Genomic DNA, 111,202 nt, shown 5'->3' with positions numbered 1-111,202 from the left:
CGGCCGGCATGCGCTGGCCGTCGACCAGCATCTCGCCTTCGCCCATCAGGGCCAGGGTCATGTGCGACAGCGGCGCCAGATCGCCGGAGGCGCCGACCGAGCCCTGGGCCGGCACATAGGGCACCAGGCCGGCGTTGAAGGCGTCGAGGATGGCTTGCACGACCTCTTCGCGCACGCCGGAGAAGCCGCGCGCCAGCGAGGCCGCCTTGGTCGCCAGCATCATGCGCACGACACCGGGCTGCAGCGGCGCGCCGACGCCGACGCAGTGCGAGCGGATCAGATTGCGCTGCAGTGTCGCCAGGTCTTCCTTGCTGATGCGCGTGCTGGCCAGCTTGCCGAAGCCGGTGTTGACGCCATAGACCGGCGCATCGCCGGCGGCGGCGGCCTGCACGACGGCGGCACTGCGGCGGATCGTCTCGGTGGCGTCGGCATGCAGGCTCAGTTTGACGCCGCCATTGCGGATCTGGCGCAGCTGTTCCAGCGTCAGCTGGCCGGGGGTGATTTCAATCTTCATCGTCATTTCAGTTTTCCATGATGCTGCGCGTCACCCGCGACGCATGAAACGGTCGGTATTCGGGCTGAGCGCCGGGCCGCTCCTAAGCCGGCCCGCCCTGGCGATGTGCTTGCCGGTCGATCCGGCAAGCATCGCCGTCCCCGCGGGGGGGCCGGCCAAGGTACTCCTTGGACGAGGGGCAGTTTCATCTCAGCGGGTGATCATCGGCAGGTTCAGGCCTTGCTTTTGGGCGCAGTCCACGGCAATTTCATAGCCGGCATCGGCATGGCGCATCACGCCGGTGCCGGGGTCGTTCCAGAGCACGCGGGCTATGCGCTTTGCCGCGGCGTCCGTGCCGTCGCAGACGATGACGACGCCGCTGTGCTGCGAATAGCCCATGCCGACGCCGCCGCCATGGTGCAGCGAGACCCAGGTCGCGCCGCCGGCGGTGTTCAGCAAGGCATTCAGCAGCGGCCAGTCGGACACGGCGTCCGAGCCGTCCTTCATGCTTTCGGTCTCGCGATTCGGGCTGGCGACCGAGCCGCTGTCCAGATGGTCGCGGCCGATGACGATCGGTGCCTTCAGCTCGCCGGTGCGGACCATCTCGTTGAAGGCCAGGCCGGCCAGATGGCGCTGGCCCAGCCCCAGCCAGCAGATGCGCGCCGGCAGGCCCTGGAAGGCGATGCGTTCGCGCGCCATGTCCAGCCAGCGGTGCACGCGCGCCTCCTCGGGGAACAGCTGCTTGATCTTGGCGTCGGTCTTGTAGATGTCCTCCGGGTCGCCCGAGAGGGCTACCCAGCGGAAGGGGCCGCGGCCCTCGCAGAACTGCGGTCGCACATAGGCCGGCACGAAGCCGGGGAAGTCGAAGGCGTTCTTCACGCCCTGGTCCAAGGCGACCTGGCGGATGTTGTTGCCATAGTCGACGACCGGGATGCCCATCTTCTGGAAGTCCAGCATCGCCTGCACATGGACCGCGCAGCCGCGCGCGGCGGCCGCCTTCAGCTCGGCATGCTGGCTCGAATCGGCCGCGGCGGCCTTCCACTGCTCGACCGTCCAGCCGGCCGGCAGATAGCCGTTGATCAGGTCATGGGCCGAGGTCTGGTCGGTGACCAGATCGGGCTTCACACCGCGCCGCACCAGCTCCGGCAGGATATCGGCCGCATTGCCGAGCAGGGCGATCGAGATAGCCTTCTTCTCGGCCGTGTACTTCGCGATGCGGGCCAGCGCGTCGTCGAGATCGGCGGCCTGTTCGTCGACATAGCGGGTTTTCAGGCGGAAGTCGATGCGCGACTGCTGGCACTCGATGTTCAGCGAGACGGCGCCGGCAAAGCTCGCGGCCAGCGGCTGCGCGCCACCCATGCCGCCGAGGCCGGCGGTCAGGATCCAGCGCCCGGCCAAGCTGCCGCCGTAGTGCTGGCGTCCCGCCTCGGCAAAGGTCTCGTAAGTGCCCTGGACGATGCCCTGCGTGCCGATATAGATCCACGAGCCGGCCGTCATCTGGCCGTACATCATCAGGCCCTTGCGGTCGAGCTCGTTGAAGTGTTCCCAGTTGCCCCAGGCCGGCACCAGGTTCGAGTTGGCCAAGAGCACGCGCGGCGCATCGGTATGGGTGCGGAACACGCCGACCGGCTTGCCCGACTGGATCAACAGCGTCTCGTCCTCGTTCAAGTCCTTTAGCGAGGCAAGGATCTGCTCGAAGCAGTCCCAGTTGCGCGCGGCCTTGCCGATGCCGCCGTAGACGACCAGCTGGTCCGGGTTCTCGGCCACGACCGGGTCCAGATTGTTCTGGATCATCCGGTAGGCGGCCTCGGTCAGCCAGCTCTTGCAGTGCAGCTGTGTGCCGGTCGGGGCGCGCACGACGCGCGGCTGGGCGGAAATCGGGGTGGACATATCGGGCATCGCGAACTCCTGCGGGATGGGCGTGGAATGCTGCGGACTGTAGTTGTCTATACAAGTACAGTCAAGTACGATGCGCGGCATGACGAGAACAGCAGCCCTGGCGGCGCCGGCGCCGCAATACCTGAAGGTCAAGAACCATCTGCGCGAGGGCATCGCGGCCGGCCGCTGGGTGGCCGGCGATCTGCTGCCTTCGGAGGCCGAATTGGTCGCGCAGTTCGAGGTCAGCCGGATGACGGTCAACCGCGCGCTGCGCGAGCTGAGCCAGGAGGGCCTGGTCGAGCGCCTGCAGGGTGTTGGCAGCTTCGTCGCGCAATTGCACCGGATCTCGTCGACCCTGACCGTGCGCGATCTGCACGAGGAGATCGCCGCGCGGGGCCACCGGCACGAGGCCAGGCTGCAGTTGCTGGAAACGGTCAAGGCCACGCCCGAGCAGGCGGCGGACTTCCAGCTGAAGCCGGGCGCGCCGCTGTTCCACAGCGTGATCGTCCATCTGGAGAACGGCAAGGCGATCCAGTGCGAGGACCGGCTGGTCAACCCGGCCTGCGCGCCCGACTACCTGGGCCTGGACTTCACGCAGACGACGCCGACGCATTACCTCTTGGAGGTTGCGCCCTTGTCCGAGGCGCGCTACACCATCGAATCGCTGCTGCCCTCGGAGCAGGAGGCGAAATTGCTCGGCATTTCCAAACGCGAACCCTGCCTGGTCGTCAAGCGCCGCACCTTCAGCCGCGGCCGGACGGTGACGACGGTGCGGCTGACGCATCCCGGTTCGCTCTATCTGCTGGAAGGGAGTTTTCAAGCATGAGCTGGAGCATCATTTGCGCCGCCCAGGTGGCGCCGCAGCGCTGGAAGAACGATGGCGGCTGGACGCGCGAGCTCTTGGCCTGGCCGCATCCGGCCGACTGGATCCTGCGCGTCAGCGTCGCCGACATCGAGGCCGACGGCCCGTTCTCGTCCTTCCCGGGCGTGCAGCGCTGGTTTGCCGTGCTGTCGGGTCGCGGCGTGAGGCTCTATGACTTCGAGCTGCATCCGGAAAGTGAGCTGATCAGCTTCGACGGCGCCCTGGGGCCCGATTGTGAGCTGGTCGACGGGCCGACGCGCGACTTCAATCTGATGCACCAGCGCGCCAAGGGCCGCATGCAGGTGCAGGCCGTCGAGCAGGGGCCGCCGCCAACGGGCCGGCTGGTGGCCCTGTTCACGGCCGAGGGTGGGGTGCTGAGTCACGGCGGCCGCGCGATGAAGCTGGCGCCGCAAAGCCTGGCCTGGTGCGAGGATCCGGTGGCCCAGCCGCTGGCCTTCACGGGCGCCGGCGCCGCCTGGTGGATGGTCTGGAGCGAAGCGTGATGGCGGCGGGCAAGGTCTTGTGGCGCAACGCGCGGCTGGCGACGCTGGACGGCACCGAGCCCTGGGGCTGGGTGGAACGCGGCGCCCTGGTCAGCGAGGACGAGCGGTTGTTGTGGGTCGGCGACGAGGCCGATCTGCCGGCCATGGAGTTTGCGGCCGAGCACGACCTGGCCGGCGCTGTCGTCACGCCGGGCCTGATCGACTGCCACACCCATCTGGTCTATGGCGGCCAGCGCGCGCGCGAGTTCGAGCTGCGCCTGGCCGGCGCCAGCTACGAGGAGATCGCCCGCGCCGGCGGCGGCATCCGCTCGACGGTGGCCGCCACCCGCGCGGCCGGCGAGGACGAGCTGCTGGCGCTGGCTCAAGCGCGGCTCGACGACCTGCTGGCCGAGGGCGTGACGACCATCGAGGTGAAGTCCGGCTACGGGCTCAGCTTCGAGGCCGAGGCGAAGAGCTTGCGGGTGGCGCGGCGGCTGCAGGGCGCCGAGCTGCGCACCAGCTATCTGGGCGCGCATGCGCTGCCGCCGGAGTTCCAGGGCCGGCAGGACGCGTACGTGGATGCCGTCTGCGAGTGGATGGCCAGCCTGCATGAGCAGGGCCTGGTCGACGCGGTCGATGCCTTCTGCGAGGGCATCGGCTTCACGCCGGCGCAGACGCGGCGCGTGTTCGAGGCGGCGCGGCGCCTGGGCCTGCCGGTCAAGCTGCATGCCGAGCAATTGAGCGATCAGGCCGGCACCAAGCTGGCCTGCGAGTTCGGCGCGCTGTCCTGCGACCATCTGGAATGGCTGAGCCCGTCGGGCATCGCCGCGATGCAGCGCAGCGGCACGGTGGCCGTGCTGCTGCCGGGTGCCTACTACTTCCTGCGCGAAACGAAACTGCCGCCCATCCAGCAGCTGCGCGAGGCCGGCGTGCCGATGGCGATTGCCACCGACCACAACCCCGGCACCTCGCCGACCCTGTCCCTGCTGCTGATGCTGAACATGGCCTGCACCTTGTTCCGGCTGACGCCCGAAGAAGCGCTGCGCGGCGTCACCGTCCATGCGGCGCGGGCGCTGGGGCTCCAGGCAGACCGCGGCCGGCTGGCGGCCGGGCTGCGCGCCGATTTCTGCGTCTGGGATGTCGCCCATCCCAATGAACTGGCCTATTTCTTCGGCCGCAACCCGCTGGTGAGCCGGGTGCGCGGCGGAAAGCTGTCCTGACCCTCATGAACAACGATCACGTCTACAAGCTGAAGCAGGGCCGTGTGCCGCTCCTGATCAGCATGCCGCATGTCGGCACCGCGATTCCCGAGGACCAGCGTGCCCGCTATGAGCCGCGCGCGCTGCAGACCGAGGACACCGACTGGCATCTGGAACGGCTCTACGGCGGCCTGGCCGAGCAGCTGGGCGCCAGCATGTTGGTGCCGCACTGGTCGCGCTTCCTGATCGACCTGAACCGGCCGCCCGAGGACACGCCCATGTACCCCGGCGCCTCCAACACCGAGCTCTGCCCGACCCGCTTCTTCACCGGCGAGCCGCTGTACCTGCCCGGCCGGGAGCCCGACGCGGCCGAGAAGCTGCGCCGCCGCGAGACCTACTGGCGGCCCTATCACGAGGCGCTGCAGGCCGAGCTCGATCGGCTCAAGCGCGAGCATGGCTATGTGCTGCTGTTCGATGCACACAGCATCAAGTCCGAGCTGCCCTGGCTGTTCGAGGGCCGGCTGCCAGCGCTGAACCTGGGCACGGTCGACGGCCGCTCCTGCGACCCGGCGATCACCGCCGTGCTGGGCGCGCTGCTGGCCGCGCAGGATCGCTACAGCCATGTGGTCAACGGCCGCTTCAAGGGCGGCTACATCACCCGCCACTACGGCCGGCCCGATCTGCAGCAGCACGCGGTGCAGCTGGAGATGTGCTGGCGCTGCTATATGGGCGAAGCCGCGCCCTACGACTACGACGAGGCACTGGCGGTCGGCGTGCAACCGCTGCTGGCGCGGATGTTCGAGACCCTGCTGGCCTGGAGGCCCGCCTGATGACGGCACGCTACTGGACCGAGCAGGCCTGGGTCGAGGGCCGCTGGCAGCGCGAGGTGCGGCTGAGCGTCGGCAGCGACGGCTGCTGGTCCAGCATCGAGGTCGGTGCACCGCGCGAGGGCGCGCAGCTTCTCGCCGGCCCGGTGATCCCCAGCCTGGTCGACGCGCACAGCCATGCCTTCCAGCGTGCCTTCGCCGGCCTGGCCGAGCGGCGCGATGGCGATGACGATTTCTGGTCCTGGCGCGACCGCATGTACGGCCTGGCGCTGCGCCTCGACCCGCGCCAGCTGCGCGCGATCGCCGCCCAGCTCTATGTGGAGCTGCTGAAGGGCGGCTACACCCAGGTCTGCGAGTTCCACTATCTGCAGCACGCGCGCGACGGTACCCGCTACGAGGACGAGCTGGCCATGAGCTGGGCCCTGGCCGAGGCGGCCGAGATGGCCGGTCTGGGCCTGACGATGCTGCCGGTGCTCTATGCGCGCAGCGGCTTCGGCCAGCCGGGTCTGCGCGAGGATCAGCGCCGCTTCGCCACCGACGCGGCCTGGGTCTGGCGGGCCAGCCGGCGACTCAATGCCGTCGGCCGGCCGCTGTTGAACGCCGGTGTGGCGCTGCATTCGCTGCGCGCGGCGAATGCCGAGGACATCGACGCGCTGCGGGCGCTGATCGGCGACGAGGATCTGCCGATTCACATCCACATCGCCGAGCAGCAGCAGGAGGTGCGCGACTGCCTGGCCGCGACCGGCCAGCGGCCGATGCAATGGCTCTGCCAGCGCTTCGCGCCCGATGCGCGCTGGCAGCTGGTCCATGCGACGCACAGCACGCGCGAGGAGATTGCAGCGGTCGCGGCCAGCGGCGCCGGCGTCGTCATCTGTCCCGGCACCGAGGGTAATCTGGGCGACGGCCTGATCGATCTGCCCGGCTGGCTGACCGCGGGCGTGCCGATCAGCATCGGCTCGGACAGCCATGTGACCCGCGCCTGGGGCGAGGAACTGCGCTGGCTGGAATACGGCCAGCGGCTCGCGCTGCAGCGGCGCAATGTGGCGGCCGACCCGGCGCGCGATCAGCCGTCGACGGCGGCGCGCCTGTTCGAGGCCGCCCGCGCCGGCAGCGCCGCGCCGGCCGGCTTCTCGCAATGGGGACTGCAGGTCGGCGCGCGCGCCGACTTCCTGGTACTGGAGCTGCAGGCCAGCGGCCTCTTGGGGCTGCCTGCCGGGCAGCTGCTCGACGGCCTGGTGTTCGCGGCCCAGGGCCAGGCCTTGCGCGAGGTCTTCGTTGCCGGCCGGCAGGTGCTGAGCCAAGGGCAGCACCCGCGACAGGAAGAAATCGCCGCCGAGTTCGCGGCGGTGATGGGCGAGGTCTGGCACGGCGCTTGAGCCCCCAAAGAGCTGGGGATGGCGCGCGTCGGCAGCGCTGCCACCATGGGCGGCCGCCACTGTCGGAGCCAAGATGATGATGCCGCTGAACAAACCGCTGCTCGCGTCCTTGTCGGCCCTGCTTCTGCTGGCGGGCCTGCCCGCCGCGACGCGAGCGGCCGACTGCCCCGCCCGCAGCCAGCAGGGCGAGATGACGCTGGTCAGCTTTGCCGACCGGAGCATCGCCGTGCGCGGACATCTGCATGTCAATCCGGACGGCATGCCGGCCTCCTACCTGCCCGGCGATCATGGCTTCACCTACATCGTCAATGGCGTCGACCTCTGGGTCGGCGGCCAGCGTCGTTCCTGCCAGACGAACCGGGATGAATGCAAAGCCAAGTTCCGCGAGGCAGAAGCCGGCGGCTTTGGGCCCGGCACAGCGGAGTTCTGCGCCTTCGCGCTCGAGGTCGACCCACCGCAGGCCGGCGGCACGACCCAGGCCTGCACCCGCGGCCGGGTGATCGGCAATGGCCGGGGCCGGCCGCGCATCGGCGGCCAGCTGCCGACGGCCGCCGGCGGCCAGACCGATTTCTATGCCTCGATGACGGCGCTGACCCAGCTGGTCGAGGGCAAGCCGCGGCCGCTGGACGCCGGCCTGCTGCCCTCGGTGGTCGTGCCGGTGTCGCAGCCGGGCACGCTGGGCCGGGTCGTCTGGGTCCGCCATGGCGAGCGTTCGACCTTTGCCGTGGTCGGTGATACCGGGCCGGCCTATGGAGAGGGCTCGGTGGCCCTGCATGAGCTGCTGCGCCATGGCGCCTTGTCCGGCCAGAAGCCCGGTCCGATCCCGCTCGCGCAACGCTGCACGGCGATCGAGACCGGCCTGCGCGCGCCCTTTATCTCGCGGCCCGATCTGGCCGGCGACCGCTGCAGCGACGCCGGCGCGCGGCGCGGTCCGGCCGATATCCGGGCCTATCAGGGCATAGCCGCCGGGGTGACCCAGCTGATTCTGGGCCGTGCCCGTGTCGAGATGAAGGGCTCGGTGGCGCAGCAGCCGCTCAGCGTCGAGCAACTGCGGGTGGTGGCCGAAGCGGCCGGCTACGACGCCACGAAGCTGAGCGAGATGGCCCGCTGCGTCGAGTAGCCGATGGGACTTCAGCGCGACGCGCTCAGGGCCGCGCGCAGCTCGGCGCTGGCGCGCACGCCGCCGACCTCGATGCCGTTCCAGTTCTTCATCAGCAGATCGCTGTAGCCGGCCAGCAGCCGGGCCTGCGCCTCGTCCAGTTGCAACAGCGCCTCGGCGGCGGCGGCCATGGCCGCCTCGGCCGCGCGCACGCCGCCATCGTCGATCTTCAGCGCCAGGCCCAGGCCCAGCTCGGGCAGGGCGGCGCAGTAGACGCCCTCGGCGCCGATCTTGCAGAACAGGCGCTCACCCAGGGCCTGCATCACCAGCGTGTCGAAGCGCTGGCTGCCGGCCACCATGAACGGTTGTTCGGCGGCGGCCTGCCGCAGCCGCCGCGCCGCGGCGGCGCGCACCGGGGCCAGGCCTTGCCCGCTGCCCAGCCGCGCGAAGCCCAGCGCTAGGCCGCGCAAGGGGATGCCATAGGTCGGGATCGAGCAGCCGTCGGTCGCGCGCGGCGCCTGCTCCAGATCGACGCCGGTCATGCCGGACATCGCCGCCGTCACCTCGCGCATCACCGGATGATCGGCGCCGATATAGCCGCGGGCGAATTCGGCCGGCTCGCGGCCACTGGCCAAGGCCATCTGGCAGGCGACGCAGACGAAGCCGCTGTGCTTGCCCGAGCAGTTGTTGTGCAGCGGCGTGGCCTGCTCGCCGCGCGCAATCATGCCGCGCAAGACCGGCTCGCGCGTCGGCCAATGCGTGCCGCATTCCAGCGCATTCACATCGAGGCCCAAGCGGCTCAGCACGCCCGCCGCGGTCGCCACATGTTCGGGCTCGCCGCTGTGCGAGGCGCAGGCCAGGGCCAGCTCGGCATCGCTCAAGCGCCAGCGTTCGGCCGCGCCGCTCTCGACCAGGGGCAAGGCCTGCAGCGCCTTGACGGCCGAGCGCGGAAAGATCGGCCGCGCGATATCGCCCAGCGCGCAGACCAGGCCGCCATCGGCATCGACGATGGCCAGCGCGCCGCTATGGCGCGATTCCACATGGCCGCCGCGCAGCACCTCGACCAGAACGGGATTCGTCATCATCGTCTCTATCCAATTTCGGCGGACGCTACATTGGCCGCCATGCCTCACTCTACCCCGAGCCCGACGACGCCTCTGCTGGGCGTGGACTTCACCAGCGCGCCGACGCGACGCAAGCCGATCACCGTCGCGCGCGGCCAGCGCCGGGGCCAGGTACTGCTGCTCGAGGACTTGCTGGCCTTCGACACGCTGGCCGGCTTCGGCGACTTCCTGGCCCGGCCGGGGCGCTGGATCGGTGGCTTCGACTTTCCCTTCGGCCTGCCGCGCGAGCTGGTGCTGGCGCTGGGCTGGCCGCAGGACTGGCCGGCGCTGATCGCGCATTACACCAGCCTCGATCGCGCAACCATACGCGCGACCTTTGCCGCCTTCTGCGCGGCGCGGCCGGCCGGCGCCAAGTTCGCCCACCGCGCCTGCGACGCGCCGGCCGGCTCCTCGCCGAGCATGAAGTGGGTCAACCCGCCGGTCGCCTTCATGCTGCATGCCGGCGTGCCGCTGCTGCTGGCGGCCGGCGCCGATCTGCCGGGCCACAACTGGCGCCCCCGGGCCGACGAAATACGTCGTCCGCCCCCCGAGGGGAGCAAGTCAGCTCGGGGCGGCCCTGCGCCGACTTGTGCCGGCGATCCGGGCCGCGTCGCGCTGGAGGCCTATCCGGGCCTGCTGGCGCGCGAGCTGATCGGCCGACGCAGCTACAAGAGCGACGACAAGGCCAAGCAGAGCGACGAGCGCCTGATCGCCCGCAAGGATCTGATCGAGGCGCTGGAGCAGGGCCGCAGCCGCCGCCTGGGCCTGCGGCTGAAGCTCAGCCATGCGCAGCGCGACGGCCTGGCCGCCGATGCCAGCGGCGACCGGCTCGATGCCGTGCTGTGCCTGATGCAGGCGGCCTGGGCCGAGCAGCAGCCGGCCCATGGCCTGCCGCCGCACGCCGACCCGCTGGAGGGCTGGATCGTCAGCGCTGAACACCTGGCCCCGCCTCCCTAGTTTGGCCGGCAGCGCCCCTCGTGCGATCCAGGGGCGCGGCGTATGCTGGCCCGACGACGCCCGGGAGGTCGGATGTCCTCGGTCCCTTGCCCTCGTTGCATGCTCCTGCTTCCGCTCGCGCTGGCCGCCGGCTGCGGCGATGGCGGCGAGGACGAGCGTGCCGCGGCCGAGCGGGCCGCCGCCCGGCCGGTCGAAGCCGCGCAACTGCCGCAGCTGCACCGCTGCCTCGGCGAGCTGAGCCGGCAACTGCGCGAGGCCGACGACGACGAAGCTCCTAGCCTGGTCTGCCTGGTCGGCAGCTACCGCGGCAAGAGCGGGCAGGGCGAGCCCTGCGATCTGCAGATCAATGCGCCGCAGCGCCTGTTCACGCTGCAGCTCGGCGCACGCAGGATCGCGCTCGAATGGGCGCCCATCGCCGTCGACGCGCTGGGCCGACCGGTCCATAACCTCGAGGCGGCCGATCTGGACGAGCGCCGGCCCGGCGTGCAGCTGCGCCGCTTCAGCGCCGTGCCCGAGCCGATCACCGAGACGCTGGCGCTGCAGGCCGGCCTGCCGCAGGCCGGGCCGCTGGGACTGCCGCAGATCCGCTACATCAGGGTCCAGGCCGGACGGGCCGAGACCTGGTCGTGCAATTTCGGCGCCTGACGCCGCTGAGCAAGGAGAGGGCGATGAGGACGATGGACCACAAGCTAGTGCGCCGCACGGGCATCGCGGCGCTGAGCGCGCTGGCGCTGGCGGGCGGCCCGGCCGGCGCCGCCGTGAGCAGCTACCAGCAGCAGGCCGACTTCGATGCCGCCGTTGCCGCGCTGGGCGATACGCATCTGAGCGACTTCGAGAGCATCGCGGTCGCCACCAGCTATGCCGCCGGCAGCGGCCCGGCCGGCGCGCATTTCGTGCTCGGTTCGAGCACCTATGCGCCGGGCGACCGGCCGACCGTGCAGACCGGCCTGTGGACCAGCTCGGGAGAGCGCTTCCTGGGCCTGAACAATGGCGACCAGCAATTCAGCAATGGCGACACACTGAGCTTCACGCTCAGCGGCCCGGTGCGCGCCTTCGGCCTCTATGTGATCGTCGGCGCCGATGTGCTGGCGGGCGATCTGCGCCTGAACACGGCGGGCGGCAGCGTCAGCAATGCCGGCAGCACGACGGTCGGCGACGGGGCCGGCAGCTTCGCCTACTTCCTGGGCCTGGTCTCCAGCAGCAATATTGCCAGCGTGACGCTGGAGTTCGGCACGCCCGGCGACCCCAGCTTTCTGTTCAATGCCGCGGTCGATGATGTGCGGCTGATCGACGCGGCTGCGGTGCCGGAGCCCTCGCGCCTGGCGCTGACGGGGCTGGGTGGCCTGGCCCTGTTGCTGGCCGCCAGGCGCCGTGCGGCGAAGGAGGTCCGATCATGAGCTCGAAGCACAAGAAGTGCGTGCTGGCGCTGGCGGGCCTGACGGCGCTGCCGGCCGCTGCCGGCGATATGGACTATCTGGGCGAATTCGTCTGCGGCGCCTGGAACTTCGCGCCCAGGGGCACGGCGCAGGCGGCCGGCCAGATCATGGCGATCAGCCAGAACACGGCCTTGTTCAGCCTGCTCGGCACCACCTATGGCGGCGATGGCCGCACGACGTTTGCGCTGCCCGATCTGCGCGGCCGTGCGATGCTGCAGGCGGGCCAGGGGCCGGGCCTGTCCGACTATGCGCTGGGCCAGCTCGGCGGCAGCGAGACGCACACGCTGAGCGTCGCCGAGATGCCGGCGCACACGCATCTGATCACGCGCCTGGGCAGCCCGGCCGACGCGACGCAGATCTCGCCGGCCGGCAACGTGCCCGCAGCGAAGGCGCGCACCAGCTACTTTGCGCCGGCGAGCGCCGGCGCGAACATGGCCAGCACGCCGAGCGCGAGCACCGGCCAGGGCCAGCCCTTCGGCACGCGGCAGCCCTATCTGGCGATCACCTGCACGATCGCGGTCCAGGGCGTCTTCCCGGCGCGCAACTGAGGAGAGCGGCATGAGCAAGAAAATTGTCTGGCGGCTGTGCCTGGCGCTGCCGCTGGCGCTGCCCGCGTTGGAGGCGCGCGCCGGCGCCGAGCCCTTCATCGGCCAGGTGATGTGCGGCGGCTGGAACTTCGCGCCGCGCGGCACCTTGGAGCTGGCCGGCCAACTGCTGCCAATCTCGCAGTACGAGACCCTGTTCAATCTGATCGGCACGAACTGGGGCGGCGACGGGCAGACGACCTTCGCGCTGCCCGATCTGCGCGGCCGCGTCGTCGTCGGCACCGGCACCGGGCCCGGCGGCGTCACGCGTCAGCTCGGCGAGAGCGGCGGCAGCGAGACGGTCACCCTCGGCAGCAGCCAGCTGCCGGCGCACACGCACGGCTTCGCGCCGCCGGCCAGCCCCGGCGATGCGAGCAGCCTGTCGCCGGCCGGCAAGGTTGCGGCCAGCAAGGCGCGCACCAATCTGTATGCGCCGGGCCCGGGCAGCCTGCCGATGCAGAGTGTGCAGAGCGCCAGCAGCGGCGGCAACCAGCCGACGAGCACGCTGCAGCCCTATCTGGCCGTCAAGTGCGTGGTGGCGGTCGAGGGCATCTATCCCTCGCAGAACTGAGCGGTCGCCGCCGATGGAGTCATCCTCATGAGCATTTCCTCATCGCTGTCCCGGCGCGCCGGCCTGCTGCTCGCCGCCACTCTGCTCTGCGCCGGCGCGGCGCGGGCCGACACGCCCTATCTGGGCGAGATCCGCTGCGGCCTCTGGAACTTCGCGCCCAGGGGCTGGGCGCTGACCAATGGGCAGATCCTGCCCATCAACCAGAACCAGGCGCTGTTCAGCCTTCTGGGCACCAATTACGGTGGCGACGGGCGGGTCAATTTCGCCCTGCCCAATCTCCGCGGCCGCGTAGCGATCGGCGCCGGCCAGGGGCCGGGTCTGAGCCTTTACACGGTCGGTCAGGCCGGTGGCAGCGAGACGATGACGCTCGGCCCCGATCAGCTGCCGGCGCACAGCCATGCGGTCGCGCTGCCGGGCAGCGCCGGCGAGGGCAATGCGCAGAGCCCGGCGAGCCTGGCGCCGGCGGCCCAGGCGCGCACGACCCTGTATGCGGCGCCCGGCAACCCGGCGCTGGCCATGGCCCCGGCCGCGGTCTCCTCGACCGGCGGCGGCCAGCCCTTCAACCGGATGCAGCCCTTCCTGCCGCTGACCTGCGTGATCGCGCTGCAGGGCATCTTCCCCACGCGCGATTAGCGCTTGCGGCGCGGCGCCCTCGCTATTTGCGCATCAGGGTGTTCTTGCCGTCTGCCGCAGGCAGGGCAAGCTATTTCCTCATCAAGGTGCTCTTGCCCTCGCCGCAGGCGGGCAAGCTCACTTCCTCATCAACGTTGACTTGCCAAACAGAGACTCGATCAGATCCACCGCCAGCAGCGCCGTCTGATTGCGCACATCCAGCGCCGGGTTCAGTTCCATCACGTCCAGCGAGGCCAGGCGGCCGGTGTCGGCGATCATCTCCATGCACAGCTGCGCCTCGCGGTAGGTCGGGCCGCCGGGGATGGTCGTGCCCACGCCGGGCGCGATCGCCGGGTCGAGGAAGTCGACGTCGAAGCTGACATGCAGATGCGTGTTCGCGTCCAGCGTGGCCAGCGCCAACTCCATCGTGTGGCGCATGCCCATCTCGTCGATATAGCGCATGTCGAAGACCTCGAGCTCCTGCTCGTGCACGAAGCGCTTCTCGCCGGGGTCGACGCTGCGGATGCCGATCTGGCGTATCCACTTGGGGTTGATGGCCGGCACCTTGCCGCCGATCTCGATCAACTCCTTGGGGCCGAAGCCGCACAGGCAGGCGACCGGCATGCCGTGGATATTGCCGCTGGGCGTCAGCTCGCTGGTGTTGAAGTCGGCATGGGCGTCGAGCCAGAGCACGCGCAGCTTCTTGCCGGCCTCGCGGCAGTGGCGCGCGACGGCCGAGATCGAGCCCAGGCCCAGGCAATGGTCACCGCCCAGCAGGATGGGCATGCGGCCACCCTGCAGCTCGGCATAGACGGCCTCGTGCACGACCTGGTTCCAGGCGACGACCTCGTCCAGGTGGCGGTAGCCCTCTAGCGGCGGCAGCCAGGGATTGGCCGGGCCGGCGAGGTTGCCGCGGTCGATCACGTCGACGCCATGGCTTTGCAGGGTCGGGCCGATATTGGCGACGCGCAGCGCCTCCGGGCCCATGCTGGCCCCGCGCGCGCCGGCGCCGATATCGGTCGGCGCGCCGATCAGGGAAACGGAACGTTGGGTGCTCATGATTGTTTCGCTCGCTCTGGTTCAGCTTGGTTCAGATCTCGTAGGTCGTTTCCAGCAAGCCCCAGGCCTCCTCGGCGCTCTCGACGAAATGAAACAGTTTCTCGTCGCCGGGGCTGATCATGCCGGTCTCGATCAGCAGATCGAAATTGATCAGCCGGGTCCAGAAGTCGCGGCCGAACAGCAGGATGGGCCGGCGGCGCGACTTGCCGGTCTGGATCAGCGTCATTGTCTCGAACAATTCGTCCAGGGTGCCGAAGCCGCCCGGGAAGCAGACCAGCGCGATCGAGCGCATCAGGAAGTGCATCTTGCGCAGCGCGAAGTAGTGGAAGCGGAAGCACAGCTCCGGCGTGATGTAGGGGTTCGGGTTCTGCTCGTGCGGCAGCACGATGTTCAGGCCCACGCTCTTGCCGCCGGCCTCGTAGGCGCCGCGGTTGCCGGCCTCCATGATGCCGGGGCCGCCGCCGGTGACGACGTAGATCGGCTTGCCGCGCTCGCTCGAGACCGTGGTAACGATGCCGGCGAAGCGCCGCGCCTCCTCGTAGTAATGGCTCATCCTCAGCTGCATCTCGGCGCGCCGGATCGCCTCCGGCTCGCCGCCGAGGCGGGCGCCGTCGAGCAGGTTCTGCGCGCCCTCGCGCGAAGGGATGCGGGCGCTGCCGAACATCACGATGGTCGACTTGATGCCCTGCTCCTGCTGGATCATCTCCGGCTTCAGCAGTTCCAGCTGCATGCGCACCGGCCGCAGCTCCTGGCGCAGCAGGAACTCGCTGTCGTCGAAGGCGAGGCGGTAGGCGCTGCCGGGCGCGTCGTAGTTCGGATGCGGCTGCAGCGTGCGCGCCTCCTGCTCGGCCGTGGGGAAATTGCGCGCGCCCAGCGCGGGCTTTTGGGAACTGTCCATGGTGCGTCCGTCTGCCGCGGGGCGGCTCGATTGAAAAGGGTGATTGGGAAGAGCGGCTCTCTTGTTCTTCAGCTGCCCGCTCGGCGTTCGGCGCAGACGCTGCATTGCATGTCGCGCTGCACGGCGATCTCGGTCCATTCCATCCGCCGCGCATCGAGCATCAGCAAACGGCCTGCCAGGCTCTCGCCGCTGACGTCGCTGATGCCGGCCAGCAGCTTCAGCGCCTCGGCCGCCTGCAGGCTGCCGATGATGCCGACCAGGGGCGCGAACACGCCCATGGTCGCGCAGCGCGCCTCCTCGTAGCGCGCCTCGGGCGGGAACAGGCAGGCGTAGCAGGGCGCCTCGGCACGGCGGCTGTCGTAGACGCTGATCTGCCCGTCGAAGCCGATCGCCGCGCCCGAGATCAGCGGCTTGGCGTGATGGACGCAGGCACGGTTGACCGCCTGGCGGGTGGTGAAGTTGTCGCTGCAGTCGAGCACGACATCGGCGCCCGCGATCAGCTCGTCGAGCAGGGCAGCGTCGGCGCGCCGGCGCAGCGCCGTCACCGTCAGCTGCGGATTCAGCGCGGCGATCGCCGCCGCGGCCGACTCGACCTTGGGCAGGCCGATGCGCGCCTGCGCATGGGCGATCTGGCGCTGCAGATTGGTCAGGTCGACCGCGTCGTCGTCGACCAGGGTCAGCCGGCCGACGCCGGCCGTGCCCAGGTACAGTGCCACCGGCGAGCCGAGCCCGCCGGCGCCGATCACCAGGGCGCTGCCGTCGAGCAGGCGCTGCTGGCCCTCGACGCCGATCTCGTCCAGCAGGATATGGCGCGAATAGCGCAGCAATTGCTCGTCATCCATTCGGCCAAGCATAGCGCCGAGCGGACGTAAAAACGGCCCGCCAGGGCGAGCCGTTTTGAGCAGGCAACAGCCTCCCCGATCACTCGCTGGGCTTGGCCTCGGCCTTGCGCTCGGTGGCGGTCTTGGACACCGCGACCGGCTTGCCCTTCAGCTGGTTCATCGCCTGCAGCAGCGGGAAGTCCTCGCCGCTGCCGAACTCGGGCAGGGGCTTGGGCGGCTCGTTCTTCTTCGCGAACTCGGCTTCCAGCTTGGCGCGCGCTTCCTCGCGGGCCTTCTCGCGCGCCTCGTCCTTCTCTTCCGGGCCATTGCCCAGGTGCTTTTCCAGATCGGCCTCGCGCATGCGCAGGGCGGCGAAGACATTGCCCTCGGCCGTTTCATCCAGCGCGATGTCCGGCACGATGCCCTTGGCCTGGATCGAGCGGCCGCTGGGCGTGTAGTAGCGCGCGGTGGTGATCTTCAGCGCCGTCTCCGGGCTCAGCTGGCGCACCGTCTGCACCGAGCCCTTGCCGAAGGTCTGCGCGCCCATCACGACGGCGCGGTGGTGGTCCTGCAGCGCGCCGGCGACGATCTCGCTGGCCGAGGCCGAGCCCTCGTTGACCAGCACCACCAGCGGCACCGTCTTCAGCGCGGCAGGCAGGCGGCGCAGCGGGTCGTTGCCGCCGCGGCGCAGGTAGTAGTCGGGGTTGGCCTTGAAGCTGGCCTTGGAATCGGCGATCTGGCCGTTGGTCGACACCACCTCGACGTCGCGCGGCAGGAAGGCGCTCGAGATCGCGACGGCGCCCTCGAGCAGGCCGCCCGGGTCATTGCGCAGATCGAGCACCAGGCCCTTGATGTTCGGGTCCTGCTTGTAGAGCTCCTCGAGCTTCTTGGCGAAGTCGTCGACGGTGCGGTCCTGGAACTGGCTGACGCGGATCCAGGCATAGCCGGGCTCGACCATCTTGGCCCGCACGCTCTGCACCTTGATCTCCTCGCGCACGATGGTCACGGGGAAGCTGCGGCTCTCGCTCTTGCGGAAGATGGTCAGCGAGACCTTGGTATTGGGCTCGCCGCGCATGCGCTTGACGGCCTGGTCCAGGCTGAGGCCCTTGACGAAGGTATCGTCGATCTTGGAGATCAGGTCGCCGCTCTTCAGGCCGGCGCGGAAGGCGGGCGAACCCTCGATCGGCGAGACGATCTTGACCAGGCCGTCTTCCATGCCGATCTCGATGCCGACGCCGACGAACTTGCCGGTCGTGCCTTCGCGGAATTCCTTGAAGCTCTTCTTGTCGAAGAACTGTGAATGCGGGTCGAGCCCCGCCACCATGCCGGAGATCGCGTCGTTGATCAGCTTCTTCTCGTCCACCGGCTCGACATAGTCCGACTTGACCATGCCGAAGACGGCGGCGAGCTGCTGCAGTTCCTCCAGCGGCAGCGGCGAGAGACTGCTGCGCGCATTGGCCTGCAACTGCATCGTGGTCAGCGCGCCGGCCATGGCGCCCAGGGCGACCCAGCCTGCAACTTTCAGTTTGGCACCCATGATGCGAGTGTTTCCTATCGGTGAGAACGACTGCAAAAAGCGTCTGACGTCAGCCTAGCAAAGGCGCGGCGCAGCGGGCTTCAGTATATGCCCGGCCCCGTTCCGGCGCCCAGCCATACGGGCCCAAATGGCCTGTCAAATCGAGGGTTTCAAGTGAACAATGAGACGGAATCGGCGGCTTTACCCAAGCTTTACCGAAGCGGCCGGGATGCCGGAAGTCATGCTCGATGGCGAGACGGGCTGCGCGGGCCGCTGGTCCCTCCGACAGGAATCGAACCTGTATCTGCCGCTTAGGAGGCGGCCGTTCTATCCATTGAACTACGGAGAGCCAGGCTGCGGCGAGGAGCCGGAGCGGCGCGCATTGTCGCATGGGCGGCGGAGCGGTCGCGGTGGGCCTTCGGCGGGGGGCGGACAAGCCGCACCGCTTGTGCTGGGTCCTGCCTCAGCCCGGTCGCTTGCAAGCGCCCGGGCCTTCGGCAGGCGTCGGACAAGCCGCAGGGCTTGTCCTCGGTCCTGCCTCAGTCCCATTTCCATTGCCAGATAAGGTCGATGCCGTTTTCCTCGCCCGACTGGGCGCGCACGGTGAAGCGCTGGGCGATGCGGTAGATCAGCTGCCAGCTGCCGGTGGTCGCATTCAGCCCGCGCTCGTAGCCCACATACCAGCGCCGCGAGAGCTGCTTGCCGAGGCGCACGACGGTGCCGCGGGTGTCGTCGTCGCCGCCGGGCGAGACGGAGAGTTCGTCCAGGCCCAGGCCCTTGATCACCTTGTCGGTCGCGCCCTCGCCCTCGCCGCTGAGCAGGGCCAGCGCGGCCGTCTGCAAGAGGGCCGTGTCCTGGCCGTCCAGGCCCTCGGAGCCGCGGCCCAGCACCAGCCAGGACAGCTTGTCGGTATCGTTCATCTCCGGCTCGGAGAAGAGCTTGACGCGCGGGTTCTCGGCCGTGCCGGTGACCTTGACGCCGACGCGCACATCGGCGTTCGGCCGCACCGCCTCGACGTCCAGCCGCGGGTTGTCATAGGCGCCGGTGAAGGTCAGCTCGCCGCGCTCGATGTCCAGCTTCTGGCCGTAGGCGTTGTAGCTGCCGCCGACGGTGCGCACCGTGCCGGTCAGCCGCGGCGGGCCGTCCAGCTGGCTCAGCTTCAGCTCGCCGCGCAGGCGGCTGTCCAGGCCGCGGCCGCGCAGCTTCAGCTCGCGCCCCAGATCGAGCTCCAGATTGACCCGCGTCTTGCGCTCGCGCTGGCCGGCCGCCGGCTTGGCCAGCTCGGCCGGCAGCTGCTGCTCGGGCCGCATCACATAGACGTCATCGCCCAGGCTGGGCGCATTGCTGCGCGAGAAGTCGAACAGGCCCTCGTCGATCAGGAAGCGCCCGTCCAGCTTCAGCTCCTGCGCGCCCAGCTGCAGCTGCGCCTGGCCGCTGGCCAAGAGGCGCCGGTCGACCCGGTTCAGCAGCGCGAAGTGATCGGCCTTCAACTCCAGCCGCGCGCTCGGCTGCGCGCCCAGCCGTGCCTCGCCGGAGGCATTGATCGTGCCGGCGCCGGCGCGCGCGCTCAGCGAGGCCAGGGTGGCGGTCGGGCCGTCGAAGCTCAGCGCAAAGGCGCCGTCGCTGACGTCGACGCCCAGGAGCGGATTGCGCAAGGCGATGCCGCGGCCGCTCGCCTCGCCGACGACCTGCGGCGCGCCGAAGCTGCCCGCCAGGCGCACGCCGGCCGACAGCGCGCCGCCCAGCCGCCAGCCCGGCGGCACCCAGCCGCCCCAGGTGCCCAGATTCGCCACATTGGCCTGCAGTACGCCCTCCAGCCGCGCGTTCGGCGCCGGCCACAGCGCGCGCCGCTCGGCATGCACGGTCACTGCGCCGCCCAGCGAGCCCATATGGCTGCCGGCCAGCGCCTGGGTGAACTGCCACTGGCCGTCGATCACCGTCAGGCCGATGCGCAGATCGCTCAGGCCCAGCGCCTGTACGCCACGCTCGTCGGTGACGCTGAGATCGCCGCCGGCGCGCTCCAGCACCGCATTGAGCTGCAGCTGCGGCAGCGAGCGCAGGCTGGCGCGGCCGCCGATGACCAGCTCGCCGCCCCAGCCGAAATCGGGCTGCCAGCGCGCCAGCAGCGGCGCCAGTGCCAGCGGCTGCAGCTCGATCTCGGCGCGCACATCGGCCGGCTCGCCGCGTGCTCGCGGGGCCTGCCAGCGCAGCTCGCTCCAGCGCAGCCGGGCGCCGGCCAGCTCCAGCCCGCCCGGCGCCAGCGCGGCGCTGGCCGGCGCCAGGCCGGCATCGGTCTGCAGCTGCAGCTCCAGTCCGGCGGCCTTCAGCCAGTCCGGCCGCGCGGCCTCGCTGGGGCGCAGCAGCAGCTGGGCGATCTGCGCCTTCCAGCTCAGCGGGTTGCCGTCCTGCCAGGCCTGCAGCGGCGCACCGGACAGGGCGCCGCTCAGAGTCAGCCGGCCCTCGCCGGACACGCTGGGCGCCGCGGCGCCGCTGCGCTGGCCAGCCGTGGGCGGGTTCATCAGGCCCTGCAGGCTCAGGGCGAGCCGGTGTTCGGCCCAGCTGCCCTGCAGATCGAGGCTCAGCTTGTTGATCAGCTGGCCAGCCAAGGTCGCGCGGTCCAGCTCGGCGTTCAGCAGCAGCGGGCTATCCAGCCGGCCGCCGGCCGCCCAGCGCAAACGGCCCTGGGCGATGCCGGCGCGCAAGGGGCCGTCGATGCGCAGATTGCTCAGGCTCAGCTGGCCGTCGCCGCTGAGCTGCCAGGGCGCCGGGCCCTGGCGGCGCTGTGCCTCGGCGCGTCGCAGCAGCAGGCCCAGCTTGCCCTCGGCGGCGCCGCTGAGCTGGGCATTCGGCTGCAGCAGCGCCAGCAGCGGCGTCAGGCCGGCCAGCTTGGGCGCGGCCAGCTCGATCTGCGTGTCCAGCGTCGGCGCGGCGAGCGTGCCGGGCAGGCGGCTCAGCAGCAGCAGCCGGTTCTCGGCCAGCTCCAGCTGCGCCTGCAGCAGCGCGTCGCGGCCGCCGTCGTGGGCGTAGTCGAGCTTGCCGCCGAGCGCCACCCCGGCCAGCTTGCTGGGTGCGAGCCGCAGCTGCACCTGGCCCAGCGGCCAGCCCTGCGCGCGCGCGTCCTGCTGCAGCTTCAGCAGGCCCTCGGCATTCAGGCCGCTGGCGCTGCGCTGCCAGGCCGAGCCCGGTGCACCGGCCCAGAGCAGGCGCGGGTCGAAATCCTGCAGCGCTAGCCTGGCCTCGGCGCGCCAGCCGCCGCCCTCGGGCTGGCTAGCCGTGCCGGCCAGCTGCAGCCGCGAGCGGCCCGATTCCAGCCGCGCCTGGCGGATCTCCAGCGCTCGGCCCTGCAGGCTGGCCTGCAGCGCGATCTGCACCGGGCCGGTCGTGCCGCCGGGCCAGTCGCCGGCCAGATCGGCGGCGATCTGCAGCGGCGCGCTGCCCACATCGGCGGCACCGGACAGCTGCAGCCGGCCATCCAGGCGCAGCGGCGCCAGCCGCGCGTCCAGCGCGGCCGGGCGCAGGCCGCTGAGCTGGGTCGTCAGGCTCCAGCCGCTGTCGCTCCCCTTGCCGGCGTCCTTGCCGGCCTGCAAGCGGCCCTGGCCGCCGATGCGCCCGCCCGGCGCGCCGGGCGCGCCCAGCAGCGCCTCCAGCTCGCTCAGGCGCAGGCTCTCGGGCTGGTCGGGCCGGCCCTCGATCTGCAAGCGGATGTGCTGCAGCGGCAGGCGCTGCTGGTCCCAGCGGCCGGCGGCGGCGTTGCTGAACTGCAGGCGCAATCGTGCCGGCTCCGCCCAGCCCTTGGACTCGAGTCGCGCCTCGCCGCTGAGCGCCGTGCGCGGCATGTCGGCCAGCAGCGCCGACAGGTCCAGCTGCTCGGCATGGGCCTGCAGCGCGGCTAGCGGCCAGGCTTCGAAGGGCTGCAGCGTGGCCTCGGCCTGCAGGCGCTGGCCGGCCGCCTGCAGCTCGGCGCGCGCCTGCAGCTTGCGCAGCGGACCGGCCAGGCCGAGGCTGCCGCGCCAGTCGGGCAGTTGTCGGGCCTCGGTCTTCTCTTCGGCCGCCAGCGGCTGCACATTCAGCGTCGCGGCGATTGCCATCGCGCCGCCGGTTTGCGCGCTGGCCGTGCCGGCCAGGCGCAGCCGTTCCCATTGCAGCGCGTCCAGCCGCACGCGGTGCACGCTGCCCTCCTCGGCGCTCAGGTCCAGACTGCCTTTCAGGCCGCGCAGCGGCCGCTCGCCCAGCGCCGCCATGCTGAACTCGCCGACCTCCAGCACCGAGACGCGGATGCCCAGCGGCAGCAGCAGATCGGTGGGCGGCGGGCTCTTTTCTTGCGACGGCGGCAGCAGCAAGTCGACACGATCGGCCTGCAGGCGCGCGATCTGCAGCTGGCCCCAGAGCCGCGGCGAGTTCGACCAGGCGATGCCCAGGCCCTGCCAGCGCAGGCCGCTGATCGTCAGGCGGCCCTCGCCGGGCAGCGCGTAGACCAGGCGGCGCGCCGAGAACTCGCCCAGCAGGCTGCCCTCGGGCGCCTCGATCTGCAGGCCCGGCAGCTGCGTCAGCAGCCAGGCACTGCCAGCGGGGCTCCTGAGCGCCCACAGGCTGCCGAGGACGGCGGCGGCCATCATCAGCGGCACCAGCAGGCCGACCGCCAGCGCCATCATCAGGCGCTTACGTCGGCGCGGCGGGGCCACCGCGGCGGGGCCCGCAGCGGTGTCAGGCGTGGGGGCCGCGTCCGTCATAGCGCGATGCCGACGCTGAAGTGCAGCCGCCACTGCTTGACCGCCTCGCCATAGGCCACGTCGACGCTCAGCGGCCCGACCGGGCTGCGCCAGCGCAGGCCGACGCCGTAGCCGAACACCGGCTTGTAGTCGGCCCAGCGCGGGGCTGCCTGGCCAGCGTCGACGAAGACGGCGCCCCAGTAGTTCGGCAGGCTGGCGGCCAGCGGCCGCGCCAGCTCCAGGGTGCCGCTGGCCATCACCCGGCCGCCGACGTCGCTGCCGTCGCGCGTGGGCCCCAGGCTTTCGTAGGCATAGCCGCGCACCGAACCGTCGCCGCCGGCGCGGAACAGCAGCTTCTCCGGGATGCCGATCGAGTCCCTGGCGAAGACCTGGCCATAGTCCAGCCGCGCATAGGAATACCAGTGATCGCCCAGCGGCTTGTACCAGGCCGCCTTGATCTCGCTGCGGGCGAAGGCGCCGCTGTCGGCCATATTGTTGTCGGCGCGGCCGCCGCCGATCAGCAAGAGGGTCTGGTTGCCGTCGGTGGGCAGCAGCACATTGTCCAGGCGCCGGCGTATCCACTGCGTGTTCAGCGACAGCGCGCGGCTCAGGGTGACCGTGCCGCCGGCCTCCTCGCGCGAGCGCAGCAGCTCGCCGTAGATCAGGCGCTCGTCGCGGCCCTTCTCGCGCAGGCGGCCCAGGCGGGCGCTGATGGTCGTCAGGATGCGGTCGCCCGAGCGGTCTTCCTCCAGCTGCGCCGAGGCCAGATTGCGCTGCATGCTGGCCAGCGGCCGCGAGGTCAGCTCGATCTCGGCGGTGCGCAGATCGCGGCTCAGGTCCAGCTTGGCGCGGCTGCGCAGCGGCAGGTCGAAGGGGGCGCGGTTCAGGTATTCCAGCGTGACCCGCTGGCCGGTGTTGGTGTGATAGCCGATGCCGGTCGTCGCCTGCTGGCGCGAGGCCTCGCGCACGCGCACCAGCACCGTTGCCGCCGCATCGCTGCCGGGCTCGGCCTGCAATTCGACACTAACGCTGTCGAACAGCAGGGTCTTCTGCAGGCGCTCCTGGAATTCGGTCAGCGTGCGCTCGTTGTAGCTCTCGCCGGGCTCGAAGCCGGCCAGGCGCCGCACCGTGTCCTCGGACAGGTATTGCAGGCCCTCGATGCGCAGATCGCCGAGATGGAACAGCGGGCCGCTGTCCATCAGCAGGCTCAGCTGCGCCTCGTTCGCCTCGGCATCGATGCGCGCGACGCTGCTGACCCAGCGCGCCAGCGGATAGCCGCCCAGCCGCGCCTGGCTCAGCGCCGCGCTCTTGGCGGAGGCCCAGTGGTCCTGCGTGAACGGCTCGCCGACCGGCAGCCGCCAGGCCTTGCGCAGCGCCGCCTGCAGCGGTGGCGCCGGCTGGCCCTCGACCGGCTCCAGCGCGCCGCTGAACTGGATCTGCACGCCGCCGACCTTGGCGCGCGGGCCGGGCTCGACCTTGATGATGACCTTCTCGGGCTCGCCGCGCTCGCGTTCGAGCAGGACCTCGGCATTGAAATAGCCCTCGGTCTCCAGCAGCGCGCGCGCCTCGGCCGGCGTCGTCACCGCCAGGCGGTCGAGCTCGACGCTGCTCAGGCGCTGCGACTCATCGGTCAGCTGGAAGCGCGCCAGCTCCAGATGCGTGCCCAGCAGCTTGCGCAGCTCGCGCGGCGCCTGCACCTCCAGCTCGTAGGCGACGACCTTGCGCTGCTCGGCCGGCGCCGCGGCCGCTTGTTCGGGTTTTTTCTCCTCGCCGCCCGGCAGCAGGCCCGACAGGCTCGAGCAGCCGGCCAGCAGCAGCACCCCAATCAGCGTTGCAAGGCGCCGTCCAACACTCATTTGCTCAGCAGACGCATCGCACCTTCCAGCCCGGCCAGCGAGAGCGGGAACATGCGCTGGTGCATCAGCTGCTGGATCACCGCGATGCTCTGGCGGTACTGCCACACGCCCTGCGGCTCGGGATTGATCCAGGCGTATTTCGGGAAGGCGCGGGTCAGCCGCTGCAGCCATTCGGCGCCGGGCTCCTCGTTGTTGTACTCGACGCTGCCGCCGGCCTGCAGGATCTCGTAGGGGCTCATCGTCGCGTCGCCGACGAAGATCAGCTTGTAGTCCTTGTTGTACTTGCGGATCAGGTCCCAGGTCGGGAACTTCTCGGCGAAGCGGCGGCGGTTGTTCTTCCAGACGAAGTCGTAGACGCAGTTGTGGAAGTAGTAGAACTCCAGATGCTTGAACTCGCTCTTGGCGGCCGAGAACAGCTCCTCGACGCGGTGGATGTGCTCGTCCATGGTGCCGCCGACGTCCATCAGCAGCAGCACCTTCACCTTGTTGTGCCGCTCCGGGATCATGCGGATGTCCAGCATGCCGGCATTGGCCGCGGTCTTGTGGATGGTGTCGTCGAGGTCCAGTTCCAGGTCCGAGCCCTCGCGCGCGAAGCGGCGCAGCCGGCGCAGCGCGACCTTGATATTCCGCGTTCCCAGTTCGAGCTGGTCGTCGTAGTCGCGGTAGGCGCGCTGCTCCCAGACCTTGACGGCCGATTTCTGGCCGCCCTTGCCGCCGATGCGTATGCCCTGCGGGTTGTAGCCGCTATTGCCGAAGGGGCTGGTGCCGCCGGTGCCTATCCACTTGTTGCCGCCCTCGTGGCGCTCCTTCTGCTCCTCAAAGCGCTTCTTGAGCGTCTCCATCAGCTCGGCCCAGCCCATCTTCTCGATGGCGGCCTTCTGCTCCGGCGTCAGCTCCAGCTCCAGGTGCTTGCGCAGCCAGTCCAGCGGCACCTCCTTCGTGAAGTCGGTCAAGAGCTCGACGCCCTTGAAATAGGCCGAGAAGGCGCGGTCGAACTTGTCGTAGTTGGCCTCGTCCTTGACCAGGCTGGTGCGGGCCAGGAAATAGAAGTCGTCGATCGTCGGCACCGAGTCGCCGCCGATCACGCCGGCCTGCAGCCCTTCGAGCAGGGTCAGGTACTCCTTCACCGAAACCGGCAGCTTGGCCGCGCGCAGCGTGTAGAAGAACTTGATCAGCATGGCGGAGGAGGCCGGGCGGCGAAGGGCGGGGTGGTGCTCCGATTATCCACACCGCCCGCCCTGGGGGCGGCCCGGTGCAGATGCAACAAATCGCGGGCTGCGGCAAGGTGGCAAGCGGCATGCCCCGGGCTTGCCCTGCTTGGCTGACGCGCGCGCGAGGCCTAGCATCGACCCCAATGGAGAATCAAGCAGGCAGCATGGACAAGGAAGAAGCGGCGTGGCAGCGGCTGCTCGATGCGCTGACGCAGGAGCAGGGCGGCTGGAGCGCCCGGCATGGCGAGCTGACGCTGAGCAGCCATTTCCAGCCGATCTACAGCTTTCCGCATCGGCGGCCGGTCGGCTATGAGGCCTTGCTGCGCGTGCGCGACGCGGCCGGCGCCGAGATCGCACCGCTGGCCTTTTTCGAGCGGCTGGGCGATTTCGAGCAGCAGATCGAGGCCGACCGGCTGTGCCGGCTGCTGCATATGCACAACTATGTGCGCCAGGGGCCGACCGAGGGCTGGCTGTTCCTGAACATCCATCCGGGCGTTTTCGTCCACGGCACCCTGCAGCCGGCCGCGATGGGCCAGGCGCTGGCGGTGATCCAGCGCCTGGGCCTCCCGGCGCATCGCATCGTGCTGGAGGTCACCGAGGCCGAACTGGCGCGCGACGACGAGTTCGAGGCGGCGGTCGCGCACTCGCGCGAGAACGGCAGCCTGATCGCGCTGGACGACTTCGGCGCCGGCCACTCGAACTTCGACCGCGTCTGGCGCGTGCGGCCCGAGATCGTCAAGCTCGACCGCAGCCTGCTGCGCCGCGCGATGGGCTCGGCGCAGATCGCCCGCGTGATGACGCAGATGGTCTCGCTGCTGCATGAATGCGGCGCGCTGGTGCTGCTGGAGGGGGTCGAGACGCAGGACGAGGCGCTGCTGGCGCTGGATGCCGACATCGACCTGGTGCAGGGCTTTGCCTTCGGCCGGCCGCAGCCGGAACTGCTGCAGCAGCACGGCCATTCCGACGAGATCGAGCGCGCCTGGAGCCTGCTGGACCAACGCCATGCCGAGGGCCGCAATCAGCAGGCGCGCCGGCTGGCGCCCTACCAGACCGCGCTGAAGAAGGCCTTGCCGGGCCTGCGCCAGGGTCAGGGCTTGCGCGCGGCCTGCGCGGCGCTGCTGGCGCTGCCCGAGGTGCAGCTGTGCTATCTGCTCGACGAGCAGGGCCGGGCGCTGGGACCGGCGGTGATGCCGGCGCAGCAGCGCCTGGACATGCAGGATCGGCGCTTCGCGCCGATCGACCAGGCCGGCGACGCGCGCTGGTCGCGCCGCGCCTATTTCCGCCGCGCCGTGGCCGAGCTGGGCCAGGTGCAGATGACGCGGCCCTATCTGAGCCTGCACGGCGCGCGCATGTGCGTGACCGTCTCGCTGGCCTTCTGGTGCCAGGCCAAGATGCAGGTGCTGTGCGTGGACATCGACGCGACCGGCGCCGAGGACCTGGGCTGATCGACCGGCCCGGGCCGGGCCGGCGGCGGATTCAGCGCATGCCGCGCGCCGAGGTGTCGCTGGAACGACGGATGGGCGTCGGCGGCGGCTGGTAGGACGGGGCGCCGTAGCCGGAGCCGCCATAGCCGCGCGATGCGCTTTCCGCTTCGGCGTCGCGTTCCGCGACATAGCGGTTGTGCTCGTCGAAGCGCGCCGACAGACGCTGCTTGTAGTAGCCCATCTCGGCTTCCACCTCCTCGCGCTCGCGGCGGAAGCTGTCGCTCTTGTGCGTGGCCGCCAGCACGAAGTCGTAGTTGGCGGCCGTGGTGAGGTTGCCGATCGGGCGGTAGCTGGCATCGGGCACGCATCGGGCCCCCTGCCAGCGCGAGCAGGTATAGCGCTCGATGCCGCGCGTGTTGCGGCTTACCGAGAGCAAGTAGTCCATCTCGGAGAAGCCTTCGGAGCTAATCGTGCGGTTCTTGTTGAAGCAGCTCACATAGGCGTTGTAGCGGGCCTTTACGTCCTCGAGGCCGTCGCGGTCGCCGACCGGAGGCAGCGGCAGATTGAAGGGGCCGCAAATCTGCCTGAAGGTCCTGACATTGCGCGCGGCCGGCACGCCGGCTGCCAGCCGGCCCAGGTCCACCGCGTTCAGCTGCGGCAGGTAAAAGCGCGCGGGGTCTGCCTCGATCGCCGCGCGCGATTTCTGCAGCGCGGCCAGCACCTCCGCATCCGCCCGCGCCTGGCGCCTGGCGGCGTCGGCCTGGACCGGCTGGCTCAGCGCGTACCTGGCCTTCAGCCGTTCCAGGCAGCGGACGGAGGATTCGGCGCTCTCCGCCGCGCTGCGCCGGACCCAGCTTTCCACATCGCCGCTGTGCTCGGCCAGGCGCCGGGCGACCATCTCGGTGGCATCGGCTTCCAGGTACATGGAGTCGCAGCGGCTTACCTCCTCGGCATAACGCACGGGGAAGCCCTTGGCGTCGACGGGACCGAAGCCGAAGGCGTAGCCGGCCTTGCGCCAGCCCTCGTTGCCCTCGCGCAGCCAGAAGATGTTCTGGTAGCCGGCTGCCACCGCATGCCGGGCGGCATGCGCCGAGTAGCCGCAAGACGCGCTGTGGCAGTAGACCAGCAGCGGGCGCTGCCGGTCGCCGCCGGTCAGCAGTGCGTATTGCGCGGCGACGAGCTTCTGGCGCTCCGTGTCATAGGACATGCGGGCCGCGTCGGGCACGAGCTGGGCATTGGGCAGCTGCTGCTGTTCGTCGCTCACGGCCTGGATCACCACCAGCTGGCTGCCCAGCTTGTCCAGCAGGCACTTGGCCTCGCGCGGCGAAACGGTGGTCACCCCGTCGATCTGAGCGACGGTCGATCCCGGGACCGCCGGATCGGCGCCGGCATTGCAGGCCTTGGCGGCTGCGGGCACGGACTGGGCGGACGCTGCGCTGGCGGCGGCGAGCAAGATGCCGGCGGCGAGCAGGGGGGCGAAAACGGTTCTGACGGTGCGCATGCGCTGGAGGGGCTGGCCGAAAAAGCCGGCACTGTAAGCGGATATGGCCGCGCGCCGGCCCCGCCGGGGCGCTGCCGGCGGCCGTCTGCGTGCTTACTTGGCGGACGACCGGGCGGACTCGGTCGCCGGCCGCGCCGCGGAGATCAGCCGGCAGTCCTGCCGCGGCATTCGAGCGGCTGCTGCCGGCGCGTGGCATCCATGGACGGGACCGTGCTCAGCGCTTGCCGCCCTTGTCGTGCTTCTTCAGCCAGTCGAAGAACTCGCCATACCAGAGCTTGCTGTTGCGCGGCTTGAGGATCCAGTGGTTCTCGTCCGGGAACCACAGCAGCCGCGCATCGACGCCACGCGCCTTCAAGGTGTTGTAGTAGGCCAGGCCCTGGGCATCGGGCACGCGGTAGTCCATCGCGCCATGGATCACCAGGGTCGGCGTCTGCATATTCTGCGCGAAGGCATGCGGGCTCTGCGCGGCCACCTTGGCCGGATCGTCCCAGTACCAGGCGCCGAGTTCCTTGACATGCCAGCCATAGGCATCGTCGGCAAACATGGCCTGCCAGTCGTAGCAGCCGGCGTGGCAGACATAGGCCTGATAGCGGCCCGGCGCGAGATGGCCGTTCATCCAGGCGACCATATAGCCGCCATAGCTGCCGCCGGTGGCAAAGACGCGGTTCTTGTCGGCCCAGGGCTTCTTCAGGATCCAGTCGGTGCCGGCCTCGATGTCCTGCAGCTCCAGCTGGCCCCAGCGGTGGGTGATCGAGTCCAGGAAGGCGTGGCCGAAGCTGGAGCTGCCGTGGTAGTTGACGCAGGCCAGCACATAGCCCTGGGCGGCGAAGACCTGGTGGTTCCAGCGCCAGTGCCAGCTGTCGCCGAAGGCGGTGTGCGGGCCGCCGTGGATCAGGTGCATGACCGGGTACTTCTTCTTCGGATTGAAGTCCGGCGGATAGATCAGCCACATCTGCACCGCATCGCCCTGGGCGCCCTCGATGAAGACCTCCTCATGGCGCGAGAAGCGGTGTGCGGCCAGCAGCGCGTCGTTGAACTGCTCGATGCGCTCGGGGCCGTCCTCGCCGAGGCGCGACAGCCGCGGCGGATGCTGGACGCTGTCGTGCGTGACGACGGTGACGCCGGCGGCGCTGGCGAAGCTGGTCGCGTTGCCGCCCTCGAAGAGGATCTCGGCACGGCGCTCGGCCAGCTCGAAACGCCACAGGTGGCGACGGCCTCGCTCCTCGGCGGTGAACAGCATCGCGCTGTCATCCTCGGCCCAGGCCAGCGGCGCGGCGACCTCGTAATCCCAGTCGGCCGACATCACCGCCCATTGGCCGCGCTGATCCAGCACCGCCAGCTGCGCCGGCATCGTGTGCTTGAGGCCTTGATGGCTGGCCAGGAAGGCCAGGTGCCGGCCGCCATGGCTGTAGCGCGGTGCCTGGAAGTCCCAGTCCTTGTCCTGCAGCAGGATGCGGGTCTCGCCGCTCTTGATCTCGATCTCCGCCAGCGTGTAGCGGTTGTCCAGCTTCTTCTCGGCGGCCGGGTCGAACGCAAAGACGATGCGCTTGCCGTCCGGCGAGATGTCGAAGCAGTTCGCGTCGGGCTCGGAACGGCTCAGCTCGTAGATCGAGTCCTCGAACAGATCGCGGGTCTTGCCGCTGGCCAGGTCGACCAGCAGCAGATGCGGCACGCGGCCCATCGGGATGTGATGGTCCCAGAAGCGGTACAGCGACTCCTCCGTCACATAGGCCGTTTCCTTGCGCGCCTTGAACTCCTTCAACGCCTTGGCCTGGGCGGCCAGCCTCAGCTTGGGCCAGACCCAGGAGACGCAGACGATGCGCTTGCCGTCGGGCAGCCACTTGAAGGCCTCGACGCCGGTGGCGATATGGGCGACGCGGCGTGCCTCGCCGCCGTCCGGCGCGATCACATAGAGCTGCGCCTCCTCGTCCTTCTCGCCCTCCTGCTCGCGCCGGGCGATGAAGGCGATCCGGTCGCCCTCGGGACTCCATTGCGGCTGGCCGTCCTTGTCACCGGCGCTGGTCAGCCGGCGCGGCGCGCCGCCCAGCGTCGACAGCAGATAGAGGCTGGACGCGCTCTTGTTCTTGTCCATCGAATAGGCGGCCACGCTGGCCACCGCCTGCGCGCCGTCCGGCGAGAGGCTGGGCGCGCCGATGCGCTCCAGCTGCCACAGGGCGTCGACATCGAAGTTCTTTTTCTTCTCGCTCATGTTCGTGGTTTGTCCAGAAGCCATTGCAGATGGGTCTTGATGGTCGGCCATTCATCGGCCGTGATGCTGTAGACGGCGGTGTCGCGCAGCGAGCCGTCGGCGCTGCGCTGGTGATTGCGCAGGATGCCGTCGAGCTGGGCGCCCAGCCGCTCGATCGCGCGCCGGCTCGCCTGGTTGAGCCGGTGCGTGCGGAACTCGACCGCGATGCAGCCCAGCGTCTCGAAGGCGTGGGTGAGCAGCATGCGCTTGCACTCGGTGTTCAGCGGGCCGCGTTGGGCCGAGGCCGCATACCAGGTCGAGCCGATCTCGACGCGGCGGTGTACGCGGTCGATGTTCATGAAGGTGCTCATGCCCACGATGCGGCCGGTGGCATCGAAGACGGTGAAAGGCAGCATGGTTCCGGCTCCATGCAGGCTCAGCCGGCGCTCGATCTCGGCCGCCATGCCGTCGGGCGAGGGCACGGCCGTGTACCAGAGCCGCCACAGCTCGCCGTCACGGGTGGCGGCCCGCAGGCCCTCGGCATGGGCCGCCGACAGCGGCTCGAGCCGCGCATGCCGGCCCGCCAGGGTGAGCGGCTTCAGGATGTCTTCGCTCATGGGCCCACTCATGTCATACGCTCCAGCAAGCGGCGGAACAGCCAGCGGCCGAGGCCGCAGCCGAGCACGATCAGGCCCAGGCCGATAATCTGCGGCGGCTGCCAGCCGCTGCCGGCGAAGAAGTCGAAGCCCAGCGACTGGCCCAGCGCGCGGCCGGCCAGCGCGCCCAGCACGAAGCCCAAGGCATCGGCCAGGCCCTCGCGCAGGGCCTTCTTGAAGGCGGCGTCCATCGGCCGGCGTCTCAGCGGTTGTGCCGCTGCATGAACACCAGCTTCTCGAACAGGGTCAGGTCCTGCTCGTTCTTCAAGAGCGCGCCGACCAGCGGCGGCACGCTAACCTTGCCATCGCCCTCGCCCTGCAGCGCGTCGGTCGGGATGTCCTCGGCGACCAGGAGGCGCAGCCAGTCCAGCAGCTCCGAGGTCGAGGGCTTCTTCTTCAGGCCCGGCAGATTGCGCACCTCGAAGAAGGTCTTCATCGCGGCGGCCAGGAGCTCGCTCTTGATGTCGGGAAAATGCACGTCGACGATCTTCTGCATCGTCGCCGCCTCGGGGAACTTGATGTAGTGGAAGAAGCAGCGGCGCAGGAAGGCGTCGGGCAGCTCCTTCTCGTTGTTCGAGGTGATGAAGACCAGCGGGCGGTGCCGGGCCTTGATCAGCTGGCGCGTCTCGTAGACATAGAACTCCATGCGGTCGATCTCGCGCAGCAGATCGTTGGGGAACTCGATGTCGGCCTTGTCGATCTCGTCGATCAGCAGCACCACCGGCACCTCGGACTCGAAGGCCTGCCACAGGGTGCCCTTGACGATGTAGTTCTCGATATGGCGCACCTTCTCGGCGCCTTCGATGCCCGACAGCTGGCTGTCGCGCAGGCGGCTGACCGCGTCGTATTCGTACAGGCCCTGCTGCGCCTTGGTGGTCGACTTGATATGCCACTGCAGGAGCGGCATGCCCAAGGCGCGCGCCACCTCCTCGGCCAGCATCGTCTTGCCGGTACCCGGCTCGCCCTTGACCAGCAGCGGCCGCTGCAGGGTGGCGGCCGCATTGACGGCCAGCATCAGGTCCGGCGTGGCGACGTATTGGTCCGAGCCTACAAACTTCATGGTGTTGTGCGATCCGAGCTGCGACGAATCAGTATAAGTGGCGGTCTTACTTATAATGCCCGACGCTTTAAGTACCAGACCCCCCGGGACCATGAAAAAACTGCTGCAGATCTCGCTCGCCTTGGCCGCCCTGTTCGGCGCCGCCGCCGCCCAGGCGCAAAGTGTCGAAGCCGGCCAAAAGAAGGCTGCCATGTGCATTGGCTGCCATGGCATCCCGGGCTACCAGGCCAGCTTCCCTGAAGTGCACAAGGTGCCGATGATCTCCGGCCAGAACGCCAAGTACATCGCCTCGGCGCTGGGCGCCTACGCCAAGGGCGAGCGCAAGCACCCGACGATGGGCGGCATCGCCAAGTCGCTGAGCGATCAGGACATCGCCGATCTGGCCGCCTTCTACGAGGCCCAGGGCAAGAGCGTTGCCGGCCCGGCGGTGCCCGATGCCGCCGCCGAACCCTCGGCCCAGGTCAAGGAACTGCTGAACAAGGGCGCTTGCGCGTCCTGCCACGGCGCCAACTTCAGCAAGCCGATCGACGGCAGCTATCCGAAGCTGGCCGGCCAGCATGCCGACTACCTGAACGTCGCGCTGAAGTCCTACCAGACCAGCGGCAATGCCGTCGTCGGCCGCGGCAACGCGATCATGGCCGGCCAGGTCAAGCAGTTCAGCCACGACGAGCTGAAGGCGATCGCCAAGTACCTGGCCTCGCTGCCGGGCGAGCTGCACACGGTGCCGCAAAGCCGCTTCCGCTGAAGCGCTGCCCGCTTCCGAAAAGGCCGCCCGCGAGGCGGCTTTTTCATGCCCGCGCGGCGGCGAGCCTCACCGGATAAACACTAGCGCCGCGCCCGGAGCGCATCCCTAAACTGGCCGCATCGAGCTCGTGAGGGAGTCCGCCGATGAAACGCACGCTGCTGCTGGGTGGGCTGTTGCTCGCCCTGGTCGCGGCCCAGGCCCAGACCTTGCGCTGGGCCAGCCAGGGCGATCCGCAGACCATGGATCCGCATTCGCAGAACGAGAGCATGACCAATATGGTCAACGGCCAGGTCTACGAGCGGCTGACCCGGCGCGACCGGCAGCTGAACATCGTGCCGGCGCTGGCCAGCGAATGGACCCAGGTCTCGCCGCTGCTGTGGCGCTTCAAGCTGAGGCCCGGCGTCAGGTTCCACGATGGCGCGCCGCTGACCGCCGACGACGTCGTGTTCTCGATCAACCGCGCCAAGGAGCCGACCTCGCAGTTCTCGGTCTATGCGAACGCGGTCGGCGTGCCGCGCAAGGTCGACGAGCTGACGGTCGAGTTCCAGCTGGCGACATTCAATCCGATCTTTCTGCAGCATCTGGACACGCTGGTGATCATGAGCCGCAGCTGGTGCGAGGCGCACCGGGTCACGCGGCCGCTGGACTTCAAGAACAAGGAGGAGAGCTTCACCAGCATGAATGCCAACGGCACCGGGCCCTATATGCTGGCGGTTCGGCAGCCGGGCATCAAGACCGTCTACAAGCGCAATCCCAACTGGTGGGGCAAGTTCGAGGGCAATGTGCAGGAGGCGGTGTTCACGCCGATCGCCAATGACGCGACGCGGCTGGCCGCCCTGGTCTCCGGCGAGATCGACTTCGTGCTCGACCCGGCGCCGCGCGACGTGCCCCGCCTGCGCAATACCGACAACGTCAAGGTCATCGACGGTCCCGAGAACCGCATCATCTTCATCGCGATGGATCAGGGGCGCGACAAGCTGCTCTATGCCAATGTGCCGGGCGACAGGAATCCCTTCAAGGACATCCGCGTGCGCCGCGCGCTCTACCAGGCGATCGACGTCGAGACGCTGCGCAGCAAGCTGATGAACGGCCTGTCCATGCCCACCGGCGGGTTGACGCCCTCATCGGCCGCCGCCTATGACGACGCCAGGCTGGAGGCGCGCCTGCTGCCCTACGACGTTGCAGCGGCGCGCAAGCTGATGGCCGAGGCGGGCTATGCCGAGGGCTTCGAGGTGACGCTGGACTGCCCGAACAACCGCTACATCAACGACGAGGAGATCTGCCAGGCGCTGGCGGCGATGTGGGCGCAACTGAAGATCAAGGTGCGGGTGTCGGCGCTGCCGCGGGTGAGCTTCTTTCCCAAGATCGAGAAGTTGGACACCAGCCTCTATCTGTATGGCTGGGGCGGCGCGATCACCGATGCCGAGACGCTCCTGACCCCGGTGTTCCGCAACCGCGGCGAACGCGGCGTCGGCGCCTACAACTACGGCAATGTGCGCAACGACAAGTTCGACCAGCTGGCCGCCCAGTCCAGCACCGAGGCCGACCCGGCCCGGCGCGAGCAGCTGATCAAGGCGGCGCTGACCGAGTACAAGGAACAGGTCCATGTGATCCCGCTGCACCGCCAGATGATTCCCTGGGCCGCGCGGCGCAATGTCTCGGTCGTGCACCTGGCCAACAACTGGCTGGAGCTGGCCTGGGTGAACGTCGGCAAGTGAAGCGCAGCGCCGCTCGCGGCGGCCCGGTTCAGAACAGATTGGCCTTCAGGTCCAGGCGATGCTCGGGCGGGCCGCGCAGAAAGCGGTCGGCCGGCGGTGGATCGCCGCTAGCGACGTTGTAGATGGTCTCGCGGTAATGCTGGCCGCGCGTCGAGGTGTGGCGCGCATTGAGGCTCAGGCAGGCGAACTCGCCCGGCAGCAGTTCGAAGGCCTCGGGCACCGGATGGCGCAGCGGTCGGCCCGACTTCGGCGTGCCGAGCAGGCCCAGGCCATAGACACCGCCCTTCAGCGCCGTGATGCGCAGCGCCTCGACGCTGCCCGGCGGCGCGGCCAGCTGCTCGCGTTGGTGCAGCACGGGCCGGAAGCCCTCCCATTCGACGATGCGGTGCTGCTGGATCAGGCAGCGGGCGTCGTCATCATCGAGCGCCGCCAGATCGATCGGGAAGGCGCGCGGCAGATGGCTGCGCAGATTCGACAGCGGCGCGCCGCGGCTGGCCTTGGTCCAGAGGATCTCGATGACCTGGATGACGAGCATCGATGAAGCGGTAATGGCGGAAGCGGTGAGATTCGAACTCACGGAGACCTCGCGGCCTCGGCGGTTTTCAAGACCGCTGGATTAAACCACTCTCCCACGCTTCCGAAGGATGGCGATTCTAGCCGCCCGGCCGCTGCGCCTGCTCGCAGTCGACCTGGATCAGCTCGCGGCGTTCGCCATCGATGCGCATCGCGCTCAAGCGGCCGCCCCAGACGCAGCCGGTGTCCAGGCCGAGCAACTTCTCGCGCTCGAACAGGCCCAGCGTCGACCAATGGCCGAAGGCGATGCGCTGGCCGGCGGTGCGGCGGCCGGGCACTTCGAACCAGGGCATGAAGCCGGCCGGCGCATGGGCGGCGCCGTCCTTGGTCTTGAAGTCCATGCGGCCCTGGGCATCGCAAAAGCGCAGCCGGGTCAGCACATTGACGACGAAGCGCAGGCGCTCGATGCCGTCCAGATCGTCCCGCCATTGGGCCGGCTCGTTGCCGTACATCTGCTCCAGGAAGTCACGCAGGGCAGGGCCGCGCAGCACCGCCTCGACCTCGCCGGCCAGGGCCAGGGTCTGGGCCAGATCCCACTGCGGCACGACGCCGGCATGCACCATCAACCAGCCCTGCTCATGCACGGCCATGCGCTGCCGGCGCAGCCAGGCCAGCAGCGCCTCGCGGTCGGGCGCGGCGAGGATATCGGCCACCGTGTCGCTGGGATGGGTGGCGCGCAGCTCGTGCGCGGCGGCCAGCAGATGCAGATCGTGGTTGCCCAGCAGGCAGGTGGCGGCCTCGCCCAGGCTGCTGAGCAGGCGCAAGGTCGCCAGCGAGGCCGGTCCGCGGTTGACCAGATCGCCCAGCAGATAGAGGCGGTCGCGTGAGGGCGAGAAGTCGATTTTTTCCAGCAGGCGCTGCAATGCGTCACAGCAGCCCTGGACGTCGCCGATCAGGTAATTCATACCGGGATTGTGCTGTCTGAAGGGCGCGGACCTTCTGCTACGCTAGCGCCCTCTTGCTTTTCTGCCTGCGCCGACCCGGGTAAACCCTGGCGTGGCGCACTCAATGGATACCGCCCTCGTTCTCCTGCTCATTCTGCTCAACGGCTTGTTTGCCATGTCGGAAATGGCCTTGACGGCCAGCCGCAAGGCGCGACTGCAGGTGATGGTGGAAGGCGACGAGTCCGGCGCCCAGGCCGCGCTGGACCTGCACGAGAACCCGACCAAATTCCTCTCGACGGTGCAGATCGGCATCACCTCGATCGGCGTGCTGAACGGCATCGTCGGCGATGCCGCCTTCTCGGGTCCGCTCTCGCACTGGCTGATCGCGACATTCGGCCTCGGCAGCAAGATGGCCGAGTATGTGGCGACCGGCCTGGTGGTCTTCATCGTCACCGTGCTGACCATCGTGTTCGGCGAGCTGGTGCCCAAGCGCGTCGGCCAGATCTTTCCGGAGACGGTGGCGCGCCTGGTGGCGCCGCCGATGGAATTCCTGTCCCTGGTCGCGCGGCCGCTGGTCAAGTCGCTCAGCTTCGCGACCGAGACGACCTTGCGCCTCTTGGGCCTGCGCGACCGCGCGCAGCGCGGCGTCACCGAGGAGGAGATCGCCGCCAGCCTGGAGGAGGGCCTGGACGCCGGCGTGATCGAGGAGCATGAGCACCAGATGGTGCGCAATGTGTTCCGCCTCGACGAGCGGCAGATCGGCTCGATGATGATTCCGCGCGCCGAGATCGCCTGGTTCGATGTCGACGACACCGCCGAGCAGGTGCTGGCCGTGCTGCAGGCGCATGGCTACAGCCGCTATCCGGTCTGCCGCGGCGGCCTGGACGATGTGCTGGGCGTAGTCTCGGCGCAAGCGCTGCTGCAGCGCGCGCTGGGCGGCCAGCCGCTGTCGCTGGCCGAGGGCCTGGAGGCGCCGGTGTTCGTGCCCGAGACGCTGTCGGGCATGGAGCTGCTGGAGCATTTCCGCGTCTCCGACGCGCCGCTGGTCTTCGTCGTCGATGAGTACGGCGAGGTGCAGGGTGTGATTTCGGTGCGCGATGTATTGGAAGCGATCGCGGGCGAATTCAATGCGCCCAGCGATGGCGATGCCTGGGCGGTGCAACGCGAGGACGGGAGCTGGCTGCTGGACGGCCTGATCCCGGTGCCCGAGCTGAAGGACCGCCTGGAGCTGAAGGAACTGCCCGAGGAGGATCGTGGGCGCTACAACACCCTGGCCGGCATGATCATGCTGCTGCTGGGGCGCTTGCCGCGCACGGCCGATGTGGTGGAGTGGAATGCTTGGAGGTTCGAGGTCGTCGACCTCGATGGCAAGCGTGTAGACAAGGTGCTGGTCAGCCGACTGGCGATTGATGAGGATGAAGTGAAATGAGCAAGCCCCCGCTGTACGGCAATCTGATCCCGCTGGATCGCGTCGTCCACAAGAATCTGCGACTGAAGACCGATCTGGCCATCGTGCCGCGCGTCGCCGACCAGAACTCCCTGTTCCTGACCGCGGTCGAGTTCGCCGAGGCCTGCAAGGAATACCCGATCGTGTTCGTGCGCGTCGGCGAAGTGCCGACCGACGGCTCCAAGCAGGCGGTCGCGCCGCTGGCGGTGATGGGCCTGAAGGCCGGCTCCAATCTGTTCGTCGAGGGCGACAAGTGGACCGGCAACTATGTGCCGGCCTATGTGCGCCGCTACCCCTTCATGATGGCGCGCCTGGAGCAGGGCGACCAGATCGCCGTCTGCTACGACGAGCAGTGGCCCGGCTTCTCGGAGACCGAGGGCGTCTCGCTGTTTGCCGCCGACGGCCAGCCGACCGAATTCCTGGTCAATGCCAAGACTTTCCTCGAGAACTTCGAGCAGGAGGCCGAGCGCACCCGCCTGATCTGCGCCCAGCTGGTCGAGCTGGAGCTGCTGCAGGACATGCGCTTCGACGCGACCCTGCCGAATGGCGAGAAGCTCGAGGTCGAGGGCTTCATGGCGCTGGACGAGAAGAAGCTGGCCGAGCTGGCCGACGACAAGGTCGTGCAGCTGTTCCGCAATGGCCTGCTGGCGCTGCTGGAGATGCACCGCGTCTCGCTGGGCAATATGAGCCGCCTGGCCTCCAAGCACGGCGCCGCCGCCGGCAACGGCGCGGCCGCCAACGACGCGGCCTGATCGCGTGGTGGCAACCCGGCGCCGTCCTGGCGCCGGGCCGGCCCGCCGTCTGCTCCGCTTAGGATGTCCGCCAGCACCGCACTGGCGGCGCTCAGCAAGGAGCAGCAGCGATGGCCGATCAAGACCATGGTTCACAGCCCGACCGGCGCAGCGACGATTTCGAGCGCGGCCTGGCGAATCGCCGGGCGATGCTCGGCGAGGACTGGGTACGTCGCTCGACCGAGGGCGCCAACGGCTTCAATGCCGATTTCCAGGAACTGATCACCCGCTACGCCTGGCACGAGATCTGGGGCCGGCCGGGCCTGGACAAGGAAACGCGCCGCCTGCTGGTGCTGGGCATGACCATGGGCATGGCGCGCTGGGAGGAGTTCGAGCTGCACTGTCGCGCGGCGCTCCGCGGCGGCGTGCCGCCGGCCAAGATCCAGGAGACCCTGCTGCAGGGTGCGATCTACTGCGGCGTGCCGGCCGCCAATACCGCCTTCAAGATTGCCGGCAAGATCCTGCAGGAGGAGGGCCTCGCCCTGCCGGCCCAGCCGCTGAGCCGCGCCGCGCGGCCGCGCCTTCAATACACCTTCAGCCAGCCGCAGCTGCGCCTGCTGCTACAGGGCGATGGCGGTGAGCGCGCGCCCATGGTGTTCAGCCATGCGCTGGGCCTGGATCTGCATCTGTGGGATGAGATCGCTGCCGAGTTCGCCGCCGCCGGCCACCCGACCCTGCGCTACGACCAGCGCGGCCATGGCGAGTCGGCCCGCCCGCCCGGGCCCTACACGCTGGAGCAACTGGTCGACGATGCGGCCCGGCTGATCCGCGAATGGGGCCGCGGGCCGGTCGTGTTTGTCGGCCTGTCGCTGGGCGGCATGGTCGGGCAGGGGCTGGCGCTCGAGCATCCGCAGCTGCTGCGCGCGCTGGTGCTGGCGCACACGACGGCCGACTACCCGGCGGCCACCCGCCGGGGCTTCGACGAGCGCATCGCCAGGGTGCGGGCCGGCGGCATGGCGGCCGTCGTCGACGGCATCCTTGAGCGCTGGCTGGGCGCCGATTTCCGCGCCGCCGAGCCGGCCGTGGTGGCGGCGCTGCGCCAGCGCCTGCTGGCCCAGGATCCCGCAGCCTATGCGGCCGCTTGCGCGGCAGCGCGCGACGTCGACTACCTGCCGCGGCTGGCCGCGCTGCGCCTGCCGACCCTGGTCGTGTCGGGCGCGCTCGATGCCGGCGCGACGCCGGCGATGGGCCAGGCGATCGCCGACCGGATCGCCGATTCGCGGTTCCAGGTCTTGCCCGACTCGGCCCATCTGAGCGTGTTCGAGCAGCGGGAAACCCTTGTCGCTCTATTGCGGGACTTTGTCGTCGAAGCGACGAAATAGCGACCTGTAAGCTAGGGAATCAGATGTATGGCCATGTATTAACGTGAATTTTTCACGATCGCCCTCATTAGACTGAGCGTCATTCCGAGTCGTCATATGACTTGGTTCATAAATAGGTGGGCGGATATCCATGGTTTTCGACGTCATGCGCGAAGCGCAGCAGCATGCTCATGCCGATCTGGCGATTCGCACCGCCGCAGCCCATCATCTCCCTCATGCTCAACGTCTGGTCGCCCGGCGCTATGCCGGCCGCGGCTATGCGACGACGCAGCTGAGCGCCTATAGCGAGGACGCGCTGACCGTCTGCTCGGCCTTCGAGGGCGAGCGCACGGTCGGCACGATCGCGGTGCGCTTCGCCTCCGAGCGGGGTCTGGCCGCCGATGCGATCTTCAGCGAGGAGCTGAGCCGCTTGCGCGCCAGCGGGCTGACGATCTGCGAGTTCGGCCGCCTGGCCGTTGACGAGGATGCGGCCGACAACAAGCATGTGCTGGCGCGGCTGTTCCATCTGGCCTATCTGCATGCGCACCGGCTGGCCGGCTGCGAGCTGCTGGTGATCGAGGTCAACCCGCGCCATGTGGCCTTCTACCGCCGCATGCTGGGCTTCCAGCTGCTGTCCGAGGCGCGGCTGAATCCGCGCGTCAACGCCCCGGCCGTGCTGCTGAGCCTGGACCTGCACCATGCCCGCGAAGAGATCGCGCGCCTGGGCGGCACGGCCGAACGCGGCGTGCCGACGCGCTCGCTCTACCCGTATTTCTACGGCGCCGAGGAAGAGGCCGCGATGCTGGCCAAGCTGCGCCAGTAAGGCGCAGTCCTAGTCCTGTCGCCAGCCGAGCTGGCGCGACAAGTCCTCTCCGGCACGGCGCAGCGCCGTGGCCATCTGCCCCGTCGGGTCCAGGTCGAAGCTGCCGCTGGGGCCGATCGCGGTCAGGCTCAGCACGATGCGGCCGCGATCGTCGAAGACCGGCGCCGCCCAGGCGCTGACGCCGACCACCGCACCATCGCGCGCGCTGGCGATGCCGGTCCGCCGTACCTCGGCCAGCCAGGCGTCGAGCTCGGCGTCCCGGGGCAGGGCCGCCGGATCCAGCGCCGCCTCGGCGGCAAAGGCCGCAGCCACCACATCGGCCGGCAGATAGGCGGCGAACAGGCGGCCCGAGGCCGTGCCGCGCAGGCTCATCACCGTGCCGTGGCGCATGCTGATGTGGACGGGGCTGGGCGCCTCGGCGACGCGCACGATGGTTGGCCCGCGATTGCCCCAGACGGCGATCGCCATCGTGTGGCCCAGCTCGGCCGCCAGTTCCTCGATGCGCGGCGTCGCCAGCCGCACCGGCTCGTACTGCTGCAGGCTGATCAGGCCCAGCTGCAGCGCCAGCGGCCCGAGGCCGTAGCGGCCGCTCGCCGCTTCCTGCTCGACCAGGCCCAGCTTGATGAAGCTGACCAGATAGGGATGGGCCTTGGCCGGCGGCATCTCGGCGGCGCGGGCCAGGTCCTTCAGCGCCAGCGGCCGGCCCTGGTGGGCCAGGGCCAGCAGCAGCTGACCCCCGACCTCGATGCTCTGGATGCCCCGCGGGCCCCGCTCCTGTTCTTCTTCCATGCCGGAAGTATGGGTCAAAAATTAGATATAGACAAACTGATTCGTTTTAACTAAATTTCAATGCCCTGTCGTTCATCGAGCCCGCCATGAGCCAAGCCCCGACCAAGACCTTTGCCTCGCAAGCCGATCTGGAAGTGAAGAAGGTCAGCTTTGACAAGCTCTCCGAGCATGCCTGGGCCTACACGGCCGAGGGCGACCCGAACACCGGCATCGTCGTCGGCGACGACGCGGTGATGGTGATCGATACGCAGGCGACGCCGGTGATGGCCCAGGACGTGATCCGCCGCATCCGCGAGGTGACCGACAAGCCGATCAAGTACGTGCTGCTGAGCCACTACCATGCGGTGCGCGTGCTGGGCGCCTCGGCCTACAAGCCCGAGCACATCATCGCCAGCCAGGACACCTACGAGCTGATCAAGGAGCGCGGTGAGCAGGACAAGGCCAGCGAGATCGGCCGCTTTCCGCGCCTGTTCCAGAACGTCGAGTCGGTGCCGCCGGGCCTGACCTGGCCGACGCTCACCTTCAGCGGCCGGATGACCCTGTGGCTGGGCAAGCTGGAGGTGCAGATCCTGCAGCTGGGCCGCGGCCACACCAAGGGCGACACCGTGGTCTGGCTGCCGCAGGACCGGGTGCTGTTCAGCGGCGACCTGGTCGAGTTCGACGCGACGCCCTATGCCGGCGACGCCTATTTCCAGGATTGGCCGCAGACCCTGGACAACATCGCCGCGCTGCAGCCGCAGAAGCTGGTGCCGGGCCGCGGGCCGGCGCTGCAGACGCCCGAGCAGGTGGCGGCCGGCCTGGCCGGCACGCGCGCCTTCGTCAGCGAGCTCTACGAGAGCGTGAAGAGCGGCGCCAGCGCCGGCCGCGACCTGAAGACCGTCTACCGCGAGACCTACGAGCGCCTGGCGCCCAAGTACGGCCAATGGGTGATCTTCGCCCACTGCATGCCCTTCGACGTGACCCGCGCCTACGACGAGGCGACGCAGTATCCCGATCCACGCATCTGGACCGCCGAGCGCGACATCGCGATGTGGCAGGCGCTCGAAGGCGCCTGAGTCCGCGAGCCCGCCGTGCTCAAGACCTACACCTTTCCGCAGTACGAGTACCGCCGCTCGGCCGAGCAGCGTGAGGGCGTAGTCAAGCGCCATCCGCTGGTCATCATCGGCGCCGGTCCGGTCGGCCTGACCGCGGCGCTCGATTGCGCGCGCCGCGGCCTGCCGGTCGTCGTGCTCGACGACAACAACAGCGTCAGCATGGGCTCGCGCGCGGTCTGCTATGCGAAGCGTTCGCTGGAGATCCTCGACCGGCTGGGCGTCGGCGAGGCGCTGGCCGGGCAGGGCGTGCGCTGGCAGATCGGCAAGGTCTTCCACGGCGAGGGCCTGGCCTACCAGTTCGATCTGCTGCCGCAAAGCCAACACAAGATGCCGGCGATGATCAATCTGCAGCAGTACCACCTGGAGGAGCGGCTGGTGCAGGCCTGCCAGCGCGAGCCCCTGGTCGATCTGCGCTGGAAGCACAAGCTGGTCGCGATCGAGCCGGGCGCGGACGGCGTCGCGCTGCAGGTCGAGACGCCCGACGGCGTCTTCGCGCTGCAGGCCGACTGGCTGCTGGCCTGCGACGGCGCCGGCAGCGACACCCGCGCGCTGCTGGGCCTGGACTTCGAGGGTCAGGTCTTTCAGGACCGCTTCCTGATCGCCGACGTGGTCATGCAGGCCGAGTTCCCGACCGAGAGATGGTTCTGGTTCGACCCGCCCTTCCACCGCAACCAGTCGGTGCTCTTGCACAAGCAGTGCGACAAGGTCTGGCGCATCGACTTCCAGCTCGGCCGCGATGCCGACCCGGTCGAGGAGAAGAGGCCGGAGCGGGTGATCCCGCGCATCCAGGCGATGCTGGGACCGGACGCGCAGTTCGAGCTCGAATGGGTGTCGGTCTACCAGTTCGCCTGCCGGCGCATGAAGAACTTCCGCCATGGCCGCGTGCTCTTCGTCGGCGATGCGGCGCACCAGGTCTCGCCCTTCGGCGCGCGCGGCGCCAACAGCGGCATGCAGGATGCCGACAACCTCGGCTGGAAGCTGCAGGCGGTGCTGCAGGGCAGGGCACCCGAGTCCTTGCTGGACAGCTACCACGCCGAGCGCGCCGCGGCGGCCGACGACAACATCCTGAACTCGACCCGCTCGACCGATTTCATCAGCCCCAAGAGCCGCGCCTCGCTGCGCCTGCGCAATGCGGTGCTGGAGCTGGCCCGCAGCGAAGCCTTCGCCCGCCCGCTGGTCAACAGCGGACGGCTGTCGATGCCGACGCCCTACCGCGACTCGCCCTTGATCACGCCGGACGAGGATGACTTCGAAGGCGGCGTGGCGCCCGGTTGCCCCTGCGTCGACGCGCCCTTGGCCGACGGGCGCTGGCTGCTCAATGCGCTGGGCCAGGATTTCATGCTGCTGAGCTTCGGCGCCGAGATCGCGGACGGCCCGGTGCCGGTGCTGCAAGTCGACGGCCTGGCCGCCGAGCGCTATGGCGCAAGTCCCGGCACCTGCTACCTGATCCGGCCGGACCAGTTTGTGGCGGCGCGCTGGCGCCGTTTCGATGCGGCCCGGGTCGCCGCCGCGCTGGCGCGCAGCCTGGGAGGAGGCCCCGATGCTCAAGCGTGAACCCAATATCGCCGACCCCGACGGCTTCTACGAGGCGCTGATCGCGGCGCAGCGCGATCTCAGCGACGAGCAGGCCGACATGCTGCTGGCCAAGCTGGTGCTGATCCTGTCCAACCATATCGGCGACCGCGCGGTGCTCGGCGAAGCACTGCGGCTGGCGCGCGACAACACGGTGAACCCATGAGCGACCAACTGTCCTACCAATCCGGCTTCGGCAACGAGCACGCCAGCGAGGCCGTCGCCGGCAGCCTGCCGGTGGGCCGCAACAGCCCGCAGCAGGTCGCGCACGGGCTCTATGCCGAGCTGCTGTCCGGCGCAGCCTTCACCGCGCCGCGGGCCGAGAACCGCCGCAGCTGGCTGTACCGCAAGCAGCCCTCGGTCGTGGTCGGCGGCTATGCGCCGCTGGCCCATGCCTGGCTGAAGAGCGGGGCCGCCGAGGGTCAGGCCATGCCGCCGGACCCCTTGCGCTGGGCGCCCACCGAGATCCCGAGCGAGCCGCTGGACTTCGTCGACGGCCTGCGCACCCTGGTCGTCAACGGCGACCCCGATGCGCAGACCGGCATGGCTGCGCATCTGTACCTGGCCAACCGCAGCATGGGCCGGCGCGCCCTCGTCAATGCCGATGGCGAACTGCTGCTCGTGCCGCAGCAGGGGCGGCTGACGATACGCACCGAGCTGGGCCTGCTGGACGTGAAGCCGGGCGAGATCGCGCTGATCCCGCGCGGCCTGGCCTTCAAGGTCGAGCTCGTCGATGGCCCTTCGCGCGGCTATGTCTGCGAGAACTACGGCGCCGCCTTCCGCCTGCCGGAGCTGGGCCCGATCGGCTCGAACGGTCTCGCAAATCCACGCGACTTTCAGGCCCCGGTGGCCGCCTTCGAGGCCACGAGCGGCGACTACGAGATCGTCAAGAAGTTCGGCGGCCGGCTCTGGCGCGCGACGCAGCGGCACACACCCTTCAACGTCGTCGCCTGGCACGGCAATCTGGCGCCGTACAAGTACGACACCGCGCATTTCATGACCATCGGCTCGATCAGCTTCGACCATCCGGACCCGAGCATCTTCACCGTGCTGACCTCGCCGTCGGACACGGCCGGCTGGGCCAATGTCGACTTCGTGATCTTCCCGCCGCGCTGGATGGTGGCCGAGGACACCTTCCGCCCGCCCTGGTACCACCGCAATGTGATGAGCGAGTTCATGGGCCTGGTGACCGGCCAGTACGACGCCAAGCCCGAGGGCTTCAAGCCCGGCGGCGCCAGCCTGCACAATGCCTTCGTCCCGCATGGCCCGGACACCGAGGCCTTCGACAAGGCCAGCAGCGCCGCGCTGGCGCCGCACAAGCTGGACAACACCCTGGCCTTCATGTTCGAGACGCGCTGGCGCCTGCTGCCGACCGAGTTCGCGCTGAACGGCGGCGCTCTGGACAAGAACTACGCCGACTGCTGGGCCGATCTGGCAGACAAGACCGCGGGACAAGAACAATGAGCATGCTCGACCATACCCATGACCCGGCCACGCAGAGCTGGGTCGAATCGGCCAATGCCGCCGACACCGACTTCCCGCTGCAGAACCTGCCCTACGGCCTGTTCCGCCGCGCCGGCAGCGACGAGAGCTGGCGCATCGGCGTCGCCATCGGCGAACAGATCCTCGATCTGTGGAAGGCCTCTCAGCTCGGTCGCTGGAGCAGCGCCGCCCAGGTGCATCTGCAGGGGCTGGGGCGCGGCGATCTGAACAGCTTCATGGCCGCGCCCTCGGCCCAGCGCCGCGCCTTGCGCCAGGCGCTGTTCGAGGCGCTGGCCGCCGGCAGCCCGCAGCAGCAGGCGCTGGAGCGCTGCCTGCTGCCGCAGGCGCAGGCCGAGATGGCCGTGCCCTGCCGCATCGGCGACTACACCGACTTCTACACCGGCATCCACCATGCGACGACGGTGGGCAAGCTGTTCCGCCCCGACAACCCGCTGCTGCCCAACTACAAATGGGTGCCGATCGGCTACCACGGCCGCTGCTCCTCGATCGGCGTCAGCGGCACGGCCGTGCGCCGCCCGCTGGGCCAGCTGAAACCGCCGCATCTGGAGGTGCCCAGCCTGGCGCCCTGCAAGCGCCTGGACTACGAGCTCGAGATGGGCGTCTTCGTTGCCGGCGGCAATGCGCTGGGCCAGCCGATCGCTATCACCGAGGCCGACGAGCACCTGTTCGGCCTGACCCTCTTGAACGACTGGTCGGCCCGCGATGTGCAGGGCTGGGAATACCAGCCGCTGGGCCCCTTCCTGTCCAAGAGCTTCGGCACGACGCTCTCGCCCTGGATCGTCACGATGGAGGCGCTGGAACCCTTTCGCTGCGCCTTCGAGCGGCCGGCCGGCGACCCGGCGCCGCTGCCCTATCTGGACTCGGAGAAGAACCGCCGCGAGGGCGCCTACCGGATCGAGCTCGAGGTCTGGCTGCAGACCGCCGCGATGCGTGCCGCCGGCCAGGCGCCGACGCGGCTGATGCGCTCCAACCTTGGCCATGCCTACTGGACCCTGGCGCAGATGCTGACCCACCATGCCAGCAACGGCTGCAATCTGCAGCCCGGCGACCTGCTGGGCACCGGCACGCTGTCGGGCCCCGAGGCCGGCGAGGGCGGCTCGCTGCTGGAGCTGTCCGATGGCGGCAAGCAAGCCCTGACCCTGCCGAACGGCGAGCAGCGGACCTTTCTCGAGGACGGCGACACGGTGATCGTGCGCGGCCATGCCCAGCGCCCCGGTGCGCGGCGCATCGGCTTCGGCGACTGCGCGGCGACGGTGCTGCCCGCTCTGCGCCCCGCCTGAGGCCGCTGCTGTTGCCATAGGGGCTGCGCGGCGCGGCCGGCGGGCCTATATTCGGCCCCATGCCTGCTTGCCAGCGCCCGACCCGCCCGCCTTGTTGCCCGCTCCGCCTCGCCGCCGCGCTGTCGGCGCTGCTGGGCGCCTGGCCGGCCGCCGCGCAGCAGCAGGAGCAGCAGCAGGCGGGCGCCGCGCCGACGGTGCTGGCCCCGGTCGTCATCACCGCCACCCGCACCGAGGCGCAGGCCTTCGACGTGCCCGCGGCGATCAGCCGCATCGGTGCCGCCGAGGTGCGCGAGGGCCATGCGCTGATCAATATCTCGGAGAGCCTCGCCCTGGTGCCGGGCCTGCTGGCGCGCGACCGGCAGAACTATGCGCAGGACGTGCAGATCGCGGTGCGCGGCTTCGGCGCCCGCTCCAGCTTCGGCATCCGCGGCGTGCGGCTCTATGTGGACGGCATCCCGGCCACCCTGCCCGACGGCCAGGGCCAGATCTCCAATGTCGAGCTCGGCGCGGTCGGCCGCATCGAGGTGCTGCGCGGGCCCTTCTCGGCGCTGTACGGCAACTCCTCCGGCGGCGTCATCCAGGTCTTCAGCGAGGAGGGCACGCCGCCGCCCTCGCTGGGCATCACCGCGCTGGCCGGCAGCGACGGCACCTGGCGCCTGGGGGGCCAGGCCAGCGGCGCGCAGGGGCCGGGATTTGCCTACAACCTCAGCGCCAGCCGTTTCCACACCGACGGCTACCGCGATCACAGCGCCGCCGAGCGCAGCCTGGGCAATGCCAAGCTCACGCTGCGCAGCGATGCCGACACGCGCCTGACCGTGCTGGCCAACAGCCTGGCCCTGCCCGAGGCGCAGGATCCGCTGGGCCTGTCGCGGGCCCAGGCCGAGGCGAATCCGCGCGGCGTCGACCCCTCGGCGATCAGCTTCAACACGCGCAAATCGGTCAACCAGACGCAGCTGGGCCTGGTCTTCGAGCGCCGACTCGATGCGGCCAATGTGCTGCAGGCCACCGGCTATGGCGGGCACCGCGGCACCGAGCAGTTCCAGGCCATCCCGGTCGCCGCGCAGGTCAGCCCGCTGAGCCCTGGCGGCGTCATCGATCTGTCGCGCGACTACAAGGGCCTGGACCTGCGCTGGACATGGAAGAGCCGCCTGCTCGACGGCCCCTTCAGCCTGGTCGGGGGTCTGGCCTACGACCAGCTGGAGGAGCACCGGCGCGGCTACCAGAACTTCGTCGGCACGACGCTGGGCGTGCGCGGCGCCCTGCGGCGCGACGAGCGCAACGACGTCGACAACTTCGACCAGTACCTGCAGGCGCAGTGGCAGATCGCGCCGCAATGGAGCTTGAGCGCGGGCCTGCGCCACAGCCAGATCGACTTCCGCTCGCGCGACGCCTATATCGTCGGCACGAATCCGGACGACAGCGGCAGCGCCGACTATTCGGCCACCCTGCCGGTGCTGGGCCTCATGTATGCACTGTCCAGCGAGGTCCATCTGTACGCGACCGCCGGCCGCGGCTTCGAGACGCCGACCCTGAACGAGCTGGCCTACCGCAGCGGCGGCGCCACCGGCATGAACTTCGGCCTGCAGGCCTCGCGCAGCGGCAGCGTCGAGGCGGGCGTGAAGACGCAATGGGCCGGCTGGGGCGAGGCCAGCCTGGCGCTGTTCCGCACCGACACCGAGAACGAGATCGTCACGCAGACCAATACCGGCGGGCGCTCGACCTTCCAGAACGCCGGCGCCACGCGGCGCAGCGGTCTGGAGCTGGCCTGGGCGGCCAGCTATTGGCAGCATCTGCGCCTGCAGCTGGCGGCGACCGCGCTGAAGGCCGAGTATCGCGAGGCCTTCCAGACCTGCACCGCCTCGCCCTGTGCGACGCCGAACGTGACGGTGGCGGCCGGCAACAGCCTGCCCGGCATCGCGCGCGGCTCGCTGTTCGCCGGCCTCGGCTGGGCGCCGCCGCTGGGCTGGCGCGGCGGGCTCGAGCTGCGCGCGCTGAGCAAGGTCTATGTCAACGATGCCAACAGCGACGCGGCCGCCGGCTATGCCGCCGTGGCCGCCCAGCTCGGCTACGCGGCCCAGCTGGGCGCCTGGGAGCTGAATGCCTTCGTGCGCGGCGACAATCTGTTCGACCGCCGCTATATCGGCTCGGTCATCGTCAACGAGGGCAACAGCCGCTTCTTCGAGCCGGCGCCGGGCCGCAGCTGGATCGCCAGCGCCAGCGCGACGCTGCGCTTCTAGCCGCATGCCCACGCCATCGACGCCATCGCCGCCGCTGCGCTACGACCGCGTCGCCCGCGCGCTGCACTGGCTGATCGGCCTGGCCCTGCTGGCGCAGATCGCCTTCGGCTTCCTGCTCGACGAGATCGCGCCGCGCGGCACGCCGGCGCGCGGCGCGGTGATCAATCTGCACAAGTCCATCGGCCTGGTGCTGGCGCTGGCGATCGTGCTGCGCCTGGCCTGGCGGCTGCGCCATCGCCCGCCGCCCTGGCCCGCGGCGATGCCGGCCTGGCAGCAGCGCGCGGCCGCCTGGGGCCATCGCGGCCTCTATCTGTGCATGCTGGCGATGCCGCTCTCGGGCTATCTGGCCTCGAACTTCAGCAAGCATGGGGTCAGATTCTTCGGCCTCGCGCTGCGGCCCTGGGGCCCGGACCTGCCGGCCGTCTACGGCCTGTTCAACGGCCTGCATATCGCGACCGCCTGGCTGTTCCTCGCGCTGATCGCCGGCCATGTGCTGGCGGCGCTCAAGCATGCCTGGATCGATCGCGACGGCGTGTTCGCGCGCATGGGGCCGCCGCTGTCCCGCAACAAAGCCGAGGAGGATCCGCCATGACAGTCGCCACCCGCCATCTGCTCGCCGCCCTGCTGGCCTGGCCGCTGACCCTGGCGGCGGCGCCCTTCGCCTATGTGCCCAACGAGGGCTCGGGCACCCTGGGCGTGATCGACACGGCCACCGAACAAGTCGTGGCCGAGATCCCCAGCGGCAAGAAGCCGCGCGGCACGGCGATCAGCCTCGATGGTCGCAGCGCCTATGTCAGCGACCAGCCGAACAACCGCCTGCTGATCATCGACCTGGTCGCGCGACGCCAGAGCGGCGAGATCGCGCTGGGCGAATCGCCGGAGGGCGTCGGCATCTCGCCGGACGGGCGCTGGGTCGCCGCGGCGATCGAGGAATCGAACGAGGTCGTCTTCGTCGACACGCGCACGCAGGCCAAGAGCTTCGTCGTCAAGGTCGGCGGCAAGAACCCCGAGCATGTGGTGTTCAGCCCCGATGGCCGCCATCTCTTCGTCAGCGCCGAGGAGGGCGATGCGGTCGATGTGATCGAGGTCGCGGCGCGCAAGGCGGTGGCGCAGATCGCCGTCGGCGCGCGGCCGCGCGGCATCGGCTTTGCGCCGGACGGCGGCCGCGCCTATGTGGCGGCCGAGAATGCCGATGAGGTCTATGTGATCGATGCGCGCAGCTTCGCGGTGCAGGCGCGCATCAAGGCTGGCTCGCGCGCCAATGGCATCGCCGTCCATCCGGACGGCCGGCGTGTCTACATCTCCAATGGCGGCGCGGCCAGCGTGTCGGTGCTGGACACGGCGACGAACCAGATCGTGGCGACGGTGCCGGTCGGCCAGCGGCCCTGGAATATGGCGCTGACGCCGGACGGCCGCAAGCTCTACGTCGCCTGCGGCCGTTCGGGCACCGTCGCCGTCGTCGACACCGAGCGCAACAGCAAGATCACCGAGATCCCGGTCGGCAAGCTGCCCTGGGGCGTCGCGATCCGATGAGCGTCCGCCCGCCCGCCGCGCTCGCTGCCGCCTGCCTGCTGGCCTGCGCCTGCTGCCGGGCCGAGAACCCGGCCGAGGTGCTCGAGTTGCCGCAGGTGCTAATCATCGGCACGACGCCGCTGCCCGGCTCGGGCGTGCCGCTGCGCCAACTGCCGGCCGATGCCCAGGTGCTGACCAGCCGCGAGATCCGCAATCAGCGGGCGACGAACATCACCGACTTCCTCGACCGGAACGCGCGCGGCCTCAGCATCAATGCGGCCCAGGGCAACCCCTATCAGCCCGACGTTGTCTTCCGCGGCTTCAGCGCCTCGCCGCTGCTGGGCACGCCGCAGGGCGTGTCGGTGTTCTTCGACGGCGTGCGCATTAACGAGCCCTTCGGCGACGCGGTCAACTGGGACCTGATCCCGCAGGCGGCGATCTCGAGCATCCAGCTGCTGCCCGGCTCGATGCCGGCCTTCGGCCTGAACACGCTGGGTGGCGCGATCGCGCTGTACACCAAGAGCGGCGCCAGCGAATACCCGGAGCGGCCCGGCGGCAGCCTGGCGCTGTCCGGCGGCTCCTTCGGCCGGCGCACGCTGGAATTCGAGGGCGGCGGTCGCCGCGGCGCCTGGGACTGGTTCCTCAGCGCGCACGGCAGCGACGACGAGGGCTGGGCCGAGCACAATGCCAGCCGCGTGCGCCAGGGTTTCGCCAAGCTCGGCTGGCAGGACGAGGACAGCGATCTGGACCTGAGCCTGGCCGCGGCCGACAACCGGCTGGACGGCACGCAGACGCTGCCGCTGAGCTTCCCCGACATCCGCCAGGCCTATACCCATCCGGACCGCAACAACAACCGCTCGCTGCTGCTGGCGCTGAAGGGCAGCCACGCGCTGGCGGGCGGCTGGCTGCTCAGCGGCAACGCCTATTGGCGCAGCCTGCGCAGCCAGAACCTCAGCAGCAATGTCAACGAGGACGCGGACGACGAGGACGACCCGCCGGCGCACAACGACCGCTCGCGGATCGACCAGCAGGGCGGCGGCTTCGGCCTGCAGCTGGCCTACGGCGGCAAGCTGGCCGGCCTGGCGCACAAGGCCTCGATCGGACTGAGCCTGGACGAAGGGCGGGCGCGCTTCACGCGCGAAACGCAGCCGGCCGCCTTCAGCGCCGATCGCGGCACCGTGGCGCTGGGCGAGTTCGAGCCCGAGACCGATGCCGATTCGCGCAGCCGCTACTGGGGCCTGTTCCTGTCCGACTCGCTGGTGCTGGACCCCGCCTGGACGCTGACGCTGGCCGGCCGCTACAACCGCGCCGAGGTCCGCATCGCCGACCGCAGCGGCACGGCGCCCGAACTCGATGGCCAGCACCGCTTCGGCCGCTTCAATCCGGCCATCGGCCTCAACTACAACCCGAGCCCGGCCTGGACCGCCTATGCCGGCTACAACGAGGGCATGCGGGCGCCAACCGCGATCGAGCTCAGCTGCGCCGACCCGGCCGCGCCCTGCAAGCTGCCGAACAACTTCCTCGCCGACCCGCCGCTGAAGCCGGTGATCTCGCGCACCATCGAGTTCGGCGCACGCAGCGCGGCCGAGGCGGCCTTGGGCTGGAGCGCCGCCGTGTTCCGCACCGATCTGCACGACGATCTGCAGTTCATCAGCAGCAGCGGCATCGCGGTCAACAGCGGCTACTTCCAGAACGTCGGCACGACGCGCCGCCAGGGCATGCAACTGGGCGGCCAGGCGCGGCTGGGCCTGCTGCAGCTGACGACCCAGTACAGCTACGTCGATGCCCGCTTCATCAGCGGCTTTCACGCCAACAGCCCGGCGAACTCCGAGGCCGACGCCAATGGCGCGATCGAGGTGCGCCGCGGCGACCGCATCCCCTCGATCCCGCGCCATGCGCTGAAACTGCGGGCCGAACTGAATGCGGGGACCGGCTGGCATGTCGGCGCCAATCTGCAGGCGGCGAGCAGCATCCATGCGCGTGGCGACGAGAACAATCTCGATCGCAACGGCGAGGTGCCCGGCTATGCCGTCCTCCATCTCGATGCACGCTATGCGCTGAGCCGGCGCTGGCAGCTGTTCGTGCGGGTCGACAATACCTTCGATCGCCGCTATTCGAATTTCGCCATCCTCGGAGAGAACGTCTTCACCGGTCCTGAACAGAGCTACGACGGCGAGCATCCGCGCGCCGAGCAGTTCCGCGGTTATGGGGCGCCGCGCGGCGCCTGGATCGGGCTGCAGTATCTGCTGAACTGAGTGAACGCTCAGGCCGCGGCCGGCTGCAGCGCATCGAGCCGGTCCTTGCAGGCTTGCAGCTCGGCGCGGCCGACGATGGGCCCGGCACCGGGCACGACGCGGTCGAAGTCCAGCCGCAGGATCTGTTCCAGCGTCCTGCTCCAGCCCCGCAGATCGCCGCCGGCGGCCAGATCGGGCCGGGGGGTGTCGGCGTCGAACAGATCGCCGACGGCGAGGACGCGCAGGTCGGGAAAGAGCACGACGGTGTCGCCATCGGTATGCGCAGGGCCGTAATGCAGCAGCTGCAGTTCGATGCCACCGAGCTTCAGCAGGTAGTCGCGCTCATAGCCCAGCTGCTGGCTGTCGCTGGCCGGGGGCGGCAGACGCTGCAGCGTGCGCGACTGCGCGATCAGCGGCACATGGGCGTCGATGAACTGCGGGTTCGTGCCGGCATGGGGCTGGTGATGATCGGTGAGGACCAGCGCGCGCAGCGGCAGATCGGAGATCTTGTTGATCCTGCGGACCTGCGACATCAGCGGCCGGTACAGCCCGGGCGCCTGGCCGTCGACCAGCAGCAGACCCTGAGGCGTGAAGCGCAACAGCGTGTTGCCGCCGCCGCTGGCGATCAGGTAGAGCCCGGTCCTGACCAGCTCGGCCGTCAATGGCGGCGCGGACGCCGTGGCCTGTTGTGCTTGCGCGGCGCGCGGCGGCGCAGCCACGCCCAGGCCCAGCCAGCCGAGCAGCTGGAGCAGATGGCGGCGCTTGGGATCGGCCATCGATCCTCCGACAGCGAAACAAAGCGAGAGGAAGAGAAGCGGGCGGACCATCGCCCGCCCGCTGCGCTCATGCTCTCACTTGCCGTTCTTCGAGAAGGCGAAGAATTTGTTGTTGCCGGTGTAGCCGGGAATGCCCAGATTGGCGTAGCCGGAACCCCAGTAGACGACGCCGTCGACGATGGCCGGGCCGGCATTGACCGAGGAGCCCGCGGCATAGCTCCACAGCATCTGGCCGGTCCTGGCGCTCAGCGCCAGCATCGTCGGCGCCGTGGCCCCGCCGGCCATCGACGAGACGAAGACGATCTCATCGGCGACCGAGACCGGCCCGATCGCGACGGCGCCGTTCGGGTCGGCGGTCTGCCAGAGAATGACCCCGGTCTCCGGATCGAGCGCGGCCCAGGAACCGCCCGAGCCGAGCGGGGTCGGGATGCCGTAGAAGTTGGCGATCGACACATAGATGCGCTTGCCATCGCTGGCCGAGCCCCATTCCATGCCGCCCAGCGAGGAGCCGGGGCCGACCTGGGTATGCCAGAGTTCCTGGCCGGTGTCCGGATCGATCGCGAAGTAGATGCCGCTCTTCTGGCCGGCGCCCAGGATCGTCCTCTGATTGCCATTCTTGTCGCGGTAGCGGATCAGGTTCGGCGCCGAGGCGAAGTCATAGTCGGGGCCGGCGTTGCTCGGGCAGTTGGAGAAGGGCGGAATGAAGCAGGCGACGTTCCAGTCGTCGCTGCCGTCGGTGACGCCGGGCTGCGACCAGGTCAGGAACCTGTGGGCCCACTGGATCTGGCCGGTCGTCATGTTCAGCGCGACGATCGCATCCACGAGGTTGTCCGGCGCATTGCAGGCGGCCGCCGTGCCACCGGCGGCGATGCAGGCCGTGTAGGCAGGAGCGGTCGGATGGGCGTAGTTGTTGCCGGTGCCGACATAGACGAGGCCGCGAGCGCGGTCGACGACGAAGTTGCTGCCCCAGACGCCGACGCCGCTGTAGCCGGCCGGCGTCATATAGGTCTTCCAGGCGATCTGGCCCCGGTTCTTGCCCTGGATGTTGACGGCGACGACGCTGCCGCGGGCCTTGCAGCAAGTGAAGTTCGGGACAAGGCCGGCGAAGCCCTCCTCCAGCGAGGCGACGCCGGTGAACAGCAGCCCATCGGCGACCACCGGCGAGGCCGTGATGATCGCGTAGGGGTCGTTGGCCGGCGATTCGAGCTGGGTCTTCCACAGCAGCGCGCCGGTCTTCGCGTCGACGGCCAGCAGCCAGGCGCCGGCCTGGGTGCCGAGGTAGACGACGCCGTCCTTGACGGCCGGGCTGGTGCGCGAGGTCGTCTTGGCCGGAAGGCCGTAGTCGGACAGCTGATGGCCCCAGGCCAGGCTGCCGTCCTTGGTGTTGACGGCCCAGAGATTGCCGGCCCAGTCGGGGAAGTAGGCGCGGTTGTCGACGACGGCCGCGCGGGCCGAAACGTCACCGCCGGTCGTGAAGGTCCATTTGACCTTCAGCTGGGCGACGTCCTCGAGCGAGCCCGGTTTGGCGGCAGCCGTGTTCTGCAGATTCTGACCAAACATCGGCCAGCCTTCGTTATCGGCCCATGCCGGCCTTGCCGTCGCGACCGACAGCAGGGCGGCGGCCAGCCAGCCGAGCAGCTTCAGTGTGTGGTTCCCCATGCGACCTCCAAAGCGAGTGCGCCGGGGCAGCTGGCGACGCCAGTGCTGGCGCTTGCTGGTGAACTCCCTGCCTGCCCTGCCTCGTGGAGCAAGGCCTCGACGAGTATCGACCTGTGTCAAGAGGCTTGCAAGGCGCCGACCGGCGCCCCCCCTAGATAGCGATCGATCGTCACGCCGGGGTGAAGACCCGACCCTCAGGGGTAGCGCCTCACCGCAGCGCCAGCCAGCGCCGCAGCGCCCAGCCGCCGGCGGCGATCAGCACGGCGGCCGCGCCGCGTCGCGCGCAGGCGGCCGCCGATCACGAAGATTGTGCTGTCGGCCGGCCCGCCCGCGCCGAATACCTGCTCGCCGCCCTGCACCTCGCGTGGCTGCACGGCGTCGGCTAGCGTCTTCACGATTCATGGGGGAGATTGCAGCCATAGCAGGCCGAACCATTCGCGCTCGTCGGTCCAGACAGGTCCGGGTCTGAAGCCGGCCCGCGCCGCCTGGGCCTGGAAGCCGGCGACGCTGTACTTGTACGAATTCTCGGTGTGCAGGGTTTGACCGGCGTCGAATTGATAAGGGACGCCATCGAGCAGCAAGGCCTGGCGCCGCCGGCTCATCAGGTGCATCTCGATGCGCTGCAGCGGCGCGTTGTAGAAGGCGCTGTGGAAGAAGCCGTCGGCGTCGAATTCGGCACCCAGCTCGCGCCGCGCGCGCTCCAGCAGGTTCAGATTGAAGGCGGCGGTGACGCCGGCCGCGTCGTTGTAGGCCGCGTGCAGCACGGCCGGGTCCTTGATCAGGTCGATGCCGATCAGCAGGCCGCCGCCGCGCAGCTCCTGCGCGGCCATGCGCAGGAAGTCCTGCGCCTCCTCGGGTGTGAAGTTGCCGATGCTCGAGCCCGGGAAGAAGCCGACCCGGCGCCCGCCGCTGCCCGGCGCCGGCCGCGGGGGCAGGTCGTGTGGCTGGGTGAAGTCGGCGACCACCGGCGCGATGCACAGCGCCGGATAGTCCTGCTGCAGCTCGTCGCAGGCGGCCAGCAGGTGCGCACCCGAGATGTCGAGCGGCACGAAGGCCTGCGGCGATTCGAGCCGGTCGAGCAGGAAGCGCACCTTGCGCAGCGCGCCGGCGCCGTACTCGATCAGCTGCGCGCGCGGGCCCATGCACTCGGCCATCTCGGCCGCATGGGCGCGCAGCAGGCCCAGCTCGCTGCGGGTCGGGTAGTACTCGGGCAGCTCACAGATCTGCTCGAACAGGCGCGAGCCGATGTCGTCGTAGAAGTACTTGGGCGAGACGCTGCGACGCGTCAGCGCGAGGCCCGCGTGCAGATCGGCGGCGAAGGAGGTGCGGGCGCGGACCGGGTAATTCATGATGAGGACTCTCCATCGCGGGCCAGGCGCAGGCCGCTGAACTGCCAGCGCGCGGCCGGCGGGAAGAAGTTGCGGTAGCTGGGGCGCGCATGGCCGGCCGGCGTCGCCAGGCTGCCGCCGCGCAGCACCAGCTGGCCGACCATGAACTTGCCGTTGTACTCGCCGACGGCGCCGGCCAGCGGCCGAAAACCCGGATAGGGGTGGTAGGCCGAGCGGGTCCATTGCCAGGCTTGGTCGAACAGCTGGGCGATGCCCGGCAAGCCACATGCCGCTTCCCATTCGAACTCGGTCGGCAGGCGCGCGCCGGCCCATTCGGCATAGGCGGCCGCCTCGTAGAAGCTCAGCTGCTGCACCGGCGCATGCGGATCGAGCGGCCGCAGGCCGTGCAGGCCGAAGACCTGCCACTGCTCGCTGGCCGGCGCGCGCGCATCGCCGGGCGCCAGCCAGTAGGCCGGCTGCTGCCAGCCCTGCGCCAGGGCCAGCGCCCAGCCGTCGGACAGCCAGAGGGAGGGCTGGCGGTAGCCGCCGTCGGCAATGAAGTCGGCGAACTCGCCGCAAGTGACCAGGCGGTCGGCGATCCGGAAGGGCGCCAGCAGCGCCGCGTGGCGCGGCCGTTCGTTGTCGAAGGCGAAGCCGTCCTCGCCGGCGCCGACCTCGACCTGGCCGCCCGGATGCGACAGCCATTCCAGCGCGTGCGGCGCATGGCGCGGCGGTGTCTCCTCGCGATAGGCGGGCAGCAGCGGGTTGCAGGAGAAGGCATGCAGGATGTCGGTCAGCATCAGCTCCTGGTGCTGCTGCTCGTGCTGCAGGCCCAGCTCGAGCAGGGGCAGCGCGGCCGACTCGATGCGCTCGAGCAACTGCCCCATCGCCGCGTCGACATGGGCGCGGTAGGCCTGTACCTCGGCCAGGCCGGGCCGGCTCAGCAGGCCGCGCTGCGGCCGCGGATGGCGCGGGCCCAGCGCCTCGTAATAGGAGTTGAATAGATAGCGGTAGGCCGGATCGAAAAGCCGGTAGCCGGGCAGCAGCGGCGCCAGCAGCAAGGTCTCGAAGAACCAACTGGTATGGGCCTGATGCCATTTGGTCGGGCTGGCATCGGGCATGGACTGGATCGCCTGGTCCTCGGCCGACAGCGGCGCGGCCAGCACCTCGGTGTGCGCGCGCAGCGCCGTGTAGCGCTGGCGCCATCGCTCGATCTGCGTTGGGTCGCTGCTGTTCGCTGACATCACGCCGGGCCTCCAGCGGGCCCGCCGGCAGGCCCGTGAGCCCGACGGTAGCGCAAATTGCCGCCACCGTCCTGTCAGCAGAAGCCGCGATCAGCCGCTGTTACGCGGGGCGAGCGGCGAACGCCGCAGCAGCGCATCGAGCAGCAGGCCCAGCGCCAGGCCGAGCGAATCGGCCAGCAGATCGGGCCATTCGCCGTCGCGGCCCGGCACGAAGGTCTGCAGGATTTCGATCAGGCCGCCGTAGGCGAACAGCGCCAGCAGCAGGGTCCAGCGCCGGCGCGGCCAGGCCAGCCGGCTGCTCAGCATCAGCGCGCCAAAGGCAAGCAGGTGGTTGCTCTTGTCCCAGCCGGTGCTCAGTTCCCGGGGCGGATGCGGTGTCAGGGCCAGCCAGCTGATGACGGCGATCAGCAGCAGAAACAGCGCACGGCGCGGTGCCTGCGCGGCCGGGCCGTAGACCAGCTGGCGGGCGGTGGCGAGGAGGGTGGGCATCGGGTCGACGAGGAACAGCGGAGGCGGCCGATTTTAGGTGGGCGATCAGCGTGCCGAACGCGGGTAGGGGCGAATGGCCGCCTGGGCCGGGCTCGGCTAGGCTTGCCCGCTTTTCCCTCTGCGCAGATTTGCTATGACGAAGAACAACAAGCTCTCCCTGCTGTTTGCCGCGGCCGCGCTGGCGGTGCTGCCGGCGCTGGCGCAGACGCCGGCCGAGCGCAGCAATCCGCTGCTCGTGCCCAGCCCGCTGCCGCTGCAGTACCCGCAGTTCGACCAGGTCCGCGACGGCGACTTCGCGCCGGCGCTGGACCTCGGCATGGCGCAGCAGCTGCAGGAGATCGAGGCCATCGCCGCCAATCCGGCCGCGCCGAGCTTCGACAACACCATCGTCGCGATGGAGCGCTCGGGCCGCGTGCTGGCGCGCGCCAGCGGCCTGCTGTTCAGCCTGCTGGGGGCGGACTCGAACCCGGCGCGGCAGAAGCTGCAGGCCGACTATGCGGCCCGGCTGGCCGCGCACCGCGACGCGGTGGCGCTGAATCCCAAGCTCTACGCGCGGGTCGACGCGCTGTACCAGAAGCGCGAACAGCTGGGCCTGGCGCCCGACCAGGTGCGGCTGATCGAGCGCCATCATCGCAATCTCGTGCGCGCCGGCGCCCAGCTCGACGAGGCGCAGAAGACGCGCATGCGCGCGATCAATGCCGAGCTGGCGACCGTGGCGGCGCGCTTCAACCAGAACGTGCTGGCCGAGGTCAACGACTCGGCCCTGGTCGTCGACACGGCGGCCGAGCTGGCCGGCCTGTCGGACGAGCAGATCGCCGCCGCCGCGGCCGCGGCCAAGGCGCGCCAGCTGGACGGCAAGTATGTGATCGCGTTGCTGAACACGACCACGCAGCCGGCGCTGGCCCAGCTGGAGAACCGCGCCCTGCGCGAGCGCATCTACAAGGCCGCCAGCGCGCGCGGCAGCCGCGGCAATGCCTTCGACACCAGGGCGCTGGTCGCGCGCACCGCCGCGCTGCGCGCCGAGCGCGCGCGCCTGCTGGGTTTCGCCACCCATGCCGATTTCGTGCTGAAGGACGAGACGGCCAAGTCGGCCACCGCGGTCAACACCCTGCTGCGCCAGCTGGCGCCGGCGGCGGTGGCCAGCGCGCGCCGCGACGGCGCCGAGCTGCAGCGCCTGATCGACCAGGAGCAGGCCGCCAAGCAGCAGCCGAGTTTCGAGCTGGCCGCCTGGGACTGGGCCTTCTATGCCGAGAAGCTGCGCGCCGCCAAATACGGCTTCGATCAGTCCCAGCTCAAGCCCTATCTGGAGCTGAAGAACGTGCTGGAGAATGGCGTCTTCTATGCGGCGGGCCAGCTCTACGGCCTGAAGTTCAGGCAGCGCCATGATCTGCCGGTCTACCAGGCGGATATCAGCGTCTACGACGTCTTCAATGCCGACGGCTCGCAGCTGGCGATCTTTATCGCCGATATGTATGCGCGGCCTTCGAAGCGCGGTGGCGCCTGGGCGAATGCCTACGTCGCGCAGAGCGCGCTGCTGGAGCAGAAGCCCGTCATCGCCAACCACCTGAACATCCCGAAGCCGCCGGCCGGCACGCCGACCCTGCTGACATGGGACGAGGTCAACACGCTGTTCCACGAGTTCGGCCATGCGCTGCACGGCATGTTTTCGGACGTGCGCTACCCGAGCTTTGCCGGCACCAGCGTGCCGCGCGACTTCGTCGAATACCCGTCGCAGGTCAACGAGATGTGGGCCGACTGGCCCAGCGTGCTGGCCAATTACGCGAAGCACTACAAGACCGGCGAAGCGATGCCGCGTGCGCTGCTGGACAAGGTGCTGGCGGCGCAGCAGTTCAACCAGGGCTATGCGACCACCGAGTACCTGAGCGCCGCCGTGCTGGACCAGCGCTGGCACCAGCTCGGCGCCGATGAAGTGCCCGGCGCCGACGCGGTGATGGCCTTCGAGGCGCGCGTGCTGAAGGAGGAGGGCTTCGACTATGCGCCGGTGCCGCCGCGCTATCGCACGCCTTACTTCAGCCACATCATGGGCGGCTATGCGGCCGGCTACTACGCCTATATCTGGTCCGAGGTGCTGGACGCGGACACGGTCGAATGGTTCAAGGCCCATGGCGGCCTGCAGCGCGCCAATGGCGATGCCTTCCGCGCCAAGCTGCTGTCGCAGGGCGGCAGCCAGGACGCGATGCAGCTGTTCCGCAATGCGGTCGGCCACGAGCCGCGCATCGAGCCGCTGCTGCAGCGCCGCGGCCTGGTGCTGACGCCCGCCGCGAAGCCCTGAGTCTTCGTTCGCTTCAGCCGCGGCGCCGCCGCGCGAGCAGGGCCAGCAGGCCACCCAGCAGCAAGCTGGCGCTGGCCGGCTCGGGCACCGGCGTGGCGCTGAAGGCAATCGCGCCGTTGGCGTCCAAGCTCGGCTGGCTCAGCGCACAGGCACTCGAGCTGCCGGCCAGCAGCGTCTGCCAAGACTGGCCCCGCGCGCGATCGGTGCCGGACACCCTCAAGCTTGCGGACGGGGCGATTCCGGGCGGCAAAGAAAAAGGGCCCAACTCGCGTTGGGCCCTTCTCGGATTGCTCTGCAGCGGTTCCTGCCGGTCACCGTCGCCGGGCGTACTCACGCTGTCTGGCATCAAGCAGTCGTTGGGGCAGGCAACCGGCGCGGCCCCGAATGTCGGCTCTGCCCTGTACTGCGGCCCTAGGAGTCTTCAAAGCGATTCGCGCTGCGCCAGTGACCGCTTCGTTACCGCTCGACCTAGCAGGCCGCCCCAAAAGCGGAACTCCGCGTCGAGTCCCTCGCCACCCCGAAAAGAGACTGTCGACCAGGCGGTCGACATGGGCTGCCGTCCAATGGTGCGAAACGGGAGGTTTCGCTCGAGGTGCGGTTAGACGTCTGCCTCGTCAGACTTCGATCGTAGGTCCCGCTTGTGCGCTATGCGGTCTTCGGGGCGCACGATGCCACCATCGATGATGAATAGTTCGACATCAGCGGCACCGTTCCTATGCTGCTTAGCCTCTTGATAGGCTGGACTCTCGTACCAGCCCTTGGCCGTCTCGAGATCGGGAAACTCAATGACAACGGCACCGTCGAGCGGCCCCATCATTTCCAGCAAGATGAGCGGTGTGTAGATGGCTAGGCGCTTTGCGCCCAGACCTTCAAAGGTCGGACCAGCTGCCTTCCAGTACTCTTCGAGTTTCCGTCGATCATGCAGGGTCCTGTTCAGGGCGATCATGTAGGCTGGCATTGCGTCTCCGTTGGTGTAGTTCGATGACGAAGTTCAGATACTTCAACCGCGGCATGCCGCCCATCGGAGCGGATGAGTTGCTCTCAGTGGTACTCGCTCGCCAGGACGAATCTCTTGACAGCTCCCTCGAGAAGTTGGTTCAGCGCATCCGAATCGTCCAGCATCACGAAGTGACCAACACCCGGCAGCAACTTGACATCGATTCCCCGTCGCCGAGCTCCCTCGACATTCGTGGTCTGCCAATGAGGAGAGTTGATCAGCGCGACCGGAACTCTGATCTCATCGAGTCCGGCTCGAAGATTTCGACCATTTCCCATGCTCGATTCAAGAGCTTCTGTCCCAACGAGGGCAGGAACGGCAACGATGGCGGAGATGATTGCTTCAGCGCGATCTGCATCGAAGGTCGCTGTGAACATCGAACGAACGAAGCCTCGAGCGGCCTTGGCGAAGTCGGCGCGAAAGGGAATCATGAACGTCGCAACATCGTCATCGGAACGCTCCTTGTCGACGTCCCACAAAGTGTCGACGCCGACGAGACCAATGACGACGGCCCCCAGGTGGCGCGCCGCCTCGACGATGATCCCGCCGGCCATCGAATGTCCGATCAAGACGACCCGTTTGAGCTCGAGGTGTCTCACGACGGCAATGACGTCATGAGCAAACGCCGGGACCGTGAACTTCTTTCGGTCATGTCCAGACTCACCGTGCCCCGCGAGGTCGAGACAGACAACGCGGTAGCTCGCCCCCAAACGATCGGCTTGGCAATCCCAAACATGACGGTCGCAACACCAACCGTGCACGAAAATCAGCGTCGTTTCTCCATTGCCATGCAGGTCATAGCGGATTGAAACCCCGTCGTCTGAGGGCACTACATCGCTTCTGTGCAGCATGCGCAATTCTCCGCACCTCGAAGCGCTGAGAGGTCCATCGACGCGGCTTGGGCTGTCATCGATCGAGCGATTTGCCGTGCGTCTCGTATGGGCCTTCGCCATGGGAGGTGAGCGAGTGTGGGGGTGCGGCGTCAGAGGGTCAAGATGATTTTCGGAACAGCGGAAGGGCGGGCTCTCGCGAAGGGCGGCTTCTCGCCGGGACTTCCAGTTCGCGGCCAACGCCGACAGCTGCCGTTGCTCAAGAAGATGTTGTGCGCCTGAATGGCATCTTCCTGGCAGGGTCGCGTACTGACGCGGACGGCCATGAGCGGGTATAGACGACCGGCAGCTTTCGGCTGGTTCGACGGCAGGGGGCGAACCCAATTGGCTCCTTCATGTCGTCGTTCTCGACCAATGTGTACACCGGTGTCACGGCGAGGCCGCTCGCATGCGAGCAGAATGCAGGCAGACAACAGCCCGGCTAGGCGCTGCTGAGTCGGACGGCGAGATTCTCGACAACGCCCGCACGAGCCATCCTACGAGCCCCCTGGTCCTCGACCGGTAGATTATTGTGCTTGCGGCTTTGTCCTGGGGCTGCAACCGGATGTTTGGATCTGACGGGAATAGATTCGCTGACGAGACCTTCCCGAGTCGTGTTGCCATCCATCGGACAGGTCACGATTGAGTCGTGGGGGGGGCTGACGAAGCCTTGCAGACTGCGGGGAGCGATGCGTCCGGTTTTTCTCCTTGAGCGGACGGTTGGTACTTGCGCACAGCGCAGGTCATGGATGGATCGAGTAGTCCCTTGCGCTTTGTGACTAGCACCTCGGCCGAGTTCGATCGAACTCGGGCTATATCCCAAGCATTGGACTTGCTGGTGCGCTGTACAGGACCTTCGCTGCGGTGCTTGGCGTCCGGGAGAGGCGTGGGCGTCAGCTCAGCCACTGCCGCAGCAAGGCAGCTACCTCGGTACTCGACAACAAATCGAGATGGCTCGTGTCGTGCACCACGGCCTGGTGCGCCGGCGGGATTCCGAGATCGAGATCGGCGTTGTCGTGCCGCCCCAAGGCGCTGGCGATCGGCACGAGGCCGTCTCCCAGAAATCCCACCCTCCGGCGCCCAGGGGCCGGGCCGAGACTGGCGGCAATGGCAAAGCAGCGGGCGCTACTCGGCAAGGCGATCGAGTCTGCCCGATGGGTGCCATCGTCGCCGGCAGGCCCTTTCAGGATATTTCCAAGGCGAAGATCTCTGATGCCGGCACTGCGTACCTTGCCCAGCCGAGCCAGCGGAGCCGCGTAAGGTGCGGCGCCGAGCAGCAGGTCCAGACCATGGCCCACGCGTTCCAGCGGCGCGCCATGGTGCGGCGTGCCCAGGCAAACCAGATCGTCCACCCGGCCCGGCCAACGCAGCCCGCCTCGTTCCATCAGCGCGCCGTGATGAATGGCGCTGCGCGCCACCAGGCCGCCCATGCTGTGGCCGATCAGCGTCAGCCGCTCAATTGGCACCGGCCAGACGCTGTACAGGCTCTCCATCAGGCGTGCCAGGATGCGACCGTTGGTCGAGATGCTCAGGCCGCTGTTGTAGTGCAGGTAGACCGGCGTGTAGCCCAGATCGCGAGCAAGCGCCTCACCGTGGTCGTGCCCTGCGCGATGCCACTGAAGGTCGTTCATGCACAGTCCATGCAGCAGCACTAGCAGCTTCGGCGTCGCAGCGCCGAGGCGTGAGCGAAGCGCATGGCGCTCCAGCGGCAGTGGCCGCCCAGAATGCCGGAACCTCATTGCAATGGCAAGCGGGTTGTCTGTCGTCGCGAGGTGGTCGCCCAGCACGCCGTTGAGGGCCGCAAGAATGGCCTCGCGCTCCGGGCGGGGCGCTTGCTGCGGATCAGCGGCGGCCAGGGCCGGCGCCAGCCAGCCGAGCAAGGCGTCGAGCGTGCCTCCCGCGAGGCGGTTAACGCCGCGCACGGTTTTGTACACCAGGCCGGAAACGCCGCGGGTCCGTTCATCCGCCCCGATAGCGTCGCCCAGGCCAGGGATCCGGGGGAGCGTGACGATGCGCGCATGCATGGCCTCGACGAGGCTGGCCAGGCCGGCCACGGCATCGGTGGTCAGGCGTGCGGCGCCGCGCAGATCGGCGGCCTGAAGCAGGGGTTGGGTCATGGTGCGTTGCGGCCGGCGCCGGAAGTCAGGGCCAGCAGCACGTCGGCATACCAGGCGCAATTCAATCCCAGCGATTCATCCAGCACCGCATCGCGCGTGGCCATGTCCATGCGGCTGGAGTGCACGCCCAGCAGGCACCAGTGCGGCCGGACTGCAGAGGCAGGCTCGACGCGCGCGAGCACCGGTGAGCCGCTGCATCCGCGGTGCATGCGCGCATCGGTAAGGAAGTAGCCCAGTCCCTGGAACCGGACGCCGTACCAGGAGGCCACGCTGGCTTGCCGCACCACGGGCAGGTGATGCACGGTGTCGTAGAAGCCGAGCGGAAAACCCGGGATGGCCAGTCGATCGCCCACCTCGAACAGGTCGAATCCGACCGGAAGGTGCTGGGGGCCGAAAGGCCGAACGACGCAATCCGCCGGTAAGGCGGTCGGGTTGATCTCGACAGCCGCCACATCGACCTCTCCAGCGCTGTCACGCACCTGATTCCATGCGGACAGGCCGTCGCGATGCAGCAGGATCGTCAGCGTGGCCGACTGCGTCAGGTCCTGCGCATCGGTATGCAATCTGATCTCGATGCGGTCGGGAAAATGCCCTGTTGGGGCGTCGCGCAGTACGTGGCCACTGGTGACCAGGAACAGTCGGCTATCCCGCTCGAAAAAGAAACCGCTGGCTGAGGTCAGGCTCTTGGCGCCTGCGAAGGTTAGCACCCTCGTGACGCCGAACAGTGCCTCGTCCTGGGCGCGCTCGTTGGCCGCCATGCCGCCAGGAGCCCGGGCCGGCAGGAGCGTCGGACGTTGCTGCGCATGGTGACCGCGATCCCAGGCGTTGCGTCGATCGGACCAGACCTGCTCACTCTCCCCGGTGGCGCCGGGTTGGTTGATCGTGTCTAGCATCGGGTTCGAGCCCTGTGCGTCGCCGCGGGCCGCGGCCTTGGCACCCTGACGCCGTAGTTCGGCATGCTCGGCAGAGACGGGCGCAGCGAGTCCCTCGTTGGGCGGCGCGCCGCTGGTGGGCGCTGCCGCCACATCGGAGGCGGGAATATCGGTTCGGCAAGACACGGGACAACTCCGATCAAGAACTTGTCCCGTCAAGGGCGACGCTTCCGCCGGTGGCGCTTCAAGCAAGCCTGGTACAGGGCTGTGTCACTTGCAGCGAGCCCCGCTAAAACGAATGTACCCGAAAGGACTGCGGACGCTTAGCGACGCGCAGATCGAGTCAGGCCCGATGCGTCCCGCCTCTCGATATGGCGGAACGTGATCCGACCTTTTGAAAGGTCGTATGCAGAAAGTTCCAATGTCACGGTGTCGCCGGTCAGAACGCGGATATGGTTCTTCTTCATCTTGCCGCCGGCGTAGGCGGTGACCTGATGGCCATTCTCGAGCGTGACGCGGAAGCGGAGGTCGGGGAGCACTTCGCTCACCGTTCCGCGCATTTCAATGAGGTCTTCTTTGGCCAAACTGGAACCCTTTCGTTGCCGCTTTCGGCAAAGACATCGTGCTGGACGTCCGGAGGCGTCACTGATTACGGTGGCTCAATGCCTGTTCGCCCAGCCAGTGCCTTCGCTCGCCGCAAAGTTCAAGGCCATATCTGGTGTGACAAAGCGCGGAAGGAAGCGCCAACGCGATCGGTGGTCGCCGAGCCCTTTCCAGAGCGAATCGAGACCGAGGCGACGAAGCTGCGTCGGCATCCGGCCTGGCTCGCAGGCCGGTGCGACTGCTTGATTCAGAGCGCGTGGATGTTGGATGCCTGCAAGCCCTTGGGGCCTTGGGTCACTTCAAACTCGACCGTTGCACCCTCCGCGAGGGTTCGAAACCCGCCGCTGCTGCGAATCTCGCTGTGATGCGCAAAAAGGTCTTTCGTGCCATCTGCCGGGGCGATGAACCCGAAGCCCTTGCCGTCGTTGAACCACTTAACGGTACCGGTCTGAGTAGTCATGAGTGCTCCTTTAGGAATTGAGGACAAATAGAAGATCCCTCCGGCGGCACGAGGCCGAACAGAGACAGAAACACTCAAGAGCAATCAGCGGGGGAGAAAGCTGTAGCAGGCCGCTCGCGAGATAAGGTCTGGGGAAGACCTGCGGGGCTGCAGATAAGACCTTTGGAGAGGGTCTTGGGCGAGTCTGTTCCGAATGTATCACATTGCGCACGGCGATGCTTGCCCAAGTGTGCAGCTCTGAGCAAAGCCAGAGCCCACTCCACTGGCACGGTAAGACCGAACGAGACTTGGCCCACTACACCGTCGTGTACTGCAAGAACGGCCTGGCCGACGCCGTCGACCAGATCTAGAAACTCGCCACGGCTTCTGTTCGGTTGGTCTAGATCAGCCTGCGCCTTCCATGAGTACCGGCTGCCGATCGGCAGCGGTTTCCGTCGGTCCGTGTTGCCAGATGAGGCCAGCTCTCGGCCACAAGCTGACGTCGACGAACGGCCGCTTTGCGGCAGCCTATTGCGTGACCCTGGTGCAGGCTCTTGAAGCATTCGGCCCACCCTGCACCTTTCGTCCGGAAGAAGGTCTCGCTACGCTAACGGACCTGCTGCCACGCCGACGCCAGCGCGACACCGGCAATCTCTGGCTCGACGGGCTTTGCAATCGAAAGGACTCTCGGAGGCAAGCCGCCCAGCTTGTGAATCTGAGCCGGCTTGAGCGCTGAAACCGCGACCAGCAGTCGGGGCCTGGCGCCTTCGAGCAGGGTCAGCTGCCGCAACATCTGCAGGCCATCCATATGGGGCATGACGATGTCGCTCATCACGATGTCCGGCACGCTCTTGCCGATGGCGAGCAAGGCCTCGAGGCCGTTCTCGGCCAGCGTCACCTTGGCGGACGGCCAGATCGACTCGACCAGCGTCTTGTGAATCTCCCGGTCGATCGCATCGTCTTCGACGATCAGGACCGAAGGCCCGGAAGCGGAGGGCGCGGCGCCGGAAGCCTGTCGCTCCATTTCGAGAACGAGCGCATCGGCACTTTGTGCATCGATGCGGCGGTGCCCGCCAATGGTCTTCCAGGCCAGCAGGCGGCCTTGATCGACCCAGCGCTGGATCGTAGGGGTCGAAACGCCCAGGCGTCGAGCAAGCTCGATGGTCGAGTAGGAGGGCTTGTCTGAGGCTTCGTTTGACACGGTATGTGGAGATCCGGCTTGTCTGTCTTGCGACGATGGGTCGACCTCGGTCGACGGTTCACAGATGCCTGGGTATTTCCGCAAGCACGCTGGCGTGCTGCTGCGTCAACGCCTGCAAGAGCGCCGGCCATTCGGACCGCCGGTCATTGCGCAAAGCCTCTTCGAGCTCGCTGGCCGTCCGGGACAGGGCCTCGGCCCCGATCAGTCCGGCCCGCGAGACCAGCGCGTGCGCGAGGGAAATCGCCGCTTGGACCGATTCCTCGGCGAGTGCCGCGTCGATGCTGGTGCAAACGGACTTCTGCTCGTCGAGGAACATCTGCAGCACGCGCTGATGCAGTTCCTGCTTGCCGAAACAACGGCGCAGACCGGTATCGATGCACAAGGGCGGGCTGGGCATGAGGACTCCTGGGGCGTGCACGTTTGTCGTGAATGTGCAATTTGGCACGGCCGTGAATTGTATGAAATGTTCAATTCGAACTAAATGTTCATTTTGAATTTAACATTCATTTTGTTTACATTTGCTAGCATTCCAAACCATGAGGTCCTTGCGCGTTGCGCCTGGTCAGGACCTCATGAAACAACGCACCGACGGGGTCTCCTCGACGGCGCCCACGCTGCGAGAAAGGCGATGAATCAATGAATCAGCAACAGCCCAATGCCTTGACGGTGCGCAATGAGCCAGTCTTGGCAGGTGCTCAGTCCGCCGGTGGGGAATTCCTCAGCTTCCATCTGGGAGCCGAGGAATACGGCATCGACATCCTGAAGGTGCAGGAGATCCGCGGCTACGAGGCGCCGACGCGCATTGCCAATGCGCCGGCCTACATCCTCGGCGTGCTGAATCTTCGAGGCGTGATCGTGCCTATCCTCGACATGCGCATCAAGTTCGGCCTGTCCACCGCCGACTACAACGCGCAGACGGTCACCATCGTCCTGACGATCGCGAATCGGGTGGTGGGCATGGTGGTGGACTCCGTCTCCGACGTGATCGCGCTGCAGACCAGCCAGATCCGACCGGCGCCCGAGTTCTCGGCCGCCATCGACATGGAGCACGTCATCGGGCTGGGCGTCATGGAGCAGGGAGACCGCCGGCGGATGCTGATCTTGATGGACATCGAGCGGCTGATGACCAGCGCCGAGATGGGGCTTATTTCTGCGCCTGACCTGCAGTAGCACGGGATATCAAGGGTCGCCCGCGGTCGTGTGCGCGGTCCCGGAACAGACACAGGCCGATGAGTTCGGCCGCTATTAAAAGGTACACACAATGAACTGGATCAACAATCTGCCGATGCGGCGCAAGATGGGCTTGCTGATCGGCATCCTGCTGGTGCTGGCCGCGGTGATCGCGTTCACCGGCGCTCGTCTGAATCAGGCCAACTCGGCCATTGCGGAGGCGCATCAGCAACGCTATCTGTCCTACAGCCTGGCCGACGAGTTTCGGCACAGCTCGGACGATCTGACTCGTCTGGCGCGTACCTATGTGGTCAGCGGCGATTCGCGCTGGGAGAAGCAGTACAACGAAATCCTGGAGATTCGCAGCGGCAAGGTGGCGCGTCCGGGTGGCTACGACGGCATCTACTGGGATTTCCGCGCCGCCGATGTGCCGGTCAGCGGTCAGGCCGGCGAAAAGATCGCGCTGATCGACATGATGAAGCGCGCCGGCTTCTCGGCGGCGGAACTGGCCAAGCTGGAGGATGCAGCGGCCAAGTCCGGCGACCTGGTGAACACCGAAGTCAAGGCCATGGGCCTGGTCAAGGCCGGTTCGCCGGCGGATCTGGAAAAGGCGCGCGAGCTGATGCACGACGCTGCGTATCACCAGAACAAGGCCAAGATCATGGTGCCGGTGAACGAGTTCTTCGAGCTGCTGAACAAGCGCACCCAGGGTCAGATCGACAGCGCCGACGCCACTGCGCGCCGCTGGATGACGGTCTTCGTCGTCAGCGTCGGCGGCATGCTGGCTCTGGTCTTCTGGCTGCTGTACACGATCTTCATGGCCATCATTCGCTCGATGGATCAGGCTGTGCATCTGACGGCGCAGGTGGCCAATGGCGACCTGACGGCCACGCTGCCGCCGGCTCGCGGCGATGAGATCGGCCAGCTGTTCACGGCCCTGGGCACGATGATGAGCAATCTGACCCAGATCGTCGGCCGCGTGCGCCAGGGCTCGGATTCGGTGTCCACCGCCAGCTCGGAAATTGCCCAGGGCAACCATGACCTGAGCGCGCGCACGGAATCGCAGGCCAGCGCGCTGCAGCAGACCGCCGCGTCGATGGAGGAACTGAGCTCCACCGTGCAGCAGAACGCCGACAACGCCAGGCAGGCCAACCAGCTGGCGCAAAGCGCCAGCACGGTGGCCGTCGAAGGCGGTGAGGTGGTGGCCCAGGTGGTTGAAACCATGCGCGGCATCAGCGATTCGAGCAAGAAGATCGCGGACATCATCAACGTCATCGACGGCATCGCGTTCCAGACCAATATCCTGGCCCTGAACGCGGCGGTGGAAGCGGCGCGGGCCGGCGAGCAGGGGCGAGGTTTTGCCGTCGTGGCCGGCGAGGTGCGCAATCTGGCCGGACGCAGCGCCGAGGCTGCCAAGGAAATCAAGACCCTGATCACCGACAGCGTCGAGCGGGTCGATCAAGGCAGCGTGCTGGTCAATCGCGCCGGCAGCACGATGAACGATGTGGTGGCATCGATCCGCCGCGTGACCGACATCATGGGCGAGATCAGCGCGGCCAGCGTGCAGCAGAGCGCCGGCGTCGCCCAGGTCGGCGAGGCGGTGACGCAGATGGATCAGGCCACGCAGCAGAATGCCGCGCTGGTTGAAGAGATGGCTGCCGCCGCGACCAGCTTGAGCGGCCAGTCCCAGGAACTGGTCCAGGTGGTCAGCGTCTTTAAGGTCGAGGGTGGCTTGGCGGGCCAGGCGCCTGCGGCGAACGGCGCGGCGCGAGCTCCCAAGGCCCCCGTCGCCCGAGCGAGCGCTCCTGTGCGAAAAACGCCTGCCGTCAGGCCGGTGATCGCGCCGAGGGCCGCCGCCGCCCTGCCTGGCGAGGCAGCGCGCTCCGCTGGCCTAGACTGGGAGTCGTTCTAACAAGACCATCCAGGGTTCATGAGCAAGACTTCGCCACAGTCCGCGTTTGACACGGCCGCCAAGCCGACAGTGCTGGTCGTCGACGACGTCGCCGAGAACCTGCTGGTTCTCGGCGAGGCCTTGCACACCGAATACGAGGTCCGCGTCGCCAACTGCGGAGAACAGGGCTTGGCGGCCGCATCGATGACGCCGCCGCCGGCGCTGATCTTGCTGGACATCATGATGCCGGACCTGGACGGCTTCGAGGTGCTGAAGCGCTTGCGCGCCGATGAGCGCACCCAGGGGATTCCGGTGATCTTCATCACCGCGATGAACTCGGTCATGGACGAGCAGCAGGGCCTGAGCCTCGGTGCGGTCGACTATGTCAGCAAGCCCTTCAATGCCGCGGTGGTGCTGGCGCGGGTGCGCACCCATATCGAGCTCAAGATCGCCCGCGACCGGCTGGCCGACAACAACCGTTGGCTGGAGCAAGAGGTCCAGCGCCGCTTGCATCAGAGCCTATTGGTCCAGGACCTGAGCTTGCGCGCGCTGGCCTGCCTAGCCGAGGCGCGCGACAACGAGACCGGGCACCACATCCTGCGCACCCAGCGCTATGTCGAGATCCTGGCCACCGGCTTGCGCGAGCATCCTCGCTATGCCGCCGCGCTGGCGGGGCCGCGTCTTGCGATGATCGTCAAGGCCTCGCCGCTGCACGATCTGGGCAAGGTGGGCATTGCCGACGCCATCTTGCTGAAGCCCGGGCGCCTGAGCGCCGAGGAGTTCGAGCAGATGAAGGGACACACGCGCATTGGCGCCGAGGCCATCGATCGAGCCATTGCCCAGGCCAGCGCGGCGTTTGATGCGGATGATGAAACGCTGGCGGACGACGCCTTCGAATTCCTGCTCGTGGGTCGAGAGATTGCGCTGGGCCACCATGAAAAGTGGGATGGCAGCGGCTATCCGACCGGTCTGGCCGGGGATGCGATTCCGGCCTCGGCGCGCCTGATGGCGCTGGCCGATGTGTTCGATGCGCTGATGAGCAAGCGCGTCTATAAGCCGGCCTTCCCGCTTCACGAGACCCGCGCCCTGATCGAGGCCGGCCGCGGTCAGCATTTCGATCCTGCCGTCGTCGATGTGTTCATCGAGCGGATCGATGAGTTTGCCCAGATCGCCCAGCGTTTCGCCGATCCTGACTGAAGGTCATGATGAGAATCCGCGACACGAGCCGTCGCCTGACCTTACTCGTTTGCGTGCTGTCGCTGCTGAGTCTGGGCTTTTTCTTGTGGTCGGGAATCGCTGCGGATCAGCGCAAGGAGGCGCTGTCCAGCCAGCTCAGCGACACCTTGGCGGCGCTCGAATTCCGCCAGGGCAGCGACGTCCTGACGGCCGCCATGCGCGCCTATGCGGCGACGGGGGATGAGCGCTATCGCCGGGAGTTCGAGACCGAGCTGCATCAAACCCGGCAGCGCGAACTGGCGATTGCAAAGCTGGCGGAGACCGGCAGCGGCGAACGTGAAAGCATGCTGCTGGAAAAGGCTAAGCGTCAGTCCGACGCCCTGGTGCTGCTGGAGCAGCGCATCTTTGAGCTGACGAACTCGGGTCGCCGTGAGGATGCCATAGCGCTCGCCTATGGCGAGGAATACAGGAATCGCAAGGCCGCGGTCCTCGCGCCGATCAATCAGATTCTTGCGGAGGTCGCGGAGCGTCGATCGGCCGAGGTGGACCAGGCCCTGACTCGCGTTTACTGGACGCGAATCCTCGCGACGCTGATAACGCTGCTCAACCTCGGCGTCGTGCTCTCCGTGCTATTAGGCTACTTCATGCGGCGCGTTGTGGTGCCGCTGACGACAATGAGTCGCCTGTTGCAGCGGCTCGACGCCGGAGAGCGCGGGCTGAGCTTTCGTGAGCCCGCTGCCGCTGGTGAATTGCGGGAACTTGGTGAAATGCTGGAGACGCATGCCCGGGTGCTCGAAGAACTCGAAGTGCAGCGTCAGGCGCTCCAGCTTTCCGAGCAGCAGCAGCGCTTCATCTTCAATACCGCCGCGTCGGGCATTGCGTGGACCAAAGGACGTGTGATCATTGACTGCAATGAGCGCTGCTGCCAGCAATTCGGCCTGTCCCGCGACGAGCTGATCGGCATGCATTCGGCCGCGCTCTTCGAAGGCGGCGACGCCGCCAGATCGGCGATCCTGGCCAGCCAGGCCAGCCTGGCCGCGGGGGGCGTCTATCGCGGCGAGGAGCGGATGGTGGGGGCGCAGGGCCGTCTGTTCTGGGCGCGCCTGTGCGGCAGGATGATAGACCCGGCTCGTCCCGAGCTCGGTTCTGTCTGGGTTGTCGACGACATCAGCGCCGAGCATGAGGCCGCCGAACGGATGGAAGAGGCCCAGCGCCTCGCCGAGGAGGCCGCAAGGGTCAAGTCGAGTTTCCTTGCCAATATGAGCCACGAGATCCGCACGCCGATGAATGCCATCATCGGCATGGCGCATCTGCTGGGCCTCACGCCCCTCGACGAGCGTCAGGCGGACTATCTGCGCCGACTCGATGTCTCCAGCCAGCATCTGCTGGGCCTGCTCAACGATGTGCTCGATTTCTCGAAGCTGGAGGCTGGCCGCCTGGACGTCGAAGCGATCGAGTTCGACCTGGAACGGATGTGCGAGAACGTCTGCACCCTGATCACCGGGGGCGCCGAGGCCAAGGGCCTGGAAGTCGTCTTGCATCTCGCGCCGGATCTGCCCAGATCGCTGCGCGGCGACCCGATGCGCCTGTCGCAGATCTTGATCAACTATCTGAACAATGCGGTCAAGTTCACGTCCGCGGGGCAGATCTATCTGCGCGTCGAAGGCCGTCGCCTGCAAGGGCAGGAGTTGATGCTGCGCTTCGAGGTCAGGGATACCGGCGTCGGCCTGAGTGAGGCGCAGAGTGCCCAGCTGTTCCAGAGCTTTGAACAGGCGGATGCCTCAACGACCCGCCGCTTTGGCGGCACCGGCCTCGGGCTGGCCATCGCCAAGGGCCTGGCCCAGCTGATGGGCGGCGAGGTCGGCGTATTCAGCCGGCCGGGTGTCGGCTCGAGTTTCTGGTTCACAGCCAGGCTGGCCGTTTCGGACACGTCGCCTGCCGCTATAGCCCCGCCGCCATCGCTGCTCGGGCGCCGTGTGCTTGTCGCCGACGACAACGAATCGGCGCGCACCCTGCTTGGCAAGATGCTGGGGCATCTGGGCATGCAGAGCGTCGAGGTCGAGTCGGGACTTGCAGCGCTCGATGCGCTGAAGCGGGCCGCGGACGAGGGGCAGGCCTTCGACCTGGCCTGCATAGACTGGCAGATGCCGAAGATGGACGGGATCCGGGTCGCCGAGGAAATTGCGGCCCTGAATCTCGCCAAGCCGCCCCGCATCATGCTCGTGACGGCGTTCGGACGCCCGGAGTTGCGGCAGCTGGCCAGGCGGGTCAAGGTGGCGCATGTGCTTGGCAAACCGATCACGGCTTCGGCACTGCTCGATACGATCCAGGCGGTGTTGCAGGGCGAGACCGTGCCGGCTCCGCATCGCCTTGCCGCTGCCTCGGGAGCGGCGCCATGGTCGGGACGTCGTGTGCTGCTGGCCGAGGACAACGAGACCAATCAGATTGTCGCGCGGGATTTGCTCGACAGCTGGGGTCTCGAGGTCGAGATCGCGCGCGACGGGATCGAGGCGGTCGACAAGGCGCTTCGTCGGCACTACGACCTGGTGCTGATGGACGTTCATATGCCGGCCATGGATGGGCTGCACGCCACGCGGCGCCTCCGGCAGGAACCCAGGCTGGCAACGCTGCCCATTCTGGCGATGACCGCCAGCGCCATGAGCGAGGACCGCCAGCGCTGCCTGGATGCCGGCATGAACGATCACATTGCCAAGCCGATTGCTCCCGGACGGCTGATGGCGAAGCTGCAGCAGTGGCTGGGGGCGCACGAGGCCGGGGCTGCCGACGACGGGCCAGACGACGCCTCCACACCCGTCGATGGCGATGCAGATGCCGCCGATGCGATGCCCGTCATGAGGGCGCTGGAGTCGGCCGGCCTGCGGGTTCGGGATGCGCTGGGGCGCATGTCGGGGCGCAGCCAGCTTTATCTGGAGCTGTTGCAGCGTTTCGCCGTCGAGCAGGCATCGACTATGGACCGGATTGCAAGCGCTTGGCAGCACGGCGATCGAAGCGCGGCCGTCCAGCAGACCCATGCGCTGCGCGGCGCCGCCGGAACGCTGGGTGCGATCGAGGTCGAGGGGCGGGCCATGGCCCTGGAGACCGTGCTGGGGAACTCGACAAGCAGCGCGAATCTCTGTGCAGATCGGCTCGACGATCTGACGCAAGCGATGCAGTCCTTGCTGGCCGCGCTGGCGAGCTGTTTGCCGAGGCGGCGCAGCGGCTCGGAGTTGGCTTCTCAGGAGTCACTGTCGCTGGCCGACGATCTGGCGGACATCAAGACGCAGATCACGAACGCGCTGGAGAACAATGACTTCGGAGCCTATCGGCTGATCTTGCGGCATGAGCAGGTGCTGAAGCGAACGCTGGGCGCCGACTATCTGGCCTTGCGCGCCGCCACGGATCGATTCGACTTCGAACTCGCGAGAAGTCTTTGGCGCGAGCTGCTCGTCGCATTGAACCGGCCCGGTGACGCCGCGGTGTCAGGGCATGAGGGGGTGGAACATTCCCGGTCGAAGCAGCCGTTCTGAGAACAGGGGATGAAAGGAAACGCCGGCCGGTAGTCGGCGGCTCGAAAGACCGAATTGGATTGCTGCATTCAGCGTTCGCGGTGAGCAAGCAGTCCTGGCCATGAGCAGCCTGCCTCCGGCGAGTCTGCGCATCGCGCTGTCGGCCAGGAGCGGCCGGCGGCGAGCGTCAGCTGTCGGGTAGTCGCCTGCCAAGGCAGATGGTCTCAGCTTGACCAACGGGGCGACCGAAGGTTGGGGTTTGGCGGTGGCCGTGACGCTTGTAGCCGCCCTATCAAGGCCTAACTTTCGACTAGGGCGGTCATCACCTCGACATCTGCAGGTCCTCAACTTGCCGTTGGCTTGATGCCTGCATCGGCGTCGGGGAGCAACTGCCCATGGGAACCGTCCAGCTGCTGCCCGGCGCCGGTCAGGCATTGGGCCCCCTGATGCGAAATCTCGCTCGCGCTTCATCGGCGCCAGAGCTAGACTCATGGTGCACCCCCAGCTTGCGCGACGGTTTGTTGCCAGTAGCAGGAATCGGAAAAGTGCTTGCCACTGTCGTCACATCATCCCCGTTTGTCGCGGCGATGGGCGATCGCCCCGACATCCTCGTCAACCCAAGCCAGATTTTGCTCTGGGCCTGCGGCGCCGAGGGCCACTTCGAATTCTTCAGTCCTTCATGGATCGCCTTCACCGGACGAGATTTCGCCAGCGAACTGGGGCAAGGTTGGCTGGAGCGGGTCCTTGAGGAGGACCGTCCGCTACTTTGCAGTGATTTGCTCGACGCGCTCCACCGGAAAAGCGCATGGCGGGGAAAGTTCCGCCTCCTGCATCGCGACGGTGACTACCGTTGGCTTTCAATGGAGGCCATGGCGCGATACGAGGCCGACGGCCATTTCGCCGGCTTCATCGGATATTGCGTGGACATCAGCCAGCATGAAGCGGCTCACGCCGAACCGGAGTTGTCCACCTCGCATATCACCGGCCTGTTGAAGCAGACCGACCTGTTGGCATTGATGATCGATTCCAGCGGAATGATCGTGTTCACCAACGAGCTGATCAGCGGGCTGCTGGGCAAGTCAGCGGAGCGCCTTCTCAACACGTCCTTTTTTGATCATTTCGGCTCAGACCGTGTTCGGTCGGAAACGCTGTTTTCAAGTGACGGTCGGGCGTCGGATTTTCCCGCCGAGTTCGAAACGCCGCTTGTCGGATCGGGGCAGTCCTTGATTCTCTGGCATTCGATGGCGCAGAAGGATTACGCCGGCAGGCTCGCCTATGTGGTGCTGGTCGGTGAGGACGTCACGGCGCAACGGACCGAAGAAGCGAAGCTCAACCTGACCTCGAAGGTGTTCGAAAGCTCGAACCTGGCGATGGCCATTACCGACGCCAAGGGCAGCATCCTGTCGGTCAATGGCGCGTTCACGCAATTGACCGGTTACAGCCAGGAGGAAGCCCGAGGACAGAACCCGCGCATCCTGCAGTCCGGCCGTCACGGTCCGGAGTTCTACAAGGCAATGTGGCACTCCGTGGCCACGAGAGACCACTGGCATGGCGACATCTGGGATCGGCGCAAAGACGGCACGATCTATCCGAAGTTCCTTTCCATCAACGCCATCCGGGACCACGAGGGCCGGGTCACGAACTACAGCAGCATCTTTTCCGATATCACCGAACGAAAGGCCATCGAGGAAAAGCTCAGCAGTCTCGCCCACCTCGATGCACTCACCGAGTTGCCCAACCGGACTCTGCTGCGGCAACGGCTGAGCGACGCCATCGCCACCGTGGCGGGCAGCAAGGACCAGGTAGCCGTTCTCTATATCGACCTGGACCGCTTCAAGCAGGTGAACGACACCCTGGGTCATCAGGCCGGCGATCAGGTGCTGCTGGAGGTGACCCGGCGATTGAAGGCGGGCATCCGCGCCTCCGACACCGTGGCGCGCGTCGGAGGAGATGAATTCATCGTGCTCTTGCCCCGTGTCAGCGAAGTCGAGATCGTTGCTCGCGTTGCCAGCAAGATCGTCGAAGCGCTGAAGCGGCCCATCGCGCTCGAGCAAGGTGAAGCGCTTTGCACACCCAGCATCGGCATCAGCCTCTTCCCGGATCACGGCCAGGACATTGATGCTCTGATTCATTGTGCCGACCAGGCGATGTACAAGATCAAAACGACGACCCGGTGCGGTTTTCACTTCTACGGGCAGGCGGAGGAAGATGCCTGAACGGCATTCGCCGAGAACACGGAAGGTGTAAGTTCACAGGTCATCCGACGCGCTGCTGTGCGCTGCCCCCCAGCGCGCGCCCCGCGGCCAGCAGCGCGCTGATCTCGGCGTTGTGAAGCGCCTTGGCCACCGGCACGACTTCTGGCTGTCAGTCGATCATGACGAAACCAACTCGGGCCTCACGGGTGGACTTCCGCCACCCGTGTACGACGTTGGTATTGATGCCGTGAGACATGGCAATTCTGGCCACTGGCGCCCCAGGTAAATCGCAATCGGCCACACCTGTGCTTTGAAGTCGCGGCTGTAGCGCCGCCGGTTCCCTGTCTTCTCGCTTGTCATCGCGTCCGCCTATTCCTAAGTGGACATGATCGTTGTCGACGCCTCGGGCAACTTCAAGATGGGATCGCCGCCCGCTTACGAAGTGCAATCGATAGCGGTCACGTATTTCAGCGAGCATCCGCAGGCGCTGCAACTCGGCCAGCCGGTGCCGGCCAATCTGGGTCGGTCATGAGCGACTGTTTCTGGGCAGCTTGGCTCGCGCCGGGCCCAGATGGCGCGGGTGAAGTGAGCGCTTAGGGGCGGGTACGCTCATTGCTCGGTGCGGCTCAAGCAGCAGGGTGTCAACCTAGGGGGGGCTCCTGAGCCGGTGTAAGGACTTGCGGGGTGCCGCGACTCTCGGGACACAGGGCCTTCGCCTTGTTACGGACCAACCAGGAGATATTGGATGTGCACCTCATACTGCTCCCTTGACGCGAGCGGCTCGGCCGCTACTCTAAAGCGATTGGCAGCTCTCAGCGTGGCCCTAGCGGCCGGCTTGTCGATCACGCAACAGGCCGCAGCACAAGCGCCGGCCTACGAGATCACGTTAAAGAACCTCACCAGCAGTGCACTGACCGCTGGTGCACCGCCTGCGCAAACTGGGCAACGACTCTCGCCCCCGGTGTTTGTCGTCCACAGCGCAAACTACAACGCGTACACAGTCGGCCAGACCGCACCCGAGACGATCTGGCGCATCGCCGAGGGCGGCGATCGCAGCTTTCTGCTCAGCGAAGTGAACGCGTTGGTGGGCACGAGCGTGCTCAGCGTTGCGGCGCCGCTTTCGGTGCCGCTGCCCCAGCAGGATACCGTGAGCGTGGTCGTCCAGGCCGATGCCTCTCACCGCTTGCTTTCCTTTGCCAGCATGCTGGGCTGGACCAATGATGGCTTTGTCGGGATCAACGGCCTGGACCTGTCAACGATCACCGACACGGTGACGATCAATCTTTTCGGCTACGACGCGGGCTCGGAGAAAAACAGCGAGGCTAACGGCTTTCTTGGCGCACTCGGCCTGGGCAATGCCCGTGACCTCGAGGGTGGCGTGATCACCAACCACCTCGGCATCCGGGGCGATGCGAATGCGCCCGTCGCATGGAACTGGCTGCCTGGCGCTGCGGCCAGTCTGACCATCACGCCCGTTCCGGAGCCGGGCAGCTGGGCCTTAATGCTCGCAGGAGGGCTGCCCCTGCTGAGCCTGGTGCGCCGCCGCTCGAGCGCTAAGGCCACACGCCGCGCCTGAGGGGGCCTCCATGGAAGGGCGCCCTGGCCGGCGTCGATGCGCAAGCCTTCCGCGCCCCGGCGCGTCGGTGCGGCCATCGTGGGTGTCGATGTCGCGGCCACTGGGGTCGCCATAAGGCGGCCTCGAGGCCGTAGCGACCGGTCTCGGGCAACGCCGTGAGAGCCCGCCTCCGGCAAGTCTGCGCATCGCGCTGTCGGCCAGGAGCGGCCGGTCTCGACAGGCAGGTTGCGGCTTACTCAATCCACAGCACTTCAAACTGCTGTCGGATTTGATCGACCTGTACCGCCACTTCGTCACCCTCGCATCTACCCAACATGGCCCTGCCCAATGGGGCTTCGGTGCTGATGATCTGAATGAGCTGAGAGCCGCTGATCAACTTCATGCTGCCCCCATTCGGGCCAAGAAAGAGCCGTTGTTGCTTGTGGTCGGAATCGACCAGGCATACCCATGCGCGGCGGCCTTACCGCGAGCAAAGCAGCATTACCACGTCGCCCGCGGAGCTTCTCAGTCAGGCCGGACGATGGGCAGTCGGCCACGCGCAAGGTCCTCGGCTACATGCCATTCGGATTGCGATCTCATCCCAGCCTGGCCTGGTCGCGGATGTCCATGACTTCCTGCTGCCAGTTGTGAGTCCCGGTACGGTTCGGCGCAAGGTGGGTGGCCTTACCGCCGTGCTCAAATAGGCGGGGCAGAGCGCACTGCTCCGCAGCCCGTGGGCACAGGATGGGCACATGGGCCCATCCTGTGCCCACGGTGCCCAAAAACAAAGGGCTTGGCAGAAGCCAAGCCCTTGTCACCATTGAGGAATTTTGGTGCCGATGAAGAGAGTCGAACTCCCGACCTTCGCATTACGAATGCGCTGCTCTACCAACTGAGCTACATCGGCTCATGCAGCAATGCTCATTACTGCAAGCCCGCTATTCTAACAGGATTTATTTGTCGGCTTCAAGGTGGTAGGCCGTGATTCTTTCCACCTCGTTCTTGGAGCCGAGCACGACCGAGACGCGCTCGTGCAGCTTGCTCGGCGGCAGGTCGAGGATGCGTTGGCGCGCATTGGTGGCGGCGCCGCCGGCCTGCTCGACCAGGAAGGCCATCGGATTGGCCTCGTACATCAGGCGCAGCTTGCCGGCCTTGTTGGGCTCGCGCTTGTCCCAGGGATACATGAAGACGCCGCCGCGGGTGAGGATGCGATGCACGTCGGCCACCATGGAGGCGATCCAGCGCATATTGAAGTCCTTCTCGCGCGGGCCTTCCTTGCCGGCCAGGCATTCGTCGATATAGCGCTGCATCGGCGCGTCCCAGTGGCGCTGGTTCGACATATTGATCGCGAACTCCTTGGTGTCCTCCGGGATCTTGACCTCGTCGCTGGTCAGCACGAAGGAACCCTGCTCGCGGTCCAGCGTGAACATCGCCACGCCGTCGCCCAGGGTCAGCACCAGGGTCGTCTGCGGGCCGTAGACGCAGTAGCCGGCCGCGACCTGCTGCTTGCCCGGCTGCAGGAAGTCCTCCTCGCCGACGCCGCGGTGGTTGGTCACCTTGCGCAGCACCGAGAAGATCGTGCCGATCGACACGTTCACGTCGATGTTGGAGGAGCCGTCGAGCGGATCGAACAGCAGCAGGTATTCGCCCTGGGGATAGCGGTTCGGCACGACGTAGATGCCGTCCATCTCCTCCGAGGCCATCGCGGCCAGATGGCCGCCCCATTCGTTCGCCTCGATCAGCACCTCGTTGGCGATGATGTCCAGCTTCTTCTGCACCTCGCCCTGCACGTTCTCGCTGCCGGCCGTGCCCAGCACGTCACCGAGCGCGCCCTTGTTGACGCTGATGGCGATGCGCTTGCAGGCGCGCGCGACGATCTCGATCAAGAGGCGCAGCTCCTGCGGGATATGGCCGTGCTGGCGCTGCTGTTCGATCAGGTACTGGGTGAGACTGATACGGCGGGTCATGGATTGCCTTCGAGGAAAGTTCAGGAACCGGAGGCCAGTGCGCGCTCGATGATCTCGCGCACGTCGTTGGACAGATCGGGCTTGGTGGCGACGCGGCGGATCGCCTCCAGCGCGGCGCTGCGATAGGGCTCGGCCAGCGTGGTCCAGCGGTCCATCACCCGCGCCAGGCGGCCGGCGACCTGCGGGTTGATCGCGTCCAGCGCCAGCAGCTGGTCGGCCCAGAACACATAGCCGGCCGCGTCGGCGCGGTGGAAGGCCGCCGGGTTGAACATGCACAGCGAGAAGATCAGGCTGCGTGCGCGGTTCGGGTTCTTCAGACTGAAGTCCGGGTGCTGCAGCAGCTGGCGCACCTTGGCGAACACGCGGCCACCCTGTTCGGCGGCGCGCGCCTGCAAGGCGAACCATTTGTCGATCACCAGCGGGTCGCCCTTGAACTGCGCGTGGAACTTGGCTAGCGCTGGCTCGGCCAGCTCGGCATGGCCGTTGACCAGGGCGGCCAGCGCGCCCAGGCGGTCGGTCATATTGCCGGCGTCCTTGAAGCGCTGATAGGCGCGGCCCAGCCAGACGCCGGCGTCGGCGCGGCTCTGCGCCTTCGCGTCCAGCACCAGCATGCCCAGCGCCAGATTGGCCAGCGCGCGGCGGCCGCTCGATACCGGATCGGGCGAGTAGGCGCCGGTATGGCTGTTCGCCTCGAAGGTGGCGATCCAGTCCTCGCGCAGCGCGGCGGCCAGCTGGATCTGCGCCGCCTCGACGGCCGCGTGGATGGCCTGCGGGTCCACCACTTCCAGCTGCTCGGCGATATAGGCCTCGCCCGGCAGGGTCAGCGCCAGCTCCTTGAAGGCGGCATCGAGGCCGGCGTGCTTCAGCACCGCGCGCATCGCCTCCAGATAGGCGGTGTCGAGCTGCAGCGCCTGGCCGGAGCGGACGGCCGCCAGGATGCGGTTCAGCGCCAGGCGCTGGCTGGCTTCCCAGCGGTTGAAGGCGTCGGCGTCATGCTGCAGCAGCACCAGCAGTTCGGCGTCGCTGAGGCCGTCGTCCAGCAGCACCGGCGCCGAGAAGCCGCGCAGCAGCGAGGGCACCGGCGCCACCGCCACATTGATGAAGACGAAGCGCTGCTCGGCCTGGTCCAGCACCAGCACGCGCTCCAGGCCGGCGGCCTCGGTCTCGCCCTGCAGCTGCAAGGGCAAGGCCTGGCCCTCGGCGCCGAGCAGGCCCAGCGCCACCGGAATCACCTGCGGCAGCTTGTGCTCCTGGCCCGGGCTGGCCGGATTGCTCTGCGCCAGGGTCAGCGTATAGGTCCGGGCCAGCTCGTCGTAGACGCCGCGGGCCCGCACGCGCGGCGTGCCGGCCTGGGAATACCAGCGCTTGAAGGCCTCCAGCCGCGTGGCCAGGGCCGAGCCGGGGTTGGCGTCGGCGATGGCCTGGGCGAAATCGTCGCAGGTGACCGCCTGGCCGTCGTGGCGCTCGAAATAGAGCTTCATGCCCGCCTCGAAGCCGGCGCGGCCGACCAGGGTCTGGTACATGCGCACGACTTCCGACCCCTTCTCGTAGACGGTGGCCGTGTAGAAGTTGTTGATCTCCGCATAGCTGTCCGGCCGCACCGGATGCGCCATCGCGCCGCTGTCCTCGGGGAATTGCGTCGCGCGCAGCTGGCGCACGTCCTGGATGCGGCAGACCGCGCGCGCGCTAGGCGTCGCGGCCATGTCCATCGAGAACTCCTGGTCGCGGAAGACGGTCAGGCCTTCCTTCAGCGAGAGCTGGAACCAGTCGCGGCAGGTGACGCGGTTGCCGGTCCAGTTGTGGAAGTACTCGTGCGCGACGATCGACTCGATGCGCGAGAAATCGGCATCGGTGGCGGTGGCCGGCGAGGCGAGCAGGGCGCTGGTATTGAAGATGTTCAGGCCCTTGTTCTCCATCGCGCCCATATTGAAGTCGGACACGCCGACGACCATGAAGCGCTCCAGATCGAGCGGCAGATTGAAGCGCGCCTCGTCCCAGACCATGGACGCGATCAGCGAGTTCATCGCATGCTCGGTCTTCTCCAGGTCGCCGCGGCGCACGAAGACCTGCAGCAGATGGTCGCGGCCGGCGCGGGTGCGCACCTTTTGCTCGCGCGCGACCAGATCGCCGGCGACCAGGGCGAACAGATAGCTGGGCTTGGGGAAGGGATCGTGCCACTTGGCGAAGTGGCGACCGTTGTCCAGTTCGCCGCTCTCCAGCAGATTGCCGTTGGACAGCAGCACCGGGTACTTGGCCTTGTCGGCGCGCAGGGTCACCGTGTAGACGGCCATCACATCGGGCCGGTCCAGGAAGAAGGTGATGCGGCGGAAGCCCTCGGCCTCGCACTGGGTGAAGAAGCTGCCGCCCGAGGTGTAGAGGCCCGACAGCGCGGTGTTCTTCTCCGGCGCGCAGGTGTTGCGGATCTCGAGCAGGAAGTCGGCGTCGGGCGCCTTGTCGATCAGCAGCAGATCGCCGTCCTGGCGGAAGGACACGCTCTCGCCGTCGATCAGCACGCGCAGCACGTTCAGTTCCTCGCCGTGCAGGCACAGCGGGCCGTGGGCAACGGCGGTGTTGCGCTCGATCCGCATCTTGGACGTCACCAGCGTCTTGGCCGGGTCCAGGTCGAAGCTCAGGTCGACGCTGCGGATCCAGAAGGCCGGGGCCAGGTAGTCTTCGCGGCGGATCAGGGTGACAGTGCCTTCACGCATGGCGGGCATCCTTTTATGGGCGGATCGGAACAGGAAAAACCCCGGCTGTCTCGGCCGGGGTGTGGGGCTTAGACGCCTTGCTTCAGGCTCTCGGTGATGAAGGCGTCCAGATCGCCGTCCAGCACCTTCTGCGTGGCCGAGGTCTCGTAGTTGGTGCGCAGATCCTTGATGCGGCTCTGGTCCAGCACATAGCTGCGGATCTGATGACCCCAGCCGACATCGGTCTTGGTGTCCTCGAGCTTCTGCTGCTCTTCCATGCGCTTGCGCATCTCGTGGTCGTACAGGCGCGAGCGCAGGCGCTTCCAGGCCACGTCGCGGTTGCTGTGCTGGCTGCGGCCGTCCTGGCATTGCACGACGATGCCGGTCGGGATGTGGGTCAGGCGCACCGCCGAGTCGGTCTTGTTGATGTGCTGGCCGCCGGCGCCGCTGGCGCGGTAGGTGTCGGTGCGCACATCGGCCGGGTTGATCTCGATCTCGATCGAGTCGTCGACCTCCGGGTAGACGAACAGCGAGGCGAAGCTGGTATGGCGGCCACCCGAGGAGTCGAAGGGACTCTTGCGCACCAGGCGGTGCACGCCGGTCTCGGTGCGCAGCAGGCCGAAGGCGTATTCGCCCTCGACCTTGATCGTGGCGCTCTTGATGCCGGCCACGTCGCCGGGCGTCTCGTCTTCCAGCGTCGCCTTGAAGCCCTTGCGCTCGCAGTACTTCAGGTACTGGCGCAGCAGCATGCCGGCCCAGTCGCAGGCCTCGGTGCCGCCCGCGCCGGCCTGGATGTCGATGAAGCAGTTGCTCGGATCGGCCGGGTTGTTGAACATGCGGCGGAACTCGAGCTGCTCGACGATCTCGCGCAGCTTGTCGGCGTCGGCCTCGATCGCCTCCAGGCCGGCGAAATCCTCGTCGGCCTTGCTCATCTCGTAGAGCTCGCTGTTGTCGGCGAGATTGCTGGTCAGGTGGTCGATGGTCTCGACCACGGTGTCCAGCGCGCGCTTTTCCTTGCCCAGTTCCTGCGCCCGCTTGGGCTCGTTCCAGACGTTCGGGTTTTCGAGCGCGGCGTTGACCTCGTTCAATCGCAGGGATTTGCGATCGTAGTCAAAGATACCCCCTTAGCGCGTCGGTACGCGCTGTCAGATCGGCGAGGGTCGAGCCGATCAGATTGATACGTTCGATGTCCATGGTGTTTCCCGGATTAGCCCGCTATTTTCACATAGGGCACACTGCGGCCCATGTTGCTGGTTCTCACCCTGTTCAAGATGCTGGCCGAGATCGCCCTGTGCGCGCTGGCCGGCCAGGGCCTGCTCGCGCTGCTGCTGGGAGCGGGGCGGGCCGGCAATCCGATCTACCGCCTGTTCGAATGGCTGAGCGCGCCGCTGCTGGCCGGCACGCGGCGCCTGCTGCCGCGGCTGGCGCCGCAGCGCCTGCCGACGGTGACGGCGCTGCTGCTGTTCCTCGTCTGGCTGCTGGCCACGGGCCTGAAAATCCGCCACTGCCTGGCCATCGGGCCGGCGCTGTGCCGCTGAGGCCGCATGAAGCTGCACGATCTCGACCAGCCCTCCGATCCGGCCGAGCCGCGCCGCCGCCGGTACTGGCGGCGCATGCAGCGCCTCAGCGCCGCGCTGCTGCTGCTGTGGGCGCTGGTCGGCTTCGGCCTCAGCTATTTCGCCCGCGCGCTCAGCTTCACCTTCTTCGGCTGGCCCTTCTCCTTTTGGGTCGCCTCGCAGGGGGCGCTGCTGGTCTTTCTGCTGATCGTCTGTGCCTATGCCTGGGCGACGCGGAGGCTGGACGAGAGTTTCAGCGAGGAGCGGGGCTAGGCGCCTCGCTGCCGCCCAGGTGCTGGGCGAGGAACTTCTCCACCCGCAGCGCCCAGTCGATCTGATTCTTGAGCTGGCGCCAGCCATGGGCCTCGTTGTCGTAGACGACCCATTCGGGCGGGCGGCCGGCCGCGATCAGCGCCTCGCGCAGGCGTTTGCCATGGGCCAGCGGCACGCGCCGGTCGGCGTCGCCGAAGCCCAGCAGCAGCGGCGCGGTGATGCGCGCGGCCTGCAGCAGCGGTGAGTTGGCGCTCAGCATCGCACGATCCTTCTCGGCATCGCCGACCAGCTCGGGCATGTAATAGCGGCGGCCATCGCTGGCGATGTCGTCATCGATGAACCAGGAGCCTTCCAGATAGAGGAAGGGATCGGTCAGCGCAGCCCAGGCCACGCCGCAGCGATACAGCTCCGGCTGGCGCACCAGGCCCATCAGCGTCGAGTAGCCGCCGTAGCTGGCGCCGGCGATGCAGGCGCGGTCCTTGGCCGCCAGGCCCTGGCTCTGAGCCCACAAGAGCGCATCGGCCACATCATCCTGCATGGCCTGACCCCATTGCTTCCAGCCGGCCTTGTAGTGGGCAAAGCCGTAGCCTGCGCTGCCGCGGAACTCGGGCGCGATGACCAGATAGCCGCGCGAGGCCAGGAACTGCTGCATCGCCTCCCAGCGCCAGAAGCCGCCGCGCAGCCAGGGGCCGCCATGGACGAGCACGACGGCCGGCAGTGCCTGGCCCGGCTGCGCCTTGGCGGGCGTCGTCAACCAGACCGGCAGGTCGCGGCCGTCGCGGGCCTTGATGCGATGCAGGGCCACCGAGGCCATGCGCTGCGGCTCGATCTCGTCCAGCAGCGCGCCGACGCGTATCCAGCGCGCCTCGGCGGCCTGGTAGACCAGCAGCAGGCCGGGGTCCCGGTCGGCGTAGCTGCGCACCAGGGCGGTCATGTCCGATTCGCCGCAGCGGCGGCAGCTGATGCGGTTGACGCGGCCCGGCATCTTCTCGTCCACCTCGACCTGGAACTTCTTCATCGCCTCATCGAACCAGACCGTCTGCTCGGCATCGGTCTCGACCCGCACGCCCAGCGCGCGTCCACCGGGTCGGTCGAGGACCAGGGAGCCGCGGAAATCGAAGCCCGGCGCGCGCACCAACGGCGGCGCCTGCGGCTTCATCGCCTCGAAATCGAAACGGGTCAGCACCGACCAAGCTTCGCGGCCCTCGGTATGTGTGCCCCAGAGGGTGCCACTGTCGTCGACGGCGCGCGGCGAGAAGCGCAGGCGGTCGAGCTGGCCCTCGCTGATCTGTCGCCATTGGCTTTCACCGGGGCCCAGCCAGTGCAGGCGCGAAGCGCCCTTCGAACGGCTGATGGCCACGCGCGGCTGGCCCTTGCTGTCGAACATCCAGTTCACGGTGTTGTCGGGCTCGCCATGGGTGTCGAGATGGCGGGTGCGACCGCTGGCGGTGTCCAGCCACATCGGCGTGACCGAGTCGACCGAGCGGTCGCCGGCCAGATTGAGGCGGCCGATGACGATCTCGTTCGGCCGCACGCCCTCCTGCTGCAGCGGCACATGCAGGAGCAGGTGGTACCAGTCGAGCAGGCGATCGCGGGGATCTCCGTTCGTTACCGTGGGCTGACTGCGGCGGCGGATCAGCTGGCGATGGTTCTGTCCGTCCACGTTCACGGCGAACAGACCAGGCTGCTCGCGGCGGTCGTCGCCGCTGCCGGATTCCAGATCCAGCACGCTGTAGACGAGGCGGCTGTCGCTGACCCAGTCGAAGCGCACGATGTCCAGATCGGGGAACTGGGCGATGCGCCGGGCGCCGACGCCGAATTCATAGACCACCAGACCGATGCGGTCGATGCCGCGGGAGCTGGTCACGGCCACGTACTTGCCCGATGGCGAGAGCTTGGCCTCCAGCACGGCCGGGCGCTGGAAGAAGCGCTCGACGGGGACCGGTGCCGAGGGAGCTGCGCCGCCCTGGCTCGGCTGGGCCTGCAGCGGCGTGGCGGTGGTGAAGAGAAGAAGAATGGCGGCCGCGCAGCAGCGAGGCCACGAGCGCATGGCAATCGACGACAACAACATCAGCTGGCCCTCCCTGGCCTTTTTTCTGGCCGGCGAGGGTAGCGTGCCGCGACGCTCAGGCCGCTCCCAAGAATCCCTCGATCGCCGCCGCCAGCGCTTCCGGTTGGTCGTGATGGAGCATATGGCCCGCTTCGCTGAGCGTGTGACGCTGCAGATCGGGCACGACGGCCAGCCGCGCCTCGAAGTCCGCGCGCGGATAGCGGTTGCCCCACCATTTGGTGATGTCGGTGCTGTCGCCCTCCACCCACAGCACCGGCGCGGCGATGCGCTGCCAGCAGGCGAGGATCTCGGCCTTGCGGTAGAGGATGGGATTGGCGCGCTTGTGGGCCGGGTCACCGAGGATGATCCACTGGCCGTTCTCGTCCTCGCGCGACCAGTGCGGCGCCAGCCACTGCGCCTTGGCCGGCGACAGGCGCGGGTTGGTCTTCATCAGCCGTTCGGCGACGGCCGCCAGGCTCGCATAGGGCTTCAGCTGCTGCGGCGTCTTTAGCTCGTCCAGCCAGTCGGCCAGGCGCTTGGGCGCCATTTCGGGGATCGTCTCCGGCAGGCCGAAGCCCTCCAGATTGATCAGGCGGCGGATGCGCTGCGGGCGCACGCCCGCATAGCTCATCACCACATTGCCGCCCATGCTGTGACCCAGCAGGTCGACCGGTGCCTCGGGGCTCAGGGCGTCCAGCAGCGCATCGAGATCGCCCAGATAGTCGGGGAACCAGTAGCTGTCGCTGCCGCTGTTGTCGCTGAGGCCGAAGCCGCGCCAGTCCAGCGCGACGATGGTCCGCTCCTCGCGCAGCGCGTCGACGACGAACTGGAAGGAGGCGCCGACATCCATCCAGCCATGCACCATCACCAGCAGCGGCCGCTCCGGTGTCGGTTTCAGCTGCTCGCCCCAGTGCAGCAGATGGTGGCGCAGGCCGCGCAGCCTCAGGAAGTCGCTGCGATGCCGGCGGCGCGGCTGGTAGGCGGAGGCGGTGTCGTTCATGCGCCCCAATGTAGGCGATGCGCCGGGTTCGCGCTGTCGGCGCGGCGACAGCGCCGGCAGGCACAATGCCCGGCCATGAGCACCTACACCTTGAGGGCGGCCGAGCCGCGCGATGTGCCGGCCATCGCCGGCCTGATAGCGGAACTTGCCGAGTTCGAGAACCTCACTCATCTGCTGCAGCTGACGCCGGAGAAGCTGGCGCCGCATCTGTTCGGCCCCAGGCCGGTGGTCGAGGCACTGGTCGGCGAGGTGGGCGAGGACGACGGCTCGCGCGAGGTGATCGCCTTCGCGCTCTTCTTCACCAACTTCAGCACCTTCCTGGCCAGGCCGGGCCTGTACCTGGAAGACCTTTACGTGCGGCCGGCGCATCGCCGCTCGGGCCTGGGCAAGCTGCTCTTGACGCGCCTGGCCGAGATCGCCGTCGAGCGCGACTACGGCCGCTTCGAATGGAGCGTGCTCGACTGGAACGAGGACGCGATCCGCTTCTACGAGAAGATGGGCGCCAGCGTGCTGCCCGAATGGCGGATCTGCCGGCTGACCGGCGAGGCGCTGGCGGCCTACAAGGCCAAGGCTTAGTCCAGCACCGTCAGCGCCAGCTCCGACGGCCGGGCGATCACCGCGCGATCGCCGTTCACGACGATGGGGCGCTGCAAGAGGACCGGATGGGCCGCGACGGCGGCCAGCAGCGCAGCCTCGTCGAGCGCCGGCTCGTCCAGGCCCAGCTCCGCGTAGGTCTCCTCGCCGCTGCGCAGCATCTCGCGCGCCGGCCGGCGCAAGCGTCGCTGCAGTTCCAGCAGCCGCTCGACGCTGGGCGGCGTCTGCAGGTAGTCGATGACTTCCGGCTCGAGGCCGCGCGCCTGCAGCAGGGCCAGCGTTTCGCGCGACTTCGAGCAGCGCGGGTTGTGATAGATCTGGATCATCCGCGCATTCTAGAAATGTGCGGGGAATCCATGAGGCCGCCGGGCAGGGCGCTGGCTAGGATGTTCGGTCCCATAGAGCGATGAGCGAGGAGCGGCCCGATGGCGCTGCAAGAAGCTGGCGGTACCGAGGATGTCTACGCGGCCCTGCACGCGGCCTTCCGCTGGCAGGTGCCAGCCGAATTCAATATCGCCGAGGTTTGCTGCGGCCGCTGGGCGCATGAGCGGCCCGATGCACTGGCGATCGCCTTCGAGAGCGACAGCGGCTGCCGCGCACACTACAGCTACGGCCAGCTGCAGCGCGCTGCCAACCGGCTCTCCAATGCCTTGCGCCGCCAGGGCGTGCAGCGCGGCGATCGGGTCGCCATCGTGCTGCCGCAGCGCTTCGAGACGGCCGTCGCCCATATCGCGATCCAGCAGCTCGGCGCCGTCGCGATGCCCTTGTCGATGCTGTTCGGCCCGGAGGCGCTCGAATACCGGCTGCAGGACAGCGGCGCGGTGCTGGCCCTGGTCGAGTGTGCGGCGCTCCCGGCCTTGCGCGGCGTGCGCGAGCGCTGCCCGGCGCTGCGGCGGCTGATCGTCGTCGGCGAATGCGGCGCCGAGGGCGAGGACGAGATCGGCTGGATGGCCGCGCTGCAGGCCGAGGATGCGCGCTTCACCGCGGTCAAGACCAAGGCCGAGGAGGCGGCGATCCTGATCTACACCAGCGGCACGACCGGCCCCCCCAAGGGCGCGCTGCTGCCGCAGCGGGCGCTGATCGGCAATCTGAGCGGCTTCGTCGCCAGCCAGAACTGGTTCGGCTTCGATCCCTTCGATCCCGGCAAGCCCAGCGAGGCGGTGTTCTGGAGCCCGGCCGACTGGGCCTGGACCGGCGGCCTGATGGATGCCCTGCTGCCGACCCTGTACTTCGGCCGGCCCATCGTCGCCTACCAGGGCCGCTTCGCGCCGGACAAGGCCTTCGAGCTGATGCAGAGCCATGGCGTCACGCACAGCTTTCTGTTCCCGACCGCGCTGAAGGCGATGATGAAGGCGCTGCCGCGGCCGCGCGAGCAATACCCGACCCTGAGGCTGCAGGCCATCATGAGCGCCGGCGAGGCGGTCGGCGACGCGGTGTTTGCCTATTGCGAGCAGGAACTGGGCATCACGGTCAACGAGATGTTCGGCCAGACCGAGATCAACTACATCGTCGGCAACTGCAGCCGGCTCTGGCCGGCGCGGCCGGGCAGCATGGGCCGCGCCTACCCGGGCCATCGCGTCGCCGTCATCGACGACGAGGGCAAGCCCTGTCCCCCGGGCGTGGCCGGCGACGTGGCCGTGCACCGCCGCGATGTGCATGGCGCGCCCGATCCGATCTTCTTCCTCGGCTACTGGAACCGGCCCGACGCGACGCGCGCCAAGTTCAGCGGCGATCCGGGCCAGGCCCCCGGGCAAGCGCAGGCGCTTGCCGCCCCCCAAGGGGGTGAGCAAGGCTTGGGGCTGCCCGGCGCCTTGCCGGACAGCTGGTGCCGCACCGGCGATATGGCGGTGCAGGACACCGACGGCTATCTCTGGTACCAGGGCCGCAGCGACGATGTGTTCAAGGCGGCCGGCTACCGCATCGGCCCCAGCGAGATCGAGAACTGCCTGATCAAGCATGCGGCGGTCGCCAATGCGGCCGTCGTGCCCAAGCCCGATGCCGAGCGTGGCGCCCTGGTCAAGGCCTATATCGTGCTGGCGCCCGGCTTCGAGGGCACGAAGGCGCTGGTGGCCGAGCTGCAGGCCCATGTGAAGGACCGGCTGGCACCCTACGAGTACCCGAAGGAGATCGAGTTCATCGAGGCCCTGCCGATGACGACCACCGGCAAGCTGCAGCGCCGCGTGCTGCGCCTGCAGGAGGAAGAGCGCGCCCGCGCGCGCGGCGTGCTGGCCTAGCTGTCTATTTCCGCAGCCGCACGCTGAGCTTCGCGTCGGTCGGCGCCACCAGCCGGGCCGCATCGGGCCAGCGCTCCTCGCCGGTCAGCGTTGCGCAGGGCTTGCTGGCGGCGCCCTTGGGGGTGTCCGGATCGCGGTCCTTGGCATCGGCCGTCAGCGGCAGGCCGAGGAGCTGGCCCTGTTCCTGCCATTGCAGCTGCCAGGCCGGCTCGGCGCTGCAGACGCGCACGCCCTCGATCTGCGGGAACAGCCAGCGCAGATACCAGGGCAGCAGCTCGCTGCGCAGCTTGCCGGCGACGGCCATGATGCGGCGCACGGTCGCCATATCGAGTTCGCTCGGCTTGCTCGTCAGCAGCAGCGTGCCCTGGACCGCCATGCTGCCCTTGGGCTGGTTGATCGCCAGATCGGCCTCCTTGGCCTGCTGCTGCGGCAGGATGGGCAGCTCGAACAGCCCGTCCGCCTGTACCGGGATCGCGATGTACTGCTCCTCGTGCTGGATGGCCAGCTTGGTTGGAGGCAGCGGCCGGGCCGGATCGCTGGTCTTGAGCCGGAACTCCATGCGGAACAGGCCCTGGCCATGGGTCTGCAGGCCCTGCAGCAGCTCGTTGATGCGGCCGTAGGGAATCAGGCCGGCATCGCGCCGCAGGCCGGACACGCTGACGGTGTCGAGCTGCTCGACGGCGGGCGGCGCATCGGCGGCATGGGCGGGCAGCGTCGCCAGCAGCGCGCAGGCGAGCAGGTATCGGTGATCCATCGGTTTCCTTCTTTGCTTCTTCATCCCGTCCCTCAGCGCCGGCATTTGCCGCGCGCCTCGGCCAGTGCCCAGAAGGGCAGGCTCAAGAGGCCCATGCCGGCGCCGGCGAACTCGCCCTTCAGGCAATCGGTCGTCGCGGCCTGCTGCACCTGGCGGCCCAGCTTCTCCTCGGGCCGCAGCGGCGCGCCGTCGCCCATGGCCGAGGCGGCGCGCTCGGACAGCAGCGGTGCGCGCGCGGCCTCGCGCAGCGCGCGCCGGGTCGCCTCGCTGTTCAGCAGCGATTCGCCGCGCGGTGGCGCTGGCGGCGGCAGGGTGATCGCCTGCGGCGCAGGCGCTTCGGCCTCGTTCGTGACCGGCGCGGTCGGCGGCGGCGCGCGGTCCAGCCGCCGAACCGGCGTTGGGCCCGGCGCCGGCCGCGCCGGGGCCGTGCTGCTCAGCGCCGGCCGCAGCGCCGGCTGCGCGATCAGCCGCAATTCAGCGCCACGCGCCATCGGCTGCGGCGCGGCGGGCCGCGCTCGTCCCAGCAGCGCCCAGCCCAGGCCCAGATGCAGCAGCGCCAGCAGCAGGAAGAGCAGCGCGCGGCCCGGCCTAGGCATCGCCATCGGCCTCGTCCCCCGCCGGCTCCGGCCCCGGCTCGAAACCGAGCAGATCGCCGGGCTGGCATTGCAGCACCGCGCAGATGCGGGCCAGGGTTTCGAAGCGGATGCCCCGCACCTTGCCCGATTTCAGCAGCGAGAGATTCGGCTCGCTGATGCCGATGCGCTCGGCCAGCTCGCGCGAGCGCATCTTGCGCCGCGCCAGCATCACATCGAGGGTGACGACGATGGGCATGGCTTAGATGAATTCCGCGTTCTCGTCGGCGACGCGCGCCGCTTCCTGCATCACCGCGGCGAGGGCCAGCAGCATCAGGCCGAACAGCAGGCTGAGGTAGTGCATGGACGACAGGCCGAAGGTCAGCATGCGCTGCCCGGGCGGATTGCCCAGGGTCAGGGCCAGCACATTCAGCGTGTGGGCGACCGGCATCGCGAAGGCCAAGGCGACCAGGGCCAGGCCCAGCCGGTGCAGATGGCGGGCCGGCCGCGGTGCCAGCAGCTCGCCGCGCCCATAGCAGCCGAACAGACGCCAGATCTGCCAGATCGCGGCCAGCGCGCAGCCGGCCGGCAGCGCCGTGGCGGCCAGGCCACCGAGCCGGGCGCCGCCGTCCAGCTGCAGGGTCGTCAGCCCCCATTCCCTGCGTGCCACGCTGGCCACCCAGTCGGGCTGGCTCCAGAACAGCAGCGGCAGCAGCAGCACGCCGGCCACGCCGACGAGGCTCAGCAGCCGCACCAGCCAGGCCAGACGCCGGATGCGCTGCAGGCCGGCGGGATCGATGAGGGGGTTGCTGCTGGACACGGACTGCACTTTCCTCGGTTCTTGAAAAATTAATGTAAAACAATAAAAAATAGATGTAAAGCGCAATGTTTGCCCGAGCATCGGACGGCCGAGGCGGCTTCCGGCACACTGGCGGCCGGACAAAAACAGTGGGGCTTCGCGCGCGGGGCCCGGAGAACACAAGCATGGAATTCACAACCCTGGGGCGCTCGGCGCTGCGCGTCAGCCGCATCTGCCTGGGCACGATGACCTTTGGCGAGCAGGTCGACGAGGCGGCGACGCAGGCCCTGCTCGATCACGCGGTGGCCAGCGGCATCAACTTCATCGACACGGCCGAGATGTACCCGGTGCCGGCGCGCTCGGCGACCTTCGGCGAGACCGAGGCGCTGATCGGCCGCTGGCTGGCCGCCCGCCCGGGCCGGCGCGAGCAGCTGGTGCTGGCCAGCAAGGTCAGCGGCCCCTCGCGCGGCTATGACTGGATACGCGCGGGCAGCGCCGACCTGCGCGCGGCCGACATCATCGCCGCCTGCGAGGACAGCCTGCGCCGGCTGCGCACCGACTTCATTGACCTGTACCAGATCCACTGGCCGAACCGCCATGTGCCGATGTTCGGCGGCCAGTACTTCGATCCGGCCAGGGAGCAGGCAGTGACGCCGATCGAGGAACAGCTGCAGGCGCTGGCCCGCCTGGTCGAGGCCGGCAAGGTCCGCCATATCGGCCTGTCCAACGAGACGCCCTATGGCGTGGCCGAGTTCGTGCGCCTGGCCGAGCAGCAGGGGCTGCCGCGCATCGTCTCGGTGCAGAACGCCTACAGCCTCGTCAACCGCGTGCCCGACAACGGCCTGGACGAGGCGCTGCACCGCCACCAGGTCTCGCTGCTGGCCTATTCGCCGCTGGGCTTCGGTACGCTCAGCGGTAAGTACGACGCACTGGGTCTGGCCGATCCGGCGCGGCCGGGGCGGCTGTCGTTGTTCGAATCGATGAAGAAGCAGCGCTGGGCGCGGCCCGAGACCCTGGCCGCCGCGCGCCGCTACAACCAGCTGGCGCGCGACCATGGCCTGACGCCGGCCGCGATGGCGCTGGCCTGGGTCGACGGCCGCTGGCTGACCGCCAGCACCATCATCGGCATCACCGATCGCGCGCAGCTGGACGAGAACATCGCCGCCTTCGGCCGCCGGCTGAGCCCGGAGCTGCTGGCCGAGATCGACCGCATCCGCTGGGAGATCCGCGATCCGGCGCAGTGATGGGGTCTTGAAAAGCGGGTGATTGACCCGGCCGGCCCGGCCCCGCATAGTGGCCGCGCCGCGCAATCATCGACAAGCGCGCAGGAGACGCCGGTGAACCTCAAGCCCCTGATGCTTCGCACCTCATTCGCCTTGCTGGTCTTTGCCCTCGGGCTCGCGACCGGCCTGAGCGCGCAGACCTCGACCGACTCGCCCAACCGCGCCGAGAAGCAGCGCGCCGATCTCAGCGGCGCGCCGAATATGGAGGTGATCGCCTCCATCGTCGAGATCAAGCCGGGCGAGAGCTCCAGCCTGCACACCCACCATGGCATCGAGGCCTTTCATGTGCTGCAGGGCGCGCAGGTGCAGTCGCCGGGCAAGGAACCGATGCTGCTGCCGACCGGCCTGACCTCGCTCAATCTGCGCGACATCAAGCATGGCGGCTTCACCGTCGTCGGCGACAGCCCGCTGAAGCTGCTGACCGTGCACATCGTCGACAAGGGCAAGCCGCTGTACGACTACGTCAGGTAGCGCAGCGGCCGGGCAGGGCTGGGCGAGAATCCGCCCATGTCCAAGAAACCAGCCCATGTCAGCGAGACGCCGGCCACGCAGTTCCTGCGCCAGCACCAGATCGCCTTCAGCGAGCATGTCTACGACTATGTGGAGCACGGCGGCACGGCCGAATCCTCGCGCCAGCTGGGCGTGCCCGAGCATCAGGTCGTCAAGACCCTGGTGATGCAGGACGAGCGCGCCCAGCCGCTGATCGTGCTGATGCATGGCGATCGCCAGGTCAGCCTGAAGGAGCTGGCGCGGCAGATCCCCTGCAAGAAGGTCGAGCCCTGCAAGCCCGAGGTCGCGCAGCGCCACAGCGGCTATCTGGTCGGCGGCACCTCGCCCTTCGGCACCCGCAAGCCGATGCCGGTCTATGTCGAGGCGACGATCCTGGAGCTGGCGAGCATCTGCATCAATGGCGGGCGGCGCGGCTTCCTGGTCGGTATCGATCCGAAGCTGCTGCCCGAGTTGCTGCAGGCACGCCCGGTCAGCTGCGCAAGCGCGGAATAGTCCGGGGGCAGCGACAGCGGCCAATGCGGCCACAATAGCGCCCCATGCAAGACACTCTCCTCCCCCTGCTGGCGGCCATCGCCGGCTATCTGATCGGCTCGCTGTCCTTCGCCGTCATCATCAGCCGCGCGATGGGCCTGTCGGATCCGCGCAGCTACGGCTCGGGCAATCCCGGCGCCACCAATGTGCTGCGCTCGGGCAATAAGAGGGCCGCGATCCTGACCCTAGTCTTCGATGCGCTGAAGGGCTATGTGCCGGTGCTGCTGGTGCTGGTCTTTGGCCCGCGTTTCGGCCTGGGCGAGGGCACGGCGGCGCTGGTCGGCCTGGCGGCCTTCCTCGGTCATCTGTGGCCGGTGTTCTTTCGCTTCGAGGGCGGCAAGGGCGTGGCGACGGCGGCCGGCGTGATCCTGGCGCTGAACCCGCTGCTGGGCCTGGCGACCCTGGCGACCTGGCTGATCATTGCCTATTTCTCGCGCTACTCCTCGCTGGCCGCCATCGTGGCCGCCGCCTTTGCGCCCTTCTACGAGATGCTGATCTGGGGCCCGGGCCCCATCGTCGGCGTGCTGGTGCTGATGGGCCTGCTGCTGGTCTGGCGCCATGCCGGCAATATCAGGAAGCTGCTCAAGGGCACCGAGAGCAAGATCGGCCAGAAGGCGGCCGCCGGCGCCGGCACGCCGCCGGCCGGCAGCAGCAAGAAGCATCCGCATGGCCCGCAGGCCGCCAATGCGCGCGGCCATTCGCACAAACATCCGAAGAAGAAAGGTTCCTGATCATGAGCAATGTGCAACGTTTCGACGTCGGCGCCCGCATCTCCGAAATGGCCGTCTACAACGGCGTCGCCTATCTGGCCGGCCAGGTGCCCGAGGACGGCAGCCTGGACATCACCGGCCAGACGGCCCAGGTGCTGGCCGCGATCGACAAGCTGCTGGCCCGCGCCGGCACCGACAAGAGCAAGATCCTGATGGCCCAGGTCTTCATCAAGGACCTGGCCGATTTCGCCGGCATGAACGCCGCCTGGGACGCCTGGGTCGCGCCCGGCAATGCGCCGCCGCGCGCCACCGTCGAGGCCAGCCTGGCCCGGCCGGAGTGGAAGATCGAGATCGTCGTCACCGCAGCGGTTTGAGCGGAGAATCAGAGCGACGCTCGAACCCAGCGCCGGTATAGCGAGCCATCGCCAGCGAGGCCCGGCATGTATCTGAACGAACGACAACGCAGTCTGCTGACGGTGGTCCTGATCGCCGCCGTCGTGTTCGGCAGCAGCCAGCTGCTGCGCATCTGGGGTGCCGATGCCCAAGGGCAGGCGCTACGCGAACGCGTGCGACCCGGCGACATCGTCATGCTGTCCTCGGAGAACTGCCTCTACTGCGTGCGCGCCCGCCACTGGCTCGATGCCCAGCATGTGCCCTACCGCGCCTGCTTCATCGAGACCGACGCGGCCTGCCGCGCCGCCTACGAGGCGCATGGCGCGCGCGGCACGCCGATGATGCTGGTGCGCGGCCAGACCCTGGTCGGCTTCGATGTGCCGGGGCTCCTGGAGGCCCTCAGCCCGCATCACCCAGCCGCAGCCCCAGGCTAGCCGGGTCGCCGCAGCCGAAGCGCACGATGCGCGGTTCGTCCTCGGTCAGGTCGATCACCGTCGTTGGCTTGCGCGGGCAGGCGCCGGCATCGACGATCAGCTGCAGGAGCTTGTCGTAGCGCGCCGAGATCTCGTCGGCGTCGTTCAGCGGCTCGTCCTCGCCGGGCGGGATCAGGGTCGTCGCCAGCAGCGGCTCGCCGAACAGGGCCAGCAGCTCCTGCGTGACGCGGTGGTCGGGAACGCGCAGGCCTATCGTGCGGCGCGAGGGATGCGAGACGCGGCGCGGCACCTCCTTGGTTGCCTCGAGGATGAAGGTGAAGGCGCCCGGCGTGGCCGCCTTCAGCAGCCGGTACTGCTTGTTGTCGACCCGCGCATAGCTGGCCAGCTCGCTGAGGTCGCGGCACATCAGGGTCAGGTGATGCTTGTCATCGACGCCGCGGATGCGCCGCAGCGTCTCGGCCGCCGCCTTGTCGTCGAGCCGGCAGACCAGCGCATAGCTGGAATCGGTCGGGATCGCCGCGATGCCGCCGCCTTGCAGGATCTGCGCCGCCTGCTTCAGGAAGCGCGGCTGCGGATTGTCGGGGTGGACTTCGAAGAGCTGGGCCATGGCCCATCTTAGGGTAAGGGCGGCGCCAGCTTCGACGCCGGCGCGGCGCGCGGCCCTAACAGATCATGGCGACGGCAATAACATGCTTTCTGGCACGGGGTGTAGGGCGCTAACCCGTCCCCGATTCGCGGGTGCCGAGGGCGGCCAGATGTGCCTTATGTCACGGACGATTCATGCATGGCGCCTAGGGTGCCATCGTGCGGCGCCGAACGCGCCGCTGCGGTCATTTTCCATCAATACCCGCCCCCCGGAGGACACCCGTGAAGAAGTCTCTTTTCGCATCCGCCCTGATCGCCGCCGTGCTGCCCGCCCACGCCGCCACCGTCGTGCAATGGGACTTCGAAGGCGCGACCACACCGGCCGATCTCAGCGACTCGGCCGCCTCGCCGGCGGTGGCGGCCTCGCTCGGCAGCGGCACGGCCAGCGGGCTGCATGCGAGCGCCGCGAGCGACTGGACGACGCCGGCCGGCAACGGCTCGGCCAATGCCTTGAGCGCCAACACCTGGGGCGTCGGCGACTACTGGCAGTTCAGCTTCAGCACGCTGGGCTATGCCGATCTGCGCGTCAGCTTCGACCAGATCAGCAGCGGCACCGGGCCGCGCGACTTCAAGCTGGCCTACAGCACGAACGGTACGAGCTTCACCGATTTCGCGAGCTACTCGGTCCGCTCCAACGCGTCGCCGGCCTGGAGCAGCGCTTCGCCGACCGGCCTGGACAGTTTCACGCACAACCTGTCGGCGATTGCTGCGCTTGACAATCAGGCCGTGGTCACCCTGCGCCTGATCGACACGACGACGATTTCGGCCGCGGGCGGCACCGTCGCCACCGGCGGCACCGACCGCATCGACAACTTCAGCGTGATGCTGACGCCGGTGCCCGAGCCGACCAGCTGGGCCCTGATGCTCGCCGGCCTGTCGGCGATCGGCTTCATCGCACGTCGCCGCGGCTGAAGGGAGACGCCGACATGAGCAAGGACAATCCTCTCAAGTTGCTGCCGCGCGCCATGCTCGCAGCCTTTCCGCTGCTGCTGGCCGGCGCCGCCGCGCAGGCGCAGCTGATCGGCGCGCTGCAGGGCAGCTCGCACCTCAGCCCCTACAACAACACCGATGTCGCCGGCATCCTCGGTATCGTCACCGCGCGCGACAACAACGGCTTCTGGATCCAGGATGCCGGCGACGGCAATGCGCTGACCAGCGACGCGATCTACATCTTCCGCAGCTCGGCCAGCAAGCCGCTCGTCGGCTCGGCGGTCAGCGTCTCCGGCCGGCTCGTCGAGTTCCGCCCCGGCGGCGATCCGCTGAACCTGACGCTGACCGAGATCAATGCCAGCAGCGGCATCGCCGGCGCGGCGGTGACGGTGCTGTCCACCGGCAACGCGCTGCCGGCGGCGCGCGTCATCGGCCCCGGCTTCCTGCCGCCCAGCGCGATCGCGCCGAAGATCGGCAATATGGAGACGGCGCCGGGCTACCTGCTGCAGCCCAATCTCTACAGCATGGACTTCTACGAGTCGCTCGAGGGCATGCGCGTGGCGCTGCCCTCGGCCATCGCCAGCGGCCAGACCGCGAGCGGCGACACCTTCGTCGTGTCCTCGCAGCAGGTGCCCGCCGGCTCGCGAGTGCCGGCGGTGCTGAGTGCGGGCAACTTCAACGGCCAGCGCATCATGATCGATAACCGCATCACCGCGGCGCCGACGGTCAGCGCCGGGGCGCGCATCGACAACATCACCGGCGTCATCGACTACAGCTTCGCCAACTACCGGCTGCTGCTGACCGAGGGCGCCACGCTGGTCAGCAACAACCTGCCGAAGGAGACGGCGGCGATTGCCCCCGGCCGCTTCGGCATCGCCAGCTACAACGTCGAGAACCTGCCCGGCAATGCGTCGACGACGCGCTTCACGCAGATTGCCGGGCAGATCGCCGGCAGCCTCGGCGCGCCGCAGATCATTTCGCTGCAGGAGATCCAGGACAACAACGGCACGACCAACAACGGCACGGTCGCCGCCGACGTCACGCTGAACAACCTGGCCGGTGCGCTGAATGCGGCTACCGGCAAGAGCTACAAGTGGGTCTCGGTCGACCCGGTGAACAACGCTGACGGCGGCGCGGGCGGCGGCAATATCCGCCAGGCCTTCATGTACGACAGCGCGCGGGTCAGCTTCGCGGGCATGGTGGGCGGCGCGCTGCAGGATGTCATGGCAACGGCCGGCGCCAATGGCCAGATCGTGCTGAACCTGGGTGCCGGCCGCGTCGACCCCAACAACCCGGCCTGGACCAACAGCCGCAAGCCGCTGGTCACCGAGTTCAGCGTCGACGGCCAGCAGATCATCGTCATCGCCAACCACTTCAACAGCAAGGGCGGCGACGCGCCGCTGTTCGGCGTCGGGCAGCCGCCCGACGAGGTCACCGCGACGCAGCGGCTGCAGCAGGCGCAGGTGCTCGGCAGCTTCGTCCAGGGGCTGCTGGCGATCAACCCGCACGCCAATATCGTGCTGACCGGCGACTTCAACGACTTCCAGTTCGCCGCCTCGCTGCAGCCGCTGTACGACGCCGGGCTGACCAATATGACGAACACGCTGGATGCGGGCGACCGCTACAGCTATGTTTTCGAGGGCAATGCGCAGGCGCTGGACCATATCTGGGTCTCGCCCAATCTGCTCGCCAAGGGCGATCTCGCCTACGACGTCGTGCACGTCAACGCCGGCTACCTCGACCAGGTGTCCGACCACGACCCGGTGCTGCTGACGCTGGGCGCCATTCCGGTACCGACGGCGGTGCCCGAGCCAGCGACGCTGGCGCTGATGCTGGCCGGTCTCGGCGCCGTCGGCCTGCGGGCGCGCAGGCAGCGGCGCGCCTGATCGCCGCGGCGGCGGGCCGGTGGTCCGCCGCTGGGGCCTGTTAACACTACGGCAATGGGTCGCGAAGGCCCCTCCAGAACGGGCCAATCGAGGCGCAGCGCGCCGCCCGCACTCGCGTGCGGGCCAGCGTTGCAACGACGAGTGGCCCTGTCGGTCACAACGCGGCCTATTGCCGTAGTGTTAACAGGCCCTAGTCTTCGATCGTGTCCTGCAGCACGACCGAGTTGCGCGCCTGCGCCTCGCGCACATTGAGCCAGGCCGAGGCGGCGCCGCTGGCCGAGAGCACGGCCATGCCCAGCCAGGCATAGCCGTCCGGCGCATGGTCGAAGGCGACCCAGCCGATCGCCGCGGCGACGGCGATCTGCACATAGACGAAGGGCATCAGGGTGCCGGTCGGCGCCATGCCCAGGGCCAGGATCAGGAACAGATGGCCGGCGGTACCCAAGAGGCCGATGAAGGCCAGCAGGCCCAGTTGCCAGGCCGGCGCGGCGGTCAGCAACTGCAGCGGCCGGTAGGGGCCCAGCGCCAGCGCCAGCGTCAGCAGCGCCGCGCCGGTCAGGCCGGTGTAGAAATGCGTGGTGTACGGATTCTCCAGCGCCGACAGGCTGCTGGTCAGGGTCTGGAAGCAGGCATAGAAGAGCGCGCCGGCCAGCGGGAACAGCACGGCCCAGCCGAACAGGCCGCTGCCGGGGCGGATCACGATCAGCGCGCCGGCGAAGCCGCCGACCACCAGCGCCCAGCGCAGCGGCCGCACGCGCTCGTGCAGCACCAGCGCGGCCAAGAGCGTCACCAGCACCGGCGTCAGCATATTGATCGCGGTGAACTCGGCCACCGGCATCTGCTGCACGCCGTAGAAGCTCATTGCGCTGGTCGCCAGCAGCAGGGCGCCGCGCAGCAGCTGGAACTTCGGATGCGCGCTGCGGAAGGCGCCCGTGCCACCGCGCAGCTGCTTGAGACCCAGCCAGATTGCCATCGTCAGCGCCTGGAAGGCGTAGCGCGCCCAGAGGATCAGCAGCACCGGCACGAAGGCGCCCAGATAGCGGATCGTGCTGTCCATGCTGGCGAAGCAGCTCACCATCAGCAGCACCAGCAGGATGCCCAGGCCGGGCCGGTTCTTCTGCATCAGTGCGCGGGCTGGTGGACGCGTGCCTGCAGCGCCTGCCAGATCGGCGTCAGCCGGCCCGGCAGCAGGTCCAGCTGGCCGAGATCGGTATGGCTCTCCTCGGGCGAGTGGAAGTCGGAGCCGCGTGAGGCGAGCAGGTCGAACTCCAGCGCCGTCTCGGCGTACTTGAGCGCGTCGGCCGCCGAGTGGCTGCCGGTGACGACCTCGATGCCGCGCCCGCCATGGGCGATGAACTCGGTGATCAGCGCGTATTCCTCGGTCGGCGTGAAGCTGTAGCGCGCCGGATGCGCGATCACCGCCTGGCCGCCGGCCGCGGTGATCCAGCCGACCGCCTCGCCCAGGCCCGCCCAGCGGTGCTCGACATAGCCGGGCTTGCCCTCGGTCAGATAACGGCGGAACACCTCCGACACATCGCTGCAATGGCCGGCCTCGACCAGGAAGCGGGCGAAGTGGGTGCGCGAGATCAACTCCGGATTGGCCACGTACTGCAGCGCGCCCTCGTAAGCGCCCCTGATGCCGACCTGGGCCAGGCCGGCGGCCATCTCGCGCGCGCGCTGCTCGCGCCCGCCGCGCGTCGCGCGCAGGCCGGCGACGAGGGCCGGATCGCGATGATCGAAGCCCAGGCCGACGATGTGCACGACCTTGCCGGCGAAGCTGACCGAGACCTCGCAGCCGGTCAGATAGGGCAGGCCTAGGGCCAGCGCCGCATCGAGCGCGCGCTGCTGGCCGCCGATCTCGTCATGGTCGGTCAGCGCCCACAGCTCGACCCCATTAGCCTTGGCCCGCGCGGCTAGCGCCTCGGGCTCCAGCGTGCCGTCGGACACCTTGGAGTGGCAATGCAGGTCGGCGTTGGTCGCGTTCGAGAGCGGGGTGTTGGCATTCACCCGCCCAGTTTAACGGCGGGTCGGTGGCAGCGGCGCGAATCGCCCCGGGACTCAGCGCACCAGCGGAATCTGCGAGGACAGCTGCAGCTGCGCCAGCAGGCTCAGCCGGCGGTCGATCTGGATCACGCGTGCCGCCACGCCGGCCGGCACCACGGTCTTGAACTTGGCCAGCCACTTGACGCGCAGCTCGTGCATTTTCGTATCGCGGGTCAGCAGTGCGTTCACATAGTTGGTCGAGTCGGCGTCGGTGAGCTTGTCGAACTTGTCCGCGTATTGCTGGGTCGCCTTCAGCTGGCCCTCGATGATGGCGTTCTGCTCCTTCTGGTACTGCTCGAACAGCGGCCAGAACTTGGCGGCCTGGTCGGCCGTCAAGGTCAGGTTCTTGGCGATGATGTCGGAGCGCTTGGCCTGCATATCGCTGCGGAACTGCTCGATGACCTGCTCCTGGCTGGGCGCGGATGCGGCCGGGGCATCGGCGGACCAGGCGGGGAAAGCCGCCGCAACGGCGATCAAGGGCAGCAAAATCATGCGCATGAGGCTCGCTCCAGAAAGTGACGATGGGCTTCCATCCTAGGGCGAACCAGGGCGGGCTGCGCACGATTCACAAATGTTCGCAATGCGACGTTGCATCCGGCCGACGCGCCGGGGCCGCCCGGGCCGCCGGGCCATCAGAATGGCGCACTTTGCCGCGGAACCACCTGCCGATGTCCAGCCCCTCTTGTCCTCTGTACGAAAGCTCGGTGCCGGTCTTTCTGCGCTATCTGCCCCGGCTGGCGGGCCTGGTCGACAAGGCTGCCGAGGCCGCTGCCGGCGACGCGGCCGTGCTGCTGGCGGCGCGGCTCGCGCCGGACATGCTGCCCTTCGAGTCCCAGGTGCAGATCGCCGCGCACTTCGCCTTGCGCGCCTGCTTTCCGCTCGCCGGCCAACCGGTGCCGGACTTCGGCGAGTTCCCGTCCGGCTTCGACGGCCTGCGCGACCGCATCGCCCGCGCGATCGCGCTGCTGCAAGACCTGGCCCCGGCGCAGTTCGAGGCCGGGCCGGACCGCCTGCTGCGCGAGCGCGCCGGCCAGGCCGAGTTGGCGCTGCCGGCCGTGGAGTTCCTGCATCACTATGCGCTGCCGAACTTCTTCTTCCATCTGAGCTGCGCCTACGCGATCCTGCGCGCTCGCGGACTGGCGCTGGGCAAACAGGACTTCGACGGTTTCCATCGCTACGGCTGAACAATAGGCTAGGCTGCACATCCGCTTCGTCAGCGGCCCGGTCGCGCCGGTGCATGCGGAGATGAGCCGGGCCGCCCAGGGCCGCAAGCTCTGGCTGGTCGGCGGCGGCGAACTGGTCGGGCAATTCCACGATGCCGGCCTGCTGGACGAGCTCATCGTGCAGATCAGCCCGGTGACCCTGGGCGCGGGCCAGCCGCTGCTGCCGCGGCGCATCGCCTTCGCGCCGCTGCAGCTGATCTCGGTGCAGCGCTGGGGCAGCGCCTTCGTCGAGCTGCGCTATGCGCTGCCCAAACCGGCGGCGTCCTAGGCCAGCGGCTCCATCGCCTCGACCACCATCTGCACCCGCTGCTGGCCGTTCCAGCTGTCCAGGCTGAGCCGGTAGGCCAGGCGTGCCTGCGCCGGCAGCGATTCGGTGTGGCCGAACCAGATCGCGTCGCGCAGCGCGCCGCCCTGGCGCAGCCGCAGCTTCAGGTGCTTGTCTCCGACGATGCGCTGGTTCAGCACCTCGACGGTGTCGCAGAACAGCGGCGCCTCGAAGGCCTGGCCCCAGACCTGCGCGTCCAGCTGTTCGACGACGGCCGGGTTGAACGCGTCCTCGGGCAGCGGACCGTCGGTGCGCAGGGTGCGGGTCAGCGCCGCCGCGTCCAGCCATTCGTGCGCGACCTGCTGCAGCGCCCGGTCGAAGCGCTCGAAGGCCGCCTCGTCGGCAAGCGTGCAGCCGGCGGCCATCGCATGGCCGCCGAACTTGCTCAGGATGTCCGGATGGCGCTTGGACACCAGGTCCAGCGCGTCGCGCAGATGGAAGCCCGGGATCGAGCGGCCCGAGCCCTTCAGCTGGCCGTCGGCGCCGCGCGCGAAGACGAAGGTCGGCCGGTGCACGCGCTCCTTCAGCCGCGAGGCGACGATGCCGACCACGCCCTCGTGGAACTCGGGCTCGAAGATAGCCAGCGCCGGGGGCGGGTCGCCATCGGGCATCAGCGCGTCGAGCTTGAGCTCCGCCTGCTCGCGCATATCGGCCTCGATCTCGCGCCGCTCGCGGTTGATCGCGTCGAGCTGCTTGGCCAAGGCCAGCGCCAGCTCGGCGTCGTCGCTGGCCAGGCATTCGATGCCCAGCGTCATGTCCGACAGGCGGCCGGCCGCATTGATGCGCGGGCCCAGCGCGAAGCCGAGGTCGAAGGCATTGGCGCGCGTCGCGTCGCGGCCGGCCGCCTCGAACAGCGCGGCGATGCCCGGCTGCACCTTGCCGGCGCGCATGCGCTTGAGCCCCTGGGCGACCAGGCGACGGTTGTTCGCGTCGAGCTTGACGACGTCGGCGACCGTGCCCAGCGCGACCAGATCGAGCAGGCCGTCCAGCCGCGGCTGATTCGTCGCATCGAAGCGGCCGCGCGCGCGCAGCTCGCTGCGCAGCGCCAGCAGCACATAGAAGGCGACGCCGACGCCGGCCAGGTTCTTGCTCTCGAAGCTGCAGCCGGGCTGGTTCGGGTTGACCAGCGCATCGGCCGCCGGCAGCTCGATCGCGTCGCCCACCAGGGCCGGCAGGTGGTGGTCGGTCACCAGCACCTTCAGGCCCAGCGACTTCGCATGGGCGACGCCGGCCAGGCTGGCGATGCCGTTGTCCACCGTCATCAGCACATCGGGCCGGCCCGAGGCCGAGGACTGCAGCGCCAGCTCGACGATGGCCGGGGTCAGGCCGTAACCATGGACCGCGCGGTCGGGCACCACATAGCCGGGCGCGCGCGCGCCCAGCATGCGCAGACCGCGCAGGGCGACCGCGCAGGCGGTGGCGCCGTCGCAGTCGTAGTCGGCGACGATGCAGATGCGCTCGCCGGCCTCGATCGCGTCGGCCAGCAGGCGCGCGGCGTCGGCGATGCCGCGCAGGCCCTCCGGCGGCAGCAGCTTGCCCAGGCCATCGTCCAGTTCCTCGGCCGTGCGCACGCCGCGGGCGGCAAACAGCCGCGCCAGCAGCGGCGGCAGGCCCGCCTGCTCCAGCGCCCAGGCGGCGCGCGGCGGCACATCGCGCAGCAGGATCTGCGGGCCTGCGCTCCCAGCGCTGCTCATAGGGCCCCCAGCGTCTTGGCGGTGTCGGCGCGCGGCGGGGCCAGGCCTTGCCAGGCGCGCAGCAGCGCGCCGCGCGCCGGCAGTCGGTAGGCCTGGGCGAAGCGCTCGCCGCAAAGCGTCAGCTCGGCCGCATCGCCGGCGCGTAGTCGCGTCAGCAGATCCGCGACCGGGCCGGCATCGAGCGCGCGCCAGGCCTCGGCCCAGGCGGCCCAGTCGCCGGCCAAGAGCGGCTCCCGCAGGCCCGCCTCGATCCGCAGCTCGGCCGGCAGCGCACCGCCGCTGGCCAGACCGCAGCCGCTGATCCAGACCGAGTTCAGCGCCAGCTCGCCGCGCGCCTCGCGCGCCTCGTTGAGCGGATTGCGGTGCAGCAACATCTGGAACTCGTTCTGCAAGGTCCGCAGCGCGCGCGCCTCGGGCTTCCAGGCCTCGACATTGCGGCCGACGACGCGGTCCAGGCTGGCGCAGGGCAGGGCGGCAAAGCGCGCATGGCCCAGCAGCCATTGCGTCGGCGCCAGCCAGTGGGCCTGCCAGCCCTCGCCGGCCGGCCACAGCTCGGCCAGCGAATCGAAGAAGGCGCGCGATTCGGCCGCGTCCAGGCGCAGCGCCTCGGGCGCCAGCGCGCTCACCTGATCGCTGCCGACCGACAGATGGATGGGCGTCAGCAGCGCCCAGGGCAGGGTCGCATCCAGACCCTGCTCGCGGGCCAGCCAGGCGGCGGTGGGCAGCGGGCCGGCGGCGCCGCCGCTGTGACCGCGCTGGGCGGCCAGCGCCAGCTCGAAGGGGGTGTTCAGGCTGTATTCGTCCTCGCCCAGCGGCGCGCCGGCGGCCTTCAGCAGGCCCAGCGCGGCGGCCAGATTCGGCAGGCGCAGGTCGCCCAGGGTGTGGGCGCAGGCCTCGTCGACGGCGCTGGCGTAGGGGATCATCAGGTGCATGGCCGGGATTATCGAGTCACGTGACTGTCATCCGCTTTGAATAAGATGCTTCGATGTCTGTCCCTCAAACGGCCTCTGCCCCCGCGGCCTTCCTGCTCAACCGCGAACAGGCGATCCTGGAGTTCAACCGCCGGGTGCTGGCGCAGGCGCAGCGGGCCGACGTGCCGCTGCTCGAGCGCCTGCGCTATGTCTGCATCGTCTCCTCGAACCTGGACGAGTTCTTCGAGGTGCGCTTTGCCGACATGCTGGATGCCGCGCGCGGGCCGGACCGCCTGGTCAGCCATGCCGACGTCGAGCGCGTCGGCCGCGCCGCCCATGCGCTGATCGACGAGCAGTACGCGATCTTCAACGAGCAGATCATGCCCGCGCTGGGCGAGCAGCGCATCGTGATCCTCAACCACGCCGACCGCAAGGAGGCGCAGCGGCGCTGGGTCGAGCGCTTCTTCGAGCGCGAGGTGCGGCCGCTCTTGGTGCCGGTAGGGCTGGACCCGGCCCACCCCTTCCCGCAGGTGGCCAACAAGTCGCTGCACTTCATCGCGCGGCTGTCGGGCAAGGACGCCTTCGGCCGCGACAACCGCATTGCCATCGTCAAGGTGCCGCGGGTGCTGCCGCGGGTGATCCGGCTGCCGGCCGAGATCAGCGAGGGGCGGCAGGCCTTCGTGCTGCTGACCAGCGTGATCCGCGCCCATCTGGAGGAACTGTTCCCGGGCCGCAAGGTCGAGGCCTTCTCGCAGTTCCGCGTCACCCGCGACTCCGACCTGGAGGTCGAGGAGGAGGAGATCGCCAATCTGCGCCATGCGCTGCGCTCGGGCCTGACGACGCGGCATTTCGGCCGCGCGGTGCGGCTGGAGGTGGTCAACACCTGTCCCCAGGAGCTGTCGCAATTCCTGCTCGAGCAGTTCGGCCTGCCGGAGGCGGCGCTGTACCGCGTCAACGGCCCGGTCAATCTGGTGCGGCTGAACGAGCTGATCGACCAGACCGAGGCGCCGGGCCTGCGCTTCGCGCCGCACGAGCCGGTCTGGCCGCAGGGCCGGCTGCCGCGCGGCAAGTCGATGTTCGAGCAGCTGCGCAAGGGCGATGTGCTGCTGCACCACCCCTTCGAGAGCTTCGATCCGGTCGTGCAGTTTCTGCGCGACGCGGTCGACGATCCGGACGTGCTGGCGATCAAGCAGACCATCTACCGCACCGGCAGCCAGTCGGTGCTGATGGATCTCTTGATCGAGGCGGCGCGGCGCGGCAAGGAGGTGATGGCCGTCGTCGAGCTGAAGGCGCGCTTCGACGAGGAGGCCAATATCAACTGGGCCGAGCGCCTGGAGGCGGTCGGCGCGCAGGTCGTCTACGGCATCGTCGGCTACAAGACCCATGCCAAGCTGCTGCTGGTGACGCGGCGCGAGGGCCATGAGGGCCGTTCCAGGCTGCGCCGCTACGCGCATCTGTCCACCGGCAACTACAACCCGCGCACCGCGCGCTTCTACACCGACATCGGCTATCTGAGCGCCGACCGCGAGCTGACCGCCGACGTCGACACGGTGTTCCGCCAGCTCGCCTCGCTGGGCAGCGTGAAGGCGCTGCACCGGCTGCTGCTGGCGCCCTTCAATATGCACCAGCGCATGATGGAGCACCTGGCCCAGGTCGAGCAGGCGGCACGCGAAGGTCGGCCGGCGCGCCTGGTCGTCAAGATCAATGCGCTGACCGATGCCGAGCTGATCGCCGCCATCCTGCGCGCGGCCCAGGCCGGCGCCACCGTCGACCTGATCGTGCGCGGCGCCTGCATGCTGCCGCCGGGCCTGCCGGGCCTCAGCGACAACATCGTCGTGCGCTCGGTCGTCGGCCGCTTTCTCGAGCATTCGCGGGTCTGCTATTTCCGCTGGGGCGCCGGCGAAGCCGATGAAGTTCTGTACCTGTCCAGCGCCGACTGGATGAGCCGCAATATGTTCCGCCGCATCGAGGTCGCCTGGCCGGTGCTGGACGCCCGGCTACGCCAGCGCGTGATCGACGAGGCCCTGGTACCCTATCTGCACGACAGCCTGGACGCCTGGCAGCTGGGCCCCGACGGGCGCTCGCTGCGCGTCTCGGCCGAGGGCATCAGCGCCCAGCAGGCGCTGATGCGGCGCTACCAGCCGGAATAGCCGGGCGATCGAAGGAGGCTGCGGACATGGACCTGATCTTGTGGCGCCATGCCGAGGCCGAGCTGCAGCGCGAGGGCCTCGACGATCTGCAGCGCGCCTTGACGACGAAGGGCGAGCGCCAGGCCCACAAGATGGCGCAATGGCTGAACCACCGCCTGGCCGCGACGACGCGGGTGCTGGTCAGCCCGGCCGAGCGCTGCCGCCAGACCGCCGCGGCGTTGGGCCGCGAACTCCGCATCGTGCCGGCGCTGGCGCCCGAGGCCCAGCCGCAGGCGCTGCTGACGGCGGCGCGCTGGCCGCGCTCGGCCGAGCCGGTGCTGATCGTCGGCCACCAGCCGACGCTGGGCCTCTTGGCCGCCCAGCTGCTATGCGGCGCCGAGCAGCCCTGGGCGATCAAGAAGGGCGCCGTCTGGTGGCTGCGCTCGCGCCAGCGCGAGAGTGAGGAAATGGAAGTGATCCTGCAGGCGGTGCAGGCGCCGGATTGCCTCTAGCCGATTACCGGAGCTTCAGGCCAGGTTCAGCTCCAGCGCCCCGCTGCGCTGCCAGGCCTGCGCCTCTTCCTGCAGCAGATAGAGCAGGCGCGGCTGCTCGCGCGCCCAGCGCAGCGGCAGCGCCAGATCCAGCTTGCGGCCCTGGCGCTGCAGGCGCAGCGGGCGCGGCCCGACGCTGCCGCGCGCATGGCAGGCGATCGCCGCCAGGCGCAGGGCCAGCACCTGCCACAAGAGGGTCTCGTCGGCCAACTGCGCCTCCAGCTTGCGCAGGCCGCCGCGCTGGCCCAGGGCCAGATGGCCGAGGCGGCGCAGCTGGTTCTGCGAGAAGCCGGCCGCGTCGACATGGGCCAGCAGATAGGCGCTGTGGCGGTGGTGGTCGTGGTGCGAGACCATCATGCCGATCTCGTGCAGGGCGGCGGCCCAGCCGAGCTCGCGGCGCAGCTCGGCCGGCGCGGCCGGCTCCAGCTGGCGGTGCAGCTTCAGCGCCAGGCCCTGCACGCGCGCCGCCTGCTCCAGATCGACGCCGAAGCGCTGCTGCAGGACGGCGACCGAGGCGGCGCGCATATCGGCGCCGCGCCGGCCGGCCGGCTCCAGCCGCTCGGCCAGGTCGAGGATCACGCCCTGGCGCAGCGCACCCTTGGCCGGCTGCAGCTCCTCGATGCCGAACTGGGTCAGCAAGGTGTAGAGGATGCACAGGCCGCCGCCGACGACCGCGCGGCGGTCGTCCTTCAGCCCCGGCAGCGCGAGCCGGTCGACCGCGCCGGCGATCAGACATTGGGCGATGCACCAGCGCAGGCCCTCGGCGGTGATGCGGCCGTCGCTGATGCCGTTGGCGGCCAGGATCTGCGCGACCGCGCCGACGGTGCCCGAGCTGCCCAGCGCCTGCCGCCACATCGAGGGCTTGAACAGGCTCAGCGCTTCCTCGAGCTCGGCGCCGGCTGCGACCTGGGCGGCGCGGAAGGCTTCGGCGCTGAAGCGGCCGTCGGGGAAGAAGCGCAGCGACAGGCTGACGCTGCCGACCTGGAACGATTCGGCGCTGCTGGGCTGGCGGCCGCGGCCCAGGATCATCTCGGTCGAGCGGCCGCCGATGTCGATCACCAGCCGCGGCTCGTCCGAGGCCTGCAGGTGGGCGACGCCGGCATAGATCAGCCGCGCCTCCTCGCGGCCCGAGATCACCTCGATCGCGAAGCCCAGCGCCCGCTCGGCGCGGGCCAGGAACTCGTCGCGGTTCTTCGCCTCGCGCAGGGTCTGCGTGGCGACCGCGCGCACCCGCTCCGGCGCGAAGCCCTTGAGCCG

General features: G+C 68.6%; 103 protein-coding genes and 3 tRNA genes (2 of these 106 running past the window's edge). 52 read left to right on the top strand and 54 right to left on the bottom strand.

Going from position 1 to position 111,202, the window contains the following annotated elements; all coding sequences use genetic code 11:
* Both hutH and hutU read right to left on the bottom strand, forming a co-directional pair.
* Window positions 1–520, bottom strand: partial view of a histidine ammonia-lyase gene (gene hutH / locus QWJ38_RS11095; RefSeq protein ID WP_290359148.1) — the beginning only. Its footprint begins 1,031 nt before the window's first position; the window shows 520 of its 1,551 coding nt (coding positions 1–520); its start codon is at window positions 518–520; the stop codon falls past the left edge of the window.
* Window positions 521–703: 183 nt separating this feature from the next.
* On the bottom strand, window positions 704–2,392 hold the full coding sequence (gene hutU, locus QWJ38_RS11090) for a urocanate hydratase (RefSeq protein WP_290359147.1): 1,689 nt from the start codon (window positions 2,390–2,392) through the stop codon (window positions 704–706).
* Window positions 2,393–2,471: 79 nt separating this feature from the next.
* Here hutU and hutC point away from each other — a divergent pair, with 79 nt between their 5' ends.
* The 6 genes from hutC to QWJ38_RS11060 all read left to right on the top strand — a co-directional run bounded on the left by hutC (window position 2,472) and on the right by QWJ38_RS11060 (window position 8,237).
* The gene (gene hutC, locus QWJ38_RS11085; RefSeq protein ID WP_290359146.1) at window positions 2,472–3,197 is read left to right on the top strand and encodes a histidine utilization transcriptional repressor HutC; all 726 of its coding nucleotides are present in this window, start codon (window positions 2,472–2,474) and stop codon (window positions 3,195–3,197) included.
* Entirely contained in the window at window positions 3,194–3,736 is a 543-nt protein-coding gene (locus QWJ38_RS11080; RefSeq protein ID WP_290359145.1) for a HutD/Ves family protein, read from the top strand. The genes hutC and QWJ38_RS11080 overlap by 4 nt, the downstream gene beginning before the upstream one ends.
* Window positions 3,736–4,935, top strand: coding sequence for an imidazolonepropionase (hutI, locus tag QWJ38_RS11075; RefSeq protein WP_290359144.1), 1,200 nt, complete (start codon window positions 3,736–3,738; stop codon window positions 4,933–4,935). The genes QWJ38_RS11080 and hutI overlap by 1 nt, the downstream gene beginning before the upstream one ends.
* 5 nt (window positions 4,936–4,940) lie before the next feature.
* Window positions 4,941–5,744 carry an N-formylglutamate deformylase gene (gene hutG / locus QWJ38_RS11070; RefSeq protein ID WP_290359143.1) on the top strand — a complete coding sequence of 268 codons (804 nt, stop codon included), beginning with the start codon at window positions 4,941–4,943 and terminating at the stop codon, window positions 5,742–5,744.
* Window positions 5,744–7,117: a formimidoylglutamate deiminase gene (locus tag QWJ38_RS11065; protein ID WP_290359142.1), complete on the top strand. Its 1,374-nt coding sequence runs from the start codon at window positions 5,744–5,746 to the stop codon at window positions 7,115–7,117. The genes hutG and QWJ38_RS11065 overlap by 1 nt, the downstream gene beginning before the upstream one ends.
* Before the next feature lie 73 nt (window positions 7,118–7,190).
* Window positions 7,191–8,237: a hypothetical protein gene (locus QWJ38_RS11060; protein WP_290359141.1), complete on the top strand. Its 1,047-nt coding sequence runs from the start codon at window positions 7,191–7,193 to the stop codon at window positions 8,235–8,237.
* A gap of 11 nt (window positions 8,238–8,248) precedes the next feature.
* Here QWJ38_RS11060 and QWJ38_RS11055 read toward each other — a convergent pair whose 3' ends face one another.
* Window positions 8,249–9,298 carry an asparaginase gene (locus QWJ38_RS11055; protein WP_290359140.1) on the bottom strand — a complete coding sequence of 350 codons (1,050 nt, stop codon included), beginning with the start codon at window positions 9,296–9,298 and terminating at the stop codon, window positions 8,249–8,251.
* A 42-nt stretch (window positions 9,299–9,340) separates the two neighbouring features.
* On the opposite strand from QWJ38_RS11055, the gene QWJ38_RS11050 reads away from it, so the two are divergent.
* The 6 genes from QWJ38_RS11050 (at window position 9,341) to QWJ38_RS11025 (ending at window position 13,500) form a co-directional block, all read left to right on the top strand.
* Complete coding sequence (locus QWJ38_RS11050; RefSeq protein WP_290359139.1) at window positions 9,341–10,276, top strand: DUF429 domain-containing protein; 936 nt, start codon at window positions 9,341–9,343, stop codon at window positions 10,274–10,276.
* Window positions 10,277–10,375: 99 nt separating this feature from the next.
* The gene (locus tag QWJ38_RS11045) at window positions 10,376–10,921 is read left to right on the top strand and encodes a hypothetical protein (RefSeq protein ID WP_290359138.1); all 546 of its coding nucleotides are present in this window, start codon (window positions 10,376–10,378) and stop codon (window positions 10,919–10,921) included.
* Window positions 10,922–10,944: 23 nt separating this feature from the next.
* Complete coding sequence (locus QWJ38_RS11040) at window positions 10,945–11,673, top strand: PEP-CTERM sorting domain-containing protein (RefSeq protein WP_290359137.1); 729 nt, start codon at window positions 10,945–10,947, stop codon at window positions 11,671–11,673.
* On the top strand, window positions 11,670–12,260 hold the full coding sequence (locus QWJ38_RS11035; RefSeq protein ID WP_290359136.1) for a phage tail protein: 591 nt from the start codon (window positions 11,670–11,672) through the stop codon (window positions 12,258–12,260). Before QWJ38_RS11040 ends, QWJ38_RS11035 begins: the two co-directional genes overlap by 4 nt.
* A gap of 10 nt (window positions 12,261–12,270) precedes the next feature.
* Complete coding sequence (locus QWJ38_RS11030) at window positions 12,271–12,867, top strand: phage tail protein (protein WP_290359135.1); 597 nt, start codon at window positions 12,271–12,273, stop codon at window positions 12,865–12,867.
* A gap of 27 nt (window positions 12,868–12,894) precedes the next feature.
* Window positions 12,895–13,500: a phage tail protein gene (locus QWJ38_RS11025; protein ID WP_290359134.1), complete on the top strand. Its 606-nt coding sequence runs from the start codon at window positions 12,895–12,897 to the stop codon at window positions 13,498–13,500.
* Between the two features lie 117 nt (window positions 13,501–13,617).
* On the opposite strand, the gene rocF is transcribed toward QWJ38_RS11025, so the two are convergent.
* The 8 genes from rocF to QWJ38_RS10985 all read right to left on the bottom strand — a co-directional run bounded on the left by rocF (window position 13,618) and on the right by QWJ38_RS10985 (window position 25,516).
* Window positions 13,618–14,538, bottom strand: coding sequence for an arginase (gene rocF, locus QWJ38_RS11020; RefSeq protein WP_290359133.1), 921 nt, complete (start codon window positions 14,536–14,538; stop codon window positions 13,618–13,620).
* A 31-nt stretch (window positions 14,539–14,569) separates the two neighbouring features.
* Window positions 14,570–15,436 (bottom strand): LOG family protein, encoded by an 867-nt coding sequence (locus QWJ38_RS11015; protein WP_290359132.1) that lies wholly within the window; start codon window positions 15,434–15,436, stop codon window positions 14,570–14,572.
* Window positions 15,437–15,504: 68 nt separating this feature from the next.
* Window positions 15,505–16,278, bottom strand: a complete 774-nt coding sequence (locus tag QWJ38_RS11010) for a HesA/MoeB/ThiF family protein (protein ID WP_290359131.1) — start codon at window positions 16,276–16,278, stop codon at window positions 15,505–15,507.
* A gap of 79 nt (window positions 16,279–16,357) precedes the next feature.
* Window positions 16,358–17,794 (bottom strand): S41 family peptidase, encoded by a 1,437-nt coding sequence (locus tag QWJ38_RS11005; protein ID WP_290359130.1) that lies wholly within the window; start codon window positions 17,792–17,794, stop codon window positions 16,358–16,360.
* Between the two features lie 253 nt (window positions 17,795–18,047).
* Window positions 18,048–18,122, bottom strand: a tRNA-Arg gene (locus QWJ38_RS11000).
* Between the two features lie 190 nt (window positions 18,123–18,312).
* Window positions 18,313–22,425, bottom strand: coding sequence for a translocation/assembly module TamB domain-containing protein (locus QWJ38_RS10995; RefSeq protein WP_290359129.1), 4,113 nt, complete (start codon window positions 22,423–22,425; stop codon window positions 18,313–18,315).
* A 74-nt stretch (window positions 22,426–22,499) separates the two neighbouring features.
* A complete protein-coding gene (locus QWJ38_RS10990; RefSeq protein WP_290359128.1) occupies window positions 22,500–24,338 on the bottom strand; it encodes an autotransporter assembly complex protein TamA in 1,839 nt (612 codons plus the stop codon).
* Entirely contained in the window at window positions 24,335–25,516 is a 1,182-nt protein-coding gene (locus QWJ38_RS10985; RefSeq protein WP_290359127.1) for a vWA domain-containing protein, read from the bottom strand. The genes QWJ38_RS10990 and QWJ38_RS10985 overlap by 4 nt, the downstream gene beginning before the upstream one ends.
* Before the next feature lie 176 nt (window positions 25,517–25,692).
* On the opposite strand from QWJ38_RS10985, the gene QWJ38_RS10980 reads away from it, so the two are divergent.
* Window positions 25,693–26,994 carry an EAL domain-containing protein gene (locus QWJ38_RS10980; protein WP_290359126.1) on the top strand — a complete coding sequence of 434 codons (1,302 nt, stop codon included), beginning with the start codon at window positions 25,693–25,695 and terminating at the stop codon, window positions 26,992–26,994.
* A 31-nt stretch (window positions 26,995–27,025) separates the two neighbouring features.
* On the opposite strand, the gene QWJ38_RS10975 is transcribed toward QWJ38_RS10980, so the two are convergent.
* From QWJ38_RS10975 to QWJ38_RS10955, 5 genes are all read right to left on the bottom strand, one after another.
* Window positions 27,026–28,474 carry a rhodanese-like domain-containing protein gene (locus QWJ38_RS10975; protein ID WP_290359125.1) on the bottom strand — a complete coding sequence of 483 codons (1,449 nt, stop codon included), beginning with the start codon at window positions 28,472–28,474 and terminating at the stop codon, window positions 27,026–27,028.
* A gap of 214 nt (window positions 28,475–28,688) precedes the next feature.
* Window positions 28,689–30,683, bottom strand: a complete 1,995-nt coding sequence (locus QWJ38_RS10970; RefSeq protein ID WP_290359124.1) for a S9 family peptidase — start codon at window positions 30,681–30,683, stop codon at window positions 28,689–28,691.
* On the bottom strand, window positions 30,680–31,279 hold the full coding sequence (locus tag QWJ38_RS10965; RefSeq protein ID WP_290359123.1) for a GNAT family N-acetyltransferase: 600 nt from the start codon (window positions 31,277–31,279) through the stop codon (window positions 30,680–30,682). The genes QWJ38_RS10970 and QWJ38_RS10965 overlap by 4 nt, the downstream gene beginning before the upstream one ends.
* An 8-nt stretch (window positions 31,280–31,287) precedes the next feature.
* Complete coding sequence (locus QWJ38_RS10960) at window positions 31,288–31,509, bottom strand: hypothetical protein (protein ID WP_290359122.1); 222 nt, start codon at window positions 31,507–31,509, stop codon at window positions 31,288–31,290.
* 11 nt (window positions 31,510–31,520) lie between these two features.
* The gene (locus tag QWJ38_RS10955) at window positions 31,521–32,378 is read right to left on the bottom strand and encodes an AAA family ATPase (RefSeq protein WP_290359121.1); all 858 of its coding nucleotides are present in this window, start codon (window positions 32,376–32,378) and stop codon (window positions 31,521–31,523) included.
* Window positions 32,379–32,469: 91 nt separating this feature from the next.
* Here QWJ38_RS10955 and QWJ38_RS10950 point away from each other — a divergent pair, with 91 nt between their 5' ends.
* Window positions 32,470–33,123: a c-type cytochrome gene (locus QWJ38_RS10950; RefSeq protein ID WP_290359120.1), complete on the top strand. Its 654-nt coding sequence runs from the start codon at window positions 32,470–32,472 to the stop codon at window positions 33,121–33,123.
* A gap of 143 nt (window positions 33,124–33,266) precedes the next feature.
* The gene (locus QWJ38_RS10945) at window positions 33,267–34,841 is read left to right on the top strand and encodes an ABC transporter substrate-binding protein (RefSeq protein WP_290359119.1); all 1,575 of its coding nucleotides are present in this window, start codon (window positions 33,267–33,269) and stop codon (window positions 34,839–34,841) included.
* Window positions 34,842–34,869: 28 nt separating this feature from the next.
* On the opposite strand, the gene QWJ38_RS10940 is transcribed toward QWJ38_RS10945, so the two are convergent.
* The 3 genes from QWJ38_RS10940 to QWJ38_RS10930 all read right to left on the bottom strand — a co-directional run bounded on the left by QWJ38_RS10940 (window position 34,870) and on the right by QWJ38_RS10930 (window position 36,319).
* Entirely contained in the window at window positions 34,870–35,376 is a 507-nt protein-coding gene (locus QWJ38_RS10940) for a hypothetical protein (RefSeq protein ID WP_290359118.1), read from the bottom strand.
* 14 nt (window positions 35,377–35,390) lie between these two features.
* Window positions 35,391–35,480: transfer RNA gene (locus QWJ38_RS10935), tRNA-Ser, on the bottom strand.
* A 14-nt stretch (window positions 35,481–35,494) separates the two neighbouring features.
* Window positions 35,495–36,319, bottom strand: a complete 825-nt coding sequence (locus QWJ38_RS10930; protein ID WP_290359117.1) for a symmetrical bis(5'-nucleosyl)-tetraphosphatase — start codon at window positions 36,317–36,319, stop codon at window positions 35,495–35,497.
* A 103-nt stretch (window positions 36,320–36,422) separates the two neighbouring features.
* Here QWJ38_RS10930 and QWJ38_RS10925 point away from each other — a divergent pair, with 103 nt between their 5' ends.
* The 4 genes from QWJ38_RS10925 to QWJ38_RS10910 all read left to right on the top strand — a co-directional run bounded on the left by QWJ38_RS10925 (window position 36,423) and on the right by QWJ38_RS10910 (window position 40,660).
* Window positions 36,423–37,727: a hemolysin family protein gene (locus tag QWJ38_RS10925; RefSeq protein ID WP_290359116.1), complete on the top strand. Its 1,305-nt coding sequence runs from the start codon at window positions 36,423–36,425 to the stop codon at window positions 37,725–37,727.
* The gene (locus tag QWJ38_RS10920; protein ID WP_290359115.1) at window positions 37,724–38,497 is read left to right on the top strand and encodes a SapC family protein; all 774 of its coding nucleotides are present in this window, start codon (window positions 37,724–37,726) and stop codon (window positions 38,495–38,497) included. Before QWJ38_RS10925 ends, QWJ38_RS10920 begins: the two co-directional genes overlap by 4 nt.
* Before the next feature lie 110 nt (window positions 38,498–38,607).
* Window positions 38,608–39,858 (top strand): bifunctional 4-carboxymuconolactone decarboxylase/3-oxoadipate enol-lactonase PcaCD, encoded by a 1,251-nt coding sequence (gene pcaCD / locus QWJ38_RS10915; protein ID WP_290359114.1) that lies wholly within the window; start codon window positions 38,608–38,610, stop codon window positions 39,856–39,858.
* 130 nt (window positions 39,859–39,988) lie between these two features.
* Complete coding sequence (locus QWJ38_RS10910) at window positions 39,989–40,660, top strand: N-acyl amino acid synthase FeeM domain-containing protein (RefSeq protein ID WP_290359113.1); 672 nt, start codon at window positions 39,989–39,991, stop codon at window positions 40,658–40,660.
* 9 nt (window positions 40,661–40,669) lie between these two features.
* On the opposite strand, the gene QWJ38_RS10905 is transcribed toward QWJ38_RS10910, so the two are convergent.
* Complete coding sequence (locus QWJ38_RS10905; RefSeq protein ID WP_290359112.1) at window positions 40,670–41,449, bottom strand: IclR family transcriptional regulator; 780 nt, start codon at window positions 41,447–41,449, stop codon at window positions 40,670–40,672.
* A gap of 86 nt (window positions 41,450–41,535) precedes the next feature.
* Between QWJ38_RS10905 and QWJ38_RS10900 the strand changes: the two genes are divergently transcribed.
* The 9 genes from QWJ38_RS10900 to QWJ38_RS10860 are packed head-to-tail and all read left to right on the top strand — an operon-like array spanning window position 41,536 to window position 52,902.
* A complete protein-coding gene (locus QWJ38_RS10900) occupies window positions 41,536–42,504 on the top strand; it encodes an MBL fold metallo-hydrolase (protein WP_290359111.1) in 969 nt (322 codons plus the stop codon).
* 15 nt (window positions 42,505–42,519) lie between these two features.
* Entirely contained in the window at window positions 42,520–44,097 is a 1,578-nt protein-coding gene (locus QWJ38_RS10895) for an FAD-dependent oxidoreductase (protein ID WP_290359110.1), read from the top strand.
* A complete protein-coding gene (locus tag QWJ38_RS10890) occupies window positions 44,084–44,281 on the top strand; it encodes a DUF2783 domain-containing protein (protein WP_290359109.1) in 198 nt (65 codons plus the stop codon). The genes QWJ38_RS10895 and QWJ38_RS10890 overlap by 14 nt, the downstream gene beginning before the upstream one ends.
* Window positions 44,278–45,579: a homogentisate 1,2-dioxygenase gene (hmgA, locus tag QWJ38_RS10885; protein ID WP_290359108.1), complete on the top strand. Its 1,302-nt coding sequence runs from the start codon at window positions 44,278–44,280 to the stop codon at window positions 45,577–45,579. The genes QWJ38_RS10890 and hmgA overlap by 4 nt, the downstream gene beginning before the upstream one ends.
* A complete protein-coding gene (gene fahA / locus QWJ38_RS10880; protein ID WP_290359107.1) occupies window positions 45,576–46,898 on the top strand; it encodes a fumarylacetoacetase in 1,323 nt (440 codons plus the stop codon). Before hmgA ends, fahA begins: the two co-directional genes overlap by 4 nt.
* A gap of 59 nt (window positions 46,899–46,957) precedes the next feature.
* Window positions 46,958–49,135: a TonB-dependent receptor family protein gene (locus QWJ38_RS10875; protein ID WP_290359106.1), complete on the top strand. Its 2,178-nt coding sequence runs from the start codon at window positions 46,958–46,960 to the stop codon at window positions 49,133–49,135.
* Between the two features lie 4 nt (window positions 49,136–49,139).
* Entirely contained in the window at window positions 49,140–49,727 is a 588-nt protein-coding gene (locus QWJ38_RS10870; protein WP_290359105.1) for a cytochrome b, read from the top strand.
* Window positions 49,724–50,668 carry a beta-propeller fold lactonase family protein gene (locus QWJ38_RS10865; RefSeq protein ID WP_290359104.1) on the top strand — a complete coding sequence of 315 codons (945 nt, stop codon included), beginning with the start codon at window positions 49,724–49,726 and terminating at the stop codon, window positions 50,666–50,668. Before QWJ38_RS10870 ends, QWJ38_RS10865 begins: the two co-directional genes overlap by 4 nt.
* Entirely contained in the window at window positions 50,665–52,902 is a 2,238-nt protein-coding gene (locus QWJ38_RS10860; protein ID WP_290359103.1) for a TonB-dependent receptor, read from the top strand. Before QWJ38_RS10865 ends, QWJ38_RS10860 begins: the two co-directional genes overlap by 4 nt.
* 8 nt (window positions 52,903–52,910) lie before the next feature.
* Here QWJ38_RS10860 and QWJ38_RS10855 read toward each other — a convergent pair whose 3' ends face one another.
* The 6 genes from QWJ38_RS10855 to QWJ38_RS10830 all read right to left on the bottom strand — a co-directional run bounded on the left by QWJ38_RS10855 (window position 52,911) and on the right by QWJ38_RS10830 (window position 58,377).
* A complete protein-coding gene (locus QWJ38_RS10855) occupies window positions 52,911–53,657 on the bottom strand; it encodes an MBL fold metallo-hydrolase (protein WP_290359102.1) in 747 nt (248 codons plus the stop codon).
* A 75-nt stretch (window positions 53,658–53,732) separates the two neighbouring features.
* On the bottom strand, window positions 53,733–55,316 hold the full coding sequence (locus QWJ38_RS10850) for an outer membrane protein assembly factor BamB family protein (protein ID WP_290359101.1): 1,584 nt from the start codon (window positions 55,314–55,316) through the stop codon (window positions 53,733–53,735).
* A gap of 194 nt (window positions 55,317–55,510) precedes the next feature.
* Window positions 55,511–55,711 carry a hypothetical protein gene (locus tag QWJ38_RS10845; protein ID WP_290359100.1) on the bottom strand — a complete coding sequence of 67 codons (201 nt, stop codon included), beginning with the start codon at window positions 55,709–55,711 and terminating at the stop codon, window positions 55,511–55,513.
* Window positions 55,712–55,714: 3 nt separating this feature from the next.
* Window positions 55,715–56,665: an L-histidine N(alpha)-methyltransferase gene (gene egtD, locus QWJ38_RS10840; protein WP_290359099.1), complete on the bottom strand. Its 951-nt coding sequence runs from the start codon at window positions 56,663–56,665 to the stop codon at window positions 55,715–55,717.
* The gene (egtB, locus tag QWJ38_RS10835) at window positions 56,662–57,888 is read right to left on the bottom strand and encodes an ergothioneine biosynthesis protein EgtB (RefSeq protein WP_290359098.1); all 1,227 of its coding nucleotides are present in this window, start codon (window positions 57,886–57,888) and stop codon (window positions 56,662–56,664) included. The genes egtD and egtB overlap by 4 nt, the downstream gene beginning before the upstream one ends.
* Before the next feature lie 90 nt (window positions 57,889–57,978).
* Complete coding sequence (locus tag QWJ38_RS10830) at window positions 57,979–58,377, bottom strand: VanZ family protein (protein WP_290359097.1); 399 nt, start codon at window positions 58,375–58,377, stop codon at window positions 57,979–57,981.
* A 133-nt stretch (window positions 58,378–58,510) separates the two neighbouring features.
* Between QWJ38_RS10830 and QWJ38_RS10825 the strand changes: the two genes are divergently transcribed.
* On the top strand, window positions 58,511–60,670 hold the full coding sequence (locus QWJ38_RS10825; RefSeq protein ID WP_290359096.1) for a M3 family metallopeptidase: 2,160 nt from the start codon (window positions 58,511–58,513) through the stop codon (window positions 60,668–60,670).
* 13 nt (window positions 60,671–60,683) lie between these two features.
* Here the strand turns inward: QWJ38_RS10825 and QWJ38_RS10820 are convergent, their stop codons facing one another.
* The 9 genes from QWJ38_RS10820 to QWJ38_RS10780 all read right to left on the bottom strand — a co-directional run bounded on the left by QWJ38_RS10820 (window position 60,684) and on the right by QWJ38_RS10780 (window position 68,165).
* Window positions 60,684–60,884, bottom strand: a complete 201-nt coding sequence (locus tag QWJ38_RS10820) for a PEP-CTERM sorting domain-containing protein (RefSeq protein WP_290359095.1) — start codon at window positions 60,882–60,884, stop codon at window positions 60,684–60,686.
* Between the two features lie 384 nt (window positions 60,885–61,268).
* The gene (locus tag QWJ38_RS10815) at window positions 61,269–61,616 is read right to left on the bottom strand and encodes a DUF1330 domain-containing protein (protein ID WP_290359094.1); all 348 of its coding nucleotides are present in this window, start codon (window positions 61,614–61,616) and stop codon (window positions 61,269–61,271) included.
* A gap of 95 nt (window positions 61,617–61,711) precedes the next feature.
* Window positions 61,712–62,518 carry an alpha/beta fold hydrolase gene (locus tag QWJ38_RS10810; protein ID WP_290359093.1) on the bottom strand — a complete coding sequence of 269 codons (807 nt, stop codon included), beginning with the start codon at window positions 62,516–62,518 and terminating at the stop codon, window positions 61,712–61,714.
* Window positions 62,519–63,429: 911 nt separating this feature from the next.
* Window positions 63,430–64,653 (bottom strand): esterase/lipase family protein, encoded by a 1,224-nt coding sequence (locus QWJ38_RS10805; RefSeq protein ID WP_290359092.1) that lies wholly within the window; start codon window positions 64,651–64,653, stop codon window positions 63,430–63,432.
* Window positions 64,650–65,711, bottom strand: coding sequence for a S1 family peptidase (locus QWJ38_RS10800; protein WP_290359091.1), 1,062 nt, complete (start codon window positions 65,709–65,711; stop codon window positions 64,650–64,652). Before QWJ38_RS10800 ends, QWJ38_RS10805 begins: the two co-directional genes overlap by 4 nt.
* Window positions 65,712–65,848: 137 nt before the next feature.
* The gene (infA, locus tag QWJ38_RS10795; protein WP_290359090.1) at window positions 65,849–66,109 is read right to left on the bottom strand and encodes a translation initiation factor IF-1; all 261 of its coding nucleotides are present in this window, start codon (window positions 66,107–66,109) and stop codon (window positions 65,849–65,851) included.
* Between the two features lie 266 nt (window positions 66,110–66,375).
* Window positions 66,376–66,588, bottom strand: coding sequence for a cold-shock protein (locus tag QWJ38_RS10790; protein WP_290359089.1), 213 nt, complete (start codon window positions 66,586–66,588; stop codon window positions 66,376–66,378).
* Window positions 66,589–67,174: 586 nt separating this feature from the next.
* Window positions 67,175–67,768 carry a response regulator gene (locus tag QWJ38_RS10785; protein WP_290359088.1) on the bottom strand — a complete coding sequence of 198 codons (594 nt, stop codon included), beginning with the start codon at window positions 67,766–67,768 and terminating at the stop codon, window positions 67,175–67,177.
* Window positions 67,769–67,826: 58 nt separating this feature from the next.
* Entirely contained in the window at window positions 67,827–68,165 is a 339-nt protein-coding gene (locus QWJ38_RS10780) for an Hpt domain-containing protein (protein ID WP_290359087.1), read from the bottom strand.
* 239 nt (window positions 68,166–68,404) lie between these two features.
* On the opposite strand from QWJ38_RS10780, the gene QWJ38_RS10775 reads away from it, so the two are divergent.
* The 7 genes from QWJ38_RS10775 to QWJ38_RS10745 all read left to right on the top strand — a co-directional run bounded on the left by QWJ38_RS10775 (window position 68,405) and on the right by QWJ38_RS10745 (window position 79,282).
* Complete coding sequence (locus QWJ38_RS10775; RefSeq protein ID WP_290359086.1) at window positions 68,405–68,938, top strand: chemotaxis protein CheW; 534 nt, start codon at window positions 68,405–68,407, stop codon at window positions 68,936–68,938.
* 91 nt (window positions 68,939–69,029) lie between these two features.
* On the top strand, window positions 69,030–70,850 hold the full coding sequence (locus tag QWJ38_RS10770) for a methyl-accepting chemotaxis protein (RefSeq protein ID WP_290359085.1): 1,821 nt from the start codon (window positions 69,030–69,032) through the stop codon (window positions 70,848–70,850).
* 18 nt (window positions 70,851–70,868) lie between these two features.
* Complete coding sequence (locus QWJ38_RS10765) at window positions 70,869–72,026, top strand: response regulator (RefSeq protein ID WP_290359084.1); 1,158 nt, start codon at window positions 70,869–70,871, stop codon at window positions 72,024–72,026.
* Between the two features lie 8 nt (window positions 72,027–72,034).
* The gene (locus QWJ38_RS10760; RefSeq protein WP_290359083.1) at window positions 72,035–75,532 is read left to right on the top strand and encodes a hybrid sensor histidine kinase/response regulator; all 3,498 of its coding nucleotides are present in this window, start codon (window positions 72,035–72,037) and stop codon (window positions 75,530–75,532) included.
* Between the two features lie 374 nt (window positions 75,533–75,906).
* The gene (locus QWJ38_RS10755; protein ID WP_290359082.1) at window positions 75,907–77,727 is read left to right on the top strand and encodes a sensor domain-containing protein; all 1,821 of its coding nucleotides are present in this window, start codon (window positions 75,907–75,909) and stop codon (window positions 77,725–77,727) included.
* 358 nt (window positions 77,728–78,085) lie between these two features.
* On the top strand, window positions 78,086–78,238 hold the full coding sequence (locus QWJ38_RS10750) for a hypothetical protein (RefSeq protein WP_290359081.1): 153 nt from the start codon (window positions 78,086–78,088) through the stop codon (window positions 78,236–78,238).
* A gap of 303 nt (window positions 78,239–78,541) precedes the next feature.
* The gene (locus tag QWJ38_RS10745; protein ID WP_290359080.1) at window positions 78,542–79,282 is read left to right on the top strand and encodes a spondin domain-containing protein; all 741 of its coding nucleotides are present in this window, start codon (window positions 78,542–78,544) and stop codon (window positions 79,280–79,282) included.
* A 232-nt stretch (window positions 79,283–79,514) separates the two neighbouring features.
* On the opposite strand, the gene QWJ38_RS10740 is transcribed toward QWJ38_RS10745, so the two are convergent.
* From QWJ38_RS10740 to prfB, 5 genes are all read right to left on the bottom strand, one after another.
* Window positions 79,515–79,664, bottom strand: coding sequence for a GreA/GreB family elongation factor (locus QWJ38_RS10740; RefSeq protein ID WP_434063964.1), 150 nt, complete (start codon window positions 79,662–79,664; stop codon window positions 79,515–79,517).
* Window positions 79,665–80,092: 428 nt separating this feature from the next.
* Window positions 80,093–80,168 (bottom strand) — tRNA-Thr (locus QWJ38_RS10735).
* Window positions 80,169–80,214: 46 nt separating this feature from the next.
* Complete coding sequence (locus QWJ38_RS10730; RefSeq protein WP_290359079.1) at window positions 80,215–81,228, bottom strand: class 1 fructose-bisphosphatase; 1,014 nt, start codon at window positions 81,226–81,228, stop codon at window positions 80,215–80,217.
* Between the two features lie 20 nt (window positions 81,229–81,248).
* Window positions 81,249–83,936, bottom strand: coding sequence for an aminopeptidase N (gene pepN / locus QWJ38_RS10725; protein WP_290359078.1), 2,688 nt, complete (start codon window positions 83,934–83,936; stop codon window positions 81,249–81,251).
* A gap of 68 nt (window positions 83,937–84,004) precedes the next feature.
* Window positions 84,005–85,109, bottom strand: a protein-coding gene (prfB, locus tag QWJ38_RS10720) for a peptide chain release factor 2 (RefSeq protein ID WP_290359077.1) whose coding sequence is annotated in 2 segments (ribosomal slippage) — window positions 84,005–85,027 and window positions 85,029–85,109 — 1,104 coding nt in all. Because the reading frame shifts where the segments join, the coding sequence is not laid out codon by codon here.
* Between the two features lie 50 nt (window positions 85,110–85,159).
* Here prfB and QWJ38_RS10715 point away from each other — a divergent pair.
* Both QWJ38_RS10715 and QWJ38_RS10710 read left to right on the top strand, forming a co-directional pair.
* Window positions 85,160–85,453, top strand: a complete 294-nt coding sequence (locus QWJ38_RS10715; protein WP_290359076.1) for a hypothetical protein — start codon at window positions 85,160–85,162, stop codon at window positions 85,451–85,453.
* Window positions 85,454–85,459: 6 nt separating this feature from the next.
* Window positions 85,460–85,744, top strand: a complete 285-nt coding sequence (locus QWJ38_RS10710; RefSeq protein WP_290359075.1) for a DUF4212 domain-containing protein — start codon at window positions 85,460–85,462, stop codon at window positions 85,742–85,744.
* Here QWJ38_RS10710 and QWJ38_RS10705 read toward each other — a convergent pair.
* Window positions 85,725–87,794 carry an alpha/beta hydrolase family protein gene (locus QWJ38_RS10705; RefSeq protein WP_290359074.1) on the bottom strand — a complete coding sequence of 690 codons (2,070 nt, stop codon included), beginning with the start codon at window positions 87,792–87,794 and terminating at the stop codon, window positions 85,725–85,727. The genes QWJ38_RS10710 and QWJ38_RS10705 overlap by 20 nt on opposite strands.
* A gap of 76 nt (window positions 87,795–87,870) precedes the next feature.
* Complete coding sequence (locus QWJ38_RS10700) at window positions 87,871–88,794, bottom strand: alpha/beta fold hydrolase (protein ID WP_290359073.1); 924 nt, start codon at window positions 88,792–88,794, stop codon at window positions 87,871–87,873.
* Between the two features lie 75 nt (window positions 88,795–88,869).
* Between QWJ38_RS10700 and QWJ38_RS10695 the strand changes: the two genes are divergently transcribed.
* Window positions 88,870–89,370: a GNAT family N-acetyltransferase gene (locus QWJ38_RS10695; protein WP_290359072.1), complete on the top strand. Its 501-nt coding sequence runs from the start codon at window positions 88,870–88,872 to the stop codon at window positions 89,368–89,370.
* Here QWJ38_RS10695 and arsC read toward each other — a convergent pair.
* Entirely contained in the window at window positions 89,367–89,714 is a 348-nt protein-coding gene (arsC, locus tag QWJ38_RS10690) for an arsenate reductase (glutaredoxin) (protein WP_290359071.1), read from the bottom strand. The genes QWJ38_RS10695 and arsC overlap by 4 nt on opposite strands.
* A gap of 99 nt (window positions 89,715–89,813) precedes the next feature.
* Between arsC and QWJ38_RS10685 the strand changes: the two genes are divergently transcribed.
* Entirely contained in the window at window positions 89,814–91,622 is a 1,809-nt protein-coding gene (locus QWJ38_RS10685) for an acetate--CoA ligase (RefSeq protein ID WP_290359070.1), read from the top strand.
* Window positions 91,623–91,626: 4 nt separating this feature from the next.
* On the opposite strand, the gene QWJ38_RS10680 is transcribed toward QWJ38_RS10685, so the two are convergent.
* Genes QWJ38_RS10680 through QWJ38_RS10665 form a run of 4 tightly spaced genes read right to left on the bottom strand, consistent with a single transcriptional unit; the run spans window position 91,627 to window position 93,768 of the window.
* A complete protein-coding gene (locus QWJ38_RS10680; protein WP_290359069.1) occupies window positions 91,627–92,376 on the bottom strand; it encodes a hypothetical protein in 750 nt (249 codons plus the stop codon).
* A 32-nt stretch (window positions 92,377–92,408) separates the two neighbouring features.
* A complete protein-coding gene (locus QWJ38_RS10675; RefSeq protein ID WP_290359068.1) occupies window positions 92,409–92,978 on the bottom strand; it encodes a hypothetical protein in 570 nt (189 codons plus the stop codon).
* On the bottom strand, window positions 92,965–93,207 hold the full coding sequence (locus QWJ38_RS10670; protein WP_290359067.1) for a helix-turn-helix domain-containing protein: 243 nt from the start codon (window positions 93,205–93,207) through the stop codon (window positions 92,965–92,967). Before QWJ38_RS10670 ends, QWJ38_RS10675 begins: the two co-directional genes overlap by 14 nt.
* 3 nt (window positions 93,208–93,210) lie before the next feature.
* Window positions 93,211–93,768 (bottom strand): DUF2975 domain-containing protein, encoded by a 558-nt coding sequence (locus tag QWJ38_RS10665; protein WP_290359066.1) that lies wholly within the window; start codon window positions 93,766–93,768, stop codon window positions 93,211–93,213.
* Window positions 93,769–93,932: 164 nt separating this feature from the next.
* On the opposite strand from QWJ38_RS10665, the gene QWJ38_RS10660 reads away from it, so the two are divergent.
* The 6 genes from QWJ38_RS10660 (at window position 93,933) to QWJ38_RS10635 (ending at window position 97,608) form a co-directional block, all read left to right on the top strand.
* Window positions 93,933–94,991, top strand: a complete 1,059-nt coding sequence (locus QWJ38_RS10660; protein ID WP_290359065.1) for an aldo/keto reductase — start codon at window positions 93,933–93,935, stop codon at window positions 94,989–94,991.
* A 93-nt stretch (window positions 94,992–95,084) separates the two neighbouring features.
* Window positions 95,085–95,501, top strand: a complete 417-nt coding sequence (locus QWJ38_RS10655; RefSeq protein ID WP_290359064.1) for a cupin domain-containing protein — start codon at window positions 95,085–95,087, stop codon at window positions 95,499–95,501.
* Between the two features lie 36 nt (window positions 95,502–95,537).
* Window positions 95,538–96,032 carry a Cys-tRNA(Pro) deacylase gene (gene ybaK / locus QWJ38_RS10650; protein WP_290359063.1) on the top strand — a complete coding sequence of 165 codons (495 nt, stop codon included), beginning with the start codon at window positions 95,538–95,540 and terminating at the stop codon, window positions 96,030–96,032.
* 44 nt (window positions 96,033–96,076) lie between these two features.
* The gene (plsY, locus tag QWJ38_RS10645; protein WP_290359062.1) at window positions 96,077–96,802 is read left to right on the top strand and encodes a glycerol-3-phosphate 1-O-acyltransferase PlsY; all 726 of its coding nucleotides are present in this window, start codon (window positions 96,077–96,079) and stop codon (window positions 96,800–96,802) included.
* A gap of 2 nt (window positions 96,803–96,804) precedes the next feature.
* Window positions 96,805–97,155 carry a RidA family protein gene (locus QWJ38_RS10640; protein ID WP_290359061.1) on the top strand — a complete coding sequence of 117 codons (351 nt, stop codon included), beginning with the start codon at window positions 96,805–96,807 and terminating at the stop codon, window positions 97,153–97,155.
* 66 nt (window positions 97,156–97,221) lie between these two features.
* Window positions 97,222–97,608, top strand: coding sequence for a glutaredoxin family protein (locus QWJ38_RS10635; protein ID WP_290359060.1), 387 nt, complete (start codon window positions 97,222–97,224; stop codon window positions 97,606–97,608).
* Here the strand turns inward: QWJ38_RS10635 and QWJ38_RS10630 are convergent.
* On the bottom strand, window positions 97,574–98,215 hold the full coding sequence (locus tag QWJ38_RS10630; protein ID WP_290359059.1) for an L-threonylcarbamoyladenylate synthase: 642 nt from the start codon (window positions 98,213–98,215) through the stop codon (window positions 97,574–97,576). The genes QWJ38_RS10635 and QWJ38_RS10630 overlap by 35 nt on opposite strands.
* A gap of 260 nt (window positions 98,216–98,475) precedes the next feature.
* Here QWJ38_RS10630 and QWJ38_RS10625 point away from each other — a divergent pair, with 260 nt between their 5' ends.
* Together QWJ38_RS10625 and QWJ38_RS10620 are read left to right on the top strand one after the other, a co-directional pair.
* Window positions 98,476–99,165 carry a PEPxxWA-CTERM sorting domain-containing protein gene (locus QWJ38_RS10625; protein WP_290359058.1) on the top strand — a complete coding sequence of 230 codons (690 nt, stop codon included), beginning with the start codon at window positions 98,476–98,478 and terminating at the stop codon, window positions 99,163–99,165.
* Between the two features lie 14 nt (window positions 99,166–99,179).
* Window positions 99,180–101,069 (top strand): DUF8508 domain-containing protein, encoded by a 1,890-nt coding sequence (locus QWJ38_RS10620; RefSeq protein WP_290359057.1) that lies wholly within the window; start codon window positions 99,180–99,182, stop codon window positions 101,067–101,069.
* Between the two features lie 190 nt (window positions 101,070–101,259).
* Here the strand turns inward: QWJ38_RS10620 and QWJ38_RS10615 are convergent, their stop codons facing one another.
* The 3 genes from QWJ38_RS10615 to QWJ38_RS10605 are packed head-to-tail and all read right to left on the bottom strand — an operon-like array spanning window position 101,260 to window position 103,610.
* Window positions 101,260–102,192 (bottom strand): DMT family transporter, encoded by a 933-nt coding sequence (locus QWJ38_RS10615; protein ID WP_290359056.1) that lies wholly within the window; start codon window positions 102,190–102,192, stop codon window positions 101,260–101,262.
* Entirely contained in the window at window positions 102,192–103,076 is an 885-nt protein-coding gene (locus tag QWJ38_RS10610; protein ID WP_290359055.1) for a 3',5'-nucleoside bisphosphate phosphatase, read from the bottom strand. The genes QWJ38_RS10615 and QWJ38_RS10610 overlap by 1 nt, the downstream gene beginning before the upstream one ends.
* Window positions 103,077–103,127: 51 nt before the next feature.
* The gene (locus tag QWJ38_RS10605) at window positions 103,128–103,610 is read right to left on the bottom strand and encodes a hypothetical protein (protein ID WP_290359054.1); all 483 of its coding nucleotides are present in this window, start codon (window positions 103,608–103,610) and stop codon (window positions 103,128–103,130) included.
* A gap of 170 nt (window positions 103,611–103,780) precedes the next feature.
* Here QWJ38_RS10605 and QWJ38_RS10600 point away from each other — a divergent pair, with 170 nt between their 5' ends.
* Complete coding sequence (locus QWJ38_RS10600; protein WP_290359053.1) at window positions 103,781–104,296, top strand: DUF1993 domain-containing protein; 516 nt, start codon at window positions 103,781–103,783, stop codon at window positions 104,294–104,296.
* A gap of 61 nt (window positions 104,297–104,357) precedes the next feature.
* Window positions 104,358–104,603 (top strand): dihydrofolate reductase family protein, encoded by a 246-nt coding sequence (locus QWJ38_RS10595; protein ID WP_290359052.1) that lies wholly within the window; start codon window positions 104,358–104,360, stop codon window positions 104,601–104,603.
* Here QWJ38_RS10595 and recJ read toward each other — a convergent pair.
* Both recJ and QWJ38_RS10585 read right to left on the bottom strand, forming a co-directional pair.
* On the bottom strand, window positions 104,600–106,354 hold the full coding sequence (recJ, locus tag QWJ38_RS10590; RefSeq protein ID WP_290359051.1) for a single-stranded-DNA-specific exonuclease RecJ: 1,755 nt from the start codon (window positions 106,352–106,354) through the stop codon (window positions 104,600–104,602). The genes QWJ38_RS10595 and recJ overlap by 4 nt on opposite strands.
* Complete coding sequence (locus tag QWJ38_RS10585; protein ID WP_290359050.1) at window positions 106,351–107,286, bottom strand: hypothetical protein; 936 nt, start codon at window positions 107,284–107,286, stop codon at window positions 106,351–106,353. Before QWJ38_RS10585 ends, recJ begins: the two co-directional genes overlap by 4 nt.
* A 53-nt stretch (window positions 107,287–107,339) precedes the next feature.
* Here QWJ38_RS10585 and ppk1 point away from each other — a divergent pair, with 53 nt between their 5' ends.
* Both ppk1 and QWJ38_RS10575 read left to right on the top strand, forming a co-directional pair.
* Window positions 107,340–109,415 carry a polyphosphate kinase 1 gene (ppk1, locus tag QWJ38_RS10580; protein ID WP_290359049.1) on the top strand — a complete coding sequence of 692 codons (2,076 nt, stop codon included), beginning with the start codon at window positions 107,340–107,342 and terminating at the stop codon, window positions 109,413–109,415.
* Between the two features lie 26 nt (window positions 109,416–109,441).
* The gene (locus QWJ38_RS10575; RefSeq protein ID WP_290359048.1) at window positions 109,442–109,906 is read left to right on the top strand and encodes a SixA phosphatase family protein; all 465 of its coding nucleotides are present in this window, start codon (window positions 109,442–109,444) and stop codon (window positions 109,904–109,906) included.
* Window positions 109,907–109,921: 15 nt separating this feature from the next.
* Here the strand turns inward: QWJ38_RS10575 and ppx are convergent, their stop codons facing one another.
* A protein-coding gene (ppx, locus tag QWJ38_RS10570; RefSeq protein WP_290359047.1) for an exopolyphosphatase crosses the window boundary here: on the bottom strand, window positions 109,922–111,202 show its 3' portion. 210 nt of this gene lie beyond the right edge of the window; only the last 1,281 of its 1,491 coding nucleotides appear in the window; its start codon lies off the right edge, out of view — the gene reads right to left on this strand; its stop codon occupies window positions 109,922–109,924.

Source organism: Roseateles violae (assembly GCF_030410485.1).
In the GTDB taxonomy this organism is placed as follows: domain Bacteria; phylum Pseudomonadota; class Gammaproteobacteria; order Burkholderiales; family Burkholderiaceae_C; genus Roseateles_D; species Roseateles_D violae.
The sequence above is the reverse complement of the archived record's forward strand: the minus strand, read 5'-3'. Positions and strand labels throughout refer to the sequence as shown.

Coding starts and splice junctions, on each gene's coding strand:
- QWJ38_RS10605 (WP_290359054.1), bottom strand. CDS start 103,610: ATGCGCATGATTTTGCTGCCCTTGATCGCCGTTGCGGCGGCTTTCCCC.
- QWJ38_RS10830 (WP_290359097.1), bottom strand. CDS start 58,377: ATGCCCACCCTCCTCGCCACCGCCCGCCAGCTGGTCTACGGCCCGGCC.
- QWJ38_RS10765 (WP_290359084.1), top strand. CDS start 70,869: ATGAGCAAGACTTCGCCACAGTCCGCGTTTGACACGGCCGCCAAGCCG.
- QWJ38_RS10700 (WP_290359073.1), bottom strand. CDS start 88,794: ATGAACGACACCGCCTCCGCCTACCAGCCGCGCCGCCGGCATCGCAGC.
- egtD (WP_290359099.1), bottom strand. CDS start 56,665: ATGAATTACCCGGTCCGCGCCCGCACCTCCTTCGCCGCCGATCTGCAC.
- QWJ38_RS10980 (WP_290359126.1), top strand. CDS start 25,693: ATGGAGAATCAAGCAGGCAGCATGGACAAGGAAGAAGCGGCGTGGCAG.
- pepN (WP_290359078.1), bottom strand. CDS start 83,936: ATGCGTGAAGGCACTGTCACCCTGATCCGCCGCGAAGACTACCTGGCC.
- QWJ38_RS10600 (WP_290359053.1), top strand. CDS start 103,781: ATGTCCAGCCCCTCTTGTCCTCTGTACGAAAGCTCGGTGCCGGTCTTT.
- QWJ38_RS10930 (WP_290359117.1), bottom strand. CDS start 36,319: ATGAATTACCTGATCGGCGACGTCCAGGGCTGCTGTGACGCATTGCAG.
- QWJ38_RS11045 (WP_290359138.1), top strand. CDS start 10,376: ATGCTCCTGCTTCCGCTCGCGCTGGCCGCCGGCTGCGGCGATGGCGGC.
- QWJ38_RS10825 (WP_290359096.1), top strand. CDS start 58,511: ATGACGAAGAACAACAAGCTCTCCCTGCTGTTTGCCGCGGCCGCGCTG.
- QWJ38_RS10615 (WP_290359056.1), bottom strand. CDS start 102,192: ATGCAGAAGAACCGGCCCGGCCTGGGCATCCTGCTGGTGCTGCTGATG.
- QWJ38_RS10890 (WP_290359109.1), top strand. CDS start 44,084: ATGCTCAAGCGTGAACCCAATATCGCCGACCCCGACGGCTTCTACGAG.
- QWJ38_RS10805 (WP_290359092.1), bottom strand. CDS start 64,653: ATGACCCAACCCCTGCTTCAGGCCGCCGATCTGCGCGGCGCCGCACGC.
- QWJ38_RS10855 (WP_290359102.1), bottom strand. CDS start 53,657: ATGGCCGATCCCAAGCGCCGCCATCTGCTCCAGCTGCTCGGCTGGCTG.
- QWJ38_RS10950 (WP_290359120.1), top strand. CDS start 32,470: ATGAAAAAACTGCTGCAGATCTCGCTCGCCTTGGCCGCCCTGTTCGGC.
- QWJ38_RS10860 (WP_290359103.1), top strand. CDS start 50,665: ATGAGCGTCCGCCCGCCCGCCGCGCTCGCTGCCGCCTGCCTGCTGGCC.
- QWJ38_RS10685 (WP_290359070.1), top strand. CDS start 89,814: ATGGCGCTGCAAGAAGCTGGCGGTACCGAGGATGTCTACGCGGCCCTG.
- QWJ38_RS11035 (WP_290359136.1), top strand. CDS start 11,670: ATGAGCTCGAAGCACAAGAAGTGCGTGCTGGCGCTGGCGGGCCTGACG.
- QWJ38_RS10870 (WP_290359105.1), top strand. CDS start 49,140: ATGCCCACGCCATCGACGCCATCGCCGCCGCTGCGCTACGACCGCGTC.
- egtB (WP_290359098.1), bottom strand. CDS start 57,888: ATGTCAGCGAACAGCAGCGACCCAACGCAGATCGAGCGATGGCGCCAG.
- QWJ38_RS10670 (WP_290359067.1), bottom strand. CDS start 93,207: ATGCCCATCGTCGTCACCCTCGATGTGATGCTGGCGCGGCGCAAGATG.
- QWJ38_RS10970 (WP_290359124.1), bottom strand. CDS start 30,683: ATGAGCGAGAAGAAAAAGAACTTCGATGTCGACGCCCTGTGGCAGCTG.
- QWJ38_RS10730 (WP_290359079.1), bottom strand. CDS start 81,228: ATGACCCGCCGTATCAGTCTCACCCAGTACCTGATCGAACAGCAGCGC.
- hutU (WP_290359147.1), bottom strand. CDS start 2,392: ATGCCCGATATGTCCACCCCGATTTCCGCCCAGCCGCGCGTCGTGCGC.
- QWJ38_RS10945 (WP_290359119.1), top strand. CDS start 33,267: ATGAAACGCACGCTGCTGCTGGGTGGGCTGTTGCTCGCCCTGGTCGCG.
- fahA (WP_290359107.1), top strand. CDS start 45,576: ATGAGCATGCTCGACCATACCCATGACCCGGCCACGCAGAGCTGGGTC.
- QWJ38_RS10990 (WP_290359128.1), bottom strand. CDS start 24,338: ATGAGTGTTGGACGGCGCCTTGCAACGCTGATTGGGGTGCTGCTGCTG.
- QWJ38_RS10965 (WP_290359123.1), bottom strand. CDS start 31,279: ATGAGCGAAGACATCCTGAAGCCGCTCACCCTGGCGGGCCGGCATGCG.
- QWJ38_RS10790 (WP_290359089.1), bottom strand. CDS start 66,588: ATGACTACTCAGACCGGTACCGTTAAGTGGTTCAACGACGGCAAGGGC.
- QWJ38_RS10715 (WP_290359076.1), top strand. CDS start 85,160: ATGTTGCTGGTTCTCACCCTGTTCAAGATGCTGGCCGAGATCGCCCTG.
- QWJ38_RS11050 (WP_290359139.1), top strand. CDS start 9,341: ATGCCTCACTCTACCCCGAGCCCGACGACGCCTCTGCTGGGCGTGGAC.
- QWJ38_RS11065 (WP_290359142.1), top strand. CDS start 5,744: ATGACGGCACGCTACTGGACCGAGCAGGCCTGGGTCGAGGGCCGCTGG.
- recJ (WP_290359051.1), bottom strand. CDS start 106,354: ATGAGCAGCGCTGGGAGCGCAGGCCCGCAGATCCTGCTGCGCGATGTG.
- QWJ38_RS10850 (WP_290359101.1), bottom strand. CDS start 55,316: ATGGGGAACCACACACTGAAGCTGCTCGGCTGGCTGGCCGCCGCCCTG.
- plsY (WP_290359062.1), top strand. CDS start 96,077: ATGCAAGACACTCTCCTCCCCCTGCTGGCGGCCATCGCCGGCTATCTG.
- QWJ38_RS11060 (WP_290359141.1), top strand. CDS start 7,191: ATGATGATGCCGCTGAACAAACCGCTGCTCGCGTCCTTGTCGGCCCTG.
- ybaK (WP_290359063.1), top strand. CDS start 95,538: ATGTCCAAGAAACCAGCCCATGTCAGCGAGACGCCGGCCACGCAGTTC.
- QWJ38_RS10630 (WP_290359059.1), bottom strand. CDS start 98,215: ATGGCCCAGCTCTTCGAAGTCCACCCCGACAATCCGCAGCCGCGCTTC.
- QWJ38_RS11010 (WP_290359131.1), bottom strand. CDS start 16,278: ATGGATGACGAGCAATTGCTGCGCTATTCGCGCCATATCCTGCTGGAC.
- QWJ38_RS11030 (WP_290359135.1), top strand. CDS start 12,271: ATGAGCAAGAAAATTGTCTGGCGGCTGTGCCTGGCGCTGCCGCTGGCG.
- QWJ38_RS11040 (WP_290359137.1), top strand. CDS start 10,945: ATGAGGACGATGGACCACAAGCTAGTGCGCCGCACGGGCATCGCGGCG.
- hutG (WP_290359143.1), top strand. CDS start 4,941: ATGAACAACGATCACGTCTACAAGCTGAAGCAGGGCCGTGTGCCGCTC.
- QWJ38_RS11080 (WP_290359145.1), top strand. CDS start 3,194: ATGAGCTGGAGCATCATTTGCGCCGCCCAGGTGGCGCCGCAGCGCTGG.
- QWJ38_RS10905 (WP_290359112.1), bottom strand. CDS start 41,449: ATGGAAGAAGAACAGGAGCGGGGCCCGCGGGGCATCCAGAGCATCGAG.
- QWJ38_RS11025 (WP_290359134.1), top strand. CDS start 12,895: ATGAGCATTTCCTCATCGCTGTCCCGGCGCGCCGGCCTGCTGCTCGCC.
- QWJ38_RS10815 (WP_290359094.1), bottom strand. CDS start 61,616: ATGATCGCCCTGAACAGGACCCTGCATGATCGACGGAAACTCGAAGAG.
- QWJ38_RS10680 (WP_290359069.1), bottom strand. CDS start 92,376: ATGGATCACCGATACCTGCTCGCCTGCGCGCTGCTGGCGACGCTGCCC.
- QWJ38_RS10695 (WP_290359072.1), top strand. CDS start 88,870: ATGAGCACCTACACCTTGAGGGCGGCCGAGCCGCGCGATGTGCCGGCC.
- QWJ38_RS10810 (WP_290359093.1), bottom strand. CDS start 62,518: ATGCTGCACAGAAGCGATGTAGTGCCCTCAGACGACGGGGTTTCAATC.
- hutI (WP_290359144.1), top strand. CDS start 3,736: ATGGCGGCGGGCAAGGTCTTGTGGCGCAACGCGCGGCTGGCGACGCTG.
- QWJ38_RS10705 (WP_290359074.1), bottom strand. CDS start 87,794: ATGCGCTCGTGGCCTCGCTGCTGCGCGGCCGCCATTCTTCTTCTCTTC.
- QWJ38_RS10775 (WP_290359086.1), top strand. CDS start 68,405: ATGAATCAGCAACAGCCCAATGCCTTGACGGTGCGCAATGAGCCAGTC.
- arsC (WP_290359071.1), bottom strand. CDS start 89,714: ATGATCCAGATCTATCACAACCCGCGCTGCTCGAAGTCGCGCGAAACG.
- QWJ38_RS10960 (WP_290359122.1), bottom strand. CDS start 31,509: ATGGACGCCGCCTTCAAGAAGGCCCTGCGCGAGGGCCTGGCCGATGCC.
- QWJ38_RS10985 (WP_290359127.1), bottom strand. CDS start 25,516: ATGCTGATCAAGTTCTTCTACACGCTGCGCGCGGCCAAGCTGCCGGTT.
- QWJ38_RS11005 (WP_290359130.1), bottom strand. CDS start 17,794: ATGGGTGCCAAACTGAAAGTTGCAGGCTGGGTCGCCCTGGGCGCCATG.
- QWJ38_RS11055 (WP_290359140.1), bottom strand. CDS start 9,298: ATGACGAATCCCGTTCTGGTCGAGGTGCTGCGCGGCGGCCATGTGGAA.
- QWJ38_RS10760 (WP_290359083.1), top strand. CDS start 72,035: ATGAGAATCCGCGACACGAGCCGTCGCCTGACCTTACTCGTTTGCGTG.
- QWJ38_RS10910 (WP_290359113.1), top strand. CDS start 39,989: ATGGTTTTCGACGTCATGCGCGAAGCGCAGCAGCATGCTCATGCCGAT.
- pcaCD (WP_290359114.1), top strand. CDS start 38,608: ATGGCCGATCAAGACCATGGTTCACAGCCCGACCGGCGCAGCGACGAT.
- hutC (WP_290359146.1), top strand. CDS start 2,472: ATGACGAGAACAGCAGCCCTGGCGGCGCCGGCGCCGCAATACCTGAAG.
- QWJ38_RS10975 (WP_290359125.1), bottom strand. CDS start 28,474: ATGCGCACCGTCAGAACCGTTTTCGCCCCCCTGCTCGCCGCCGGCATC.
- QWJ38_RS10900 (WP_290359111.1), top strand. CDS start 41,536: ATGAGCCAAGCCCCGACCAAGACCTTTGCCTCGCAAGCCGATCTGGAA.
- rocF (WP_290359133.1), bottom strand. CDS start 14,538: ATGAGCACCCAACGTTCCGTTTCCCTGATCGGCGCGCCGACCGATATC.
- QWJ38_RS10595 (WP_290359052.1), top strand. CDS start 104,358: ATGAGCCGGGCCGCCCAGGGCCGCAAGCTCTGGCTGGTCGGCGGCGGC.
- QWJ38_RS10640 (WP_290359061.1), top strand. CDS start 96,805: ATGAGCAATGTGCAACGTTTCGACGTCGGCGCCCGCATCTCCGAAATG.
- QWJ38_RS10620 (WP_290359057.1), top strand. CDS start 99,180: ATGAGCAAGGACAATCCTCTCAAGTTGCTGCCGCGCGCCATGCTCGCA.
- QWJ38_RS10710 (WP_290359075.1), top strand. CDS start 85,460: ATGAAGCTGCACGATCTCGACCAGCCCTCCGATCCGGCCGAGCCGCGC.
- QWJ38_RS10660 (WP_290359065.1), top strand. CDS start 93,933: ATGGAATTCACAACCCTGGGGCGCTCGGCGCTGCGCGTCAGCCGCATC.
- QWJ38_RS10995 (WP_290359129.1), bottom strand. CDS start 22,425: ATGATGGCGCTGGCGGTCGGCCTGCTGGTGCCGCTGATGATGGCCGCC.
- hmgA (WP_290359108.1), top strand. CDS start 44,278: ATGAGCGACCAACTGTCCTACCAATCCGGCTTCGGCAACGAGCACGCC.
- QWJ38_RS10920 (WP_290359115.1), top strand. CDS start 37,724: ATGAGCAAGCCCCCGCTGTACGGCAATCTGATCCCGCTGGATCGCGTC.
- QWJ38_RS10955 (WP_290359121.1), bottom strand. CDS start 32,378: ATGAAGTTTGTAGGCTCGGACCAATACGTCGCCACGCCGGACCTGATG.
- QWJ38_RS10780 (WP_290359087.1), bottom strand. CDS start 68,165: ATGCCCAGCCCGCCCTTGTGCATCGATACCGGTCTGCGCCGTTGTTTC.
- QWJ38_RS10635 (WP_290359060.1), top strand. CDS start 97,222: ATGTATCTGAACGAACGACAACGCAGTCTGCTGACGGTGGTCCTGATC.
- QWJ38_RS10575 (WP_290359048.1), top strand. CDS start 109,442: ATGGACCTGATCTTGTGGCGCCATGCCGAGGCCGAGCTGCAGCGCGAG.
- QWJ38_RS10925 (WP_290359116.1), top strand. CDS start 36,423: ATGGATACCGCCCTCGTTCTCCTGCTCATTCTGCTCAACGGCTTGTTT.
- QWJ38_RS11015 (WP_290359132.1), bottom strand. CDS start 15,436: ATGGACAGTTCCCAAAAGCCCGCGCTGGGCGCGCGCAATTTCCCCACG.
- QWJ38_RS10585 (WP_290359050.1), bottom strand. CDS start 107,286: ATGCACCTGATGATCCCCTACGCCAGCGCCGTCGACGAGGCCTGCGCC.
- QWJ38_RS10675 (WP_290359068.1), bottom strand. CDS start 92,978: ATGGCGATGCCTAGGCCGGGCCGCGCGCTGCTCTTCCTGCTGCTGGCG.
- QWJ38_RS10865 (WP_290359104.1), top strand. CDS start 49,724: ATGACAGTCGCCACCCGCCATCTGCTCGCCGCCCTGCTGGCCTGGCCG.
- QWJ38_RS10740 (WP_434063964.1), bottom strand. CDS start 79,664: ATGAAGTTGATCAGCGGCTCTCAGCTCATTCAGATCATCAGCACCGAA.
- ppk1 (WP_290359049.1), top strand. CDS start 107,340: ATGTCTGTCCCTCAAACGGCCTCTGCCCCCGCGGCCTTCCTGCTCAAC.
- QWJ38_RS10940 (WP_290359118.1), bottom strand. CDS start 35,376: ATGCTCGTCATCCAGGTCATCGAGATCCTCTGGACCAAGGCCAGCCGC.
- QWJ38_RS10875 (WP_290359106.1), top strand. CDS start 46,958: ATGCCTGCTTGCCAGCGCCCGACCCGCCCGCCTTGTTGCCCGCTCCGC.
- QWJ38_RS10770 (WP_290359085.1), top strand. CDS start 69,030: ATGAACTGGATCAACAATCTGCCGATGCGGCGCAAGATGGGCTTGCTG.
- QWJ38_RS10755 (WP_290359082.1), top strand. CDS start 75,907: ATGGGAACCGTCCAGCTGCTGCCCGGCGCCGGTCAGGCATTGGGCCCC.